The organism is Thauera sp. WH-1, from assembly GCF_047806685.1.
Taxonomy (GTDB): Bacteria; Pseudomonadota; Gammaproteobacteria; order Burkholderiales; family Rhodocyclaceae; genus Thauera.
Genome location: NZ_JBLQGP010000002.1, coordinates 168962 through 280108 on the forward strand (window position 1 = coordinate 168962; position 111147 = coordinate 280108).

The following is a 111147-nucleotide window of genomic DNA, read 5'->3' on the forward strand; positions in this document are numbered from 1 at the left end:
GCGGCGCGCACCGGTCGCAATCCGCAGACCGGCGCGACGATCGAGATCGCCGCCTCGAACGTGCCCAAGTTCACCGCCGGCGCCACGCTGAAGGCCGCGGTCAACAAGTAAGCAGGGCAGACAAGCGGGGGCGTCCCCTGCAGGGCGGGTCGGCACGAGACTGTGCGGGCCCGCCCTTTGTTTTGTTTTTCAAAGATATTCCGCCACAGCACGGCGCGAAGCGGTTATACTGCGCGTCGTTGTGCAATGCAGCAGCAGGGCCGCCGCGGTTTGATGCCGCGGATCGCGGGACGAAGACGTCACCGCATTCAGGCCCCAGGGACTGTAACCACAGCCCCATCGCCCCCGACCTCCCGCCGAATTCATTCGTTCTTCCGATCGTCTGGCTCGTGACAACCGGTTGGTGCCGATGCGCGGTCTTTCCAGCAAACCTGGACTGACCGGCCACGCCCATCGCGTTCGTCGCAACTGCGATCCCGCTACCATGCTTGCCACCCGCAAGCCGGCTGCGGCGCGATGTCTTTGAGGCCCCTTCCCAGGGCCCGGACCCGTCAGGGCCTCGCTACCGCCGAGGCCCGGACAGCAAGACACAGGAAGAACCCATGACCTTTCAAAGCCTCGGCCTCGCCGCAGAACTCCTCAAGGCCGTCGAGCAGACCGGCTACACCACACCCACGCCGGTGCAGATGCAGGCCATCCCCGCCGCCATCGCCGGCCAGGATCTGCTGGTGTCCAGCCACACCGGCAGCGGCAAGACCGCCGCGTTCACGCTTCCGGCGCTGCACAAGATCATCGACCGCCGCCCGGCGCCGGGCAGCGGCCCGCGCGTGCTGGTGCTGACCCCCACCCGCGAGCTCGCGCTGCAGGTCGAGAAGGCCGTGCAGACCTACGGCAAGGCGCTGCGCTGGCTCAACACCGCCTGCCTGGTCGGCGGTGCGCCGATGTTCGCCCAGATCAAGCAGCTGCAGCGCCAGTGCGACGTCGTCGTCGCCACCCCCGGCCGTCTGCTCGACCACCTCAACCGCCGCAAGCTGAAGCTGTCCGACATCGAGGTGCTGATCCTGGACGAGGCCGACCGCATGCTCGATATGGGCTTTGCCGAGGACATCGACGCCATCGTCGCCGCCACCCCGGCCAAGCGCCAGACCCTGCTGTTCTCGGCCACCCTCGACGGCGTGGTGGGCAGCATGGCCGCGCGCATGACGCGCAACCCGCAACGCATCGAGATCGAAGTCGCGCAGCAGGATCGCGGCCAGATCGCGCAGCGCCTGATGTTCGCCGACGACCTCGGCCACAAGAACCGCCTGCTCCACGCCCTGCTCGGCGACGACGGCATGAATCAGGCGGTGGTGTTTACCGCCACCAAGCGCAGTGCCGACGAACTGTCGCTGTCGCTGCAGGAAAAGGGCATCGCTGCCGCCGCGCTGCACGGCGACATGCACCAGACCCAGCGCAACCGTACGCTCGACCGCCTGCGCCAGGGCCGCATCGGCGTGCTGGTGGCGACCGACGTCGCCGCGCGCGGCATCGACGTCGCCGGCATCAGCCACGTCATCAACTTCGACCCGCCGCGCCAGGCCGAGGACTACGTGCACCGCATCGGCCGCACCGGCCGTGCCGGCCGCGACGGTGTCGCGATCACGCTGTCCGGTCCGCGCGAGACCGGGCTGATCCGCGCCATCGAGCGTTTCACCGGCGACCGCCTGGAAGTGCACACCATCCCCGGCATGGAGCCGTCGCCGCGCAAGCCGGCCGGCCCGCGTCCGGCTGGCAACGGCGGCCGCCGCTTCGGCAGCGGTGGTGGCTACGGACGCCCGGACGGTGACAGCCGCCGCGGCAGCGGCGGCCAGGGTCGTGACGGCCAGTCGTCGGGCCGCGGCGACCGCGCCTGGGGCGACCGCCGCCCGCGCGGCTGAGCACACCCGGCCAAGTCAGGCACGCCGCCCCGACGCGCGCTCAGCGCAGCAGGGTCCCGCCGATTGCCGACTGCATGTCCTCGCGGCCCCCTCCAGCTTCGTGCTGCAGGGGGCCGCGGCCTGTTGACGATCGGGTCTTGCACCCTGGCGGCGGGCACGATCGGCGAGCGGCCCTGTCTGAGCGCATGCAGGCACAGGCGTCGGTACGGGAGGCAGCATGAAGCACATCCTCATCGTCGGTGCGGGCAAGATCGGCATGGTGATCGCCGATCTGCTCGCCGCATGCGGGGACTACGCCATTGCGGTGGCCGACCGCGACCCGGCCGCGGTCGAGCGGGCGCGGGCGGAGTTGCTGGCGGCGGAGGCCTTCGTGCTGGACGTCGGCGATGCCGCCGCGGTGTCCGCCGCGCTCGAGGGGCGCGATGCGCTGATCGATGCCGGCCCCTTCGACATCGGCGTTGCGCTCGCCGCCGTGGCGGTCGAACGGGGCGTGCATTACCTGAACCTCACCGAGGACATCGCCAGCACCCGCCGTGTGCGCGAACTCGCTGCCGGCGCCCGCAGCGCACTGATCCCGCAGTGTGGGCTGGCGCCCGGCTTCATCTCGATCGTCGCCTACGATCTGGCGTCCCGCTTCGACGCGGTGCTCGACGTGCGCATGCGCGTCGGCGCGCTGCCCAAGTACCCGTCGAACGGGCTCAAGTACAACCTGACCTGGAGTACCGACGGCCTCATCAACGAGTATCTCAACCCCTGCGAGGCCATCGTCGACGGCGTGCGCCGCGAGATGCCGGCGCTCGAGGAGCTCGAGCACTTCTCGCTCGATGGCGACGACTACGAGGCCTTCAACACCTCGGGCGGGCTGGGCACGCTGTGCGACACCCTCGACGGGCGGGTGCGCAACCTCAATTACCGCACCGTGCGCTACCGCGGTCACCGCGACATCATGAAGCTGCTGCTGCACGACCTGCGTCTGGGCGAGCGGCGCGCGCTGCTCAAGGACATCCTCGAGTCGGCGATTCCAGTGACCATGCAGGACGTGGTGCTGGTCTTCGTCACCGTCAGCGGGCGCCGCGAGGGCTTGCTGATGCAGGAGACCTTCGCCCGCAAGCTCTATGCGCGCGAGGTCAACGGCCGCCTGCGCAGCGCCATCCAGCTCACCACCGCGAGCGCGGCCTGTGCGGTGCTCGACCTGCTTGCTGGCGGCCTCCTGCCGGCACGCGGCTTCGTCCGCCAGGAGGACGTCGCCTTTTGCGATTTCGTCAGCAACCGCTTCGGCCGCCACTTCCTGACCGATGGCGAGGAGGTACGCTGCGCGGCGAGCGGTGTGCTGGCAGCGGGATAGCGGCGTGCGCACGCGCGGCGCGGCCGAGAGGAGGATGAGAGCATGATTGCCGCCGAGCATTTCCTTGTCCTGGGCCTGGATCCGGCGCACCTGCGGGCGGGGCCACTCGTGTTGCGCTCGCCGATCGACGGCAGCGCGCTCGGGCGACTGCAGCCGCACGACGCCGCCGCCGCCGAGACGGCCGTGGCGCGCAGCGTCGAGGCCTTTCGCGCCTGGCGCACGGTGCCGGCACCGCGCCGTGGCGAGCTGGTGCGCCGCTTCGCCGGGCTGCTGCGCGAGCACAAGCGCCTGCTCGGCGAACTGGTGACGCTCGAGTGCGGCAAGATCCGCAGCGAGGGCGAAGGAGAGGTGCAGGAGATGATCGACATCTGCGACTTCGCCGTCGGCCTGTCGCGCCAGCTGCACGGCCTGACCATCGCCTCCGAGCGCCCCGGCCATGCGCTGCGCGAGACCTGGCATCCACTCGGGCCGGTAGCCATCGTCACCGCCTTCAACTTTCCGGTCGCGGTGTGGGCGTGGAATGCGGCGCTCGCGCTGGTGTGCGGCGACAGCCTGCTGTGGAAGCCCTCCGAGCGCACGCCGCTGTGCGCGCTCGCCTGCCAGCATCTGCTGGGGCAGGCTGCCGCGGGCATGGACGAGGTGCCGCCCGGGCTGTCGACGGTGATCGTGGGCGGCGCCGAGCGCGCACTGCAACTCGCCGACGACCGCCGGGTGGCGCTGTTGAGCGCCACCGGCAGCTGCGCGATGGGGCGCACCCTGGGTCCGCGGGTGGCGCAACGCCTGGGGCGCAGCCTGCTCGAACTGGGCGGCAACAATGCCGCCATCGTCACGCCCAGCGCCGACCTCAAGCTGACGCTGCGCGCAATCGTGTTCGGCGCGGTGGGCACGGCCGGCCAGCGCTGCACCAGCACGCGGCGGCTGTTCGTGCATGCCAGCGTGCGCGAGGCGCTGCTGTCGCGCCTGCGCGCGGCCTATGCGCGCCTCGTCGTCGGCGACCCGCGCGCGCCGGACACCCTGGTCGGTCCGCTCATCGATCGCGCCGCCTTCGAGCGCATGCAGGCGGCGCTCGCCCAGGCGCGTGCGGCCGGTGCCCGCATCAGCGGGGGCGAGCGCGTGCTGGCAGAGCGCTTCCCGCAGGCCTGGTATGTGCGCCCGGCGCTGGTCGAGCATGGGCCGGCGCAGGTCAACAGCGCCGACGAGGTGTTCGCGCCGCTGCTCAACTGCTTCGACTACACCGAGCTCGACGAGGTGACCGAACGCCACAACGCGGTGCCGCAGGGCCTGGCCTCGGCCATCTTCACCAATGACCTGCGCGAGGCCGAACGCTTCCTCGCCGCTGCCGGCAGCGACTGCGGCATCGCCAACGTCAATGCCGGCACCAGCGGCGCGGAGATCGGCGGCGCCTTCGGCGGCGAGAAGGACACCGGCGGCGGGCGCGAAGCCGGTGCGGACGCCTGGCGCGCCTATATGCGGCGGCAGACCGCGACGATCAATTTCTCGACCGCGTTGCCGCTCGCTCAGGGGGTGGCGTTCGACCTCGATTGAGGGCGCTCAGGGTGCAAGCCGCGCCGTCCGTCGCCGCGCCGCAGTTCGCCATCGCGGCGCAACTCGCGGGCGCGTTCGCGAACCTGCATCGCCGGCGTGTCGCGCCGCTCGCTGGCGCTGGCGCGGCGCTCGCGCTCGGCGGCGTGCTCGCGTGTGCCGTCGCGGCTGTGTTCGGGCAGCGCAGTGTCGCGCGGCGGACCGTCGCGGCGCTGCCATTCACGGCGTTCCCACTCACGGCGTTCCTCGGCGCGGCGCTGATCGCTGCGACCTTGATCGGCCCGCCGTGCGTCGACACGACGTTCATCGACACGACGCTCATCCGCGCGGCGATCGTCCGTCCAGCGACCGCTTTCATGGCGGCGGCCGTCCTCGCGCCAGTCGCGCGTGCGCGGCGGGTGACGCGGGTCGCGCCAGTCCTCGGTGCGGCGCTCGCGCTCGATGTACTGCCGGTGCACGATGGTGCGCGCACGCGTGCCGGGGGGCGCCCAGTAACCGGGCACCCAGACGTGGCGCGTACCGACCCAGTTCCAGTAGCCGTCGATCCAGATGTAGCTCGCGACCGGCGGCAGGCCGCGGTACTCGACGCGCGGTGGTGGTGTGACGATCAATGTGCCGCGATCGTAGTCGTCGTAATAGCCGTAGGGCGCGCCGTAGCCATGGCGCTCGGCCGGCACCACCGCACAGCCGCCGAGCGTCAGCGTGGCGCCCGCCAGGCCGGCAAGCAGGCAGGCTCTGACCATCGCCGGCCATGCGCGTGCCGGCGCTTGGAGGGCGCGCGCATCGGCACCGCCGTGGCACGGCCACGGCGGCAGCTCGGCGGGCTGTGCCGCTTGCATCGGCAGCGGGGATTTCATTGGGGTGAGCATGGTGCGGTCCTGCACGGTGGTTGCGGTGTCGAGGCCAGGGCGCGGCGCCGCGACGGCCCGATGCGCTCTGGCGGCGCCCTGTCAAGATAGGCCAGGGGCGGCGCGGCGGCTGTATCGGGGGGTAATGAGTTGTAAAGAGGGGTTTCCGGGAGGGCAGCGGTCGTGCGCCGGCGATGGACGGCAGGGCCCGTTCCGGTTTTCAATCATGGTCTTCGCCCGACCACCGCGCCTGCCGAGGAGCCCAGCATGATCCACACTTCCACCCCGTCTGCCACCGTTAGCCACTGGATCGACGGTCGCCTGCAGCCCGGTCGCAGCGGCCGCGAGGCCGACGTCTTCGATCCCGCGCTCGGCAGCGTGGCGCGCCGCGTCGCACTGGCCTCGGCCGCCGAGGTGGACGCCGCGGTCGCCTCGGCGGCACAGGCCCAGCCGGCCTGGGGCGACACCGCGCCGCAGCGCCGCGCGCGCGTGCTGTTCCGCATGAAGGAGCTGGTCGAGCGCCATACCGACGAACTCGCCCGGTTGATCACGCGCGAGCATGGCAAGACCTTTCCCGATGCCAAGGGCGAGGTGCATCGCGGCCTGGAGGTGATCGAGTTCGCCTGCGCTGCGCCGCAGCTGCTCAAGGGCCAGTACTCGGACAACGTCGGCGGCGGCATCGTCAACTGGAGTCAGCGCATGCCGCTCGGCGTCACGGCCGGCATCACGCCCTTCAACTTCCCCTTCATGGTGCCGATGTGGATGGCGCCGCTGGCGATCGCCTGCGGCAACGCCTTCATCCTCAAGCCCTCCGAGCGCGATCCCTCGCCCTCGCTGCTGATCGCCGAACTGTTCGCCGAGGCCGGCCTGCCCGACGGCGTGTTCAACGTGCTGCAGGGCGACCGCGAGGCGGTCGATGCGCTGCTCGTCCATCCCGACGTCGCTGCGGTGAGCTTCGTCGGCTCGACACCGATCGCCCGCCACATCTACGAGACCGCGGCGCGCCACGGCAAGCGCGCACAGGCCCTGGCTGGCGCCAAGAACCATCTGGTGGTGATGCCCGATGCCGACCTCGACCAGGCCGCCGACGCGCTCATCGGCGCCGCCTACGGCTCGGCGGGCGAGCGCTGCATGGCGATCTCGGTGGCGGTGGCGGTGGGCCACATCGGCGACCCGCTGGTCGAGCGCATCAGGGTGCGGGCGCAGGCCTTGAGGGTGGATGACGGTGAGGCGCCGGGCGCGGACATGGGGCCGGTGGTCAGCGCCGAGGCCAGGGCGCGCATCGAGGGCTACATCGCCAGTGGCGTCGACGAGGGCGCGCGCCTGGTGCTCGATGGCCGCGGCCTGGTTGTGCCGGGGCGCGAGCAGGGCTTCTTTGTCGGCGCCACGCTGTTCGACGAGGTCGGGCCGCAGATGAAGATCTACCGCGAGGAGATCTTCGGGCCGGTGCTGTGCGTGGTACGCGTCGATAGCCTGGACGAGGCGGTGGCGCTGGTGAACGAGCACGCCTTCGGCAATGGGGTGTCCTGCTACACCCGCAACGGCGGTGTCGCGCAGGCCTTCGCGCAGCGCATCCAGGTCGGCATGGTCGGCATCAACGTGCCGATTCCGGTGCCGATGGCCTGGCATTCCTTCGGCGGCTGGAAGCAGAGCCTGTTCGGTGACCACCACGCCTACGGCGAGGAGGGCGTGCGCTTCTACACGCGCTACAAGAGCGTCATGCAGCGCTGGCCCGAGGGCGAGGTGCGCGGGCCGCAGTTCGTGATGCCGGTCAACGGCTGAGGCGCAGGCGCGGGCAGCGGCGGGTGCCGCCCGCGCGGCGGCGCCGGGATCAGTCCGGAATCGCCGCGCCGTCCGCCACCACCACCGCGAACAGGTCGGCCAGCGCAGCCAGCGCGGCCGATTGCAGGGCGCCCGCCTCGACCACACTGCCGTCGGGCGCGGGCAGCGCACGGGTCGCGGTGGCCGCGGCCGGCACGCTCACCGCATAGCCGAGGTTGAAGGCGCCGCGTGCGGTGGAGTTGATGCACATGTGGGTCATGAAGCCTGTCACCACCAGGTTCTTCACCCCTGCGGCCTTCAGGCGCGCGTCGAGGTCGGTGCCGACGAAGGCGTTCGGGTAGTTCTTCACCACTACCGCCTCATCGGTGGCCGGCGCCACCTTGTCGGCGATCGCGCCGCATTCGGCGCTCGGGTCATAGGGCGAACCGGGGCCGGCGTCGTGCTGGATATGCACCACCGGCACCTTCAGCGCACGCGCACGCGCCAGCAGCCGTGCGCACTCGTCCAGCGCCGGCTCGACGCCGCTCAGCTGCATGACGCCGCTGCGGTAGGTGTTCTGGGCGTCGACGATCACCAGCGCCGATTCGGACAGGGGGGCCGGTGCGGCGGGCAGGCCGGACAGCTGGCGCAGGGTGGTGGATGCAGTGCTCATGAACAGTCTCCTCGTGGTCTTGTGCAACGATTGCGGCATGCTACAGGTGGCCGTCGCGCTGCGCAAAACAAGCCCTTCCGCGCTGGACGGCCGGCCGCGTCAGCAGATCCGCGGCAGCGCCTCGCCGGCCAGCCAGTCCACCATCCGCCGTCCGCCGAGGCGGGTGCGCAGCTGCACGAAATGCTGGGGGTCGGCGCAGACCTCGCCGATGCGCGCCGCCTGCCGTCCGAGCGGATGGGCGTGCATCGCCGCCAGCAAGACCTCGGCCGCCTGCGGCGCGCACACCAGCACCAGCTTGCCTTCGTTGGCGACGTTCAGTGCATCCAGGCCGAGCAGCTCGCAGGCGGCCTGTACCGCCGGCGACAGCGGGATTGCGGCCTCGTCGAGCACCATGCCGACGCCCGACTGGCCGGCGATCTCGTTGAGCGTGCTGGCCAGGCCGCCACGCGTGGGGTCGCGCAGCACATGGATCGCCGCCGGCTCGACCGCCGCGTACAGCGCCTCGACCAGGCCATGCAGCGCGGCGCTGTCCGAGCGGAGCTCGGACTCGAAGGCGAGTGCCTCGCGCTGCGCCATGATCGCCATGCCGTGGTCGCCGAGCGTGCCCGACACCAGGATCGCATCGCCCGGGCGCGCCCGCGCGCCGCCCGGATCGCGCCCGGCCAGCAGGGCGCCGATGCCGGTGGTGGTGATGAACACGCCATCGCCCTTGCCGCGCTCGACGACCTTGGTGTCGCCGGTCACCACCGGCACCCCGGCCGCGCGCGAGGCCGCTGCCATCGAATCCACGATGCGTACCAGCTCGGCGAGGGCGAAGCCCTCCTCGAGGATGAAGCTCGCCGCCAGGTAGAGCGGGCGCGCGCCCATCACCGCGAGGTCGTTGATCGTGCCATGCACGGCGAGGCTGCCGATGTCGCCGCCGGGAAAGAACAGCGGACTCACCACATGGGCGTCGGTCGCCATCACCAGGCGTTCGCCCGCGGCCGGCGCGGGCAGCACCGCGCCATCGTCGCCGCGGGCCAGGAAGTCGTTGGCGAAGGCGCGCGCGAACAGTTCGGTGATCAGTTGCGCCATGGCCTGGCCGCCGGCGCCGAATCCGAGATCGACGCGGCCGCGCTTGAGCTCGAGCGGGCGGAGGTAGGCGGGTTTGACGGCGTTCATCGGCTTCTCACGGTGCTGGATCGGATGGCGTTGTGGGATGGGTGGCTCATGCCGTCGCCGCCGTGCTCGTGCCGCCGGGCGCCTGCGCCACGGAATCGCGGAAGCGGCCGTAGGTGAAGTGCGCGGCGCAGGCGCCCTCGGAGGACACCATGCAGGCGCCGAGCGGGGTCTGCGGCGTGCACGCGGTGGCGAACAGGGCGCAGTCGGTCGGGCGTCTGGCGCCGCGCAGGATGGCGGCGCATTCGCAGGCCTTGTGGTCGGCCACCGGGCGGTCCTCGAGGCCGAACTTGGCTTCCGCATCCCAGCGCGCGTAGGCGGGACGGATGCGCAGCGCGGAGCGCGGCAGGCTGCCCAGGCCGCGCCATTCGAAGGCCTCGCGCGGCTCGAAGACCTCGGCCATCAAGGCCTGGGCCTTGCGGTTGCCGTCGCGGCTGACGGCGCGGGTGAATTCGTTCTCGACCGCGCTGCGCCCTTCATTGACCTGGCGCACCAGCATCAGGATGGCCTGCATGACGTCGAGCGGCTCGAAGCCGGCGATGACGACCGGCGTGTGGTGGCGCTCGGCGACGAACTCGTAGGGCGCGCTGCCGATCACGGTGGACACGTGGGCGGGGCCCAGGATGCCGTCCAGGCGCGGGGCGTCGCCCGCGCCCTGCGCGGCGGTCGACAGCAGGGCGTCGATCGCCGGCGGCGTCAGCACGTGGTTGCAGATCACGCTGAAGTTGTCGAGCTGCAGCGCCTGCGCCTGGCGGATCAGCACAGCGGTGGGCGGCGTGGTGGTCTCGAAGCCGATGGCGAAGAACACCACCTCGCGCCCCGGCTCGCGCTGCGCCAGCGCCAGCGCATCGGCCGCCGAATACACCATGCGCACATCCGCGCCCTGCGCCTTGGCCTTGTGCAGCGACAGCCCGGCGGAGGCCGGCACGCGCAGGCAGTCGCCATAGGTGCAGAGGATGACTTCCGGTCGCGCCAGCGCGAGGTCGATCGCCATGTCGATGCGGCCGATCGGTAGCACGCACACCGGGCAGCCGGGGCCGTGGATCATGCGCAGGTTTGCCGGCAGCAGGTCGGTGACGCCGTAGCGCGAGATGGCGTGGGTGTGGCCGCCGCAGAACTCCATGAAGGCGTAGTCGCGCTGCGCGCGCGCCTCACGCGCGATCGCCCGCGCCAGGCCGGCGGCGAGCTGCGGGTCGCGGAATTCGTCGATGTACTTCATGCCGGCCCCGCTCATGGCCGGGCCCCCGGTGGCGGCGTGGCCACGCTGTCGTCCGCCGGCGCCCGCTCGCCGGCAGCGGCGAGCAGGGCCAGGGTTTCGGCCGCCTCGTCGGGGTCGAGGCGGGTCAGTGCGTAGCCGACATGCACGATCACGTAGTCGCCGACGGCCACGCCATCGACCAGGGCCAGCGACACCTCCTTGCGGATGCCGCCGAGCTCGACGCGGCAGGCGTCGCCCGCGAGCAGTTCGACGACCAGGGCGGGGATGGCGAGACACATGTTCAGGAATCCTTGCGAGCGAGTTGGTGCCAGGCCACCCAGGCCTGGCCGAGCGCGATACCGCCGTCGCCGGGCGACAGGCGGCGCGCGCAGAGTACTTCGAAGCCGCGCGCCGCGAGGCCGGCTTCGAGCGCCGCCGACAGGATGCGGTTGTGCATGCAGCCACCGGAGAGCACCACGCTGGCGCCGGGCTGGCCGTCGGCGGCGAGCGCGACCCACTCGATCAGCGCCGCGGCGAGGGTGGCATGGAACAGGGCGGCGCCGCGGGCGGGCTCGGTCATATCCGCCAGATGCAGCAGCAGCGGGTGGAGGTCGAGCTGCAGCAGGGGGTGCGCTTCACCGCTGCTCGCACCCGTTTTCGGGGTGGTCTGTCCGGCGGCAGGGGTCGGCGCGGGCTGCACTGTCCGGGCGCCGGCACCCACTGCGCGGGCAGCCTCCGGCGCGAGGATCCGCCAGCCTGCGTTCAAGGCTTCTGCCGCGCCGTGGGCGCGCGCCAGCGTCTCGAGGGCGATTGCCGCCTCGGCATCGGCCTGCATGACTTCGCACACCCCGAGCAGGCCGGCGGCGGCGTCGAACTGGCGGCCGAGGCTGGAAGTGAGCGGGCTCAGCGCAGGGCGCGCCAGCACCTGCGCCAGCATGGCGGCCGCCGGCTGGCGGGCAAAGCGCCGGGCGATGTCACCGCCGCGGCCGCAGGCATGCAGCAGGGCCGCCGCCATGCGCCAGGGCTCGCGCGCGGCGCGGTCGCCGCCGGCCAGGCGCAGCGGGCGCAGATGGCCGAGGCGCTCGTAGTGCGCGCCGGCGACGCGCAACAGCTCGCCGCCCCAGGCCTGGCCGTCGCTGCCGAGGCCGATGCCGTCGAGCGCCAGGCCGAGCACCGGCCGGGCATCGAAGCGGCCATGCTCGGCCAGCACGGCGCCGACATGGGCGTGATGGTGCTGCACGCCGAGCGCCGGCACGCCCAGCCGGGCGGCGGTGGCGAGCGCGACCCGCGTGGAGTGGAAGTCCGGGTGCAGGTCGTGGGCGACGGCCTGCGGGCCGTCCGGTGCGGCCGCGAGCAGGGCCGCGACTGCGGGCTCGAGGGCGCGGCAGGCCTGCGGCGTATCGAGGTCGCCGAGGTTGGGGCTGAACAGCGCGCCTGCGCTGCCGAGCAGGCAGGGGGCGTTCTTGAACCAGGCGCCGAGGGCGAGGATGGGGCAGCTGGGGCCCGGCCCATCCCCCGGCCAGCGCAGCGGCTGCAGGGCGTGGGGGGCGGCGGGCGCGACGTGGGCAGCAGCGGCAAGGCTCATCGGCCAGCACTCACCGGGCAATGCGTCCTGCAAGGAACACGGGCGCTCATGCGCCAGTGCTCGCCGTGGCCGCTGGTGCCGCGGCACGCGCGGCGGCGAGGCCGCGCTCGATCCAGTCCAGCCAGGCGTCCATGCCTTCGCCCTGGGTAGCGGAAGTCAGGATCACCTGCAGCTTCGGGTTGACCCGGCGCGCATAGTCGAGCGCGCGGTCGACGTCGAAGCGCAGGTAGGGCAGCAGGTCGGTCTTGTTGAGCAGCATCAGGTCGGCGGCGGCGAACATGTCGGGGTACTTGAGCGGCTTGTCCTCGCCCTCGGTGACCGACAGGATCACCACCTTGTGCGTCTCGCCGAGGTCGAAGGCGGCCGGGCACACCAGGTTGCCGACGTTCTCGACCAGCAGCAGGCCGCCCTCGGCCAGGGGCAGGCGCGGCAGGGCGCGCGCCACCATGTCGGCATCGAGGTGGCAGCCCTTGCCGGTGTTGATCTGCAGCGCCGGCACACCGGTGGCGCGGATGCGCTCGGCGTCGAACTCGGTCTGCTGGTCGCCCTCGATCACCGCGGCGGCGATGCGGCCGGCCAGCGTCTCGAGGGTGCGCACCAGCAGCGAGGTCTTGCCCGAGCCGGGGCTGGACATCAGGTTGAGCGCGAAGATGCGGCGCGCGGCCAGCCAGGCGCGGTTGGCGGCGGCGATGCGGTCGTTCTTGCCCAGGATGTCGCGTTCGATGCGCAGCAGCTGGGCGGTGCTCGGCGCCTCGGCTGCGGTGTCGACGCGCGGGTGGGCGAGGCAGGCGCTGGCTGCGCGCGCCTGTGCCGTGCCGACGTCTGTCCGCGCAGGCGCTGGCGCGCTGCGGGCACCGTCCGCGCTGTCCGCGCCGTCCGGGCTCGTCGTGCGCGCCGGGCGCCAGGCGTGCGGCGCGCTCGCGTCAGGCCTGGGCGCGGCACGGCCGCGACCGCCGCCGAACACCGAACCGATCCGCGTCTCCCCGCCGCCACAGCCACACATGCCGCACATCCTCTGCTCCTGTCTGCCTGGTCCTACTCGATCTCGATGGCCTGCACCCGCATCCGGTCGCCGGCGACGACTTCGAGCCCGTAGTGCGCGCACTGCGGGCAGGGCGCATGGCGCTCGGCCATCGCCGCTTCCGCCCCGCAATGGCTGCAGCGCCCACGACCGGCGACGTCGATGATGTCGAGCGCCGCCCCATCGGCGACCGAGCCCGTCAGCACCGTATCGAGGCAGAAGCGCAGCGCATCGGCCTCGACCGCAGCCAGCTCGCCGATTTCGAGCACGATTCTGCGCACCTTGCGGGCCTTCTCGGCCGCCGCCGTCTGTTCGACGATCTCCAGGATGCCTTCGGCGAGCGACAGTTCATGCATGGTGGTGGGGCCGCATGGGCATGCTAAAGTCCGCGGGTCAAAAAAAGCGTGATCAGGCACCTGCAGCCCGGCCGCGCCTGCTGTGATGCAGTGCCGGAGCCCGCGGTGGGCTCGTTGCGCAGGCCTCGCAGAACGGAGTTTACCCCATGGCCCGACCTTATCTTCAGCTCGCGGTGATCGCCCACCTGCTGGGCGGGTGCGCGATGCTCGGCATGGCGACCGACCCGGCCGACGCCCCGCGCACGGTGCTCGAGCTCGATCCGCAGCCGGCGCTGCAATACCGCTGTGGCGAGCAAGTGCTGAGCCTGCGCCATTTCGGCGAGCTGGCGACGCTGAGCGTGGGCGAGCGCAACTTCACGATGCGCCCCGAGCGTAGCGCCTCGGGGGCGAAGCTGGTCGCCGTCGATGACGAATCGACCACCTTCTGGAGCAAGGGCGATGCGGCGATGTTCGAGCTCGCCGGCGTCGCCCAGCCGGAATGCCGGCTGGTGGCCGACAAGCCCTTGTTCCGCGCGGTCGGCAACGAGCCCGGCTGGCGCCTGGACGTGACCGCGGCGGGGCTGAACCTGAGCATGGATTACGGCGAGACCCGGGTGTTTGCGCCCAGCCCGCTGGTCATCGATGCCGCCGGGGCGCGCAGCTATCAGGCGATGTCGGCGGGCGGCGAGCTGAGCGTGCTGGTCTTCGACCGGCTCTGCGTCGACAGCATGAGCGCCATGCACCATCCCAACACGGTCGAGGTGCGCTGGCAGGACCGCGTGCTGCGCGGCTGCGGCGGCGAGCCCGCCAGCCTGCTGCAGGGCGAGCCGTGGCAGGTGGTCGACATCGACGGCCGCGCGGTGAGCGACCCGCAGCGCGTCACGCTCGCCTTCGGCACCGATGGCCGCGCCGGCGGCCTGGCCGCCTGCAATCGCTACAACGGCAGCTATGTGCTGTCGGGCGAGGGCCTGCGCCTGGGGCCGTTCGCCAGCACCAAGATGGCCTGCGCCCCCGCCGCGATGGACGAGGAGGCGCGCTTTCATGCCACGATCGAGCGCGTCACCCGCTTTGGCGTCGACGAGCAGGGCGCGCTGCTGCTGTATGCAGGCGACGCCGTCGTGATGCGAGCCCGTCGCTGATGCGCGGCGCCACTGAAACCCGAGCTGGAACAACGATGCCCTTGCGTAACACCTTGTCGAGCCCTGTCTCCCTCTTTCGCCTTGCCCTGACACCCCAGGCCTTGTCACGCCTCGCCGGTTCGCTGCTCCTTGTCGGCCTGCTGGCCAGCTGCGAGTACAAGCCGCCCGCCAGCGAAGCCCCGCCTGCGCCGGTGCTGAGCCCGGAGCAGGCGGCTGAACGCGAGGCCGCACGCCAGGCCGCGCAGGCGGCGCTGGATGCGCGTGAGCAGGCCTTGCTGGCGCGCTACCTGATTCCCGGCGACGGCACCGTGACCGACACCGAGACCGGTCTCACCTGGATGCAGTGCAGCCTGGGTCAGAGCTGGAGCGAGGGGCGCTGCCAGGGCGAGGCCAAGCTGTTCAGCTGGACGCATGCACTGCGCGCGGCCGAGGGCTTCGAGTTCGCCGGCCATGCCGATTGGCGCCTGCCGACCCAGCCCGAGCTGCTGACCCTGGTGTATTGCAGCAGCGGCCGGCGCAACACGGTGAATGCGGAAGGCTACGGCGGCAGCTGCGCGGGCGACTACGGCAAGCCCACGCTGCTCACGGCGGCCTTCCCGGACACGCCGGCAGGCAACTTCTGGACCTCGACGCCGCACGAGCGCTATGGCTACGCATCCTGGGGCGTGGCCTTCGGCAGCGGCGCGACCGGTATCGGCACCCACACCGACTACACCCACGCGCGCCTGGTGCGCGGCACCCTGCGCGCCAGCCAATAGGCAAACGCGAAGCACCCTTGCAAGAAAAGGCGCCGCACCTGTTGCCAGGGCGGCGCCTCGATCTTGTACGCGTCGGTGGGGATGCGGTGTGCGGGTCCTGTCTCAGCGCCTGGCGGCGCGTGCGGCCTCGACCTCTTCCGGGCGCAGGCGCGCGGCGAGCTTGTCCATCACGCCGTTGACGAACTTGTGGCCGTCGGTGCCGCCGTAGCCCTTGGCGAGCTCGATCGACTCGTTGATCACCACCCGGTAGGGGGTGTCGAGGTTGTGGCGCAGCTCGTAGCTGCCGAGCAGCAGGATCGCGTGCTCGATCGGCGACAGCTCGGCCAGCGGGCGCGACAGTAGCGGCTCGAACGAGGCGCGCAGTTCGTCGGCGCTGCCGATCGCACCGCGCAGCAGGGTGACGAAGAGCTCGCGGTCGGTGCGCTCCAGGCTCTCGCTCTCGGACTCCAGATGGCGCTGCACGGTGGCCATCGAGTTGCCCGACAGCAGCCACTGGTACACGCCCTGCAGCGCCATCTCGCGCGCGCGGCGGCGCGCCATCTTGCTGGTCGGGTTGGGACCGGCAGCGGGACTGCCCGCGCCTTCGGCCGGCGCGTTGTGCTCGGCGTCGCTCATCGCACCACCTTCAGCAGGTTGACCATCTCGACCGCGGCGCGGGCGCAGTCGGCGCCCTTCTCGCGCATGCGCGAGATCGCCTGGTCATCGTCCTCGGTCGTCAGCACGCCATTGGCGATCGGCAGGCCGGTGTCGAGGCCGACGCGGGTCACGCCGGCGCCCATCTCGTTGGAGACGAGCTCGAAGTGATAGGTCTCGCCGCGGATCACTGCGCCGAGCGCCACCAGCGCGTCGTAGCGGCCGCTCCTGGCCATGGTCTGCAGCACCAGCGGGATCTCGAGCGCGCCCGGCACGGTGACGATGCGGATGTCGCCCTTGGCCACGCCCAGCTGCAGCAGCTCGTCGGTGCAGGCCGACAGCAGACCCTCGCAGATGTCGAGGTTGAAGCGCGCCATGACGATGCCGACGCGCACGCCGGCACCATTGAAGTTGGGGTCGATCTCGTCGATGCCGTCGTAGCGGGCGCCCTGGCGGGCGTTTTCGGGTTGGTTGCGTTGCATGCTGTTCTCTGCTGTTCGGTCAGTTCTTGTCGACGAAGCCGGTGATCTCGAGCCCGAAGCCGGTCATGCTCGGAATCTTGCGCGGGCTGGCGAGCAGGCGCATCTTGCCGACCTTGAGTGCGCGCAGGATCTGGGCGCCGACGCCGAACAGGCGCGCGTCCCACTTCACCGGGCGGTCCTGGGTGCCGTTGAGGTTGGCGAGCAGCTCGCGGCCCGACATCGGGCGGTAGAGCAGCACGATCACGCCGGCTTCGGCGGCCGCGAGGGTGGCCAGCGAGTCATTCACCGGGAAGCTGTGACGGCCGCTCGCCGGGTCGAGGAAGTCGACCACCGAGATCGGCTCGTGCACCCGCACCAGGGTCTCGCGCTCGGGGGTGATGTCGCCGCGCGACAGCGCAAAATGCACGTCGCCCGAGGTCTTGTCCTCGAAGGCCGACAGGCGGAAGCTGCCGTGGGCGGTGTCGACGTCCTTTTCGCTCACCTTCTCGACCAGGTGCTCGGTGGCGGCGCGGTATTCGATCAGGTCGCGGATGGCGCCGATCTTGAGGTCGTGTTGCTTGCCGAACTCGATCAGGTCGGGCAGGCGCGCCATGGTGCCGTCGTCCTTCAGGATCTCGCAGATCACCGAGGCGGGCTCCAGACCGGCGAGCTGGGCGAGGTCGCAGCCGGCTTCGGTGTGGCCGGCGCGGATCAGCACGCCGCCTTTCTGCGCGGTGAGCGGGAAGATGTGGCCGGGGGTGACGATGTCCTCCGGCCTGGCGTGGCGGCCGACGGCGACCTGCACCGTACGCGCGCGGTCGTGCGCCGAGATGCCGGTGGTGACGCCGGTGGCGGCCTCGATCGACACCGTGAACGCCGTGCCGTGCGGGGTGCGGTTGTCGCGCACCATCTGCTGTAGGCCGAGCTGGCGGCAGCGTTCGTCGGTGAGCGTCAGGCAGATCAGGCCGCGGCCGTGCTTGGCCATGAAGTTGATCGCCTCGGGGGTGACGAATTCGGCCGCCATCACGAGATCGCCCTCGTTCTCGCGGTCTTCCTCGTCGACCAGAATGACCATCCTGCCGGCCTTGATGTCGGCGATGATGTCGGTAATCGGCGCCAGTGCGCTCATGCTGTGTCCTTTGTTGGCGTGCTTGCGACGCATGCGATGGTCGGGGTTCAAGCCCGGCGGGCGGCTTCTTCGGTGCGCCAGGCGAGCATGCGCTCGACGTAGCGTGCGATGAGGTCGATCTCGAGGTTGACCCGGCTGCCGGCGGCGAGGTGCTTGAGGTTGGTCATCGCCACCGTGTGCGGGATCAGGTTGATCCAGAAGTCGCGCCCCTCGACGCGGTTCACCGTCAGGCTCACGCCATTGACGGTGATCGAGCCCTTCTGCGCGATGTAGCCGGCGATCGCCGCCGGGGCGCGGATCACCAGCTCGTGGCTCTCGCCGATGGGCGCGAAGCTCACCACCTCGCCGACGCCATCGACGTGGCCGGTGACCAGGTGACCGCCGAGGCGGTCGGCCAGGCGCAGCGCCTTTTCCAGATTCACCTCCTTGCCCACGGCATCCAGGCCTACGGTGCAGTTGAGCGTCTCGCGCGAGACGTCGTACTTGAGCCTGGCGCCGTTCATCTCGACCACGGTCAGGCACACGCCGCTGTGCGCGATGCTGTCGCCGACGATGACGTCGGCCAGGTCCAGCCCGTTGGTGTCGACGGTGAGGCGGATGCCGTCCGCGAGCCGCTCGATGTGTTCGATGCGGCCGACGGCCGCGACGATGCCGGAGAACATGAAGGGTTTGAACCGAAAGGGGAAAGGCAGGATTGTAGGGGAAAAAGCCGGGCTTGTTCCCGAAGGCCGATCACTCGCTGCGTTCGGTCCAGTATTCCGGAGCACGGTGCTGATGCGCGAAAGCGATCACGTAGAGGTGATCCGCCTCGACCGAGTACAGGACCTTGTAGGGGAAGCGTGTCAGCAACAAGCGGCGGATGTCGCCTGTTTCGACCGCACAAGAAAGTGGCTACTTCCTGATGCGCTGCAATGACTGCCGGGTATCGTGGCGGAGCCTTTGCCCGAGGCCTTGTTGCTGCCTTTCGTAGTAGGCGAATGCATCTTCGAACTCCTCTCGCGCCTCGGGCGAGAACAGTACACGCATCAAAGCGGCCCAAGGACGTCTTCGGCGGGCACGCCCACGACCCGGCCCGAGCGATAGGCCGCCAGGCGCCGGGCGGCCTCTTCCTGCCACTGCCGCTCGATGGCTGGATCCGGATGGTCGAGGCTGTTGAGGATTTCTTCGACCAGCGCGAAGCGCTCTTCAGGCTTCAGCTTGCGAGCCTTGTCCGCGAGTTCGTGTGTCAGCGTGTTCATTGCATCGTGACCCGGTATGTTCGTGTTCGTCTGTGAAAGTCTAGATCACAGCGCCCGATCCAGCACCGTCGCGAACGGCTCCGCCTTCATGAAGCCCACCACGCGCAGGCCCGCGCGCTCCTCGCCCGCGGCGTCGAAGAAGATGATGCCCGGCGGGCCGAACAGGCCGAAGCGCTTGAGCAGCGCCTTGTGCTCGTCGTTATTGGCGGTGACGTCGGCCTTGAGCAGCAGCATCTGGCCCATGCGCTCGGCCACGCGCGCGTCGCTGAAGGTGAAGCGCTCCATCTCCTTGCACGACACGCACCAGTCGGCATAGAAGTCGAGCATCACCGGGCGGTCGGTGCTGGCCAGGCGCGCGTCCAGCTCGGCGATGGAGTCCACCTTCTCGAACTGCGGCACATTGACCGGCGCTGCGCCTTGGGTGCGCAGGATCGACAAGGGCTGCAGCGGGTCGCGCGAGCCGGCGAGCGCACCCACCAGGATCGCTGCGCCGGCGAGCAGCAGCACCACGCCCACCCCCTTCCAGAAGCGCTGCCAGCCGCGGGCGTTGTGCGGCAGCGGATCGATGGCGTGCAGGAAGATGGCCGCGAACAGCAGCAGCGCCGCCCAGCCCAGCATCATCGCCAGCGGCGGGATCACCGGGGTGATCATCCACAGGGCGACGGCCAGCAGCATCACGCCGAAGGCCTTCTTGACGCCTTCCATCCACGGCCCGACCTTGGGCAGCAGGCTGCGCGAGGCCACGCCCACCGCCAGCAGTGGCGCGCCCATGCCCAGGCCCATGACGAACAGCGCCCAGCCGCCCAGCACCGCATCGCCGGTCTGGGCGATGTAGAGCAGGGCGCCGGCCAGCGGCGCGGCGACGCAGGGGCCGACGATCAGCGCCGACAGCACGCCCATCACGGTCACGCCGCCGACGCTGCCGCCTTTGCCGTGGCTGGCGGTGGTGGCGAGCCGGCTCTGCAGCGCGGTGGGCAGCTGAAGCTCGTAGAAGCCGAACATCGACAGCGACAGCAGCACGAACAGCAGCGCGAAGGCGCTCAGCACCCACACGTTCTGCAGGGCGGCGGTCAGCATCGTGCCCGAAAGGCCGGCGGCGACGCCCGCCAGCGCGTAGGTCGCCGCCATGCCCAGCACGTAGGCGAGCGACAGCACGAAGGCGCGCATGTGCGACACCTTGTGCCCCTGGCCGACGATGATGCCCGACAGGATGGGGATCATCGGGAAGGTGCAGGGGGTGAAGGCGAGCAGCAGGCCGAAGCCGAAGAAGCTCAGCAGGATCAGCGGCACGCTGGCACCCGACAGCAGGCGGGCGATGTCGCCGGTCTCGTCGCTGGAGACGCTGCTAGTGGATGAAGCGGTCGCGCCCGACCCCGAGGCGGCGCCCGGTGCAGTGCCGCCCAGCACGCTGTCGAGGAAGCCGCCGCTGCGCCCGGTCGGCGGGGCGCTCAGGTCGATGGTGGCCTGTTGCGTGGTGGGCGGGTAGCAGATGCCGCCGTCCCAGCAGCCCTGGCTGGTGACGAAGAGCTCGAAGCGGGTGAGGCCTTCCGGCGCCTGCACCGGCAGCAGGATGCGCAGCTCGCCGCGGTGGGTCTCCACCTCGCCGAAGAAGTCGTCCTTGTGCCGCTTGCCGGCGGGTTTGTCGGGCGTGCCGAACTGCACCGAATCCGGCTCGGCCTCGAAGCGGAACTTGTCACCGTAGAGGTAATAGTCCTTGGTGACGCTGAAGATCACCTCCACCGTCTGCGCATCGAGCGCCTGGGCGCGCATCGCGAAGGCCTTCTCGGGCGCGATCGGGTTGGCGTGGGCGGCGGGGGCGAGCGTGAGCACACTCGCAACGAGGCTCGCCAACAGGGCGAAGAGGCCGATCAGGCGGTGCAGGGCGTGGGGCGAGAGGGCGGTGACGGACATCGAGACGAATCGGGAAAGTGTGCGGAAGCGCGTGGCGGGGCCAGGCGCGGCATTCATGGCGTATGCGGCAGTCGTGGCGGCGACATCGCGGCGTGCGGGCCCGGATCCGCGCCTCACGATGAGACCGGCCGGGTTTCCGCACCGACCCACGCGAGGTAGGCATCGAGGCCGCGCTCCACAGGGACCGCCACGATCTCGGGAAGTTCGTAGGGGTGGCGGGCGCGGATGGCGGCCTCGAGCGCCGCATAGCGCGCCACGGTCGTCTTCAGCAGCAGCGGCACTTCCGGCGCGGTCTCGATTTCACCCTGCCAGCGATACACCGAGGTGCACGGCGCCAGCACATTGGCGCAGGCGACCAGCCGGGCTTCCACCAGCGCCGTGGCCAGCGCGGCGGCGGTGTCGTGGTCGGGCAGGTTGGTGAGGACGAGCAGCACGCGCGTGCTCTCGTCCGCCGTGGGGCTTGCGCTCATCGTCGTCGGCAATGGGGAAACGCCGGCATTCTTGCAGAAACCGGCTGTCCTTGATCTGCGCAGGATCAAGCGGGACGCTCAGTGGCGGTCGCTCAGTGGTAATCCTCTTCGCGCTGATGCCGGACGGCGAGCACGAGTGCCAGATCGGCCGTCTCGTCATGGCTGTACAAGGCCACGTAACCGGTCCGGCCATGGGAAATCACCAATTCGCGCAGCCCATCGGGCAGCGGTCGTCCGATGCGCGGATGACGTGTGAGCACCTCGAAAGCGTCGAGGATCAGGTCGAGCGTGCGGGCGGCGTTCGCCGGGTCGTGCCTGGCGAGAAAGTCCGCGAACCGTTCCAGATCCTCTGCCGCTTCCGGCGTGAGGAGCCAGCGCGTCATGCAGGCGACTTGCGGAAGGCGAGAAGTTCGCGCGCGGTCGGGCGCTCGACGGCCTCGCCGCGCACACGGCCGCGCAGGTAGGCCGCGAACTCGGCGCCGTCCAGCACCTCGCCGCCAGCCTCCACGCGCTCCCGCGCCGCAAGGGCGCGCGCCATGAATGCACCCTGCGCTTCGGCGCGGTCCAGTTCGGCCCCGATCGCCCTTACCATCAGCGCGTGGGCGCTCACGCCCTGTCGATCGGCCTGTCGCAGCAGTCGCTGACGCGTGTCTTCGTCGAGTTTCACCGAGAGATTGGGCATGGCTCGCTCCTGTCGTGGTGTTGATATCTTACTACCGCGCCAGGCTGCGTGCGTGGGCGCGGCGCCAGGCTGAGGCTTCGCGCCGAGGGTGGTCCTCAAGGCGAGGTCGCGATCCGTCCCGCCAGGCTCAGCGCATCGCCCTCCACGCGCATCACGATGAGCTCGCCCGAGGCCGGGAACACACCCGTCAGCGCGGTGATGTTGACCTGATGCGTCACCAGCACCAGCGGCGTGCCGGCCTCGGACTGCTCGGCGATCAGGGCGCGGGCGGCGCGGGTCTGATCCGCCTCTTCGCCGCGCCGGCCGAAGAAGGAGTTGAGCCCGGCGAAAGGGATGACCTCGCCCAGCGACAGCGCGCGGGCGGTGTCCAGGCAGCGGCACCACTGGCTGGAGAACACCGCCGCCGCCGCGATGCCGTTGGCGCGGAAGCGCGCACCGATCGCCCGCGCCTGGGCGCGCCCCGCGGCCGACAGGTTGCGCTGGGTAGTGCAGTCATCCACGCGAAAGCCCGGTGGGTCGCCGGTACCCGGCGCCAGCGCGTGGCGCATCAGCGCCACATGCCCGCCCTCGCGCAGCGCCGCCCACAGCGCGGCCTCCTGCGCCGACGCATCCGCATGGGCGGCGGTGGGCGAAAGGGGAAGGAGCAGGGCCAGGACGAGGAGCAGCGGTCTCATGAGCAGGCACGGTCAGGAAGGGGCAGGGACTGCAAACAGACCATCCTGCAGGGCGGAAGTGCCAGCGCGGTGGACGGGCCGCGAACGCGCCGCCGGCGATGCCATCGAAGGCGAGCAGGAACCCGCGTAGCGCCGCGGCCTCACCCCCTGCGCCTTCACACCGACTTGTGCGTGCCGTCGCAGTACGGGGCGTTGGCGGTGTGCTTGCAGCCGCACAGGAAGACGGTGCCGGCCTGCTCGGCAGTGAAGGCGGTGGGCGCAAAGCCGGTGCCCTTGTGCGAGCCGTCGCAGAAGGGCTGGTTCTTGCTGCGGCCACAGGCGCACCAGAAGTACTTCTTGCCCGCCTCCACCTCGACGGCATAGGGGCCTTTCTGGGCGATGTGGGGCTCGGGTCTGTCGGTCATGGTCCGGTCTCCGATCGGGTGGGGGGCGTGTGCCACGCCGGCCTGGCGCGCGGCCACGGGTGCAGGCCAGTCGCGCCGCCTAGATCGCGTGCGGGGAGAAGGCCCGCAGCTCGCCCGGTTTGCGCAGCATCTTGTCGACGTCGGCGAGGTGCAGTTCTTCGGCATGGATCATCTGGCGTGCGTACTCCTCGAGCGCCACCGAACGCCCCTCCACCAGCGCCAGCAGTTCGCGGTACAGGCCGAGCGCCTGGGACTCGGTCTCCAGCGATTCGCGCAGGATCGCGCCGACGTCGTGCTGGTGCGAGTCGAGCAGCGGCCCGATCGCGAGCGAGGGATAGGCGCCGAGCGTGGTGATCCACTCGCCGGCCTGGCGCGCGTGCAGCAGCGACTCGTCGGCCTGGGCGTTGAGCCAGGACACGATGGGGATGCGGCCGAAGCCGAAGACGAGAAAGGCGTAATGCGTATAGCGCACCACGCCCGCCAGTTCCGCCTCGAGAATGCGGTTGAGGACGCCGACTGCGGCGTCCTTGTCGAGCTCTGCCATGACTGTCTCCGTTGTCGTTGTACGAGACCGGCAGGGCGCTGCGTGCCGGTCCTGTCACTGTAGTCGACGCCATGCTGTCTGCAAGTGGGCGGACGCCCGAGGTCGTGCAAGCCCCGCCAACCGAGTTGGAAAGGTTGGTGCTCGTGACGCGCGATCCGGCGTTCGGGCCGTTCGGGGTGGAGACGCTCGGGTGAGGGGAAATAGGGGAAATAGGGGACAGACCACGATTATCTTCTCCCCCGATTCAGGCATCTCAGCATCGATAGGTTGTTGAGAGTATGCTTTACGCATTATTTGTCCCCTCCGCTGATCACCATGCCCCGGCGCGTACGTTTGTTCCTCCCCGGTATTCCCATGCACGTCATCCAGCGCGGCAACAATCGCCAGGCCTGCTTCTTTTCCGACGACGATTACCGCTGCTACCTCGAGTGGCTCGGTCATGCCTCGCGGGACATGGGCTGCAGCATCCATGCGTATGTGCTGATGACGAATCATGTCCATCTGCTGCTGAGCGCACACGACGGGGGCGGTGTCGGCGGAATGATGAAGGCGCTCGGTCAGCGCTACGTGCAGCACGTCAATCGCGTCTACGCGCGCAGCGGTACCCTGTGGGAGGGGCGGTATCGCTCGTGCCTCATTCAGTACGACCTCTATCTGCTGAGTTGCATGCGCTATATCGAACTCAACCCGGTGCGGGCCGGCATGGTGGATCAGCCCGGCGCCTACCGCGGGTCGAGCTACCCCTGCAACGCGCAGGTGAAGCGGACGAACTGATCCGGCCGCATGACGTCTTCACCGCGCTCGGTGCCGACCCGAGAGTGCGCGCCGAGCGTTACCGCAGGCTCTTTCATAGCGCCGTGGAGCCCGGCGAAGTGGATCAGATCCGCGCGGCGACCAACGGTAACTATGCGCTCGGCAACGATCGCTTTGCCGCGCAGCTTGCAAGCGCGCTTAACCGCCGCGTCACGCCGGGCAGGGCGGGGCGTCCGCCGAAACAGTGGGACGTGCCGGCGAGCGGGGACTTGTTCGACTCGGAGTAGCGGCAGCGCAGCAAGGAAAGCCCACCGGGCATGAGCGCGGCGGGCTTTGGAAACTGGGGTCTGTCCCTATTTCTTCTATTTCTTATCTTCGCTTTAAGGCTAAAATGGGCATGCACGAGATCATCCACTACCTCGACGAGGCCGAGAACGATCTGTACCAAGACTGGCTTGACGCGTTGCATGACCGTGTCGCCAAAGTGGCGATCATCAGACGTGTTGCCCGTATGGAAGTGGGTCTGTTTGGCGACTGCAAGCCGTTGCGCGATGGTGTCTGGGAACTCAAGGTCGATATCGGTGCTGGGTATCGCGTGTACTACGCCCATGTGGGCAACATGGTGATCATGTTGACCAGTGGCGGCGACAAGAAGTCGCAGAGCCGCGACATCGAGCGTGCGGTGAAGTTGTTGAAGGACTGGGAGAGGCGAAATGGCTAAGAAACATCGAACTCACGAGGAAGCGACAGTCGAAATGTTCCGCAAGGACCCTGAGCTGGCCGCCGAGTATCTCAATTCTGTGCTGGAAGACGGCGACGAGACCGACCTGATGCTGGCTTTGCGTACCCTGAGCAAAACGTTCGGCGGTGTGCAGGAGGTGGCACGTCAGGCGGATGTGAATGCCCACACCCTGTATCGGACCCTTTCCGAAAAGGGCAATCCTGAACTCAAGACCCTGTCGGCGATCCTCAAAGCCATGGGCATGCGTCTGGCGGTTCAGCCGCTGAAGCACCACGGGCAACATCACGCCCACGCCTGACCAGCAAGGGTGAATCGGGGGCTTTGCCCCATTCCCTTCTGCAGGCTAGGAGGGAAATTGGGGTCCGTTCCCTATTTCCCTCTGGACGTGCCGGCGCGCAGGGACGTGTTCGAGTCGGAGTAGCGGAAGCGCACCAAGGAAAAGCCCGCCGGGCGTGAGCGCAGCGGGCTTTGGGTTGAGGCTAGGTTAGGTGGGAAATTGGGGTCTGTCCCCTATTTCCCTCTGGACGTGGTGACCGAGAAGTCGCTTCACCCGCTGATGCGCGATCGCATCCTTAATGAGGCGCAGCCATTGTGATCCTTGCCGCATGAAGCCGAGTCTCGAGGCCGACAAGGTCTAACTTGCCCACATGCTGGAGTGCGCGGGCCGCATCGACGAGTACGTCGGCGGTGACGAGCCCGGAAGTAGGGGACAGACCACGATTATTTTCGGCGCTGCCCCAACATCGCAGCATTGATCGATCGCGCGGAGTATGCTTTTCGCATCATTCACCTCCTTCGCCGACCACCATGCCTCGACGCGCACGTCTGTTCCTTCCTGGTGTTCCCATGCATGTCATCCAGCGCGGCAACAATCGTCAGGCCTGCTTCTTTTCCGACGACGATTACCGCTGCTACCTGGAGTGGCTGGGGGACGCATCCCGGGATACGGGCTGCAGCATCCATGCCTATGTGCTGATGACGAACCACGTCCATCTGCTGCTCAGCGCACACGACGCGGGCGGTGTCGGCGACATGATGAAGGCGCTCGGTCAGCGCTACGTGCAGTACGTCAACCGTGTCTACGCGCGCAGCGGCACCCTGTGGGAAGGGCGGTATCGCTCGTGCCTGGTGCAGCACGATCGCTATCTGCTGACTTGCATGCGCTACATCGAACTCAACCCCGTGCGGGCCGGCATGGTCGATCACCCGGGCGCCTACCGCTGGTCGAGCTACCGCGGAAACGCGCAGGGCGAAGCGGACGAACTGATCCAGCCGCATGCCGTCTTCACCGCCCTCGCTCCCGATCCCCGGGCTCGCGCCGAGCGTTACCGCGCGCTCTTTCAGAACGCCCTGGCGCCCGGCGAAGTGGACCAGATCCGCGCGGCGACCAACGGCAACTACGCGCTCGGAAACGATCGCTTTGCTGCCCAGCTTGCGAGCGCGCTCGGCCGCCGCGTAACGCCGGGCAGGGCGGGGCGCCCGCCGAAACATCCGGACGTGCCGGCGAGCAGGGACTTGTTCGAGTCGGAGTAGCGGAAGCGCAGCAAGGAAACGCCCGCCGGGCGTGAGCGCGGCGGGCTTCGGGGTGAGGCTGGGTCAGGTGGGAAATTGGGGTCTGTCCCCTGTTTCCCAGCAAGTAGCGGACGGCGGACTGAGCGTGCCGTCCGCCCTGCGTGTCGTTCTCGACACCAATGTGCTGTTGTCCGGCCTGGCCTACCCGGGGAGCGTGCCGGGCCGCATCGTCGCCGCCTGGCGGCACGGTTCGGTCGACGTGGTTTTGTCGACCTTCATCCTCGAAGAACTGCGCCGCGTCCTGCCACGGCTATCCGCCCGCCACGGCCTCTCCAGCCGTGAAATAGACGACCTCGTGGACATCCTGTCGATCCAGGCCGAACTCGTCGACCCGGAGCTGGTTGCCGACGAAGCCTTGCGTGACGACAACGACCAGCCCCTGCTCGGCACCCTGCTGGCAGGCATGCGCGCAGGTAGCCTCGACTACCTGATCACCGGCGACGAGGACCTGCTCGCCCTGGCAAACGCCTACCCCATCCTCACGCCCGCCGAGTTCTGGCGTCGGCACGGGGGCGTGTAGCGCCGGCGCGGGGCGGAAATTGGGGTCTGTCCCCTATTTCTGCGCTATTTCCCTCTGGACGTGCCGGCGCGCAGGGACGTGTTCGAGTCGGAGTAGCGGAAGCGCACCAAGGAAAAGCCCGCCGGGCGTGAGCGCAGCGGGCTTTGGGGTGAGGCTAGGTTAGGTGGGAAATTGGGGTCTGTCCCCTATTTTTTCCCCGCGGCGGGCTTTGGGTGAGACTAGGTCAGGTGGGAAATTGGGGTCTGTCCCCTATTTTTCTCTATTTCTCCGCTCTATTAGACTCCAGTCTTAGACTTGGAGCAGTCAGTGCCACTAGTAACTCCAGCCCAAGCTACGGCATTCGCATTCACGGTCGGTGTCCAAGTGACCACGCAACTTCCAACTGCAGCGTTGCCGGTCACAACGATCGCTGCGGTCGTTGCCGTGAGAGTAACCGTTCCGTTCGCAGGGGTTGGCAAGGCAGCGTAACCAGTGTGCGTAGTGAGCTCTGCTAACGTGTCACAAGCCGCCTTGTCACCAGAGTTGAGTTGCGCACACTCTGCAACGGCGAGCTTCAGGGGCGCAATTGCGGTATTGTTCTCAGCCCAGCGCGCACGAGTTACGTAGTCCTGATATTGCGGGATAGCAATCGCCGCCAAAATGCCAATAATCGCCACCACGATCATCAGTTCGATCAGCGTGAAGCCTTGTTGCATCTTCTTCATTTCAGTTCTCCTGGATGGGAAACCGCGGGAAATCCGCTTGCCTACCCATCAGCAATCCCCGTGCCAGCGCCGGAACTCCGCCTTTCCGTGACGCAGTGCCGCCGACTTGACACGATTCCGGGGCGGAATTTGACAAGCCGCCCGGAACGGATTGTCAACATGTGACAAAGGGGTGTGCTGGCCCCTTTGCGTGGCATGGGCGCCGCCTTCGAACCGCATCAGTGCTTTCCCGCCGCGAAGTAGCTAAAATGAAATTCCTTACTTCATTACTTTTCGGGGGCGATCATGTTGGCCAAGCGGACGAGCAAGAACCAGGTCACCTTGCCCAAGGCCATCGTTCAGCGCGTGGGCGAGGCCGATTACTACGACGTCACGGTCCAGGACGGAAAGATCGTGCTGACGCCGGTCCGGCTGCAGCAAGCCGATGCCGTGCGGGCGAAGCTCGAGGCGCTCGGCATCACGCAGGATGACGTCGAGGATGCGATTGCCTGGGCGAGAAAACGCGCGTGACGCCGCCGCGCGTCGTGCTCGACACGAACTGCCTGGTGTCGGCATTGATCTTTTCCCGCGGCCGCTTCGCCTGGCTGCGCGAGGCCTGGCAGGGTGGGCGCAGTGTGCCGCTGGCGAGTCGCGACACGGTCGGCGAGCTGTTGCGTGTGCTCAACTACCCGAAGTTCAAGCTGGCGCGCGACGAGCAGGAGGCGCTGCTGGCCGAGTTCCTGCCTCATGTCGAGACCGTCGGCATCGAGACGCCGCCTGACGGGCTGCCGGATATTCGGGACCCCGACGATCGGATCTTCCTGGCGCTGGCCCTTGCCGCCGATGCCGACGCGCTTGTCAGCGGGGACGGCGACCTTCATGCAGTCAAGCCGGATTTCCCGACTCCGATCCTGACGGTGGCGGAGTTTTCGGAGTGGTTGAAGGGGCGGGGGTAGAAGGGAGATCCCGCGGTCAGCTCTTTCATCTGCTCACGCGCTCGCGCCGCCCCGGGGGTGCGAGCGCGTGAGGGTTGTGCTAAAGTTTGTACAAAGTTTAACTTGGAGCACATGATGGAAGCCCTGACCTACAGCTACACCCGCACGCACCTTGCGCAGGTGATGCGCAGCGTCAACGAGGACCGCGCGCCGGTGCTGGTGACGACGCAGCGCGGCAAACCGGTGGTGATCATGTCGCTGGACGATTACAACGCGCTCGAAGAGACGGCGTATCTGCTGCGTTCGCCGAAGGGTGCGAAGCGCCTGATGGAATCCGTGGAGCAGTTGCGCGCAGGCGGTGGCGAGCCGCGCGCGCTGATCGAGACCGACGATGCAGCCTAGGTTCTCGGATCACGCCTGGGAGGACTACCTCTACTGGCACGAGACCGACCGCAAGCAGCTCAAGCGGATCAATACGCTGATCGAGGACATCCGCCGGCATCCCTTCACGGGCATCGGCAAGCCCGAGCCGTTGAAGCACCAGCTAGCGGGGTTCTGGTCGCGCCGCATCGATGACCGGCATCGGTTGGTGTATGCGGTTGAAGGGGAGGTCTTGCTGATCGCGCAGTGTCGGGATCATTACTGACAAGGGCTGAGGGGACTGAGCGTTTTCATCTGCTCACCCCACCCGCTGCACAGCTACCGTGCGTGTTTGTGGGAGCTGGGGCCAGGCCCTTCACCGCTCACCCCGCCGGCGGCTGCGTGCCCTTGAAGCTGTCGCGCTCGAACAGCCGGTCCGCGAACGGCACCAGCCCCGGGTGGCGTGCGCGCCAGTCGAGGTCGGGGAAGCGCAGGTCGAGGTAGGCGAGCGCGACCGCGGCGGCGATGTCGCCCAGCTGCATGGCGCCGCCGTTGAACCAGTGGCGGTCGTCGAGGCGGCGCTCGAGCTCGGCCAGGCCGCGGTCGATCTTGTCTTTCTGGCGGCTGATCTCGCGTGCGCTGCGCTCGCCGTCGGGGCGGCGCGATTCGAGCAGGGCGGTGACGGCGGCATCGGTCACGCCGTCGGCCAGGGCCTCGGTCTGGCGCACGCGCACCGCATCGAGCGCGTCGGCAGGCAGCAGCGCGGGGGCGGCGCCCAGCGTCTCGAGGTAGCCGGCGATGACCGGCGAGTCGTAGAAGGTCTCGCCGCTGTCGGCGATCAGCACCGGCACCTTGCCCAGCGGATTGACCTCGGGGATGCGGGTGTTGGCCTCCCACGGCGAGTCGACCACGAGTTCGAAGGGCAGCGCCTTCTCGGCGAGCACGATGCGGATCTTGCGCGTGTAGGGACTGGTCAGCGAGGCGAGCAGTTTCATGGCGGTGTGGGCTCCCGGGAACGTGTCTGCACCATACGCCGCGCGCCCCGTCGGCAGAATTAGGGAAATCGTGGGGCCGTCGCGCCAGGCTGCGCGCGCTGGCGCCTCTCGCGCGCGGGCGTGAGATTTGCCAGTGCGCGCAGAGCCGCCCACGGCATAATCGGCGAGATGCGCGGCTTCGCGTCCGGCCCGGTCTGGCGGCGCAGCGGCCGTCCGCGATGGCGTGGCCCTGCCACGCGTGCTGCGCCATCCTCCCTATCCTTTTTTCTGGAGCTGTGCTTGAACCGGGTTCCCGTTCCCGTTCCCGTTCCCGCCCGCCTTGCCGCCGCGCGCCGTCAGGCGCGTCTCGAGCTGATCCAGGCCCTCGTCGTGGTGGGCCTGGTCGGCAGCTTGCTCGCGGCCTTCCTGCTGTTTTCGCATCGCTCGACCATGGAAGCCGTCGAGAAGTCCTCGAGCAATGAGGCGGCCGTGCTCGCGACCCAGCTCGAGGGCGCTTTGCGCCGGGTCGACATGAGCGCAGCCTTCGTGCGCGAGCACTTCCATGCGGCGGGCAAATCCCAGGTGCCGGGCTCGGCGGGCTGGGTGCAGGCGCTCGAGCATCTGCAAGCACATGTCGCGCAACTGGGGGTGGCCTTCCCCGAGGCGGTCGCAATCCTGGTCGTCGATGCCGAGGGTCGGGTGCGGGCGAGCAGCCTGGCGGCGGGGCGGGACTGGAACATCGCCGATCGCGAGTATTTCCAGCAGGCGCGCGCGGCACCGGTGGACGCCATCCGCTTCTCGCCGACCCTGCTGACCAAGGGGCCCACGGTGCCGGCGGTGGTCGGTTACCGTCCGCTGCTGGGACCGGCGGGCGAGTTCGGCGGGCTGGTGGCGGTCGCCCTCGACTTGCAGCACTTCGAGGCCACGCTGTCGGGCATCGACGCCGGCAGCCAGGGGGTGGTGAGCGTGCTGCGCAGCGACGACAGCCGGCTGGTGATGCGCTGGCCCGACGTGCCGGAGCGCATCAACGAGGCGGCGCCCGATCTGCCGCCTTTCCGCCTGATCCAGGGCGGGCAGGCCGCGGGCTTGGCGCGCTTCGTGGCCGAGGCCGACGGGGTGGAGCGCATGTATGCCTTTCGTGCGCTCGAGGGTTATCCCTTCTTCGTGCTGGTCGGACGCGCGGTCGACGAGCAGTTTGCGCTGTGGCGCCAGACCGCCCTTGTGGCCAGCTCGCTGGTCGCCCTGACCCTGGCCCTGCTGCTGCTGATGCAGGCCGGGCTGCGCCGCAGCCGCGCGCGCATCGCCCGCGGCGAACTGCGCCTGCGCCAGCTCGCGCTGGCCGTCGAGCAAAGCCCCAATCCGATCCTCATCACCGACCCCCAGGGCCGCATCGACTACGTCAACGCCGCTTTCACGCACGTCACCGGCTACCGCGCCGAGGACGTGATCGGCCACAACCCGCGCATCCTCAACGGCGGCAACACGCCGCGCGAGACCTACGAGGACCTGTGGGCCACCCTGGGGCGCGGCGAGGTGTGGCGCGGCGAGTTCCACAACACGCGCAAGGACGGCAGCCGCTACCTCGAACTCGCCACCATCGCCCCCATCAAGGAGGCCGACGGCAGCGTCACCCACTACGTCGCGGTGAAGGAGGACATCACCGCACGCCGCGCGGCCGAGGCCCGCATCCAGCAGCTGGCGTATTTCGACACCCTGACCGGCCTGCCCAACCGCAGCCTGATGCGGGACCGCCTCAAGCAGGCCATTCTCGCCGGCGCGCGCAGCGGCTCGCACGGCATGCTGCTGCTGCTCGACATCGACCACTTCAAGATGCTCAACGACACCCAGGGGCACGCGGCCGGCGATACCCTGCTGCGTGAGCTGGCGCGCCGCCTGCAGGCCACGCTGCGCGAGGAGGACACCGTCGCCCGCCTGGGCGACGACGACTTCGCGGTCGTCGTCGAGGGCCTGGGCGAGGACCGCGAGCGCGCCCTCGCCCAGGCCGAGCGCATCGCCGAGCAGCTCTACGCGGCCGTCACCGCGCCCTGCGAGCTCGGCCTGGCGAGCGGGCCCTACCGCAGCACCCCGAGCATCGGCATCACGGTGTTTGCCGGGCGCGCGGAGCCGGCCGAAGGCGTGCTCAAGCAGGCCGAGGTCGCGCTCTACCGGGCCAAGGAGGACGGACGCAACGCGATCCGCTTCTTCAGCGAGACCATGCAGGCGATGGTGGACGCGCGTGCCGAGCTCGAGCTGCGGCTGCGGCGGGCGACCGTCGAGGGGGGCTTCCGCCTGTTCTATCAGCCCCAGGTCGACCGCGACGGCAGGGTCGTCGGCGCCGAGGCCCTGGTGCGCTGGTTCGACCCCCAGGGCGGCATGATCTCACCGGCCAGCTTCATCCCCGTGGCCGAGGAGACTGGGCTCATCGTGCCGATCGGCGACTGGGTGCTCGACACCGCCTGCGCGCAGCTCCACGCCTGGCAGCAGGCGGCGGCCACGCGCAGGCACACGGTGGCGGTCAACGTGAGCGCCAAGCAGTTCCACCAGCCGGACTTCGTCGCCAAGGTGCGTGCGGCCATCGAGCGCCACGGCGTCGACGCCAGCGGCCTCAAGGTCGAGCTCACCGAGAGCGTGGTGCTGGGCGACCTCGACACCACGGTGGCGCGCATGCAGGAGACCAAGGCGCTCGGCGTGAAGCTGGCGCTGGATGACTTCGGGACGGGCTATTCGTCGCTGTCCTACCTCAAGCGGCTGCCCTTCGATCAGCTCAAGATCGACCAGGTCTTCGTGCGCGGCATGGCCCAGGACGCCAGCAGCGAGGCCATCGTGCGCGCCATCCTGGCGCTGAGCCGCTCGCTCGAGCTCGAGGTGGTGGCCGAGGGCGTGGAGAGCCGTGCCGAGCACGAGCTGCTGCTCACCCGCGGCTGCGAGCTGTTCCAGGGCTATCTGTTCGGCCGGCCGGTGCCGATCGAGGAGTGGGCGGCGCGCGCCGGGCGTGGCGGCTGAGCGCGCTCGTATCCTTGCGTCAGGCCGGATCGACGTTGCGCGCGATGAGCGCGCGGATCAGGTGCAGCTTGCCGTGGAAGAAGTGGTCCGCGCCCGGCACCACGATGATCGGCTGCTCCTGCGGGCGGGCCCAGTCGAGCACGTTGGCGAGCGCCACGGTGTCGTCGTTCTCGCCGTGGATGACCAGCGCGGGGATGTTCCTCGGCAGTGCCGGGGTGTCGTAGCTGCGCCCGCTGCCGGTGGTGGCGCCGGCGGCCATGCCGACCAGCACGAGCTGGCGCGGCGGCGCGATGCCTTCGGCCAGGCGGTTGGCGACGCGCACCTGCACATAGCCGCCGAAGGAAAACCCGCCCAGCGCCAGCGGCAGGCTGCCCCAGCGCGACTGCGCCCAGGTGAGCACCGACAGCATGTCCTCGGTCTCGCCCTCGCCGTGGTCGTGTTCGCCCTCGCTCTTGCCAACGCCACGGAAGTTGGGCCGGATCACGGCAAAACCGAGGTCGCGGTAGGCGCGCGCCAGGGTGTGCGCGACCTTGTTGGTGTTGGCGCCGCCGAACAGCGGGTGCGGGTGGCAGACCAGGGCGACGCCCTTCACCGTCTCGGGGGCGTCGATCAGCACCTCGATGGCGCCGGCAGGACCGCGCAGCAGCGCGGCTTCGGTGGGCAGCGGGCGGCTCATCGGGCGTCCTCCGGCAGGCGCAGGCGCTCGACGATGCGGCCCTGGCGCAGATGGCTGTCGATGATCTCGTCGACGTCGTCCTTGTCGACGTAGGTGTACCAGACGTTGTCGGGATAGACGACGATCACCGGGCCGTCGTCGCAGCGTCCGAGGCAGCCGGCCTTGTTCACCCGCACGCTGCCCTTGCCCTTGAGGCCGAGCGCGGCGGTGCGTTCCTTGGCGTAGGTCTGCAGCTCGCTCGCCTTGTGGTCGTTGCAGCAGGACTCGCCCGCCGGGCGCTGGTTGCAGCAGAAGAAGACGTGGTGTTTGAAGTAACTCATGCCGTTTCTCGAGGAGGGGTGGGGGTCGCGCGCGGGCGCCGCAAGCCCCGGATTATAGGTGGCGTCAGCGCCGGCGGGCGGCGCCGGCGAGATGCTCGCCGCGCCACAGCCCGAGCGCCGACAGGTAGGCCAGCGCCACGTAGGGCCACAGGCTGTCGACGAGCTGGGTCAGACCGTGGAAATTGAGAAAGTTGCTGAAGCCGGTGAGCTGGCGGTTGTAGATCAGGTAGGGGTTCTCCGGGACCAGATTCACCAGCGCGGTGGCCAGCAGCAGGCTGGCGCCGGCGAGCGCGTGCTGGACCAGGCGCGGCAGCAGCAGGCAGGGCAGCAGCACGGCGCTGCCGATCATCAGGCCGCGCTCGGCGCCCGGGGTGAGCCAGGCCAGCGGCGCGCCGGGCGTGAAGAAGGTCCACGTCGCGATCGTCTTGGCGAGCACGCCCAGCCCCAGCACGACCAGCACCGGCAGCGGGTTGAGCCCGCGCGTCATGCAGCGGGTGAACAGCCCCACCGCCAGCACCGCGCTCGCCGTGACCGCGGTGTCGAAGGCGATGAAGCGCTCGGCGCGAAAGGGCAGCGGCGCCGGGATGCCGAGCAGGCTGCGGATGTCGCCGGTGGAAAACAGCAGGTCGGTGGCGGTGAGCTGGCCCAGCAGCCACAGCGCCAGCAGCACCAGCCCGGCCTCGCCGCTGCGCCCGGCGATCACGTAGTGCGTGCGCCAGCGCTGCAGCCGGCCCTGCGGGCCGAACAAGGCCGTGCCCCAGCGCGCGCCCAGCAGCGCGCCCAGGAAGGCGCCGGCGACATTGCCGCCGAGGTCGAGGTTGCTGGCGACGCGGCTGGGCAGGAAGTTCTGCGCGCTCTCCAGCCCGAGGCTGAGCAGGGCGCCGAGCAGGGTCGCCAGCAGCAGCCGGCGGCCGAAGTTCCAGCCCGCCGGCAGGGCCGCGGCGGCAAGGACGCCGAGCGGCAGGTAGCCGAGGATGTTGAACAGGAAGTCCTCGAGGATGAAGTACTTCGGCCACGGCGCCCACAGCCAGTCCAGGGGCGGCAGCCCGCTGTCGCGCCAGCCGGTGAGCGGATGCAGGCAGGCATAGGCGACCAGCAGGGCGTAGGCGAGCGCGAGGGCGCGGGGCAGGGCGGTGGGGTTGCTCGGGGGCATCGTGCGGCTTCGTTCGGTGGCGGGCATCCGGGCCAGGCCGCGGCGCGCCCGTCAGCAGGTGTGCGCTGCGGAGGCAGGCGGCACAAGGCCGAAGTTTAACGGCAGGCGACCACCCGCAGGGCAGGCTGCCGCGCCCCGCGCCCGCTCAGCCGGCGTAGCGGTCGCGCTCGATGCCGTATTTCTTCAGCAGCTTGCCGAAGGCGCGCCGCTCCTTGCCCGCACGCTGGGCGGCGGCGGACACGTTGCCGCCGGTGGCGGCGATGAGCTGCTCGAGGTAGTCGCGCTCGAAGCGGGCGATGACGGCGGCCTTGGCGCTCCTCATGTCGAGCGCGGCGAGGGCCTCGGCGCTGGCCGCCGGGGCTGCGCGGGAGCGCTCATCGAGGCCCAGGTCGAGGTGCAGGACGCCGCCGTCGGCGAGCAGGAACTGGCGATGCACCACGTTCTCGAGCTCGCGGATGTTGCCCGGCCAGGCATAGGCCAGCGCCTGGCGCCGCGCCTGCTCGTCGAGCACGGGGGCCGGTCGCGCGTAGCTGCGCGCGAAGCGCTGCACGAAGTGCTCGATGAGCAGCAGCACGTCAGCGCCGCGCGCGCGCAACGGCGGCAGCGTGACCGCCATGATCGCCAGCCGGTAGAGCAGGTCCTGGCGAAAGCTGCCCTCCTGCACCATGGCTTCGAAGTCGCGGTTGCTGGCGGCGATCACGCGCACGTCGGCCTGCACCAGGCTGCGTCCGCCCAGCGGCCGGTAATGGCCGTCCTGCAGGAAGCGCAGCAGCGCCACCTGGCCCTTGTGCGACAGGCATTCGATCTCGTCGAGGAAGAGCGTGCCGCCGTCGGCCTCGCCCACCACCCCGGGCTGGCTCTCGCGCGCGTCGGTGAAGGCGCCGCGGGCGTGGCCGAAGAGCTCGTTCTCGACCAGGTTGTCGGGCAGCGCGCCGCAGTTGATCGGCACGAAGGGCTTGTAGCGTCGCGGCCCGAGGTAATGCACGGCGCGCGCCACCAGTTCCTTGCCGGTGCCGGTCTCGCCCTGGATCAGCACATGGGCGCTGGTCTGTGCATAACGCCGCACCAGGTTCATCGCGGCGGTAAAGCAGGGGGCGCTGCCGAGCAGGCCGAAGCCGCCCAGGTCGTCAGCCGGGGGGGAGGAGAGCTTGCGTGCCGAGCCCGGAATCATCGTCTGCCTCCTGCCGTTGCGGCGCCGTGCAGCGGCCATCGGGCGGTGCTTGCCGGGGCGCTGCGGTCCAGTTGAAGTGAATACGCAATGCGGATGAAGCGCGTGCGTTGCGCGTCTTTCAATCTGGACGACCCAGCTTGAGGCGTCAAATGACGTTACATGTCGAACGTTTACGTGAACTGGTCGCCGGCGGCGCCCCTGGCGCCGCCGGCCGATTGTGCCTGGACCCCTGCCAGCCAGTCTTGCCACTGGCGCACCGATGCCGCTCGCATCGTGGCCGGTGCGCGCCAGTCATAGTCGCCATGGCGCAACCACAGCGCCTCCCACTCGCGCCGCCGCGCGCGGTCCCGGCCCGGCGCACCGGCCCAGGCCCGCGTCACGCCCTCCAGCACGCGTTGCGCGCGCAGGCGGGTGAGTTCGGCGTCGGCCATCAGCAGGGGCAGCACCGCCGCCAGGCTGGGCAGGCCGATGGCGATCAGGGCGCGCACCTCGGCGGTGTAGTCGGCGTGGAGCGGCTCGGGGTGGGCATCGATGGTGGCGGCGAGGGCCTCGATGCGGGCCTGGTCGGTTTCGTTCATGGCATCACGATCGGGTGGTTGGAGACCGTGTGCGAGAACTCGATCACCACCCGGCGGTTGGCGCGCAGGCGGCCTTCGTCGCGCGGCTGGGGGGCACCCGGCGCCGTGCCGTGCTCGGAGAAGATGTCGGTCTCGCCGAAACCGAAGGAATAGGCGATGCGCCCCGGGTCGATCCCGGCCAGCAGCAGCATGTTGCGCACCGCATCGGCGCGCCGCTGCGACAGCCGCATGTTGCCCGCCTCGCTGCCGCGCACGTCGGCATTGCCCTGGATGCCGACGGTGACGTCGGGGTAGCGGCTGAGGTAGTCGGGAATGTCGGCGAGCTTGGTGTCCTCGCCCGCCACCGGCACGTCCTGGTTGGTGTCGAAGTACAGCACCACCGGTTCGTGCACGTAGTAGCCACGAAATCGCTCGAGCGCCTCCTCGAACACCGGCGAGGCCTGGTCCTCGACATGGGCATATTCGCCCTGTACGGCCCCTGCGCGGATCTGGAAGCCCCACGAGATCGCGCCGTAGATCGTCTGGTTGTCGGTGCCCTTGGCCACCGTCTCGAAGTCGAGGTCGCTATCGAAGGACAGGCTGGGAAAGTCGAACAGCGAGGCCGGGCCGAAGTCGGTCGGCGAGCGCAGCCAGCCGTACTGGTTGTCGCCGCCGATGCCGAAATGCTCGATGTAGTTGGGCGAGCCGGCCTCGCCACGCGGGGTGGCCGAGGGCAGGTTGTCGATCATCCAGCCCGCGGGCGCACCGCCCGGCGTGCCCTGCGTCATCTGCTCCATGCGCCCGGCCTCGGTGCCGGCGACGCCGGTGTTGGCATCGACCATGTTGTTCCAGTCCACCGGCGCGCCCGAGGCCGGCGTCGTCGTCCCCGCGACGTCGGTTGCATTGACCGCCTGCACGAGCCCGATCTCGGCGGAATAGGGGCCGTTCGGGTCGGGGTGGAAGGTGATCGTGCCCGACAGACCCGGCGGCGCGGTCTGCGTCGCCATGCCGATCTCGAACACGCCCAGCGTCACCGGCATGCTCTGCATCAGGTCGCACTGCAGCGCACGCGGCTCGCCCTGCTGCTGGGCGACGTGGGTGAGCTCGTGGGCGAGCAGGCGGTCGCCGGCCGGTGTGCCCGGCGCGTAGCGGCCGGGGGCGAAGAAGATGTCGCGGCCGAGGGTGACGGCGTTGGCGTGGAGGCTGCCGGCGAGCTGCGCGGCGCGGCTGTCGGTGTGGATGCGGGCTTCTGGCATGCCTGGCGCCTCTCCCGCGCCCTGTGGCGCGGGCTGGCCGGCCCCGGCCCTGTCGGCGACCCTGCGCAGTGCGGCAGCCTGGGCCGGCGCCGGTGCCGCGATCAGGGATGAGGTCGGCGACGTGCCGCCCTCCCGGGCGGCGTGGGCGGCTTGCTCCGCCGCTTGTTCGGGACCCTGATCACGCGCAGTCCGAGCCGTCAGGGTCGTGCGCCCAAGGGTGAGGAAGCGGGGGACGCCCCGCCCCTTTTCCCGATCGGGGTTCCTGGCGTTTGCCGAATGGATGGGCGGCTGGCGATCCGGACGAGACTTGAAAGTCATGGTGCCTCCTCGTCATTAGATTAGGTCAGTTCGCTGCGGTCGATCCCGCCGATGTCTGCCGGCGCTCTTCCAGCATTGCGGTGACCATCGCGTCGAACGCCTCGGCGCCGACCACGTCCTCGCGCAGGTGTTGGATGCGTTTGCGCAGCAAGTCCTCGACGACCTGCCAGCGGCGGTGGCGGGCGACCGCCAGTCCGGTGGCGAGGGTCCGGTAGGCTTCGGCAGGGCGGTTCGCCTCGGCGTACAGGCGGGCGACGAAGACCACCATGCTTACGTAGCCCACAACGCTCCCTTGTGCGGCATAGCGGCGGGCGGCCTCCAGCGCCGCCGCCGCCGCCAGGTCGAAAGCCCCGAGAGCCGCCGCCGAACGTGCTACTCCGATGTCGAGCATGGCCTCCAGCTGCGGCCGCGGATAGCGGCGGCAAAGCTCGCCCGCCTCGCGGAACATGCGCTGCGCGGCAGTGTGATCGCCCACTGCGGCGCTCAGGCTGCCGACCGCGAGGTTCATCTGGATGACTTCGGGCCACGCCCCGGCGGCGCGCAGCAGGTGGCGTGCATGGTCGAGATGGCGGCGTGCCGTGCGCGCGTCGCCGCGTGTCACGAGCACGAAGCCGAGTGCCTGCAGGCACTGGATGCGCTCCTCGACGAGCTCGCCCGGCATGCCTTCGAGTGCGGTGTGCAGGGTGGCCGACGCCGCGCCATGGTCGGCTGCTTCGACCTCGAGCTCGGCGCGCGCGACGATCGGCAGCCAGGCCGTCCAGGTGTCGCGAGAAGGCGGGGTGATCGTTGCGAGCAGGGCACGGGCAGCGTCGAAGCCCTGTCGGCGCACCAGGATGCGTGCCTGTGTTGCGATTTGCCAGGCGGTGTCGGCGGCCGCGGTTGGGGAGGTGGCGGGGATCTGCACCGCATCGACCGCAGCCTGCGCGGCGTCGAGCGCCAGCCGGCGCATGTGGATGACGGCCTGGCGCAGCTCCAGCCGCGCCACGACGTCGGCCCGGCCGAGTTCGCAGGCGAGCCGGCATCCTTCCTGCAGCCACTCATCGACCGGGGTGGGCCAGTCGGTGAAAACCGGTGTGAACAGCGCCGCACGCTCGAGCGCAGCCAGTCGCTCGGCGGCTGTGCCCTGCCCGCGTGCGATCGGCACCGCAGCCAGCAGCTCGGTGAGGAAGGCGCGTGTGCGGGCCTCGGCCGCCGCGGGCGAACGCGGTGTCATGGCGCGCGCCCCGGGCTGCCGCAGCCCTTCGCGCCACCAACACCGGCATTCGTCGGCGGAACGGGGTTCATGCGGTTTCCTCCTGTTCGGCAAGCGCCGCCGGTTCGGGTTCGGCCCCGACCTCGGTCTCGGCTTCGGGCTCGAACTCCAATCCGGCGTCTGCTCCCTCCCCGGCTTCGTTCCCGGTCTGGGTCACTGCCGCGCCGGCGGCCTCGGCGGTGAAGTAGGGCTGGAAGCGCGCGCCGAAGTCGAGGATGTAGCTCGTGCCCTGCATCTCCTCGGCGAGCAGGGCCTGGTCCTGCGCCTGCAGTTCCGTGCGCAGCGCCTCGGCGTCCTCGCGGCTGGCGGCGGCGTCGCTGGCATTGGCCTCGGCCTGCTCCACCGTCTGCTCATTGCGCGCCTGTTCGGCGCTGGCCTGTTCCTGGGTCTCCTGCAGGCCGGCGTCGGTCTCGTCCAGGCTGCTGCTGCGGTCGCCGATGTCCTCGCCGCCGGCGTTCAGTTCCGCCTCGATCTCGTCGAGTCCCAGCGCCTGGTTGATCATGTTCATGATGAACTCGTTGATCGACTCCATGACCTGATTGACCTTGCGCCGCACTGCGCGCACGGCGGGAGCGACGAGATTGTCCCACAAGGCGCCGGCGGTGGCGTCCCACGCGCGCTCGAGCCAGCTGCGCTCGCGCGGCTCTTCCGGCTTGGGCTCCACGCTGACCTCCTGACCGCCGGCTTGCACCGACTCCGCCTCGCCCTGGCCGCGCTCTGCCTCGCCCGCGGCACGCTCGTTCTCGGCCGCCATGTTTTCCTGCGCGCTGCCGGCCTGGGTGAGCTTGTCCTGCTCGCCGGCCACCGTGTCGCGTTCGGCCTGGGCAAACTGCTGTTGCTCGACGTTGCGCGACGCCAACTCGGCGGCCGTGTCCTGCGCTGCGCGGTTGTGCGCTTCGGCCGCGTCGGCATCGGCGATGTACTGGCCGACGACGCCGATCGCCTCGGCCACCGCAATCCGCTGCTCGCGGATCGACACCAGCGCCTGCGGGCTGTAGGGGACGGGCGCGGGCGGCGCTGCCGGTGCCTCCTCCGGCCCGGTTGCCGTGCCTTCGGCGCTGATCGCCTCGGTCGCGCCTTCGTCGACCGCCGTCGCCATCGCGGGCATCGGCTCGGCAATCTCGGGCGGCAGCTCGGCGGCGGTGTCCGCGGACGCCAGGGCTTGATCGGCCGGCAGCGGCGTCAGCAGGGCGTCGATCGCCGCCCCCGCCGATAGGCCTTGCTCGCGCGCCGTGCGCGCACGGATCGCGGCATCGATGAGGGCGCGCAGTCGTCCATCGGCGCCGCCCGTGCCCGCGCTCGCGGCCGGTTGTGCCGCGTCGCTGCCACGCTCGCCGCCGGTGGTGCGTGTCGCCTGGCGAACGGCCGGCAGCGCCAGCTGGCTGCCGAGTTCCCGCCGCAGGCTGAGCCCGAGCCGGGTGTCCATGTCGAAGACCTGGCGCGCAACTTCGTTGGCCCAGTTCCACTCGTGGCCGATGCCCAGGTGCGGGTTGAAGAACATCTGGCTGCCGGCCACCCGCCGGTTGCGCCATACACCACTGCTGCCGTCGACGACGAGGTCGTCGGCCAGGCCGCGCCCCATGAAGTAGTCGATGTCGGCGCGCGTATAGCCCGGAATCTGGCCCTGGTCGAGCATGTCCTCGATCACCTCGCGCCGGTTACTGGCCTGGCGCGTGGTGCCGGCGCGTCTGCCCGGAACCCGGTAGCCCTCGACCGGCGGCACATGGGTCATTCCCGGGTGGGCGCGGTCGATGAAGTCGCGGTAGCTGCGGCTGTCGTTGACGATCTGGATGAAGCGCGGGTTGCGGCTGATCTGCGGTGCCATGCCGGCGGGCAGGGTGTGGTGTCCGGTCTTGGACACTGCCAGGGCTTCGTCGGCGGCATTGCGCAGCGCCAGTTCTCCTGCGGCCCCGCGTGCCGGCTGCATGGCGGTGAAGGCGCGCAGCTCCTCCTCCGTCCAGCGGCCCTTGATGAAGGGGCTGCTGTTGACCGCCTCGGCCAGTTCGCGCGGCGTGGCGCCCGGAGGCAGGCGGTCGCGGATGAGCTGGATCTCGGTGAACTCGGTCTCGCGCACCTCGCGCAGGAAGGTCGCGTCGTCGCGCACGAACTGCACGTTGCCGCCGCGGCTGGTGCCGACCTGCGCGTCGCCGAGGCGCTCGCGGCCGAAGCGGGTGCGCAGGGCATCCTCGAGTTGCCGCGGCGTCCAGCCGGGATTGGCCTGGCGCAGCGCATCGAGTTCATCGCTCAACTGTCGGCCCAGGCGAAGCTGATAGGCGCGCTCCACCGGGTCGTTGAGCGAGCGTGCGAGCATCACGTTGCGTTCGTGGATGCCCCGCAAGCGCCGGTTATAGAAGCGACCCATGGCGGTATCGGTTGTCGCCAGGCCGCGCAGGCGCATGCGGGTCCATTCCTCGGCCTGGCCGCCGAGGCGGTTGGCCCAGCGCACCGGCGCGGTGCCGCGCGCCCACACGCCGGCACGGGACAGCGTGCGGCCGGTCGCGCGCCGCGCCCTGCCGAGCGTGCGCAGGCCAGCCACATGGCCGGCGCGCAATCCGCGCGCGGCGCGTCCGGCCAGCGAAGAGGAGCGTGACAGGCGGCGGAATCCGCCTGCGGCGGCGCGTCCGGCAGAGCCGATGCCGCGTCGGCCCGCGCGCGCCGCCAGCCGGCCCGCCAGTCCCACGCTGCGCACCGCGCGGGCGCCGCGGCCGAGGGCGCCGGATGCGCGCGAGGCGGTGCGCAGTCCGGCCGAAAGCCGGCGGCCGCCCCGACCCAGCGCCCGACCCGCACCCGGTGCCACCGCGGTGGCCACCGCCACCGCACTCATGACCGTCCCCATCGCGTCCTGCCGCACCATGCCGAGCAGGCGGCGACGTTCCTCGGGATCGGTCTCGTTCTTCAGGCGGTAGTAGTTGTAGCCGGTCAGCAGGATGCCGAGCACCAGGCTGACGGCGTCGAGAATCAGCGCGGCGACGTCGCAGAAGCGGCCGACGGTGAGCAGGAAGGCGCCGACTGGCGGTACCAGCAGGCTCAGGATGAAGCCGCTGACGGTCGCCACCAGGCCGATGATGCCGACGATGCCGCCAAGCTGGCCGGTGACGTCGCGGATGGTGGCGACCGTACGCAGCCAGGCCGGCTCGTTCTCGTAGCCGGTCGCGGGGGCACCGGCGGGCAGGGCCTCGCCGCCGAGCCCGGCCAGCGCTGCGCCCTCGGGGTCGGTGATGCTGCGCTCACCGAGCAGGTCGGCCGCCTCGAGCAGCATCCGCGTCTGCGGCTCGAGCCCGGCCAGCTGCTCGTCCGACAGGTTGCCGTCGAGATAGGCGGCGACGTCTGCGCCGACCAGCGCCTCGAACTCCGACGCCGGCCCGGGGAGCTCGGGCGGCGCGGGACGCTCGGCGCCAGGTCCGCCCGCCCCGCCTGCCGCCCGGCGTTCACCGCGAGCCGCGCCTTCACCTGGTATGCCCGTGTCCTCGCCGCCGGCCTCGGCAGGCGGTCCCCCCTCGCCTTCGGCCTCCGCGGGTTCGGCCTCGACCTCGTCCAGGGTGCTCTCGGTCGCCGCTGCGAGTTCGACCGTGGGCGCGCTGGTGTCGGCCCCCTCAGCCGGGGTGGCGGCCAGGCGGGCCTCCATCTCCTCCTCTGAAAAGCCGAAACTCTGTCGCGTGTTGCCGGGCGCGTCGCCGCCGCTCGATGTGCTGCCCTCGTCCTGGCGACGGATCGGCCCGCTGCCGTCGTTGTGTTGGACGACATGGGCGACTTCGTGTGCCAGAAGGCCCAGATCGTCGCGACGCTGGCCTGCTCCGAGCCAGATGTCATGGCCCTGCGCGAATGCGCGAGCGTGCAGTTGTCGTGCTGCTGTTGCGGCGCTTACGCCACTGTGCACCCGCACGCTGCCGAGCTCGACGCCGAGCGTATGCTCGAGCGGGGCGCGCACCGGGGCAGCGAGGGGCTCCACGCGGTCGAGCGCCCGTGCGCCGCGCGCGCTGCGGGGCCTGCCGCGTGATTCATCGCTGCGGTCATCCGGTGGATTGCCGTCGACGGGCTGGCGCCGCGTGGTGGCCACTTCGGAAACGGAATTGGCCTGCCCGTCCACGTTCTCGCGTTCGGCTGATTCAGAGCTCTGCGGCGATGCGCGCGCCAGGGCAAGGAAGCGCGGACTGACGGGTCTGTGCTCGGTGACGGCCTGGGCGAACGCCTCAGCCTCGTGCTCCAGCGGGTCGTCGCTGGGGCCGACATCGAGCTTGCAGTGCGGCTTGACGGTTCCGAGGAAGCGCGGCATGCCGCTGGTGGCCTCAGGCACGGCCTCTTCCGCACCATTGCGCGCGAGGGGCGGCAGTGCCGCCTGCGCCTTGGGTCGCAGGAGCGGGGGGGCAGGCGCAGTCATCGTGCGCGCTCGATCCCCGCCGGCACCGGCTTGCCCAGCTTGCGGTACTCGGCCGCCACCGCCGCGGCGATCTCCGCCTCGCCGATGGCGCTGTGCTGCAGGCGGGCACGGGCGGCGGCCGCCAGCACCACGTTGCGGATGTGCCCGCCGGCCAGGTCGCAGGCGGCGGCGAGGCGGTTCAGCGCCGGGGCATCCAGGCAGTGGGCGTCGCCGAGGTGGGCGAGCCACAGCGCGCGGCGCTCCTCCGGGCCGGGCGTGGGGAACTCGAGGATGGCGTCGAGGCGGCGGGTGAAGGCGGGGTCGAAGCGGGCGCGGCTGTTGCTGGTGAGCAGCACGATGCCCTCGAAGCTCTCGATGCGCTGCAGCAGGTAGTTGGTCTGCTGGTTGGCGAAGCGGTCGTTGGCGTCCTTGACGTCGGTGCGCTTGCCGAACAGCGAATCGGCCTCGTCGAACAGCAGCACGACCTCGGCGTGCTCGGCGCGCGCGAACAGCTCGGACAGGTTCTTCTCGGTCTCGCCGATGTACTTGCTGGTGACCGAGGCCAGGTCGACCCGGTACAGCGGCAGGCCCAGGCGGGTGGCGATCCAGCCCGCGGCGAGGGTCTTGCCGGTGCCCGAGGGGCCGACGAGCAGCGCGCGCACGCCCGGGCGGTAGCGCGAGCGCGCTGCGGCGCCGAGCGCGGCGACCAGGGTGTCGCGCAGCCGGCAGCGTGCGAGCAGGCCGTCGAGCGCCTGGCGCAGCGCGGGCACGAGGACGAGGGCGTCGTCGTCGATGTCGTCTTCGAGCAGTTCGGCGAGTGCGCCGAGGTCGGCGCCGACGCCGCTGCGCGCGGCGGCGGCGACATGGGCGCTGGCCAGCGGCTCGCCCGCGCGCGCGGCGGTGGAGCGGGCCGCCTGGCCGAGCTCGACGATGCGCCCGGCGCTGTGCCGGTGCTGGCCGGCGAGGGCATCGAGCGCGGGCGCCGGCAGGCTGTCGCCGAGCGCCTGTTGCCACAGTTGCCTGCGTTCCTCGGCAGGCGGCACGGCGAGCCGCCATTCGGCGATCGCGCCCTGCGCCTCGAAGCTGCCGTCGGCGCCGCTCGCCACCAGCACGGGGCCGCGATGGCCGGGGAGGGCGGGCAGGCGCTGGCGGTCGCCGGGCGCCAGGCGCAGGCACAGCACCGGCAGCCGGCCGCGCAGCCACAGCCAGGGACCGAGGCCGGGCGGGATCTCGCCGCTGACGAAGGCCGGTCGCGCACCGAGGCCGGCGGCGACCTCCATGGCGGCGGCGCGCGCCTCGGCGTCCAGTGCGGCGCGGATCACCAGCACCCGGGCGCCGCCACGGGCGAGGCCGTCGGCGTGGCGGCGGGCCGCCACGCGCGTCGAGGGCGCCAGCGCGGGGAGCGCGCTGCAGTCGTTGTCGACGCCGGCGAAGCGGCCCTCGTGGCCGCCCAGCGCCATCACGATCGGCAAGGGCAGGCGCACGCTGCGCTCGCACAGCGGGCGGTCCTCGGGCACGAGCTGAATCAGGCCTAGCGCCTGTGCTGGCCCGTCGGCGAGGCGCGGGAGGGCCTCGGCTTCGCCCAGGCGCTCGCACAGGGAGGCGAGCAGGCCGAGGCCGGGGCGCGCCTCCCCGACCGGGTGCTGCAGCCAGATCAGCACGCGGGCTGCCATCGGCTCGATCTCGGCGGCGCGCGCCAGCGCGATCGCCATCGTCTCGGTCAGCGACAGGCGCTCATGGCGGGCCAGGGCGTGCAGGGCACGGTCGGCCTCGGGCGGGGCCTGCAACCACGCGCCGAGCGCTGCGCGGGCGTGGGCCTGCTCATCCTCAGCCTCAGCCGCAACGCTTCCGCTCTGTGCTTCGAGGCCGAGCCGATCGCGGTGCGCGCGCAGCCAGTCGGCCTCGGCGCCCTGGCCGGGTACGCAGGCGGCGGCAAGCAACGCGAAGCCGAGCTCGGCGAGCGGGGGAGCGGGGGCAGTCGGGGCGGCATGAGCGTGCCCCTGTCCCGTGCCGTCGACAGGCCCCGCGGCGTGGCCGTGTTCGGGGGGGCGCGCGGCCTCCTCCGGGCGTTTCATGATGGCCTCCGCCCGTAATGGAAACGGACCACCCGCCCGAACCACGGCAGCCAGCCCGGGTCGATGTCCAGCCCGCCGCGGCGGATGCGCAGATCAAGCTGGTCGAAGGCCAGCCAGACGTCGGCATGGGTGGGCGTGATCACCAGCTGCGCCGGGCGCAGGCACAGGCTGGCCGGTCCGATGCCGATGGCGACGCGCAGATGGCGGCGGCAGGCGGCGAGCCAGCGTGCCGCAAGCGCGCGCGCACCGGGTTCTGCCACGGTGCGTGCAAGCGACCAGGCGGGGTCGTCCTCGGCCATGCGCAGCCGACGCAGCAGCTCGCCCATGACCTGGGCCGGCAGCGCGCCGCCGGCGTCCGGGTGGGCCTGCAGCCAGGCGGGCAGGCCGACGCGGTCGAGCACCGGCAGCAGGAAGAGCAGGCCGCCGGCACGGGTCGGCGCGTCGATGGCGTGGGGCGCGCTCAGCCCGCCGATCGCGGGGTGGAGCGGGTCGGCGCCGCGGAGCGGGCTCAAGGCGTGGCTGCGCTCGACGCCGGGCATGGGATGGGTTGTCGGGCCAGCGTCGGCGCGGCCATGGCCCGGTGCCGTCGCGGAGGGCGCGCGGTCGCGCTGGGACGGGGTGCCGGGTGTGACGCGCGAGGCTGCCGATGCGCGCCTGATGGCCGCCAGGGCACGGTAAGGCTTGGCGTCGGTGGGAGGGGGGAGGATGCGCCAGGCGCTGAGGTGCGGCGTGACGCCGGCGGCCGGGTCCGCGCTCGGCTGCGGCGATCGCGTCGGCGACGCGTGCGCGTTTGTGGCCGCAAGGGGGGCGGCCGCGCCGGAGGTGCCCGCTGCGGCCACCGGGTCCGCAGGGGCTGGAGGGCTTGCGGTCCGTAGGCGGTCCGGGCGCAGGGCCTCGGCCAGTGCCTGGGGTGACTGGGCGTCCGCCCCTTGCAGCGGCGGCGCTCCTCTCCCCAGCCCAGGCGCCGGGGCCGTGTGGCGGCGCGGCGCCCTTGCCGCGTGCTGGCTCGTGCCACCGTCGCCTTCTGCTGCGGGTGTCCATGCCCGTGCGGGGGCCAGCGTCTCGAGCAGCCGGCGCCGCGGATCGTCGCGCGCGAGGCCTTGGCGCGCCCAGGCCTGCGCGCGCTGCCAGGCAGGCGCATCACCGGCCGCGACCAGCTTGGCCGGGCGGGTGGGCGGGCAGCGCTGCGCGATCAATGTCGCATCGTCGGCATCGAGTGCCCGCAGCAGGCGCTCGGCGCCACCCCAGGCCACGATGCGGGCGAACCAGTGCGGCAGCGCGGTCGCCGCCGCCTCGCCACGGGCGAGTGAAACGGCGATGCTGCGCAGCCCGGCGCCGGTCCCCGCGTCGGGGCGGTAGCCGGGAACCGCCAGCGCCCAGCACCAGGCGCGCGCGGGCTGGCCGCCAAGCAGGCGGGCGCTGAGGGCGAGATGGGCTTCGAGCACATCGGCAAAGCGCACCGCGCGCGCAGCCGCAAGGGCGGCGTCGTCCGCATCGCGCCCCCTGATGGGGGCGAGCGCTCGGCACGCGGACTCCAGCCCGAGCGCCACCCCCTGCGCCGACACGCGGCTGCCGAACACCGGCAGATCGAGGCGCCGCACCAGCATCAGCTCGGCCCCGTCGCCCGGCAGGCTGGCGGTGCGCAGCGCATCCTCCACCAACAGGCCGGCGCGCCGCGCGAGCTCGGCGCTGGGGGCGGCGATGTCGAGGCGATGCACGCTGCGCGCGAGGCTCATGGCGCTACACCGCCTTCGTCCCCGCCAGCCGGACCGCGCCCATCGCCACCGGGCTGGCGGCATCGACGAAATGCACCCGGGTGTCGGCCGCCAGGTTCAGCGATAGGCCCTCGATCTGGACCACGGTGGCGGCCGCGGTGGTGCCGGACAGGTCCTCGACGTTGGCGCGCGCCACCACGCGCGCGCCCTGGTAGATCAGCGCCTGCATGCCGACGCGCAGCTGAAGCGCATCGGTGACGCGGATCGGCAGCCGGATGCCCGGTCGCACCGTCACCGGCTCGGGGATGCGGCCGGACAGGATGCGGTTGACCGGCGCATGGCTGGCGAGCAGCAGGCTCATGTGCACGACGTCGTTCATCAGGTTCTCGGCATCGGCGTCGCCGCTGCGGATCTGGCCGAACAGCCAATCCACATAGGCCTGCAGGCGGTGGCGGTCGGCGTAATCGATTTCGCCCCAGCGCGCCAGACCGGCGAGGTTGCGCAGGCGCGGCGTGGCATCGAACTGCGACAGGCGCTCGGCCCAGTCGAGGCGGATCGAGGGCAGCACGGTGGAGAAGGCCTCGTGCAGGCAGGCGGCGATGCGTGACAGCTCGTCGAACACGGTCGCGGCCCGGCTCGCCACCGCGCCGCTGCCATGCTCGCCGTCGATCAGGTCGCCGAGCGACACCACTTTCTCGGCCTCGGCGCGCGCGCCCTTCCAGCCCAGGCTGGCGACCGCGGCGAGGTCGATGCGGGTGGCCTCGCTGCGCAAAGCCTGCACGGCGAGCAGGCGTTTGCCCTGCAGGCTGGCGATGGCGCCGGCCAGCCCCTTTGCCGGGGCGGCGGGCGCCGGCTGGGCGGCGAGCTTCAGGTCGAGCAGCTGGCTGCGCAACTGCGCCGACTGCATCGCCTTCAGCAGCAGGTCGCTGCGGTCGAGGCGGTCGAGCAGGGCCGGCACGGCGGCAAACCAGCGCGCCGGCGCCTCGCGCACCACCGCCAGCAGCTCGCGCAGGGCGTCGGGGGCGTCCTGGTGCGCGGCCAGGCAGGCCGGCACCGCGGGCGCGAGCAGGCCGGGGTCGAGCGTGCGCTGCGGTGCAGCGACGATGAGCTCGGTCTCGCGCGGGCGCTGGTAGGCGATGAAGTGCACATGCTCGCGCAGGATGCGGGCGCGCCGGGCGTTGATCGCCGCCAGCCGGGCCTCCTCTTCGGCGATCAGCGCGCGCGTCACGGCGACGTCGTGGCGGGCCTCGGCGAGCTCCTCGCCGATCGCGCGCAGGCGGCTGTCTAGGGCGCGCACCGTGGCGCGCAGGCCGTCGAGCACCTGCTCGCTGCGCGCGATGGCGTCGCGGTAGCGCTTCACCCGGCCTTCGAGCTGGCGCATCAACACCACCGTGTTGTCGGCGAGGTCGGTGCCATCGGCGAACTGGGTCGACTCATCGACCCGGATGCGTCGCGGCGTCTTCAGCAGCAGCGGCATGCGCCAGGATTCACGCAGCACCTGGGCGAAGGGCAGGCTGCGCGGGCGCGCCTCGAGCAGCGCGCGCTCGTCGTCGTTGTCGGTGTCGATCGCCGGGATCGGCACCCCCTTCTGGGCCTCGTCCTGGTTGGCATAGAACAGGGCGGGGTCGCCACGCGTGCCATGGAGCTCGATGTCGAGGAACAGCCCCGGCGTCTCGCCACCATCTTCCCGCGTCAGTGCGGCGGCGTAGGCGGCGATCGCGCGCACCGCCTCGTAGCGGGTCGAGGTCGTGTAGTCCTTGGCCTCGGTCGCGCGCGGCGCCTGCAGGCGTTCGGCGATGCTCACCGTGCGCACCTCGGCCTTGCCGATCAGTGGCGCGGCGTTGGTGATGTCGCTGGGCAGGAAGTCGCGCGAGGTGCCGATGGTGAACTGCGGCGTGGTGGCGCTCTTGATGAAGAGATTGCTGGTGCTCGACTTGAGGTCGGTGCCGCGCGTCCCCGTACCGCTGAGGGTCCCCTGCCGGCTGTCCAGTTCGAGCCGGCCGAGATCCACATTGCTGCCGAAGGCAAGGCCGTTGCCCGTGTTGGCGGCGGGGGCCGCGCCACCGGTGGGTGCCGTGCCCGACGACGGCGCCTGTGAGAGGGCACGCTCGGGGGTTTCCTCCTGCTTGAGCTCGTTGAAGAAGCCGGCGATGCGTTCGGTGGTCGCGACCGCGGTTTCGGCCTGGGCGATGCCGGCCAGCGCCGGCGACACCGCCAGACGGGTGGCGGCCGAGCTGCCGAGGATGATCTGGCGCACGCGGTAGATGTCGGTCTGTACCTTGACGAAGTTGAAGTCCACCAGGTCGTCGGCGCGGTCGGTGCGCGCCTTCAGGTAGGCGATGAAGCCCTCCAGTCCGCGCTGGAACAGCTGGTAGCGCTCGTGCGCCGACAGCGGCGCGAGCGCGGGGTCGTCGTACAGCGCCAGGCTGGCGGCGACCGCGCCGTTGCGCCCCGCCGAGCCTGGCGCCTGCAGGTCGCGCGGGCTCAGGAAGTGCCAGGCGCCGCTCGGCCTGGCGCCGGCCGGCAGGCTGCCGGCGAACCACGGCCGCTCGTTGCCGCTGGTGTCGATCACGCCGCTGGCGCCGAAAGCGACGTTGCCGCCTGCGACCAGGAAGCGGATGCCGCGGATCTCCCGATCGACGGCACCGACACCGCTGGCCTCGTCGGCGCCGATCTCGAGCCGCAGCCAGCGCCCGGGGCGGGGCAGCGGACCCGCACGACGGCGTACGAGGTTGGGCTGGGGGACGGCCGGCATGCGCTCCAGCCCCCACCAGGCCTGATGCAGGCGCGTGCTGCTGCGCCACTCGATCAGCAGCTGGGCGGGCGGGGCGTTGGGGTCGAGGTAGGCCCAGACATACAGGTGCTCGCCGGCGGCGGCGCGCAGCGGCGCGCTGGCACCGTCGAAACCGTGCTCGCTGAGCTCGATTCCCGTCGCACCGGCATGGCCGCCGCCGGCCGGCGCGCCGTCGCCCTCGACCGGCAGCACGCCGTCGATGCGCTCGAAGGGGGCCCACAAGTCGTTGTGGGTGAGCATCGTCCACGGTTCGTCACCGCCGCCGCGGGCATTGGCCGGCAGCACGCCGCAGAACCACTTCTGCCGTGCGCCGTCGGCGCTGATGCTGCCCGTCATGCCATAGGCGGCCTGGCCGTCGTACAGGGTGAAGGCCATGCCGTCGACCACCTGCGCGCCGAGGCCGACACGCGCGGCCGGGATGCGCAGTTCCACCCAGCGCCCGGTGGGCGGCAGGTCGTCGATGCGCACGCGCTCGCTGCCGTCGGCCGCGCCCCAGGGGATGAGGTCCTCGCCCCAGTAGGCGCGGTGCTGCCAGCCGTTGGCGTGCCACTGCAGCATCAGCGTGCGTGGCGGGTGCTCGGGGTCGAGATAGACCCAGGCGTAGAGCTCGCTGCCGCTGGCGACCGCGAGCGTCTCGGTGGCGGCCTCGAAGAAATGCTGGTGGATGCCGGCGACGCGTTGCGAGCGGTGGCCGCCGCCGGCGGGGGGCGGCCCCCAGGGCGCGAGCGATTCCGGCTCGAGGGCCTCGGTGTCGGCGTCGATCGCGGGCACCTCCAGCGTGCGGCCGCTGATCGCCCGCGCCAGCAGGGCGGCGCGGGTGCGCAGGCCTTGCCGTGCGCCCAGCCAGCGCGCCCGCACGAGCAGAAACTCGGCCAGGGTGGCGGCAAACTCGGGGTCGATGCGTTCGCGGATCAGCAGGCGGGGGTCGAACACCGCCTGCGGCACCGGCACCAGCAGGCGCACGCGCCCGCCGAGGCCGAGGTCGATCGCTGCCAGCGAGGCGGCTTCGCCAATCGCGCCGTCGAGCTGCTCGATCGGCACCGGCGCGGCGTCGAGCTCGAAGCTGGCGGGAAAGAAGTCGCTGCGCAGGGTCTCCAGATCGAGCGCGTGGGCGGGCAGCAGGCCGAAGGGGGGCAGGCGGGCAAAGCCGGCAGCCAGCGCGTCGGCGGGCACGTCGCCGGCGGCGGTGATCTGTTCGGCGAGCTGTTCGAGCTGTGCCTGCCACAGTGCAGGCAGGCGCCAGTGCGTGGCCAGCCCGCTGGCGCCGCCGCCCATGCGTGGCCAGCGGCCGCGGCCGCCGCTGCGCTGCACGCTGGCGCGGTCGAGGAAGAGCGGCGTCCAGTCAGCGGCGCAGGCCACCAGGCCGAGGGCCACGCCAAAGGCCTCCCAGGGCAGGACTTCGTCCGCGCCGAGCGTGCGCTCGGCATCGAAGATGCGCCACGCCAGCAGGTTGCGCCAGCGCTGTGCGCCCGAAGGCGGCAACGGTGGCAGGCTGCGCCATTCCTGCGGCCAGGCGTACCACAGCAGGCGCGCGCCATCACCGATGCGCCAGTCCTCGAAGGCGATCGTGCCCTCGCCGCAGGCGTGCAGCGGGCAGGGGTCGGTGGGGTCGAACTCGCCGATGCGGTCGGCGCATACCGGCTGCAGCACCAGGATGCCGACGCGCGGCAGGGCGTCGGGGTCGGCGCCGATCACCGTGCCCAGGTCGGGGCCGATGAGCTTGCCGGCCAGCGTGTCGCCGCTGCCACCGGCCGCGCCCAGGCCGGCGAAGGCGGACGGGTCGGCCACCACCGGCAGCCGGGCCAGCGCGAGCTCGTGCGCCTGGGGCAGGTGCAGGTCCTCGCCGTCGGCCGCGAGCGCGATGCCCTGCATCAGCGCCAGGCGGGTGTCGCCCAGGCCGCTGCCCGCTGCGGCGTCGGCGATCAGCGCCGTCTCCAGGCCCTGCACCACGCCGGGCGTGAAGGCGCGCGCGCGCAGGGCGACATGGGCCGCAGCCCAGGCCTGGCGGCCGGACAGCGTGGGGGCGGTCAGCGTGCGGCCGGCAAACAGGTTGGGGCGCCGCAGCCACCAGCGCGCGGCCTGCGTCGCATCCTCGGGCGCCAGACCCAGCAGGCGTTCGCCTGGCAGGGGGGCTTCGATCGGGGTGATGCTCACGGTTCACCTCCTTGCATCAGCTCGCATCGCTGTCGGGCTTGCGGCGGCGGGTGGCGGCAGTGGTCTTGCGTGCGGGTTTCTCGGCTTCGGCGGGGGGCGCGGGCGTGCGCCGGCGCCGCCCCGAAGGCGAGGTGGCGGCCGGCTGGCCGCGCGTGTCGGGCGCCGGCGCGGCCGCGGCGCGCGCCTGCGCGCGCGGCCTGACGGGGGCTTCCAGCACCGGTCCGGTCGGCGCGACCGGCGTCTCGCGCACCGGTTGCGGGCGCAGCACGCTCTGGGCGAGCGGCCTCAACTCGGCGCTGGCGGCGACCGTGGCCTGCTGGTCGGCGGCGCGCCAGTCGGCCTCGCCGCTGGCGATCTCGCGCAGCGCGGTCTTGCTCGGCACGGTGTCGGCACGCGTGGTCTCGAGTCGTACCAGGCCGTCGCCGACGCCGGGCGCCGCCAGCTCGGCGGCCACCTTCAGCACCGCGGCCTGGTCGAGGGTGTCGGCGCGCGACAGCTCGCCGATCGCCGCCGCGGTCAGGGTCGGCGAGTCGGCGAAGCGCGGACTGGCGAGCAGGCTGTTCACCTCGAGCGCGGCACGCGGGGTGGCCTCGGCGAGGACGCGGTTGAGCTGGGTGTCGAGGCCGAGCGTGTTGAGGCGCGGCAGGAGCTCGCTGACGCGGTCCTGGCCGGCGACGCGGATGGCCTCGCCGGCGAGCTCGTCACGGTAGGCGAGGTTGCGCCGGCGCACGAACCACAGGCCGGGCAGGGCGGCCAGGCGCGCCCATTCGGCGTCGGCGGGGTCGGTCGGCGTGGGCGGCGTGAGCGGGCGGGGAAGGCGCAGCTGCTGCAGGATCTCGAGCGGCTTGCGGCTGGCGACGAGGTTGATCGCCGCCGGGCGCAAGGTGCGCAGCCGCGTACTGAGGCGTGCCGTGACGGCGCGCCATTCGTTGCGCGGCACCGGGGCGAGGATCAGCACCGAGGTCGATTCCAGCGTGTCGGCGGCGGCGCCGAGGTCGATCGGTGGCAGCGCGAGCGACTCCTCGACCAGGGCCGGCAGCTCGTCCTCGGGGATGATCGAGAAGTCGACCGCCATCTCGGCCGGGAAGTAGCGCTGGGTGAAGTCGCGCGCATCGATCATGCCCGGCGGCAGCGGCCCGGCCGGCGGCAGCAGCGGGAAGCGCTCGCGCGCGGCAAAGCCGCGGCCGCCATTGGCCGCCACCGCGTCGGCGAGGTGAAGCTGGTGCTGCAGCAGGTGCGCGAGGCGCAGCGCGCGCGGCGAATGGCCCAGCCCGGGCAGATCGGCGCGGTCGGCACCGAGCTCGCGCCGCACCAGGGGGGCGTCGATCCACAGCGGCAGGTTGTTCTGCAGCGCGATCATCGCCAGCGGCAACACGTTCGAGGACAGCACCGGGCCGCCGTCGCCGGCGAAGAGGGTGGCGGCCGCGCGTGCCCGACGGGCGTCGAGCGCATCGGCGGCGGCGTCATCGTTCCACGGCACCAGTACCACCGCGGTGGCCTCGATGATGTCGGCGTCCTCGACCGTGCGCGGGCCGGTGATCGTCGTCGGGTAGGCGCCGACCGGGTTGTCGGTGAACTCCACCGGCCGCAGCGCGAGCACGAACAGCCCGGTGCGGCTGCGCAGCGGCGGCTGCGGGATGCGGCCCAGGCCGAAGCGCGCCGACAGCTGTTCGGCGTGCGCGATGTCGGCCAGGCGCAGGCTGGCCGCGCGCGGCAGCACGACGAGCTCGCCCGCCGGCGTCACGCCGTGGCCGGCGGAGACCTCGATGCGGTCGCCGCCGCCGCGGCTCACCTCCAGGCCCGCCGCGACGCCGCTGCCGGCGGCGCGGCCGAGGTCGGCCTCGCGCGTGAGGATGTACTGCTGGTCGCGGATGAGGTCGCGCGCGGCGAGAAAGCGGCCGTCGAAATAGCGCGGGCGCTCACGGCGCGGGTCCTCGATCAGGGCGCCGGCGCTGCGCAGGGCGCCGACCTCGCTTGCGGTCAGGGTCACGCGGCCCTTGCCAGTCGTCAGGTCCATGGCTTGTCCTCCAGCGCGTCCGCGGACGCGCACAAATGCAGTCGGGTGGCCGGCGCGCTGTTCATGTCGGCCTCAGCGCCCCAGGCCGAGCGCACCGGCCATCAGGCCGAGATGGGGCAGGAAGCGCCGCCCCCAGTTGTCCACGATCACCTCGCCGCTGCGTTCAGGCGGATTGCCGGCGGCGACGCCGACGAAGACGCGGGCGAGGAATACGGCGGTCGGATCGAGCGCGGGCGGGTGGCCGGGCGGGGGCGGCAGCGCGCCTGCGGCGTCGGTGTGGCCGGCCAGGCTGGGCCAGGCGTCCAGCACCGCATCCTGCAGGGCGTCGCGGCGGCCTTCGGCGTCGAGTGCGGCGAGGTCACGGTCGCCCAGCGGCAGGCCGTCGAAGTCGTCATCCAGGCCGTCGCCGCGCAGCACCAGGTGCAGCTCCCAGCCATCGCGCAGGCGGGCGGTCTCGACCGCGTCCAGCGCATCGAAGGGGCCGCTGGCAAAGGCCGGCGCCAGGGCCTGGCGGCAGGTGACGAAGCGGATGAAGACGTCGGCGATCACTGCGCGCGCCGGCAGCACCGTGCCGTCGGCAAGCAGGCGGGCGCTGGCGAAGCGCGCCGGGTCGTCGAGCGCGGCGCGGCGCAGGTCGTCGCCGTCGTCGCGCGCGAGCTCGCCGGCGAACCAGCGCTCGACGCGCAGGCACACCGGGACGGGGAGTTCGATCAGGCGGCCGAGGCGGTCGACGGCGAGGCCCGGCGCGATGCGCAGCTCCTCTTCGGCGGCCTGCGGCGGCGTGCGATGGGCGACGCGCAGGCCCGCCAGGGTGCCGCCGCCGTGCAGGCCGACCACGCCGGTGTCGTCGCTGTCGGGCGTGGCCAGGCGACGGCTGCCGGCACCGCTGGCAAAGGCCAGCGCGCGCGCGAGGCGGTTGCGGTGGTAGGTCTGCTCGTCGGCGAAGTCGCGCGCGCCGAGCAGCATGCCGGTGGCGTAGTGGGGGCGGGCGGCCTCGGGCAGGGCGTACAAGGGGTCGTCCGCGGGTGGGCGCAGTGGACTGTTCATGATTCCTTCCTCGACTTGCGCGGCTTGCGGCTGGGTGCGGCCCGCGGTCTGACGAGCATGCCGCCGATGCTGCCGGTGGGGGTCGGATTGGTCGTTACCGTGGGGGTGGTCGTGAGCGTCGGCGAGCCGGGCGGCGGATTGACGACGGTGCTGTCGAGCACGGGCCGGATCGGATCGACCACCATGCGCACGACGCTGACCTCGACCATGGCGGGCACGCTGGCCTGGCCGGTGTCGGTCTGCACCACGAGCTGGAAGCGGTGCACGCCGGCCGCGAGGCCGGCATCCACGGTGATCGTGGGGGTAGCGGTCTTGATCGTCTGGCCGCGAACGAAGCTGACCATGGTGTCTCCGCGAGCGTGTTGGTGGGGTCGTCCTCAGGGCTGGCCGAGGTAGGTCCACAGGTAGGTGGTGATGCGCCCGCCGCCGACATCGAAGGAGCGGCTGCCGTCGAGCTCGAAGCTGCGGCCGAGGCTGACCGAGCGCGGCGCGCTCAGCACCGCGGTCGGCGCCTCGGTGTCGGCGACGATGACGATCACGTCGTCCGGGATCGAGGTGTTGCCCGAGTCATCGACCACCACCAGGCGGAACACATGGCGCCCGATCGGCAGCGGCCGGTCGCGCGACACGGTCACTTCGACGGTGGGGGTTTCGGTCTTGACCTCGGTGTTGATGATGAACTCGGCCATGATGGGCTCCTTGGTGGTGGCGGAACGGGGCGGCGGCTAGCCGAGCAGGCGCCAGCGGTATTCGGTGAGGTGGCGGCCCGGGGCGGCGCGCGAGCCGCCGCCGTCGAGCATGAAGCTGCGGCCGTGGGCGACGCGCGCGTCGGCGCCGGCGTCGGCGACCGGTAGCGGCAGGGGCGCGAGCGCCGCCGCCGCGCCCGACAGGCGCGGATCGAGGCTGCCGACGCCGAGCACGCGGTCGCCGTGGCCCAGCGTGCTGTGGTCGGCACGTGCCGGCTGCGGTGGTCGCGGCGGACCGAGCCAGGTGTCCACCCCGACCAGGCTGGCGATGCCGGTGAGCAGCGGCCAGCTCGCGCGGGCGATCTGCACCTCGACGTGGGCCGGCGCCTCGAGCTCGATGATGCGGCGCAGCAGGCCATCCGCGTGTTCGGCGGCCATGCTGTCCCCCTCCTGCTCGCCGTGCAGCAGCACCAGCGTGCGGTAGGCCAGCCGCTCGTAAAAGGCGAGCACCGCCGCGCGCTCGGCGGCGCTGGCGAGCTCGTCGCGGAACAGCGCGAGCAACTCCACGCGCTCGGCCTCGCCCAGGATCAGGGTGTCGCCGACCACCGAGTTGCCGCTGATGACCAGCCCGGGCAGCAGCGGGTCGTCCTCGACGTTGAGGTCGACGCCGAGCAGGGTCGCCAGCAGGCGGCGGATGCGAAAGCCCTCGACGACGACGATGCGCCCGCCGCGCACGCCGCCGTCGGTGGCGAGGTCGAGCGCCAGCAGCAGGCCGTGCCGCGTGCCGTGGAAGCGCGCGAGCTCGGCGGCGTGGCGTAGCCAGTGGCGGCGCCGCGCGGCCGGTAGCGCGGGGTCGAAGGCGACGCCGATCCAGCTTGCCAGCCAGTCGAGGCTGGGCTCGGCGACGGTGTCGGGGTCGGTGACCAGGTGTGCGGCGGCGACGCGGTCCTCGAGCGCGGTGAGCCAGCCCTCGACGTTGCCGAGGAAGCGCTCGAGGAAATCGGCCGGGGTGCTGTGCGCCTCACCGGGCGCGACGCGGGCATCGGCGGCGGCACCGAACTCGGTCTCGTGATAGAGCCGCGGCAGGTACTGGTCGCGAACCGGGAAACGCGGGCCGTAGGCGCGCAGCGCGGCGATCTCGGGCGAGTCGCGGCCGTTGCCGTGCAGCGTGATGCGCACCCACAGGTAGCGCCCGCGCAGTGCCCGCACGCGTCGCCCGTGGCGCTGCACGAGCACCGTCCACAGGCCGGCGCGGCCGGGCTGCGGCGCGCCCCAGGCGCCCAGGCCGGGATGGCCGGGCAGCTCGGACGGCAGGCGCTCCCAGGCGGCGCGCGGCAGCGGCCCGGCGGGCAGTTCCTCGGCCGGCACCGCGCCGAACACATGGGGCTCCCAGTCGACGATGCCCGCGGGCGAGGGCTCGGCGGTGGCGGCGAGCCACACCACGAAGCCGCACTCGGCCGGCAGGCGCGCTTCGGCATACAGGCGATGCCAGACCGTGGCGGCATCGCCGCTGTCGATCAGGTGCGGCAGGCCGGCGCCGAAATTGGCGGCTTCGCCGCGGCGGGCGAGGCGGGACACCGACAGCCGGTGCAGCGGCTCGAGGGCCGGACCGATGACCGGATAGCGTGGTGGCTGGTCGAGGCGGTGGGCGAAGGGCGCTTCCTCGGCCTCGGGCTGCAGCGGGTAGATGTCGCCGGCGGGCTGCAGCGTGAGCGGCTCGGTGGTGGCGCGCGGGCGGAACACCGGCGCATCGCGCCGGCCCGGCACGCGCACGGCGATGCCGCCGTCGCCGAGCCAGTCGAGCGCATAGGCGAAGCGCAGGCCGGCCAGTGTCTGGGCGGCCCCGAGCACGCGCGCATCGGCCTCGAGCAGGCGCAGCCGGCATTCGCCGTCGCCGAACCAGGACAGCAGCGCGAGGCGACCATCGGCGTGGGCGGCGATCGCCTGCGGCCGTTCGCCCGCCGGCCAGGCCAGCGCGGGCGCAAGGTGCAGGCGGGGGGCGTCGGCGTTCTCGGGGTCGGGGCGGAAGGTGGTGGCGGCGTAGTCCGCTGCCGGGCGTGCGGCCTGCAGGCAGCCGCGCAGGCGCGCCAGGCGGCCACTGCCGCGTTCGAGCAACCAGGCGCCGCCGCCGGCTGCCGCGGCGACGCGCCAGGCCTGGAAGCCGGCGGTCGGCAGCACGAAGTCGGGCCAGCGGCCGCGCAGGTCGTGCAGCAGCAGGCGGTCGGCGAGCGCGACGTAGAGCACGTCGTCGTGACCGGGGGCGAAGTCCTGCGGGCGCTCGGGCAGCTCGAGCAGGGTGGCGGGCGCGGGCAGGTGGCTGCGCACCTGCAGCGCGCTGGCAGCCTCGTCCCACCAGGCGGTGGCGCCTTCACGGTCGATCGCGTGCGGCAGGCGCTCCAGCGCAGAAGCTGCGACCGCGGCGGCGTCGGCCACCATGGCGCCGAGGCTACGCTCGCTCGACAGGTGCAGCGCGCGGCAGGCGCTGCGGTAGTCGACATGGCTGCGCGCCGGCCAGTGGTGGTCGTCGGCGAGTAACCAGAAGCGCTGGCGGTTGGCGTCCATCAGCACACCTCGGGCACGACCGGCACCGCGACCGCCGTCTCGTCGGCGAAGGGATTGGGCAGCGCCGCGAGCGAGTCCGGCGCGGCGTTGGCGCTGCCTGCGGCGACCTCGATCACGAGCACGCTGAGCAGCTCGGGCAGCTGCCAGGGCGCCAGCTCGAGCTGCTGCGACGCGTCGACCGTGTTGCGCGTCAGCAGGCGCCAGGTGGTCTCGCCGTCGATCTGCGCGCGCTCGAACAGGTTGAGGCCGGCGACCTCGGCGACGCCGGCCACGCGCGACACCTCGACCTCGAGCTCACGCTCGCGCACCGGGCGGCGCAGCGGCCAGCCGCTGCCGGTGGGGCCGAAGGGTGGCAGCGGCCACAGCAGGCGGCGCAAGGCCTCGCGCACCTCGAACAGCACCGCGTCGCGGGCAAAGCCGTCGCGGATGACGACTGCCACCGACAGGCCGAGGGCGAGGTATTCGCAGCCGATCACGTAGCACTCGGTGGCGAGCGGCGTGCGCGCGGCGAGATGGGCGTGCACCCGCTCGATGAAGGGCCGGTCCGGGCGCGGATTGGGGGCCGGGCCCAGCGCGCGCGCCGGCAGCACCATCACGCTGACCACGCCGGGCACGTCGAAGCGGCGCTCGCGCGGCTTGAAGCGTGGCAGCACGTCGACCCGGCCGACCTCGGTACCGGGCACCTCCTGCGCCAGGCGGCGATAGTCCTCGGCCGTCACCGCGCGCTCGCGGTGGCGCAGCAGGGCCGGGATGCGGCGTTCGGCCACGGCCAGGGTCTCGGCGTCCTCGCCGCCGGCGCTGGCCAGCGGCTGATGCACCTTGATCGCCGGCAGCGCGCGCGGGCTGCCGACCACGCGGGCGCTGGCGAGCTCGGTGAGGCTGCCCGCCGGCAGGTTGCCCGCCCGTCCGCCGCCGAAGCGGCCATGGGCGAGGCGGACGCGCATCTGGCGTTCCGGCACGCGGCCGCGCACGCCGTCGCCAAAGCGCAGCGTGCCGGCCTCGGCGTCGAGCTCGAAGGCGCCGGTCTCGCGGGCGACGACGGGGTCGGCGGAGATCGCGGCGAGCTCGTCGACCCGCCGCCATTCGCGGTAACCGCGGCCGGGCTCCTCGACCTCGATGCGCAGGCTCGCTGCATCGACCGAGCCGGCCGGCAGCTGGAAGACCTGGTCGGCGGCGCCGGTGGACACGCCGAGCACGCGGCCGCCGATCGTGCTGCGCTGGTCGGCCTCGACCGCATTGACGCCGATCCACGACAGCCTGAGTTGCTCGACGCCTCTGCCGGGCTGCGGCCGCAGGCGCAGCCAGCCGATCAGGCGCGCGGCGCGCTCGGGGTCGTCGAGCCGCGGCGGGTTGTCGCCGACGCCGGCGCGCGGGTTGTCACCGACGTCGTTGGACGGCGCCCAGATCAGCGCCTCGTCGGGCATCGGCAGGCGCAGCACGCCGGGACGGGTGAGGCCGGCGGTGGTGTCGTTGAGCGCGCCGGGCAGGGGGTCGATGGTGAGGTAGTCGGCATCGACGCCGTTGGCGCCCTGGGTGACGATCTCCCACATCACCGGGATACGGGCGCGCGGCCCGATCTCCTCGAACAGCGCCGGCGCGGCGATCGCCGGCACCACGCCGACCGACAGCAGGGCGCTGGCGCCGCTGTCGCCGCCACCGAGGGCGCTGCGTGCGGCGGCGGTGACGGCGGCCTGCTGCTCCGGTCGCGCCGCGGGCGCGAGCAGGGCCAGCCACAGGGCGCGGTCGATGCTGTCGGCGAACACATCGACCCCTTCACCGACCGCCTGGCCGTTCTCGAACAGCGGCGTCACCTGATAGCCGCGCGCCGCGCCGTCGATGCGGTGCACCCGCTGCAGGCCGTCGATGAGCTCGGCCAGGCGGGCGCTGTCGGCCTCGTCGAGCGGGCGCTTGTAGCAGGCCTCGGCGCTGATCGGCAGCACGGTGGTCTCGGCCAGGGTCTCGAAAGGCTGCGGCCCCTTGATGGTGGCGCCGGCGGCCAGCGTGAGGCCGGCGAGCTCGGTGGGCTGGGCGAAGCTCAGGCTGAGGATGGCCGAGGCCGGCTGCGCCGGGCGCAGGCCCTGGCCGAGCAGCTTCAGGAACACCAGGCGCTGGCGCTCGGGGATCAGGTTGGCGCGATACAGCAGCGCATCGCCGAGCCAGGCGAAGAGCTCGAGCAGGCTGCGGCCGGGGTCGCCCAGGCGCGGGTGGGTCCACTCGGGCGTGTGCGCCGGGATGCGGGCGAGCAGGTCCTCGAGCAGGTCGTCGAAGCTGCGGTCGTCGAGGCGGGGTGGCAGGATGGGCATGTCAGCCTTCCTCCAGTCGGACGGTCACCGCCACTGCGCCGGGGCTGCCGCTGCGGGCGAGCCGGTAGGCGATTTCCACGCGCAGTTCGGTCGGTCGGTCGGGGACTTCGAGCACCTCGACGCGGTCGAGCAGGATGCGCCGTTCCCAGCGCTCGAGCGCCGCGCTGACCCAGTCGCGCAACTGGCGGCGGGTGGCGAGGTTATTGGGCTGATGCAGCAGGCGGTCGACGCCGGCACCGAACTCGGGCCGCATCAGCTGCTCGCCCGGCCGCGTGCTGAGAATGATGCGGATCGACTGGCGCACGCTGGCCTCGGGCGTCGGCCAGTCGAGGCGGCCGTCGGCATCGGGCACGGCGAACAGCGGCCAGCCGACGAGCGGGCGGGGGAGCGGGCCGGTGCTCATCCGCCACCTCCATTGCCCTCGCCGCCCCCCTTCTTGGGGAAGGGGATGCAGATCTTGATGAACATCATCCAGCGCAGGAAGAGATCGAACAGCGACAGGAAGATGTTCAGCACGATGAAGGCGCAGATCGTGATGATCGGGATGTTGAAGCCGCAGATCCAGCCCAGGCCCAGGCCCTCGCCGGCGGGCTTCTTGCCTTCGAGCATGTCGAGCGGGTCGCCCGACAGCAGGTGCTGCATCGAGGCCGGCACGGCGAAGGCGACGTTGGGCTTGAGCTTTCTCAGCGTGGCCTTGTCGGTGGGGTCGGGCATCGCCACCTGGGTGGGCGGCGCGCCGCTGCCCTCGTACCAGGGCGCGATGACGAAGCGCGGGCTGTAGGCGCTCCACACCGTGCGTGCCGGGCAGGGGCCTTCGGGCTTCAGGCGCACGAAGGCACGCAGCATGTACTGAGCGTCCTGCTCGTCGTAGCGGCCGGCCTGGCCGGCGAGCGCCTCGAAGCGGCGCAGCAGGCAGGCGTGCAGCGCCTGGGCGAGGCGCCGGGCGGTGTCCGCGTCGAGCGCCGGCCAGCCCAGGGGCATCTTCGGCGCCACCGCAGGGGTGTCGGCGTCAAGCAGGATGGCGGTGGCTTCGCGCAGGAAGTCTCCGGCGGGCGTCGTGCCTTCGATCGGCTTGCCGGCGGCGTCGGCCAGCGGCAGGCCGATGCCGTCGAGCAGCTGCAGCAGGGCCTCGGCTTCGGCGCTGTCCTCGAAGGCGCCGAACTCGACCGCGAGCTGGCGCAGCAGCAGCAGCAGGCGCTGCATGGCGCCCTGGTCGGCGTCGGTCGGCGTGCGCGCGAGGGTGGAGAGGTCTTGCGTCACGGCCTGGCCTGGGCGCGGGAAGCTGTCGGCCAGGCCGCGCAGCGGGCCGACGAGATGGGTGGTGAAGGCGCTCGAACTGGCGCCGAAGCCCTCGTGGTCGAAGGCGGGCGCGCCGCCTTCGGCGCGGTCGCTGCTGGTGGTGGGCACCAGGCCGTAGAACAGGGTGGCACCGGCGGCGGCGCACACCTCGGGCGGGGCGATGAACATCGGCACCACCTCCTCGCTCAGCACCGCCTCCTCGCGGGCGCTGATCAGGGTCAGGATCTCGCGGTCGAGGGCGGGCTGGCGCGTGCCAGGGCGGCTCAGGCGGCGGCGGGCGTCGGGGTCGTGGCGCGGCGGGAGCGGCGCTTCGCTGCTGTCGACCTGCACCCAGCCGCGCACGCCATCGGCGGCGTGCATCCAGCCCTGGCGGAGCTCGCGTCCGTTGTCGCTGCGCAGGCGGCGGATCACCAGGCCGGCCGATTCCACCTTAGCCGGATCGATGCGCGGTTGGCCGGGCGTGTCGCAGCGCGCCTCCATGACGGCGAGGTGAAACTGGCGCTGGATGGGCTGGAACAGCTTGAGCACCGTCTGGCCCCTGGCGGCCTGGCGGATCCGCGCCAGCGCGGAGGCGGCGTCGGCGTCGGAGCTGGCACGGGCGCCAGCGGCGGCAAGCGCTTTTTCGCGGCTGCCGGGCAGGCCGAGCCGGCCACCGGCCGCGCGCAGGGTCTCGAACAGGCCGCGCGACGCCGACCGCTTGCCGCGTGCGCGGGTGTCGGTGCCGGCGGCGAGCGTGACGGTCTGCGCCAGGTTGTCGCGCAGCGCGCTGCGGGCGTCGGGTTCGCGCAAGGCGGCGAGCACCGCGGGGATGAAGTCGTCGTCGCTGCGCTGCAGGATGGCCGGCGCGCCGCAGCCCTCGTCGGGCCAGGCAGCGACGTCGCGTGGCGGTCCGAGCAGGACCTCGTGGGGGTGCGTCACCATATGTTCCCCGCTCCCGGTGTGTAGCTGGTCGACACCACCGCCGTGGTCTGCAGGACCTCGCACTTGACGATGCCGGAGAACTTGGCCATCGCGGTATTGACGTTGACCATGCCGGCGGTGATGTCCACCTGGGGTGCATCGATCTTGAGCTTGGCCGCGGCGGTGAAGGCGATGCTGCTGGCGTCCATCACCACGCGGTTGCCGTTGCTGTCTTCGACCGTGATCGTGCCGGGGCCGTCGCCGAGCGTGACCGTCTGCCCGGCGGGGGTCTCGAGCACGAGCTTTTCCTGGCCCTGCTGGTCGTCCAGGGTCACGACCACGCCGTTCTTCGAGCGGATGCGCTTGAAGCGGTTGCCCTCGCTGCCCAGGTCGGCGGGCGCCGCGGCGCTGCCGTTCCACAGCCCGCCCAGCACCAGCGGGTAGCGCGTGTCGCCCTGCACGAACACGACCAGCACCTCGTCATCGACGTCGGGCATGAAGAAGGCGCCGCGCTGGTCGCCGGCGAAGGGGCAGACCACGCGCGCCCACAGCGGCGCGTCCTGCTGGTCGGCGCCGTCGAGCGCGAACAGGCGCACCTGCACGCGGTTGAGCGACTCGGGGTCGTCGAGGCTGACTACGCGCGCCAGCGTGGCGGACTGCATCCAGCCGGTGGCGGCGAGGAAGTGCGGGGCGCGGTCCATCAGCGGCCTCCCAGCCAGGCGCATTCACCGACGAACTCGGTGCGGTAGCCGGCCTGCATGTCGTAGCGATGGCGCGCCTCGACGACGTAATAGGTGTTGTCGAAGCGCGGCGACAGGCCGCTGACGGCGACGTGGGTGCCGACGCGCAGCTGGGCGTTGCCCTCGGCGATGCCGTCCAGGCGCACGAAGCGGCGCGCGCGCTGGTCGAAGGCCGCCGCGGCGACCGCGCTCGCCTCCTCGTCGGTGGCGAGCGCGAGGTGGCCGAGATGTTCGCTGCGCGCCTCGAGCGCGCGCGTCAGCCAGTCCGCGCCGCTGGTGCCGCTGCCCGGGCCGGCGTGGGCGCAGCGGGTGGCCTCGCCGCTGACGGTGCTGCCGCTGACCGGGTTCCAGCCGCCGGCGGTGACGCGGCTGACCTGGTGGGCGAGGTCGGCGGTGACGCGGGCGCGGGCAAGCTGGCCGTGCAGCTCGAGGCTCAGCTCGCCGCGCCGGACCTCGCCGCGCGGCGCGACCTGCAGCTCCTCGCCGACGATCTGCAGGTCGGCGTCGAAATGGCCGAGCAGGCGGCGCAGGAAGGCGAGGTCGCTCTCGTTGAGCTGGGCCCAGGTCGCCACCGGGGCGTCCAGGCCCTGCACCGTCGGCCGCAGCCCGAGTTCGCCCGCCACCGCGCGCACGACGTCGGCCGGGCTCTGGTCGGTGAACACCTTGCTGCGGCGCGCCATACGCGCACGCCCGAGCGGATCTTCGGCGAGGACGACGAGCTCGGGCGGCGAGCCCTGCACGAACTCGGCCTCGAGCGCGCTGACCACGCCGCGGAAGAGCTCGCGGGCCTGGGCCTCGTCGCCGGCATAGACCTCGATCGCGGTGCCCAGCGCGAGCCGGCTGCCGTCCTCGAAGGCGGGCTCGGCATTGCCGTCGCGCGTGCTCGCCCAGTTCGAGAAGCGCAGCTCGGCGGTGCTCATGCCGCCCTCGGTCTCCTCGATGCACATGCCGATGAGCAGTTCGGAGGCGCGCTCGTCGGCCTGGCCGGCCAGGCGCAGCGTGGGGCGGGCGCGATAGACGGCGGTCTGGCTGACGGAGGTCTCGGTGCTCATGGCGCCCGCTCCTAGTCCGCCTGCCAGCGCAGGCGGCGTTCCTCGCGCAGGCGCAGTTCGCGCCGGATCTGCTCGGCGAGCGCGGTGCCCAGGGCCGGGCTGAGCGCGCCCTCGGCGGCGCCGGACTCGCGGCCTGGCTCGCGTTCCGCCGGCTCGCGCTCGGGGCGGATCTGGGTGTGCATCTCTTCGATCATGATCGGCATCGTGCTGTCCTCCTCGTGTCAGCGGCCGCCGATGACGAAATCGGCTTCCGCGCCGACCTCGGCCCGCAGCCCGCCGCTGCTGGCCGTGAGCCGGCCACCGGCGGCGACGCCGCCCGCCGAGGCGCCGAAGCTGGCGCTCGCCGGGCCGGGCAGCAGCGCGGCCGTGTTCAGGCTGTGGGCGCTCTGGCTGGTTTCCAGGCGCAGGCCGGAAAAGCCTGCGCTCGCGCCGGCACCGGCGCTGAAGCCTGCCCCTGCGCTCACGCCCGCACTCAGGCCCGCGCCGAAGCCGGCACTGGCGCCCGCGCCCAGCGACAGGCCACCTCCGGCGGACAGGCCCAGGCCTGCGCCCGCACCCGCGCCCGCGCCGAGGCTCAGCCCGCCCCCGCCGCTGGCGAAGGCGGCGGGCGGCAACAGGTTCGCGCCGGCGCCGGCGGACAGGCCGGCCGAGGCCGACAGGCCTGCCCCCGCCGAGGCCGAGAAACCCGCTCCGGCCGACGCGCCGATGCCCGCCGAGGCCCCGATCCCCGCCGAGAAGCCGGCGCTGACCGAGGCGCCTGCGGCGAAACCGGCGCCGACCGAGGCGCCCACCGCCAGGCTGGCGCCGGCGCCGAAGCGCAGGCTGTCTGCGCCATTGGCAGCGGCGATGGCGCGCGCGGCGCGTGGGTCGCCCGCGGCGTTGGCCACGCCTTGCGCGCCGCCGGGGCCGGCGCCGTCGTCCGCGCCCGGTGCGACCACCGGCTCGGGTCCAAGGTTGGCGTCGACCGAGGCCGGCTTGGCGGTGCCGCTGTCGAAGACCACGTCCTGGCTCGACAGCGTGAGGTTGATCGAGGCGCGCAGCGGCACGCCGCCGGCGGCGAAGAAGTCGATCGTCTCCTTGTACTGCTCGACCATGCCGGTGAAGGCATAGGCGCCCCAGCTGAAGCGCACCGTCGGTGGTACGTTCTTGCCGCCGCCGGCCGCGACCGGCTGCAGCAGCTTGGCCATCTTGTTGGTGGTGACGCGCACGTCCTCGCCGGTGTCGGTGGTGTCGAACACCAGGTCCATCGTCAGCTTGGCCGTGGTCTGGCTGACGTACTGCTTCTTCTTGGCGCCCTTGCCCTCTTCCTTGAGGGTGTTGGCGACGGTGTACTGCAGGCTGGCCGGGTTGAAGTGCACCGGCACGGTGACCTTTTCGCCGGTCAGCGTCTCGAAGCTGGCGGGTTCGTCGATGAGTTCGGCGGGCAGCTGCGGCATGGCCGGCTCCTCAGCTCACCAGCACCAGGCCCTCGTGGGCCAGGTGCAGTTCCTCGATGCCGACCTCGGTGCCCCTGGCGTTGAGGTCGGCGGCCTTGAACTTGACCGGCAGCGCACGGCGCAGCGCCCAGCGCAGCACCGGCTCGTCGCGGCCGTTGCGCATCTCGATCTCCACTTCCATGCGGTAGGCATAGGCGCCGCCGGCGACCTTGGCGAACCAGTCCCACAGCGCCTGGTGGCCGTTGCGGCCGCGCGTCATGCCGCGCTTGAGCACGACGGTGGCGAAGCTGACCGGGCCGGCACGCTGCACCGCGCCGTAGTTGGCGCCGCCCACCTTGATCACCTTGGGCTCCATGGTCGCCTCCAGGCCGCTGCATTCGGCGAAGGCGCCCTCGCACAGCGGCACCTCGGCGCCGGTCGCGCCCTTGATGGGCTGCTTGCGGAAGCTGACATGGAAGCGGAACACGCCGAGCGGCGCGGCATCGAGCCGTTCCTGGCTGCTGCTGTCGAGGGGCTCGGCCATCACGCCACCTCCAGCGCCGACGGGGTGCTCGCGACGCTGCCGCCACCGAGTTCGAGCACCACGGTGATGCGCTCGATGGCGGCCAGCGGCAGCAGGCTCACCTCGACACGCAGGCGGCCGTTGTCGAGATCGTTCTGGCTCATCGTCGTCAGGTCGCAGCGCACGCTGAAGGCCTCGGCCGGGTCCTTGCCCCCCAGGCCGCCCTCGCGCCAGAACGCGGTCAGCGTGTGTTCCAGGCTGCGCGCGACGCTGTGCCACAGCGCCGGGCCGCTGGCCTCGAACAAGGCGTTGCTGCCCACCGTGCGGGCGGCGCGCAGCACGGCGCCGAGCAGGCGGGTGACGCCGCCGGCGCGCCAGGCCTCGTCGGCCGCGGTGCTGACGTCCGACTGCAGGGCCCAGCCGCCGGGCTGGGGCGCGATCACGCACACGCGGCGGGCGAGGGCGTCGCTCGGGCTGGGGGCGATGGCGCTCCACGGCAGCACCGGCTCGCTGCCCGAGACCATCGGCAGCGGGGTGCCGGCGATCGAGCGGAAGGTGCCCCGCGCCAGCGCGTTGTGGGCGATGAGGCCGGCGAGCAGGCCTTCGGGCGGCTCGAGCTCGCCGGGCAGGTCGCGTGCCTGCGCGGTCCGGAGCCAGGGCCAGGCGAGCTGGATGAAGGCGCTCGCGGTGCCGGTGCCGGCGGTGTCCGGCGCGGCCAGCACACCGGTGGCCTCGAGGTGGGCGAGGTAGTCGGTGCGGGCGCGGGCGTCGGCCGCGCTGCCGGGCTGGTGCAGGTCGTGCGTCGGCAGTGGCAGGCTGGCGATGAGCAGCTTCTCGCGGTGGTGGCGGGCGAGCTGCAGCCGCGCCTGGCCGAGGGCGTCGCCCCAGGCCGCCAGACCGGCCGCATCGCAGCGCGGCGGGGCGAGGTCGCGCAGGCCGATGTCCTGCTCGACCGCAGGCGCGACATTGGCGCTGCAGGCGACGAAGACTTCGGGCGAGGCGGGCGCCTCGATTGCGACCGCCAGCGTTTCGGGCGGCGCGGCGCAGAGGTCGGGCAGGTCGGGCAGGCACACCAGGCTGACCTCGGGCAGGCCGTGCAGGTGGCCCAGGCCGCGCCAGGAGGCCGGGTCCATCGCGCTCGCCTGCGGGGCGAGCAGGGCGGCGAGGCGCTCATCGCGGCGGGCGGTGCGCTCGGCCGCCGGCTCCAGCCAGGGCCAGGGGTCGCCGCAGCGCACGATCAGCGCACGTCGGCCGCCGCTGGCGAAGAAGCGCCGCACCGCCGCGCCGAGCGCGCTGGCGCAGTGCTGGCGGCCGCCGCCGAGCGGACGCTGGTCCCAGGCATAGAGGGCGTCGAAGGCGGTCCAGCCGTCCACCGCCACCGGCAGCTGCAGCAGGCTGTCGATCTCTGCCGCCGGTCGCGCCCAGGGGCCGTCGGTCCAGCGCGCGCGCGCCAGCGCGGTGCGCACCGCCGCCGGCAGCGCGCCGGGGCGGCGGCCGACGAAGCCGACGAAGCAGGCGATGTCGACCCGGTTGGGGTCGGCCTGCAGCGCCGGGGGCGCGATCTCGAAGGCGAGGCCTCTCATGATGGCGGTACGCTCGGTTAGGTGGCCGGTGAGGTGGCCGATGAGGTGGCGGGTCGGGTGCCGGATCGGGTTCTCGATGAGGCGGCCATCGATCAGGCCTGGATCTCGAAGCCCTCGGCCGACAGCACGATCTCTTCCATCGCCACGTCGCCGCCGCCCTTGCCGGCCAGCGTGGGGCCGGTGTACTTCATCGGGATGCAGCCGCGCAGCAGCCAGGTGCGCACCGGGTTGCGGGCCTCGTCCATCAGGGTGATGGCGATCGTCTTCTGCGCCGCCGGGCCGTCGGTGCGCGTCTGCTCGATCCAGGCCCACAGGCTGTCGAAGTTGACGATGCCGCGCTTGCAGGTGACGTCGCTGACCTTGTGGATGCCGGCGACCTTGCGCACGTGGTTCTCCTTGTCGTTGCCGGCCCGGTATTCGGCCACCGTGACCTCGGTGCCGATGCCCGACACGTCGGAGAAGCCGCCGAACTCCTCGCCACCGTCGAAGTTGACGATGAAGTTGAAGGCGCCATAGGGCGTGATGCGTTCAGCCATGATTCAGTCCTCCTCGATCAGGCACGGGCATCGGCGGTCTTCTGGCCGATGCGGAAGATGACGAATTCGGCCGGCTTGATCACCGCCACGCCGATCAGGCACACCAGGCGACCGTTGTCGAGGTCGTTCTGGGTCATGGTGCTGCGGTCGCAGCGCACGAAGAAGGCTTCCTCGGTCTTGGTGCCGAGCAGCGCACCGTTGCGCCACTCGTTGTAGAGGAAGTCGGAGATCGTCTGCCGCACGTTGGCCCACAGGCGCTCGCCGTTGGGCTCGAACACCGCCCACTGGGTGCCGCGGTCGATCGACGACTCCAGGTAGTTGAAGTAGCGCCGCACGTTGACGTACTTCCACTCCGGGTCGGACGAGGCCAGCCTCGCGCCCCACACGCGAAAACCCCGCCCGGACAGGTAGCGCAGGCAGTTCACGCCGATCGGGTTGAGCATCTCCTGCTGGGCGAAGTTGATGTCGAGCTCGAAGCGCAGCGCACCGCGCACGACCTCGTTGGCGGGCGCCTTCCACACCCCGCGCTCGACGTCGTTGCGGGCGTAGATGCCGCACACGAAGCCGGAGGGTGGCAGCGCCAGCTCGCGCGGGATGTCCTCGCGCCCGGGGCGGGCGAGCGGGTTGGAGACCACCACCCAGGGGTAGTACACCGCGGCGTAGCGCGAGTCGATCAGGCCGCGCAGGGTGCGTGCCTGGCCGGGCAGCTGGTCGGGCGGCAGGTCGAGCACCGCGATGCGGTAGGCGCGGCGGGATTCGGCATGCGAGATCAGCAGGTTGTTGATGGCCTGGGCGTCGGCGTAGGCCGAGGCGCCGGGGGCGGCGACGATGGAGATGTCCTCCAGGCCGGCGAGCTCGCCCAGCGCCAGCGCGTAGTCGGCCGCGGCCGGCGCGGCGCCGTCGCTGCCGTCCGCGAGGCTGAAGCTGGCCTCGAGCTCGCCGGCGGCATTGGTCGCGGCGCCATCGAACAGGGCGTTGCGCAGGTCGAGCGCGCTGACGCTGGCGCCGACGCTGATCGCGAACAGGTTCTGCAGGTGGTCTGCGCGCCGTCCGGGCGTGGCCGACATGACGTGGCCGACCCAGGCCGGGTGGCTGCGGTCGAAGCCCAGGCCCTCGTAGCTCAGGTCCTCGCCGTCGGCGTCGATGGCGATCACCAGCAGGGTGGCCAGGCGCGGCGTGGCCGCGGCGAGCGTGGCCTCGTCCTCGGCGGCGTCGCCCGGGCTGGCCGCGGGGTGCCAGGTCGTGCCCACCTTGAGGTGCCAGGCCGTGGCCGCGCCGGCGCCGGTGGCGAGCAGGCTGCCGGCGGGGGCGTTGGTCATCGCGGTGAGGGCGACCGGGGCGAGCACCTCGCGCACGATGATGCGGCCATTGCCGATGGCACCCGGAAAGCGCGCCTGGAAGGCGACCGCCTGCGCCGCCGGCGTGCCGTCGGCGGTGACGTTGCCCGCGGCGGCGGCGGCCCCGCCACCGACCACGCGCGACACGTACAGGCGCGAGCCGCCCTCGTTGAAGAAGGCGCGCACGCCGTGGGCGAGGTAGTTGGTTGCGGGGCTGTAGTCGAAGTCGGCGATGCCACCGTAGATGCGCTCGAAGTCGCCGAAGCTGGTGAGCAGCTCGGGGACTTCCTGGGCGTCGGTGTTCACGCGGTAGGGGCCCTTGCGCGTCGGCCCGACGAAGGCCGTGGTGCTGGTGCCCACCCCTTCGATGGATTTGGCGCGGAAGCTGGTTTCCTCGACATAGACGCCGGGAGCAAGGTACTCGGGCATGGCTGGTCTCCTTTTATCGAGCGTGCCGGGCGGTATTCACGCCCAGATAAGCGGACTCCGATCTCATGGCAGGTCGAGGCCCAGGGTGAGGCTGGCGCGCGCGCGTAGCTGGACGTCGGCCTGCGCCGAGGGCAGCGTCGCGCGGCGGGTTTCGAGATCGACCGGATCCACGCAGGGGAGCTGCGCGGGCGGGCGACCGTTGCGCACCGCGGCTAGCGGCGTGCGCGTGCCGGCGGCGGGGTCGTGGCAGACCTCGAGCACGGCATCGACATGGGTGGCGACCACCGCGTCGGCGTCGGCCGACCAGGTGGTGACCGGCACGCCGGCCACCGCCACCAGCGCTTCGCCGCGCCAGTCGCTGAGACCGCGCGCCAGCACCTGGCCGCCGGCGACGACGCGCAACAGGGCGCCACCGAGCACGTCGCCACCGGGCTGGGCGCTGACACTGACGCGCAGTGCGCACCAGTTGGTGCCCAGGGCTGCGCGGGGCGCCGGGTAGAGCGGGATGTCGAGCGCGCTGAAGATCGAGTCGGGCGCCTCGCCATCGGGGTTGCGCGGCAAGCTGAGGGTGGCCAGCCGCGGCAGGTAGCGCCCGCTCGGGTCGTCGATACGGATCATGAGGGTCTCGCTGCCGATCGCCGGGCTGGCCGGCGGCTGCAGGAACTCGGTGGCGTGGGCGGCGAGCCGCGTCCATTCATGCACCACATGAAAGCCGCTGCGGTTGCGCACGATGCGCGCGCCCTCGCCCTGGAGCCGCAGGGGCGCCTCGATGATGGCGCCGGTGGTGGCGTCGATCGGGCGCAGCGCGGCCAGCACCCGCCACTCGAAGCGCTCGAGCTCAAACAGCTCGGGGGCGTGGGGTGCCGGCGTGCTCATGAGGCCTCCCGGCCATAGGCGAAGCGCGCGGCGACGACGCGGCGGTAGCTGGCGTCGTCGGTGTCGGGGTCGATGCGCACCAGGCGCGCGACCCAGGACACCGACAGGCGATAGGCCGGGGCGAGGGCGTCCCAGATGCGCATCAGGTCTTCGGTGGGCAGCTCGGAGGGCACGATCTGGATGACTTCCTCGCCGTCCCAGCCGGCGTCCGGGGTCAGCGAGGAGGCATCGAGCACCGGGTACTGGTGCAGCTGGCGCAGCGCCCAGGTCATCGACACCTGCTCCTCCTCGGCACTCATGCCCCAGGCGCTCATCAGGTAGTGCAGGTCGAGGGCGAGCGGGCCGGCGCCGGCGTCGCCCTCGCGCATGCGCGGGCTCTGGCGGCGGTGCTCGTTGACCGCGATGCGGTACAGGAACAGCGTGATGCGGTTGCCCTCCTCGATGTCGCCGGCGAGCTGTCCGGCGCTCACCAGCTCGAAGTCGCAGGCCGGCAGCGCGCGCTCCGCCCCGGGGCCGGGGTAGGTGTTGCGCAGGAAGGTCACGATCGAACTTCCCACCGAATGCACGCCGAAAACGTTTGCCATCGTTCGCCTTGCGCTTGTCAGTCGGTCTGTCTGTGCTGCCTGCTTCGCTCAGTTCCGTCCCTCAGTGCGGCCGGTCGGGGTCCGGCCGTGCTGCCGCGCCAAAGACCCGGCGCCCGTCCGGGGTGTGGGTGACGCGCACGGCGCGAAAGGCGATCAGCTGCTGCAGGGCAGCGTGGACTTCGTCTGCCGTTGCCTCCACGCCCCGGCTGCGCAGCCACCAGCGCGCGATGCCTTCCTCGCTGTCGACCGCCTCGGGGTGGCACGCCAGGTAGGCTTCGATGGCCTCCATGAGCTCCTCGAGGTGGCGATCCTGCATGGCGGCGGACTCCCGAACCGGACTTCGGCGACACCTATGCGAAACGCGTGCCACGACTCCGTTTCTCATGAAAAACTAAATTAAAACAAGGGATTGATTGAAATCTACGCTGACTGTCGAGCGGCGCCCGGGGGGTCGAGCGGGTCGTTCCCGACCCAGGTCCGCGCCCGTGCCATGGGCGAAAGCGCCGTCAGTCGGTCGATCGGCGTGCCTTGACCGCGTCCGCGCCGTGGGTCGGCTTTGACCCGGTACATGCCTTGCGCAGGCCGGGCACCAATCTGGTGCGCTCGCGAGCAGCCGTGGTGCGCGCGCTGCGCATTCGAAGGGCGTTGTCCGGGCCAATGCACTGCGATGACGCCGACGCGGGACATTGCATGATTCTTGCTGTCGGAATTGACCAGCATCCCTGCCCTTCGCGAGGCCCCTGTGTCCATCCACGTCAAGCTGAACCACGTCACCCATTACCGCTACGACCGCCCGGTGACGCTGTCGCCCCAGGTCGTGCGCCTGCGCCCGGCGCCGCATTGCCGCACGCCCATCCACGCCTATTCGCTGAAGGTCGAGCCGGCCGACCACTTCATCAACTGGCAGCAGGACCCGCAGTCGAACTACCTCGCGCGCCTGGTCTTCCCCGAGAAGGCCACCGAGCTGCGGATCGAGGTCGACCTGGTGGCCGAGATGTCGGTCATCAACCCCTTCGACTTCTTCCTCGAGCCAGCGGCGGAGAAGATCCCCTTCGCCTACGACGAGGCCCTGAGCGTGGAGCTGGCGCCCTACCGCCTGAAGGCGCCGGCCGCGGCGCTGGGGCCGAAGTTCCTCGACTACCTCGAATCCATTCCGCGCGAGCCGACGGCCAGCGTCGATTTCCTGGTCGGGCTCAACCAGCGCCTGCAGCAGGACATCCGCTACCTGGTGCGCCTCGAGCCCGGCGTGCAGACCCCCGAGGAGACGCTGACCCTGGCGAGCGGCTCCTGCCGCGACTCGGCCTGGCTGCTGGTGCAGCTGCTGCGCCACCTCGGGCTGGCGGCGCGCTTCGTGTCCGGCTACCTGATCCAGCTCACGCCCGACGTGAAATCGCTCGACGGCCCGTCCGGCACCGAGGTCGACTTCACCGACCTGCACGCCTGGTGCGAGGTCTATCTGCCCGGCGCAGGCTGGGTCGGTCTTGACCCGACCTCGGGGCTGTTTGCCGGCGAGGGCCACATCCCGGTGGCGTGCACCCCCGAGCCCTCGTCCGCCGCGCCGATCACCGGCTTCACCGACGACTGCGAGTGCGCCTTCGAGCACCACATGAAGGTCGAGCGCGTGTGGGAGGCGCCGCGCGTCACCAAGCCCTACACCGACGAACAATGGGCGGCGATCGAGGCGCTGGGCCATCTCATCGACGGCGACCTGACGGCGCATGACGTGCGCCTGACCCAGGGCGGCGAGCCCACCTTCGTGTCGCTCGACGACCGCGACGGCGCGGCCTGGAACAGCGACGCGCTCGACCCCCACAACCGCGATGGCAGCAAGCCGAGCAAGCGCACGCTGGCCGAGAACCTGATGTTCCGCTTGAAGGACCACTACGCGCCGCAGGGCCTGCTGCACTTCGGCCAGGGCAAGTGGTACCCCGGCGAGCAGTTGCCGCGTTGGTCGCTGAACTGCTACTGGCGCCGCGACGGCGAGCCGATCTGGCGCAACCCGGACCTGTTCGCGCGCGAACTCTCCGGCACCAAGGTGGACGAGGCCACGGCGGCGCGCTTCCTCGCCCGCGTCGGCGAGCGCCTGGGTGTCGACACGCAGTGGATGATGCCGGCCTTCGAGGATGCCTGGTACTACCTGTGGCGCGAGCGCCGGCTGCCGGCCAACGTCGATCCGCACGACTCGCGGGTGGACGATCCGCTCGAGCGCGCGCGCCTGGCCAAGATCTTCGACCAGGGCCTGAAGCAGGTCATCGGCCATGTGCTGCCGATCGTGCGCGAGCATGCCGGCGCTGCGGGCAAGGGCTCGCGCTGGCAGAGCGGGCCGTGGTTCCTGCGCAGCGAGCGCCTGTACCTGATCCCGGGCGATTCGCCGATCGGCTACCGCCTGCCGCTGGACTCCCAGCCGTGGGCGGGCAAGGGCGACTATCCGTGGATCCACGCCGCCGACCTCAACCAGGCTTTCCCCGCGCTGCCGGCCCATGCCGAGCTGCGTCAGCAGCTGCGCCCGACCGGCGTGACGGCGGGCGCGACCATCGGCGCCGACAGCGGGCTGGGCTTCGCGGCGCACGGTGGCGGGTGGACGCCTGGCCGCGCCGAGCACGCCGGCTTCCATGGCGTGCAGGGGGAGGACGCGGTGCCGCTGCCCGGCGCCGCCGAGGCGGCGCTCGCCAGCCGCGACGAGCGCATCGACCCTGCGCGCCGTCCGGCGCCCTTCGAATCCGCCGCCTGGATCACCCGCAGCGCGCTGTGCGCCGAGCCGCGTGGCGGCCTGCTGTATCTCTTCATGCCGCCGACGGTGGCGCTGGAGGACTACCTCGAGGTCGTCACCGCGATCGAGGACACCGCCGCCGAGTTCAGCCTGCCGGTGGTGCTCGAGGGCTACGAGCCGCCCTCCGATCCGCGCCTGGCGAGCTTCCGCATCACCCCCGACCCGGGCGTGATCGAGGTCAACGTGCACCCGGCGGCGAGCTGGGACGAGCTCGTCGAGCGCACCACCACGCTGTACGAGGAGGCCCACCAGTCGCGCCTGTCGACCGAGAAGTTCATGCTCGACGGCCGCCACACCGGCACCGGCGGCGGCAACCACTTCGTGCTCGGCGGCGCCACGCCGGCCGATTCGCCCTTCCTGCGCCGGCCCGACCTGCTGCGCAGCCTGGTGAGCTACTGGCACAACCACCCCAGTCTGTCCTACCTGTTCTCGGGCCTGTTCATCGGCCCGACCTCGCAGGCGCCGCGGGTGGACGAGGCCCGCCACGACACCGTGCATGAGCTGGAGGTCGCTTTCCAGCAGTTTCCCGAGGTGGGCAGGCAGGTGCCGCCCTGGCTCATCGACCGCCTGCTGCGCAACCTGCTGATCGACGCCAGCGGCAACACCCACCGCGCCGAGTTCTGCATCGACAAGCTGTACAGCCCGGACAGCGCCACCGGCCGGCTCGGCCTGCTCGAGCTGCGCGCCTTCGAGATGCCGCCGCATGCGCGCATGAGCCTCGCCCAGCAGCTGCTGCTGCGCGCGCTGATCGCGCGCTTCTGGCAGCACCCTTACGCGCCCGACCGCCTGCGGCGCTGGGGCACCGAGCTGCACGACCGCTTCCTGCTGCCGCACTGGGTGGCGGAGGACTTCCGCGACGTCATCGACGAGCTGCGCGACTTCGGCTACCCGATGGCGTTCGACTGGTTCGCGCCGCATTTCGAGTTCCGCTTCCCCAAGTACGGCGAGTTTTCCGCGCGCGGCGTGCAGGTCGAGCTGCGCATGGCGCTCGAGCCCTGGCATGTGATGGGCGAGGAGGGCGCGCCCGGTGGTACCGTGCGCTATGTGGATTCCTCGGTGGAGCGCGTGCAGGTGAAGGTGAGCGGACTCAACGATGACCGTCATGTGCTGAGCTGCAACGGCCGCGCCGTGCCGCTGCAGCCGACCGGCACGGTGGGCGAGTTCGTCGCCGGCGTGCGCTATCGCGCCTGGCAGCCGCCGTCCTGCCTGCATCCCACCATCGGCGTGCATGCGCCGCTGGTGTTCGACCTCGTCGATGGCTGGATGCAGCGCTCGATGGGGGGCTGCATGTATCACGTCGCCCACCCGGGCGGGCGCAACCACGAGACCTACCCGGTCAATCCCTACGAGGCCGAGGGCCGGCGCCTGGCGCGCTTCACCACCACCGGCCACACGCCGGGCCGCATCACGCCCGCGCTGGCCGAGCGCAACGCCGACTTTCCGTTCACCCTCGACTTGCGCCGACAGGGCTGAAAGACGCCATGCAGGTCCAGCCGCACCGTCCGCCCGAGTTGCTCGCCGCCTACGCCGCGCGCCCCGACCGCTACGACGAGCTGTGCCAGCGCATCGGCAGCGTGGTGGTGCTGCGGCCGCACTGGCGCGATTTCTTCCACAGCCTGGCGGACATGGCGCCGGCCGAGCTGGCGGCGCGGCGGGTGGCGCTGCGCCGCCAGATCCACGAGAACGGCATCACCTACAACGTGTATGCCGATCCGCGCGGCTTCCAGCGGCCGTGGGAGCTCGACCTGCTGCCGCTGATGCTGCCGTCGGCCGAGTGGGCGCAGATCGAGGCCGCGGTGATCCAGCGTGCGACGCTGTTCAACCGCATCCTGGCCGACCTCTACGGCGAGCAGACGCTGCTGCAGCAGGGCCTGATCCCGCCCGCCCTGATCTTCGGCCACAGCGGTTTCCTGCGCCCGCTGGTGGGGGCGAAGCAGCCGGGCGACCTGTTCCTGCACCTGTTCGCGGTGGACCTGGCGCGCTCGCCCGACGGGCGCTGGTGGGTGGTGGCCGACCGCACGCAGGCGCCGTCCGGCGCCGGCTATGCGCTGGAGAACCGCAGCGTGCTGGCGCGCGCGCTGCCCGAGCTCTATCGCAGCGCCGGCGTGCAGCCGCTGGTGCCCTTCTTCGAGGGCTTTCGCGACAGCCTGGCGGCGCTGGCGCCGGCGGACGCGGAGGAGGGCGAGGACGCGCCGCTGATCGTGGTGATGACCCCCGGGCCGTACAACGAGACCTACTTCGAGCACGCCTTCCTCGCCCGCGAGATGGGCTTTCCGCTGGTCGAGGGCCAGGACCTGACGGTGCGCGACGAGACCGTGTTCCTGCGCACGCTCGACGGCCTGCGCCGGGTGCATGTGATCCTGCGCCGGGTCGATGACATCTGGTGCGACCCGCTGGAGCTGCGCGACGACTCGGCGCTGGGCGTGGCCGGCCTGGTGGGGGCGGTGCGCGCCGGCCGCGTCACCGTCGCCAATGCGCTCGGCAGCGGCATCCTCGAGACCGGCGCGCTGCTCGGCTACCTGCCGCGGCTGGCCGAGCAGCTGCTCGGGCAGAAGCTGAGGATGCCCTCGGTGGCCACCTGGTGGTGCGGCGAACCGGCCGCCTGCGCCTATGCGCTCGAGCACCTGCGCGAGCTGGTGGTGAAGCCCGCCTACCCGAGCGCCAGCGCCGGTCCGGTGTTCTGCCGCGACCTGCCCGAGGCCGAGCTCGAGGCGCTGGCGGCGCGCATTGCCGCGCGCCCCTTCGATTTCGTCGCCCAGGAGATGGTGAACATCTCGCAGGCGCCGGTGCTCGCCGTCGATGGCGAGGCGCCGGGCGAGCTGCCGAGTGAGGCCGAGGCCGCCGCCTGCAGCCTGGTGGCGCGCAACATTGCGCTGCGGGTGTTCGTCGCCGCCGGCCCGGACGGCTTCCGGGTGCTGCCCGGCGGGCTGACGCGGGTCGCCTCCGGCGCCGACGCGCGCGTGGTGTCGATGCAGCAGGGCGGCAGCAGCAAGGATGTGTGGGTGCTGCGCTCGCCGGCGGCGGCACGACCGGCGGCGCGCATCGTGCCCGGCCAGCTTGCGCCGTCCGAGCACGCGCTGCGCGAGCTGAGCCTGTCGAGCCGGGTGGCGGAGAACTTCTTCTGGCTCGGGCGCTACAGCGAGCGCGCCGCCGCCGCCGCCCGCCTCGGCCGCGAGACGCTCGCCCGCCTGGGCGGGCTGGTCGGGCCGGCGGGCGAGCTGAGCCTGGCCGGTGCGTCGCCGGCGGGCGCGGGCGGCGGCCTCGCGCAGGACGGCACGAAGGCCGATGACGAGCCGACGCTGGCCGCCCTGCTCGGGCTGTGCCGGCGGGCGGCCATCCTGCCGACCGAGGGCGAGGAGGCCGCGGCGGCGGACGCAGACGAGGGCGGCGATGGCGGCGGTGGCACCGAGGGTGGCGCGGCGGCGCGTGCGCTGCGCGCGCGCGTGCCGCTGTCCGTTGCGCTGCTCGCCGGTGCGCTGTTCGACCCCGCGCGCAGCGGCAGCGTGGTCGCCAACCTGCGCATGGTGCTGGGCCTGGCGGCCCAGGTGCGCGACCGCCTGTCGCCCGACAGCTGGCGCATCTACAACCGCCTGTCCGATTTTGCCGAGGCCCCCAGGCGTGCACCCAGCCTGGGCGATGCCCTGCACCGGCTCGACGACTCGCTGCTGTCGCTCGTCACCCTGTCGGGCTTCGTCATCGAGAGCATGCCGCGCGACGCTGGCTGGCGCTTCCTGTCGATCGGGCGGCGCATCGAGCGCCTGCAGTTTCTCGCTGCGGCCTTGTCGGCGCTGCTGCTGTCGCCGCACCCGGGGGCGCTGCGTGCGCTGCTGGCGCTGACCGACGGCGAGATCCGCTATCGCAGCCGCCACGCCCGCGGCCTGGCGCCGCAGCCGGTGGCCGAGCTGGTGATGCTCGACGGCGACAATCCGCGCGCGCTGCGCTACCAGCTCGAGTCGCTCGCCGAGCATGTGCGCCTGCTGCCCGAGGGCGAGGCGCTGGCGGCACCGCTCAACCGCCAGCGCGAGCGCCTCGATGCGCTGTCGCTGTGCGACTGCTTCGTGCTCGAGCTCGACGGCCGCGCCCGGCGCGAGGCGGCTGGTGCGCGCCACTGCGACACCCTGCAGGCCGTGCTGGCCGACACCTGGGCCTGCGGCAACCAGCTCGCCGACGCCTTGTCGCACCGCTACTTCACCCACCTCGACGCCCGCAGCCGGGCGACGGTTTCGCTCTGAGCGAGGTGCCGCCAGGATGCAGGAATACGATGTCCGCCACGACACGACCTACCACTACGACAGTCCGGTGCTGCTGTCGCAGCAGATCGCCCACCTGCGCCCGCGCGAGGTGGCCCATCAGCAATGCCTGTCCCACACGCTGGCGATCGAGCCGCCGGCCTCGGTACAGCGCGAGCGCAGGGACTTCTTCGGCAATCCGGTGACCGCTTTCGCGGTCTATTCGCCGCACGACCGCCTGCGCGTGCGGGCGCGCAACCGCATCCGGGTCGATCCGCGGTGCTGGCCCGAGGCCGCCGGCAGCCTGGCGTGGGAGGCGGCGCGCGACCACCTGCGCGATGGCCTGTCGGGCCATGCGCCACTGCAGGACGATGCGCGCGACGCCGGCCAGTACCGCTTCGGCTCGCCCTTCGTGCCGCTGGGCGAGGCCTCCGCCACCTATGCCGACTATGCGCTGCAGTGCTTCACCCCGGGCCGCCCGCTGGTCGAGGCCCTGCTCGCCTTGTCGGCGCGCATCCATGCCGACTTCAGTTTCGACCCCGAGGCCACCAGCGTGGCCACGCCGGTGGCGCAGGTGTTTGCCGAGCGGCGCGGCGTGTGCCAGGACTTCTCGCACCTGATGATCGCCTGCCTGCGCGCCCTCGGACTGGCCGCGCGCTACGTGTCGGGCTACCTGCTGACCGCGCCGCCGCCTGGCCAGCCGCGGCTGATCGGCGCCGACGCCTCGCACGCCTGGGTCGCCGTGTGGTGTCCGGGCCTGGGCTGGGTGGAGGTCGATCCGACCAACGACCTGCAGCCGGGCAGCGGTCACATCACGCTTGCCTGGGGGCGCGACTATGGCGACGTGTCGCCCTTGCGCGGCGTGATCCTGGGCGGCGGCGGGCACAAGGTGGAGGTTGCGGTGACGGTGATGCCGCTGGAGGAGGGCGAGCACGCACCACTTTGATGCATTGGCGGCCATCCTGGTGCGCACCAAGGCAGTGCCTGCACGCAGATGCGCCATTCCGTGGGGATTGGGGCTTGGCACGCTTCATGCTGAACCCTGCGCGAGGGAGTAAAAACATGAGCGCAAACAGCACAATGACCGCCGCAATACCATTCGACGAGATGTACGCCGCCGACGGCAGCGTGCGCGAGCACTACCGGCCCTATGCCGAGTGGCTGGCGCAGATGCCGCATGAGCGTATCGCGCGCAAGCGCAGCGAGGCCGACGTCGCCTTTCACCGCGTAGGCATCACCTTCAACGTGTATGGGGAGGAGGGGGGCAAGGAGCGGCTGATCCCCTTCGACCTGCTGCCGCGCATCATTCCGGGCACGGAATGGACGGCGCTGGAGGCTGGCCTGCGCCAGCGCGTGAAGGCGCTCAACGCCTTCCTCGCCGATATCTATCACGGCCAGGAGATCCTGCGCGCCGGGCGCCTGCCCGCCGACCAGGTGCTCAACAACGCCCAGTTCCGGCCCGAGATGAAGGGGGTGGACGTGCCCGGCGGCCTGTACGCGATGATCGCCGGCATCGACCTGGTGCGCGCCGCCGGCGCCGACGGCAAGGGTGAGTACTACGTGCTGGAAGACAACCTGCGCGTGCCCTCGGGCGTAAGCTACCTGCTCGAGAACCGCAAGATGATGATGCGGCTCTTTCCCGACCTGTTCTCGCGCTACAACGTGCAGCCGGTCGAGCACTACCCCGACCTGCTGCTCGAGACCCTGCGCGCGGTGGCGCCGGCCGGCGTGCTCAACCCGACGGCGGTGCTGCTGACGCCGGGCGCCTTCAACAGCGCCTACTTCGAGCACAGCTTCCTCGCCCAGCAGATGGGGGTGGAGCTGGTCGAGGGCCAGGACTTGTTCGTCAAGGACGACACGGTGTACATGCGCACCACCCAGGGGCCCAAGCGGGTGGACGTGATCTACCGCCGCATCGACGACGACTTCCTCGACCCGGAGGTGTTCCGCGCCGACTCCATGCTCGGCGTGCCGGGCCTGATGGCGGCCTACCGTGCCGGCCGCGTGACGCTGGCCAATGCGGTCGGCACCGGGGTGGCGGACGACAAGTCGATCTACCCCTACGTGCCCGAGATGGTGCGCTTCTACCTCGGCGAGGAGCCCATCCTCAACAACGTGCCGACTTACATGCTGCGCAAGCCCGAGGACCTGGCCTACACCCTGGCCCACCTGCCCGAGCTGGTGGTGAAGGAGGTCCATGGCGCCGGCGGCTACGGCATGCTGGTGGGGCCGGCGGCGAGTGCGGCCGAGATCGAGGACTTCCGCCAGCGCATCCTCGCCGCGCCCGAGAAGTACATCGCCCAGCCCACGCTGTCGCTGTCGTCCTGCCCGACCTTCGTCGACGCCGGCATCGCGCCGCGCCACATCGACCTGCGCCCCTTCGTGCTGTCCGGCGGCAAGGAGATCCGCATGGTGCCAGGCGGACTCACCCGCGTGGCGATGAAGGAAGGCTCGCTGGTGGTCAATTCCTCGCAGGGTGGGGGCACCAAGGACACCTGGGTGGTCAATTGAAGAACCCGCCGCCGCGTCATCGCCCGCGCCGGGCGCAAGGAGAACCAAGATGCTGAGCCGTACCGCCGATCACCTCTACTGGATGGCGCGCTACACCGAGCGCGCCGAAAACACCGTGCGCATGCTGGACGTGTCCTACCGCATGTCGCTGCTGCCGAGCACCAACGGCGGCGACACCGACGGCTGGTCGGCGATCCTCGCCATCAGCGAGCTGTCCGAGGCCTTCGCCCGCAGCGGCCGGCCGCTGACCGCGGGCGACGTCATCGAGTTCGTCGTCCTCGACCGCGACAACCCGTCCAGCGTGTGGAACTGCCTGCGTGCCGCGCGCGAGAACGCCCATGCGGTGCGCGGCACGCTGACCGCCGAGATGTGGGAGACGACCAACGCCACCTGGCTCGAGATCCGCGACATCACGCCGGAGAAGCTGCAGGCGACCGACCTGGGCGAGTTCTTCGAGTGGGTGAAGTTCCGCTCGCACCTGCTGCGCGGGGTGACCTTCGGCACCATGCTGCACGACGATGCCTTCCAGTTCGTGCGCCTGGGCACCTTCCTCGAGCGCGCCGACAACACCGCGCGCCTGCTCGACGTCAAGTACCACAGCCTGCTGCCCAAGGCCGACGGCCACAACAGCTCGACCGACTTCTACCAGTGGGGCGCGCTGCTGCGCTCGGTGTCGGCGTTCGAGACCTACCGCCACGTCTATCGCGACGTCATCACGCCGTACAAGGTCGCCGAGCTGCTCATCCTCAACCACGCCATGCCGCGCTCGCTGCACGCCTGCCTGGACGAGATCAACGGTATCCTGGGCGACATCGCCAACCTGCACTCGGCCGAGGCCGCGCGCCAGGCCGGCGAGCTGCACGCCAGCCTGCACTACGGGCGCATGGACGACATCTTTGCCACCGGCCTGCATGTGTGGCTCGAGCGCTTCCTGGCGCGCATCAACCGCCTGGGCGACAGCATCAGCGACAACTTCCTCGTTCCGGTCGCGGCCTGACGCGCCCGACCCCGCCCGCCACGGGACCTGCCCATGACCTACTGCGTTGCCATGTGCCTCGACGAAGGCATCGTCTGTCTGTCGGACTCGCGCACCAATGCCGGGGTCGACCACATCAACACCTTTCGCAAGATGACCGTGTTCGAGCGCGCGGGCGACCGCGTGATCGTGCTCATGAGCGCGGGCAACCTCGCCATCACGCAGGCGGTGGTGAGTGTGCTGCGCGAGCATGCGGCGGTGCAGGACCGCGACAGCCTGTGGAACGCGCCGACGATGTTCGAGTGCGCGCGCCTGGTCGGCGACACCATCCGCCGCATCTACCAGCTCGATGCCGATGCGCTCAAGCAGTTCGGGCTCGACTTCAACGCCGCCTTCATCCTGTGCGGGCAGATCGCCGACGAGCCGCCGCGGCTGTTCAACATCTATGCCGCGGGCAACTTCATCGAGGCCTCGGCCGACACGCCGTATTTCCAGATCGGCGAGTCGAAGTACGGCAAGCCGATCGTCGATCGCATCGTCACATGCACGACCTCGCTCGACGAGGCCGCCAAGTGCGCGCTGATCTCGATGGATTCCACCATCCGCTCCAACCTGTCGGTCGGCCTGCCGCTCGACCTGCTGATCTACCGCCGCGACGAGCTGCGCGTGGCCCGCCACCTCAGCGTCGACTGGGACAACCCCTATTTCGACATGATCCACAAGGAGTGGGGTGCCAGCCTGCGCAAGGTCTTCAACGCCCTGCCCAACCCGGACTGGGCGATGTGGCCGGGCGAGACCGCCGCGCTGCCGAAGATCGAGGTGGTGGCGCCGCCCGCGGCGCGCGGCGGCAACGGCAAGCCCACCTAGCCAGGGCCGCGCGACGGGCTGTTGCGGGGACGCAAAAACAACAAGGCAGGAGCAAAAAACACTTGCGAGATTTTTTGTTGCAGTGCAACATAAGCCCACACCGATGCATCGCTGCGGTGTCACTTCACCACAGGAGCACACCATGAACACCTCGCCCGAAAAGCTGTTGTCCACCGTCAAGTCCGCTGCCGAAGCGCGCGTCAATGAAATGGCCGTTGCCAGCGACAGCCTGCTGTCGGCCGTCGAGCACCTGACCGCGCTCAACCTCAATACCGCGCGCTCGGTCCTCGACGACACGATCGCCCTCAACAAGGCCGTCACCGCGGCGCGCGACCCGAAGGCGCTGGTCGAGCTGCAGATCGGCACCGTGACGCCCTCGCTGCAGAAGGGTTTCGCCTACTTCAAGACCGTCGGCAGCATCGCCAGCCAGACCCAGGCCGACCTGTTCAAGCTGGTCGAGGCCGGCATGTCGCAGTGGCTGCAGGCCGTCATCGTCACCCTCGAAGGCCTGAACCGCAATGCGCCGGGCTCGGAGTTTGCCGTCAAGGCGCTGAAGACCGCCGTCGCCAACGCCTCGTCGGCCTACGAAGGCGCGACCGAAGTGGTGCGCCAGGCCTCGGAAGCGGCCCAGGCCAACGCCGACCAGGCCGCCGCCGCGGCCGTCGAGGCGGTGAGCAAGACCACCAAGGCCACGGTCACGCTGCTCAAGAGCGCCGCCTAAGCCTAGTGCGCCTGCCTCGGCCGCTCGGCCGCGGCGCCTGGCACGAGGCCAGCCCTTCGACGGGGCTGGCCTCGTGCGTTTACGGCGGGCCAAGCCCCTGGCGAGGCGCTTGGTGCCAGCGGCCGTGGCACAGGGTGTCCTGTCATAGAATGCAGGGCATCTTCCGTCCCCTGCACAGGAGTCCGTCCGATGCGTCGCCTTCCCCTCTACATCGCCATGCTCGCCGCCGTCGGCACGGCCGGCCTGTCCTTGCCGTCCGCGGCGCATGCGCAGGGCACGGCCGCCGAGATCCTCGAGCGCGCGCGCGGCCAGGCGCGCGACATCGAGGAGTTGCGCAAGGTCCTCAACGGCCCCGACCAGAACATGCGGCTCGCCACCTTCGACGCTATGGTCAAGAGCGGCGACGAGGCCCTGCGCCTGATCGCCTACGAGACCGGCCTCGCCAGCGCCGACAGCGTGCTGCGGGCGATGGCCTTCAAGGCCTTGCTGCTGAGCCAGAACAACCTGCACCTGACGCTGACGCCCGATCCCGCGGCGCCGAAGCCGATCCAGGAGGCCTCGGCCGACTACCTGGTCAAGAACGGCAGCGGCCTGGTGGTGCCGATCGACGGCCGCAATGCCGAGGCCGGCACCTTCAAGTCGAGCTACTGGCAGGGCCAGGTCAGCGGCACCGAGCTGGTGTTCAACTACAGCTCGCGCATTACCGGCACGATGAGCCTGCAGGACGACAACGCGGTGGCGGGCGTGGTGCGGCTGGATTCCGGCCGCACCCAGTTCCTGGCTTCGGGCAAGCTGCGCTGAGCGGCGCGCGCCGCTGCGCGCCTCTTACTGGAGCAGGCCGATGCGGCCGAGGCTGATGAGCTCGCCGCCGCCCACCGTGGCGCTGAAGCTGAGCCGCAGCAGGCGGGTGCGCAGCGGCGCGAGCGCGATCTGCGCGACGCCATCGCGATAATCCAGCGCCACCGAGGTGATCGCGCGCCAGCTGCGCGCATCGCCGCTCGGGTTGATGAACAGCTCGACGTGGGCCGGTAACCGGCCGGCGTCGGCGACGGCGCGGCCGTCGAGCACCACGCCATGGATCGTGACCAGGCCCTCGCCGGCCTGCAGGTCGATGGTGACCGGCCAGCGTTCGGGGATGCTGGCCCAGGGCGGCGCCTCGGCGCCGGCGGTGAGGTTGGCGGCGCGATGCGCCTCGTCGATCGGCAGCGCGTTCCAGGCGAGCACGCGCGGACCGCCGGCCGCTGCGGCGGCGGGGGCGCTCGCCGGCGCCGCTGCGGCCTGCGCGGCGGGCGCAGCCGCAGGCGCCGCAGCGTTCATCAGGTGGGCGTCCACCTTCGCCATCAGCATGTCGATGCGCGCCACCGTGCCGATGCCCGAGCGCGCGTTGACCGACAGCAGCATGCCGACGCTGACGCCGTCGATCAGCAGCAGGCTGCCGCTCAGGCCCTTGCGGATCGGGTTGCCCTGGTGGGTGGGCTGCACGCGCAGCAGGCCGCGGCCGTCGTCATCGACGATGGTGACGCCGAGCTGGGCCACCGTGCCGTCGCCGTTGATCGCGCGCAGCGTGCCCAGCCGGCCCTGCTGCAGCAGGCGCTCGACGGCGCGCCGGATGCTCAGTGCGCTCGTCCCGCAGTCGGTGCTGATGGCGCCGTCCACGCGGGCGAGGCTGAGATCGTCGCCGAGGTCGGCGTGGTCCACAGTTTCTCCGAGCAAGCCTTGCGGGCCCTCGCGCCGCAGCGCCGGGCGCCCGGCCTCGCTCACCACATGGGTGGGCAGGATGGCGTAGCACTGGCCGCCATGGTGGGCGAGAAAGGCCTGGCCGATCTCGAGCGCGCTGGCGTCCTGGGTCGTCACCACCGCCTGCTGCGCGGCGACCGGGGCGGCGCAGGGCAGCAGGGCGGTCAGGGCGCTCGCCCACAGGCGTGCGCGAAGGCGGGAGTTCGTCATCGTTGGTCGTCCTGCGAGGGGGGTGGGGGCGGGCGCCATGCGCGGCGCAGCGCGCGCCAGGCCTCGGCGGGCGTGGGCGCAAGCTCGCGGCAGCCGGCGAGGCCGCCGAGCACGGTGATCAGCGCCACCAGGATGGCCGAGGCCATCATCAGCCGGCGGTCGTGCAGGATGCCGACCCACCAGCCCGGCTTGAACTCGTAGCCGCTGTCACCGAAGCGCTCGATGCGGATGCTCTCGGCGCGGCCGAAGGCGACCATGGCGAGGCTGGCCGGCGCGTCGCCGCCTGCGCGGTCGAAGCGCACGAAGCCCTTGGGGTGAAACACGCCTCCACTGTCGTGGCGCTCGAGGCGGACCTGGTCGCCGGGCATCAGCGCCACCTCCTCGACCTGCGAACGCTTGGCGAGCGACTCGTCCGAGGCGGTGAACACCGCCAGCGTGCCCTCGCGCAGCATGCTCGCGTCGGACCAGGTCACGTCGCGGCCGACCCGCACGCGCTCGCCGGTGAAGGGGAAGACGAGGTCGCGCGGCCGCGCCTCGCCCGCCCAGATCAGGTTGAGGCCGGGCGGCAGGGCGATCTCCTGCCCGGACGTGGCCAGGCGCAGCGGGCCGGGGCCGCGGATCGACATCTGCAGGCCGCCGTCGCTGCGCGCCTCCAGCCCGACCTGGAGCGCGGCAGGCTCGGTGCCGGGCGTGGCGGCGCCGCCCGCCGCGGCGCTGGCACCCCCCAGCACCAGCACATGCTCGGCGTCCTCGCCACCTGGCAAGGCGTGGGCCTGCCAGCGCCGGCCGCCGCAGGGCGAGGAGGCCGTCCGCGGCAGCAACTCGAGGGGGGCGGGCAGTGCGGTGGTGGCGCACACGATGGCGCCTTCGATGCGCCACTGCGTCTCGCGCCCGGCAGCGAGCTCGAGGTCGGTCGCCTCGGTCTGCGCGCTGATGCTGAAGTACCAGCTCGGCGGCGCATGCAGGTTGAGCGCGAGCAGCACGACGACGACGCCCACGAGCAGCCAGATGGCGAGCACGCCGGCACCCAGCGCGAGCTTCCAGGCAAAGCCCAGGCAGGCGCCGCAGCGCCTCAGCGCGGCAGGCGGCGGGTGGCGGGGCGGATCGTCCTCCGCCAGCGGTGGCGCGGCCATCAGTCCTGCGGCAGCAGCACGAGCGTCAGCGTCACCGCCGGCATCTCGCGGCCATAGCGCTCGCGCTCGATGCCGACCTCGACCCGCTCGACGCCGCCTGCCGGCCAGGGGATGTCGCACCAGTGGTCGAAGCTGGTGCGCCGGCCTTCGGCGATGGCGGTGCAGGCGCCTTCCTGGCCTTGCGCCTGGCTGCGGTAGAAGACGTCGGTGGCGCCGAAGGAGTTGACGAACACGCGGATCGCCGCGGGTGCCTGGCTGCCCGCCGCACCGAGCACGTAGTAGAGGTTGCCGCCGTGCTCGCAACTGCCGGCGCTGGCGCGCATGGCGAGGTCGGTGGCGGCATAGTTGCCGAGGCGGTCGCGCAGGTTCGAGCGGTAGGGCAGGCGCACCGCCTGGCCGGCACCGGCCGCGGGCAGCCTGAAGGTGTTGCGCGAGTAATAGACGCCGTCGCGCGACAGCATCGTCAGGCACACCTGCGGCTCGCCGGCCGCGTGCAGTACCAGCAGGCTGTCGACCGAGCTGCCGCCCTGCACCGCGGTGCTGGTCACGCCCACCACCACCGAGCCGCTGACCGCCACATCGACCTGCTCGGTCTCGAAGAAGGCGCCCACCAGCTCGGCCTCGAACGGGGGCGCGGCCGCAGCCGCGCCCGACAGCGCGGCGAGCAGCGCGCCAGCCAGCAGGTGTCGGGTCGTCATCGGAGTTCTCCTTGGGGTGCCGTGGCCGGCGTGCGGGGTGAAGCCTGTTGCCAAGTTATGAAGAGCGGCGGCAAAAGGCAAGCGCCGGCTTGCGCGTGCGGCGGCCACCGCCGGGCGGCGTCGCTTGGTCCTCCCATGGGCGATAATCGCCCGCCTGCGCCTTCCAACGACCCGAGCCCATGAACCAGCAAGCCCTCTCCGCCCTCATCTGGTCGGTCGCCGACCTGTTGCGCGGCGACTTCAAGCAGTCCGAATACGGCCGCGTCATCCTGCCCTTCACTGTGCTGCGCCGGCTCGACTGCGTGCTGGCGCCGACCAAGGCGGCGGTGCTCGCCGAGTACCGCGACAAGGCGCAGGCCGGGCTGCCCTTCGAGCCCTTCGTGCTCAGGAAGTCCGGCGTGCCCTTCTACAACGTCAGCGCGCTCGACCTGCCCACGCTCGCCGGCGACCAGGACCACCTGCGCGCCAACCTGCACGCCTACATCCAGGGCTTCGCGCCCGACGTGCGCGACATCTTCGAGCGCTTCGACTTCGCCAACACCGTCGAGCGCCTGCACAAGGCCGGGCTGCTTTACCTGGTGGTCGAGAAGTTCGCCCACATCGAGCTCCACCCCAGGCGCGTCGACAACGTGCACATGGGCCTGGTGTTCGAGGAGCTGATCCGCAAGTTCGCCGAGATCTCCAACGAGACCGCCGGCGAGCACTTCACCCCGCGCGAGGTCATCCGCCTGATGGTGAGCCTGCTCTTCATCGAGGACGACGAGGCCCTCTCCAAGCCCGGCATCGTGCGCACCATCTACGACCCCACCGCCGGCACCGGCGGCATGCTGTCGGTGGCGGGCGAGCACCTCTTCGACATCAACCCTGGCGCGCGCCTCACCATGTTCGGCCAGGAGCTCAACCCCGAGTCCTACGCCATCTGCAAGGCCGACATGCTGATCAAGGGCCAGGACGTGCGCAACATCGTGCTCGGCAACACGCTGTCCGAGGACGGCCTGCTCGGCAAGCTGTTCGACTACATGCTCAGCAACCCGCCCTTCGGCGTGGAGTGGAAGAAGGTCGAAAAGGAAGTGCGCCGCGAGGCCGAGGACAAAGGCTTCGCCGGCCGCTTCGGGCCGGGCCTGCCGCGCGTGTCGGACGGCTCGCTGCTGTTCCTGCTGCACCTGATTTCCAAGATGCGCCCGGCCGAGCAGGGCGGCAGCCGCATCGGCATCGTGCTCAACGGCTCGCCGCTGTTTACCGGCGGCGCCGGTTCGGGCGAGTCCGAGATCCGCCGCTACCTGCTCGAGAACGACCTGGTCGAAGCCATCGTCGGTCTGCCCACCGACATGTTCTACAACACCGGCATCAGCACCTATGTGTGGATCCTGACCAACCGCAAGGTCGAGGACCGCCGCGGCTGGGTGCAACTGATCGACGCCTCCAGCTTCTGGCAGAAGATGAGGAAGAGCCTCGGCTCCAAGCGCAAGGAGCTGTCGGACACCCACATCGCCGACATCACCCGCATCTTCGGCGACTTTCTGGAGGTGGAGCAGGCGGTGGTGAGCGATGCCCAGGGTAAGGAGCTCGAGCGCGTCACGCTGTTCCCGGGCGTGAAGCTGCCGACCGCGCCCGAGGGCGGCAAGCTCAAGCGCGTGCCCATCGCCCGCGTCTTCCGCAACGAGGACTTCGGCTACCGCACGATCACCATCGAACGCCCGCAGCGCGACGCCGCCGGCCACATCGTGCTCGGCGAGCGCGGCAAGCAGAAGGGCAAGCCCCAGCCCGACAGCGCGCGGCGCGACACCGAGAACGTGCCGCTGTCCGAGGACGTGCAGGCCTGGTTCGAGCGCGAGGTGCTGCCCCACGCCCCCGACGCCTGGATCGACCACGACAAGACCAGGGTCGGCTACGAGATCCCCTTCAACCGCCACTTCTACGTCTTCGAGCCGCCGCGGCCGCTGGCGGAGATCGACGCGGATCTGAAGCGCTCGATGGACCGGATCAAGCAGATGATCGAGGGGTTGGCGGGATGAGCACCATGCCTGATAGCGGTTTTGCCGAGATCGTCGATCTCATCGTCACCGCCCGTCAGCGCGCGGTGCAAACGGTCAATGCCGCGCTGATCGACCTGTACTGGCAGGTCGGCGCCATCATCAGCCGCAAGATTGCCGCCGCGGAATGGGGTGACGGCGTGGTCGCGCAACTGGCGGAGCACATCGCGCACACGCAGCCCGGGTTGCGGGGATTCACGCGCCCGAACCTGTTCAGGATGCGGCAGTTCTACGAGGCCTACCGCGATGACGAGATAGTCTCGGCACTGCTGAGACAATTGCCCTGGACCCACAACCTCATCATCCTGAGCCAGAGCAAGCACCCGGACGAGCGCGTCTTCTACCTGCGCCTGGCGATCCAGGAGAAGTGGAGCAAGCGTGAACTGGAGCGCCAGTTCAAGGCAGCGCTCTTTGAGCGCGCCGTGCTCAATCCCGCAAAAGTCTCACCACCGGTGAGACAAATTCACCCCCAGGCGCTGGACGTCTTCCGCGACGCCTACGTGGTCGAATTCCTCGGCCTGTCCGAGCCGCACAGCGAGCTCGACCTGCATCGTGGACTGCTCGGCCGGCTCAAGGACTTCCTGATCGAACTCGGCCGCGACTTCTGTTTCGTCGGTTCCGAGTTCCCGCTCCAGGTCGGCAAGCGCGACTTCGCGCTCGACCTGTTGTTCTTCCATCGCGGCCTCAACTGCCTGGTGGCAATCGAGCTGAAGGTCGGCCGCTTCGAGCCCGAATACCTCGGCAAGCTCGGCTTCTACCTCGAAGCGCTCGACCGCGATGTGAAGAAGCCGCACGAGAACCCCGCCATCGGCGTGCTGCTGTGCGCCAGCAAGGACGACGAGGTGGTCGAATACGCCCTGAGCCGCAGCCTGTCGCCGGCGCTGATCGCCGAGTACCAGACCCAGTTGCCCGACAAGAAGCTGCTGCAGGCCAAGCTGCACGAGTTCTACCTGCAGAACATGCGCGACGCGGGAGAGGAAGAATGAGCTTTCGGCGCTATCCGGCGTACAAGGACTCGGGCGTCGAGTGGCTGGGGGAGGTGCCGGGGCATTGGGAGCTCCTGCGTGTCCGCCAAGTGGCGACGCTGAATCCGTCGAAGTCCGAGGTTGCAGCGCTCCCGCCTGAAACCGAGCTTTCATTCCTCCCGATGGAGGCGATTGGTGAGGATGGGCGGCTCGATCTGCAGCGTACTCGCCCGATTCTGGAGGTCTCGTCCGGCTACACCTACTTCCGTGACGGCGACGTAACGATCGCGAAGATCACGCCCTGTTTCGAGAACGGCAAGGGGGCTGTCATGTGCGGGCTCGTCGGCGGCGCCGGTTTTGGCACCACGGAGCTCATCGTTGCTCGGCCGAAGCCCGATGAGACGACCAGCGAGTATTTGCACTGGGTTTTCGTGTCGCAGCCGTTCCGCAAGCTCGGAGAGGCATCCATGTATGGAGCAGGCGGCCAGAAACGCGTCCCCGACGATTTCGTCCGGGATTTTCGGCTGGCCTTTCCTCCGCTGAGGGAGCAGTGCGCAATCTCTGCCTTCCTCGACCGCGAAACCGCCAAGATCGACGCCCTTGTCGCCGAGCAGCAGAACCTGATCGCACTGCTGAAGGAAAAGCGCCAGGCGCTGATCTCGCACGCGGTCACCAAGGGGCTGGATCCGGGTGTGCCGATGAAGGATTCCGGGGTGGCGTGGCTGGGTGAGGTGCCGGCGCATTGGGGCGTTAGCGCCCTTGGTTACCTCGCTACGATCGAGACAGGTGCGACCCCCGACCGTGCAGAGCCGAGATACTGGAACGGCTCGATTCCTTGGCTGAAGACGGGCGAGATCAACTGGGCACCCATACGCGAAGCGGAAGAATTCATCACGGAGGAGGGTGTCGCAAATACGGCGGTGAGGGTTGCAAAGCCTGGAATGTTGCTCATGGCTATGTATGGTCAAGGCGCTACCCGCGGGCGTGTCGCCCGGTTGGAAATAGAGGCTACCTACAACCAAGCATGTGCAGCCATTTTGTTCGGCGATCGACTCCTTCCCGAGTTTGGCCGCTACTTCTTCATGGCTGCATACGAGCACGTCCGAGATGGTGGGAATGAGACCAGCCAGATGAATCTCAGCGCCGGTCTCATTGCGAAAATTCGACTGCCCGTGCCACGCATCGATGAACAGGTTGCTGTCGTTCTGTTTCTCGACTTGGAGATTGCGAATCTGGATGGCCTTACCTCTGAAGCGGAGCGCGCTATTGCCCTTCTCCAGGAACGCCGCACCGCCCTGATCTCCGCCGCGGTCACCGGCAAGATCGACGTCCGCCACCTCGCCGCCGCCTCTGCCGAACCCGCCCCGGAGCCCGTATGACTCCCGCCGCGCGCCCGCAGACCATCCAGATCTTCCTGCCGCTCGGCGACCCGCGCGGCATCCGCATCGCCGAGATCACCACCCGCATCGTGCAACTCATCGAGGTGCCGCGCCCGCAGCTCGACGTCTTCCTCGCCATGCCCGAGAGCGAGCAGGTGGCGGTGTATGTCCTCTTCGGCCACAGCGACGACGGCGCCGAGCCCAAGGTCTACATCGGCCAGACCGGCGACCTGCGTAAGCGCCTCGCCAGCCACAACAAGGACAAGGACTTCTGGCCGCGCGCTGGTGCCGATGCGCGCGGCGAATACACCGCCGAGGGCTTCGTCGTGCTCAAGGGCTCGAAGGGGCGCGCACAGATCGCCAAGGCCTTCGCGCATCACTCGTTCGCCAAGCGCCGCAACGCGCTGATCGAGCAGGGCAGGATCGTGGTCGAGGGCGATGTCACCGTGTTCACCGAGGACGTGCTGTTCGCCTCGCCCAGCGGCGCGTCGGCGGTGGTGTGCGCGGCGGCGTCGAACGGCTGGCTGGACTGGAAGACGGCGGGCGGGGAGACGCTGAGCGAGGTGAAGCGCGGGGGGTGAGGTTGGCTTGCGGGGGGAGCGTTACGGCCATGAACTGCCGGACTTCCTTGAGCGCTGACTCGGCGGAAACCGTCTTGACCGCACCGCTACGAACGTCATCTGCGCGCCGATTTGCTTCCTGCAACCAAAGGTCGCGGATATAACCGTATTCAGCGGGATCGAGGCTTTCAACAAGCCGGTCGGTCAGCAGGGCATGCGCCTCACTGGGCAGTGCGAGGGCTTCGGCAGCGATTTGTTCGACAGTCATGCGCATGGCTGGATCCGAGCAGGCGAAACACCGTGCGGGCGAACTGGGCGTTGGCGGTCAAGTCACGTTCATCCATGGCGATGCGGCGGGCTTTGTGTCCGACGAGAGGGTGGATGTGGCCGCCTGCCTCGGTGCGACATGGATTGGCGCGGGGGTGGCTGGCACGATCGAACTGCTGGCACGAAGCCTGCGCCCCGGCGGGATCATTCTGATTGGCGAGCCTTACTGGCGGCAGTTGCCGCCGACGGATGAGGCGGCGAGGCAGTGTCTTGCGGGCTCGATCTCCGACTTTCTCATGCTGCCAGCGCTTCTTGCGTCCTTCGGCGAGCTTGGCTACGACGTCGTCGAGATGGTGCTGGCGGACCAGGACAGCTGGGACAGATACGAGGCGGCCAAATGGCTCACCCTACGCCGATGGGCGGACGCCAATCCGGGCGACGCGCTCGCCGAGGAGGTTCGCGCCAAACTGCGCTCGGAGCCCGTGCGCCATGCCGCCTACACACGCGAGTACCTGGGCTGGGGCGTGTTCGCGCTGATGTCGCGGCACTGAGGGGGTGACCGGGCGAGGCGACGGTGATTGCCGGCGTGATCGGGGACTTCTGCCCGGCGTGCGCTCGCCCGCGACGGACTCGCGGCCTTGGTCCGGAGCTGATCCCGATCAAGGCGACCACCGGCCTGTTGATCGTAGGCTTCGCGCGGCTTAACAGACGCCGCCAGCGTGGCGGTCAACGGAGAATTTGCATGAAATCCATCCAGGTGTTCGATCTGTCTTCGGGCGGCAGTGCCGCTGTGGGTGAGGCTGCGGCACGGGGCGCCTTCGCCGCCGACGTCGAGTGGGCGAACAAGCAGGGCGCGCGCATCGAGTGCATCAGCCTTGCCGAGCAGCCCGGCGCGCTCGCGCAGCATGCGGTCGCGAAGGACCTTGTCGAGCGTTCGGGCCAGGCGGCGCTGCCGCTGATCCTGGTGGACGGCGAGATGGCGCTTTCCGGCCGCCATCCCACGCGCAGCGAACTGGCGCGCTGGGCGGGGCTCGAGCAGCCGACGCTGCGCCCGATTCGTAGCGGCGACTGCTGCTCGGGGGGCAACTGCGGCTGAGGCGGTGGTGGCGCTGGCGCGATGGTCGGGCGGCCGACGGTGCCAGCGCCTGATCAATCGCGGTCGGCGTCGGTCTGCGCGATAGTGCGGCCGCGCGGCCCGGACCGGCGTCGAGACGCGCAAGCAAGGGCAGTGCGCGCCCATGATGCTAGGATGCAGGCCCCGACTGAGCACGATGCTGCGATGGGACTGGCCTGGCTTGGCGGCTTGCAGCCTTGGCTGTCCGAGATTGCGCGGCGCCGCACCGACCCCCGATGACCGCCCTGCATACCGAAGTCGCCCTCGAAGACGAGATCTGCGACGACCTTGCCGCCGCCGGCTGGCTGCACGACGCCGCCGATGCCGCGCGCTACGACCGCGCGCTGGCGCTGTTCCCCGACGACGTGGTGGGCTGGATCCAGGACACGCAACGCGAGCTCTGGGCGAGCATCGAGCAGACCCACGGCGCCAACGCGCGCAAGCTGGTGTGCGAGCGCCTGCGGCGCACGCTGGCTGACCACGGCACGCTGCATGTGCTGCGCCACGGCTTCGAGCTGCTGGGGCTGCGGCGGCCGATCCAGGTGGCGCAGTTCCGCCCGGCGCTGGCGATGAACGCCGAGCTGCAGGCGAAGTACGCCGCCAACCGCCTGCGCGTGGTGCGCCAGCTGCGCTATTCGCTGCACCACGAAAACTGCATCGACCTCGGGTTGTTCCTCAATGGCATCCCGGTGGCGACCGTCGAGATCAAGACCGACTACACCCAGGCGGTGGAAGACGCCGTGCTGCAGTACCGCAAGGACCGCCCGCCGCGCGTGGCGGGCAGCAATGCGGTGGAGCCGCTGCTGGCCTTTCCGCAGGGCGCGCTGGTGCATTTTGCGCTGAGCAACTCGGCGGTGCGCATGACGACGAAGCTGGATGGCTTTGCCACCGTGTTCCTGCCCTTCGACCAGGGCGACGCCGGCGCCGCCGGCAATCCGCCCAACCCGCAGGGCTACGCCACCGACTACCTGTGGAAAGCGGTGTGGGCGCGCGATTCGTGGCTGGAGATCCTCGGCCGCTACATCGTGCCGAGGAAGAACGACGCGCGGCAGCTCATCGACACGATCTTCCCGCGCTATCACCAGCTCGACGCCACCCGCGCCCTCGTCGCCGCGGTGCGCCGCGACGGGCCGGGCGACAAGTACCTGATCCAGCACTCGGCCGGTTCGGGCAAGACCAACTCGATCGCGTGGACCGCGCACTTCCTCGCCGACCTGCACGACGAGGCCAACGGCAAGGTCTTCGACACCGTGGTGGTGGTGTCGGACCGCACCGTGCTCGACGACCAGCTGCAGGAAGCCATCATGGGCTTCGAGCGCACCCAGGGCGTGGTCGCGGTGGTGAAGGGCGAGGGCGCGAGCAAGAGCCAGGAGCTGGCCGAGGCGCTCGCCGCCGGCAAGAAGATCGTGGTGTGCACGCTGCAGACCTTTCCCCGCGCGCTCGACAAGGTGCGCGAGCTGGCGGCGACCGAGGGCAAGCGCTTCGCGGTGATCGCCGACGAGGCGCATTCCTCGCAGACCAACGAGACCGCGGCCAAACTGAAGGCGGTGCTGTCGCCGGCGGAGCTGGCCGAGCTGGAGGACGGCGGCGAGTTCGACACCGAGGACCTGCTCGCCGCGCAGATGCAGGCCAAGGCGGCGGGCAAGGAATTGGGCATCACCTTCGTCGCCTTCACCGCCACGCCCAAGGACAAGACGCTGCAGCTCTTCGGCACGCGGCCTGACCCGTCGCGCCCGCCTGCGGATGACAACCTGCCCGCGCCCTTTCACGTGTATTCGATGCGGCAGGCGATCGAGGAGGGTTTCATCCTCGACGTGCTGCAGCACTACACCAGCTACAAGGTGGCTTTCAACCTGGCGCACGAGGGCGGGGCGGCTCAAGGGGGTGCGACCCTCTCCGAGGTCGATCGCGACACCGCCATGAAGGGCATCATGGGCTGGGTGCGGCTGCACGAGTACAACATCGCCCAGCGCGTGCGCCTCGTGGTCGAGCACTTCCGCCAGCATGTGGCACCGCTGCTCGGCGGCCAGGCCAAGGCCATGGTGGTGACCGCCAGTCGCAAGGAGGCGGTGCGCTGGCAGCTGGCGATGCGCAAGTACATCGATGAGCACGGCTACCGCATCGAGACCCTGGTGGCCTTCTCGGGCGAGGTCGAGGACCCCGAGTCCGCCCCCGAGCCGCTCGCCGAGACCAGCGCGCTGATGAACCCGCGCCTGCGCGGCCGCGGCATCCGCGAGGCCTTCAAGGGCGGCGACTATGCCATCCTGCTGGTGGCCAACAAGTTCCAGACCGGCTTCGACGAGCCCCTGTTGTGCGGCATGTACGTCGACAAGCGCCTAGCCGGCATCCAGGCGGTGCAGACGCTGTCGCGCCTGAATCGCGCGCATCCGGGCAAGGACACCACCTACGTGGTCGACTTCGTCAATGACCCGGACGAGATCCTCGCTGCCTTCCGCGTCTATCACACCACCGCCGAGCTCGCCGGCGTCAGCGACCCCGAGCAGATCTACACCCTGCGCGCCAAGCTCGACGGGCTGGGCTTCTACGACACGTTCGAGGTCGATCGCGTGGTCGAGGTGGCGCTGCGCGGCAGGGACCAGTCCGCGCTCGACCGCGCCCTGGTGCCGGTGGCGGATCGTCTGCTCAAGCGCTACGCCGCCGCCCAGCGCCGCCGGCGCGATGCTGAAGAAGGCAGCGCCGACGCGCGCGCCGCGAAGCTCGAGCTCGATGCGCTGATCCTGTTCAAGCGCGACATTGCCACCTACGTGCGCCTGTACGGCTTCCTGTCGCAGATCTTCAACTACGGCAACACCGACATCGAGAAGCGCGCGATCTTCTTCCGCCTGCTGCACCGGCTGCTCGACTTTGGCCGCGAGAGCGAGACGGTGGACCTGTCCTCGCTCGCGCTGACCCACTACACGCTGAAGAACCTCGGCACCCGCCGCCTGGCGCTGGACGCGGCGCAGGGCGAATACAGGCTCAAGCCCAGCGGCCCGGGCGGCGGCGCGGTGCGCGACAAGGAGAAGGCGGCGCTCGACGAGATCATCGCGCGGGTGAACCAGCTCTTCATCGGCGAGCTCACCGAGGGCGACAAGCTGCTCTACGTGGACAAGGCGATCAAGGGCAAGCTGCTCGAGTGCGAGACGCTGATCGAGCAGGCGGTCAACAACACCAAGGAGCAGTTCGGCAGCTCGCCGGACCTGGATGCGCGCATCCTCGACGCGGTGATGGACGCGCTGTCGGCCTTCACCTCGATGAGCCGGCAGGCGCTGGAATCCGAGCGCATCCGCGCCGAGATCAAGGCCATCCTGCTCGGTCCGGGGCGGCTGTACGAGCTGTTGCGGGCGTCGCGCGGGCGCGGCTAGAGGGCGTGGGCTCTGCCGACCGTACGCCCTCGAACGTGCGGCACTTGCGAGCAGCCTGACCGAGTGCGCCGCCCCCGCGCTGCGCGTGGTCGCTTCACTGGGCTGTATTGAGTTGTGAAACGTTACGCTATACACTAAGCCATGATTAAGAGCTTCGAGCACAAAGGGCTTCAAGCCTTTTTTGAGACTGGCAGCAAGGCAGGCATCCAGCCGCATCACGCGCCAAAGCTGGCCCGATTGCTGGCACGACTTCACGCCGCCAAGGTGCCCGAGGACATGAACGTGCCGGGATGGCGTCTGCATCCGCTTGTCGGAAGTCTGGCAGGCCATTACTCGGTTTTCGTGAATGGCAACTGGCGTCTGACGTTCCGCTTTGACGGCGGAGACGCGGTTCTGGTCGATTACCAGGACTATCACTGAGGGCAGCACCATGACAACGATGTTCAACCCGCCGCACCCCGGCGAAACGCTCCGGGAGGATGTTCTTCCTGCTCTGGGCCTGACCGTGACCGACGCCGCCGCGCAACTTGGCGTGACCCGCGCTGCGCTGTCTCGCGTGCTGAACGGCCATGCTGCAATCTCGCCGGAAATGGCCTTGCGCCTCGAAGGCTGGCTCGGCGTGGAGAACGGAGGCAGCGCAGACGCCTGGATTGCGCAGCAAGCCGCCTATGACTTGTGGAAGGCCCGCGCTGCCGGCATGCCTGCGGTGGAGCGTGCGCCCGAGATGAAAAGCACCTGACCGATGACTGAGCTTGCCGCCCTGAAGGCCCGCATCCTGGCGAACCCCGAGGCCCGCGCCGACTACGAGGCGCACGCGCCGGAGTTCGAGCTTGCGCGCGAATTCATTGCCGCCCGCACTCGCGCCGGCCTGGGGGCAACTTTCCCGAGGGCGAGCATCTCTGGTGCCAGGCTGGCCATCCGCATCAGGTTGTGGGCCAAGGCAAAGAACAAGACCACGCACTTGACCTTGACCAGTCCGCGTACGCGGAACTGCTGTAGCCCCCGATTGCGGCTGTGGGCATTGACGCATTCGGCGGTTGCGGCGCGGTTCTTGTAGATCGCCTTGGCCTCATCGGTCCCCACGCGCGCGCGCCACGCCGCCACGGCCAGACTGTCCTTCGGCTTGGGCTGGTGCGGATCGACCGCCTTGTCCTTGGACGCCGGCACTGGCCCATACACCGTGGTGTGTGCGCTGGCTTGTTCGACCTGCTGGTGACCGACGAAGCCGCCATCGACCAACCACGCCTCGGGCGCCTGGCCTCGCGCTCGCGAGCCGGCCTGGGCATCAGCAAGGACACCCGCGCACAACTGCTATCCCACGGCATCAGCGGCGTGCAGGCCGCGCACTACGACCGGCACGCATACACCGACGAGAAGCGGGCCGCGCTGGTGGCCTGGGAGGCGAGGCTAGAAGCCATCCGCCAGGCCGAGCGCGCGCCCTCGAACGTGGTGCGGCTGGGGCAGCGCGCGGTGGCATGACTGGCTGTCCCCATTGATTGCTTATAACACGCAAGCTATATTTACTCCATGAGCTACCGTATCGAGTTCTTCAACGAAGCCGTTGAAGCTGAGGTGATGGAGTGGCCCGGCGGCATTCTCGCCAGCTTCACCCGGATTGCGGAACGCATCACCGAACACGGCCCGAACCTTGGCATGCCCTACACCCGCGCAATGGGTGATGGGCTGTTCGAGATTCGCGCGAAGGGGCAGGAAGGCATCGGACGCGCCTTGTTCTGCACTGTCGTCGGCAAGCGCATCGTCATCCTGCATGGCTTCATCAAGAAGACCGAGCAAACCCCGCAGCGTGCATTGGACACCGCACGCCACCGCATGAAGGAGGTCCGCCCATGAGCGAGAAATACAACCCTGTCGCCTTCAACCCCCGCGCCTTCGCAGAGGAGGCCAGCAAGCGCGACCCGGCATTCCGTGAAGCCTACGACGGCATGGCCGATGAGTTTGCCGCCCTGGCCGAGCTGCTGCGCGCCCGCCAGCGTGCCGGTCTGACGCAGACGGAGTTGGCCGAGCGCATGGGTGTGTCGCAGCCTGTCGTGGCCCGCATCGAAGGCAGCATCGGCAGCCGCAAACATGCTCCATCCCTGGCGACCTTGCGCAAGTATGCGGACGCCTGCGGGCAGAGGTTGGTGATTCGCTTCGAGCCAAAGCAAGAGCACGCAGCCTGACCGGCATGAAAACCGCATTCGAGAGCATCAGGCGTGGCCTGCAAGCGGCCATCGAGCACGCCGAAGGGCATTCCCCACCGGGCACCTGCATTCATCGCCCGCGCCCGGTGGACGTGAAGGCTCTGCGCGCCAAGGTAGGCATGACGCAAGAGCAGTTCGCCGCGCGCTTCGGGTTCTCGACGGCGACCCTTCGCCACTGGGAGCGAGGCGACCGCACCCCGCACGGCCCCGCGCTCGTACTGCTCAACGTCATCGAGCGCAACTCCACCGCAGTCATCGAAGCCCTGAGCGCCTGACCGATGACTGAGCTTGCCGCCCTGAAGGCCCTCATCCTGGCGAACCCCGAGGCCCGCGCCGAGTACGAGGCGCAAGCGCCGGAGTTCGAGCTTGCGCGCGAACTCATTGCCGCCCGCAGCCGCGTCGGCCTGGAGGCAACTTTCCCGATGGTGCGCACGATGGAGCGCAAATAAGCCCCAATAAGGGAATAGCCCAAAAGCAAAAAGGCCAGTTCGCGAGAACTGGCCTGAGTGCTTGAATTCGTGGTGGGGGCACTAGGACTCGAACCTAGGACCAATTGATTAAGAGTCAACTGCTCTACCAACTGAGCTATACCCCCGTTGCCTTGCGGCAGACCGGATTGGCGCCCGATCAGAAGCCGCGAATGATACCGGGCTCCGTAGTGCAGCGCAACACCCTTGTCACCGCTTTTTCGCATTCGCCCTGGTCGCGCGATCAGGCCAGGATGCGGCCGGCGCGGCGGCGGCTGCCGACGCCGGCCAGTCCGCCCAGGCCCTGCGCGCCATGGGCGTGGCAGATGGCGCAGGCGAGGGCGTCGGCGGCGTCCGCGCTGGGGCTGGCATCGAGCAGCAGCAGGCGCTGGACCATGTGCTGGACCTGTTCCTTGTGCGCCTTGCCGTAGCCGACCACCGATTGCTTGACTTGCAGGGCAGTGTATTCGGCCACCGGCAGGTCACGTGACACGGCGCCGCAGATCACCGCGCCGCGGGCCTGGCCGAGGAGCAGGGTGGATTGCGGGTTGACGTTGACGAAGACCTTCTCGACCACGACCACGTCGGGCCGGTAGGTGTCGATCACCTCGCGCACGCCGTCGAGCAGGGTCTTCAGCCGCCCCGGTAGTTCGCCGTCGCGGGTCTTGATGCAGCCGCTGGCGACGTAGCGCAACTGGCTGCCGAGCTGGTCCACCAGGCCGAAGCCGGTGATGCGCAGCCCGGGGTCGAGGCCGAGGATGCGGGTGGCGACGCTGTGGCTGGCGGCAGCGGTCAAATCTTCACCGCGGTGCCGCTCACGCACACCATCAGCATGCCGTTGTCGGCGCCGAGAACCTCGTAGTCGACATCGATGCCGACGATCGCGTTGGCGCCGAGCTTCTGCGCGGCCTCTCCCATTTCTTCCATGGCGATGCGACGGGCGTCGGCCAGGGTGCGCTCGTAGCTGCCCGCGCGGCCGCCGACGACGTTGCGGATCGAGGCGAACATGTCCTTGAACAGGTTGGCGCCGATGATGGCTTCGCCATTGACCACGCCGAGGTACTGGCGGATCGGCTGGCCGTCGAGGTTCGAGGTGGTGGTCATCAGCATGGCATGCTCCGCGCAAGGGGATGGGGAGCCCTGATTCTAGCCCTTGCGCGCCAGCCACACACCCGACACGGCGACCGCCATGCCGGCAATGGCCACCAGCGACAACTGCTCGCCGAACATCGCCCACGCGATCAGCGCCGTGGTCGGCGGCGTGAGATAGAACAGGCTGGCGACGTTGACCGCGCTGCCGCTGCGGATCAGCAGGTTGAGCAGGCTGATCGCGCCCACCGACAGCACCACCACCAGCCATAGCAGGGCAAAGATGAACTCGCCGCTCCACGTGATGTGCAGGGTCTCGGTCTGGCTTGCGACCAGCGCCGTCAGCGCCAGGCTGGGCAGGAACTGCAGTACCGAGCCGGTGCGCAGGTCGAAGCGCGGGCAGAAGCGCTTCTGGTACAGGGTGCCGGCGGTGATGCCGAGCAGGGCCGCGAGCGCCGGGATCAGCATGTGCACCAGGGCCTCGCCGCCGGCGCCATCGACCCCGGCCTTGCTGCCGACCACCAGCGCCACGCCGCCAAAACCGAGCGCGAGCCCGATCCACTGGCGCGCCGACACGCGCTCGCCGAGCAGCAGGCCGGCGAGCGCCGCGGTGAGCAGCGGCTGCATGCCCACGACCAGCGCCGAGATGCCTGCCGGCAGGCCGCGGTGGATGGACATGAACACGCCGCCCAGGTACAGCGCGTGCACCAGCACGCCGGTGACGCCGATGTGCAGCGCCTCGAGCGGGCTGGCCGGCCAGGGCGCGCGCATGGCGAGCGCGATCAGCGTCATCAGGCCGATCACCAGCACGTAGCGCGCGACCAGGAAGCTGAGCGGTTCGGCATAGGGCAGGCCGAACTTGGCGCCGATGAAGCCGGTGCTCCACAGCAGGACGAAGAGCAGCGGGGTGAAGCGCTGGAGCAGGGGGGCGGGCATCATGTCGGGCGCGGGCCTGGAAAGGAAAAGCGGCGCCGGGCGCCGCTCTGCGGGTGAAACGGGGCGAAGGGCGGTGGATTACTCGTCGAACTCCGCCGAGGTGTACACCTCCTGCACGTCGTCCAGGCTTTCCAGCGCGTCGAGCAGCTTCTGCATGCGGGTGGCGTCCTCGCCGATGAGCTCGATGGCGTTCTCGGGCTTCATCGTCACTTCGCCGAATTCGGCGCTGAAACCGGCCTGCTCGAGCGCCTCCTTGATCGCGGTGAACTCCCACGGTCCGGTGATGACTTCGATCGAGCCGTCGTCGTTGGTCAGCACGTCTTCGGCGCCGGCCTCGAGCGCGGCCTCCATCAGGGCGTCCTCGTTGGTGCCGGGGGCGAACAGCAGCTGGCCGCAGTGCTTGAACTGGAAGGCGACGCAGCCGTCGGTGCCCATGTTGCCGCCGTACTTGGAGAAGGCGTGGCGCACGTCGGCCACGGTGCGGGTCCGGTTGTCGGTGAGGCAGTCGACCATCACCGCCGAGCCACCGATGCCGTAGCCCTCGTAGCGGATCTCTTCGTAGCTCACGCCCTCGAGCTCGCCGGTGCCCTTCTTGATCGCGTTCTCGATCTTGTCCTTGGGCATGTTCACGCCCTTGGCCTTGTCCACCGCCAGGCGCAGGCGCGGGTTGAAGCCGGGATCACCCCCGCCCATCTTGGCGGCGACGGTGATCTCCTTCGCCAGCTTGGAGAACGCCGCACCGCGCTTTTCGTCCTGCCTACCCTTGCGGTGCTGGATGTTGGCCCACTTCGAATGACCCGCCATAAGTTTGACCTCTGTACTGCATCAGCGATTGAAGAGGCCGGCATTATACCGCCCGGGCGGGAGGGCGCTGGCACTGCTAAACTTTTGCGCACGACATTTCCGACCCGAGGAGCACCCCATGGCCGAACCGATGCTGATCGCGAAAGCGCACGACCAGGACGCCTTCAAGGACATCGTCCTGCTGCCGCGGCTGTCGAACCGGCATGGCCTGATCACCGGCGCCACCGGCACCGGCAAGACGGTGACGCTGCAGAAGCTCGCCGAATCCTTCGCCAACATCGGCGTGCCGGTGTTCGTCGCCGACATCAAGGGTGACCTGTCCGGCATCGGCGCCGCCGGCACCGCCTCGCCCAAGCTGCTGCAGCGGCTCGAGGCGATCGGCATCGGCGAGTATGCGCCGCGCGCCAACACGGTGGTGTTCTGGGACGTGTTCGGCGAGCAGGGCCACCCGGTGCGCGCCACGATCTCGGACATGGGGCCGCTGCTGATCGCGCGCCTGCTCAACCTCAACGACACCCAGACCGGGGTGCTCACGCTGGTGTTCAAGATCGCCGACGACAACGGCATGTTGCTGCTCGACCTCAAGGACTTGCGCGCGATGGTCCAGTACGTGGGCGAGAACGCGAGGAGCTTCACCACCGAGTACGGCAACATCTCGCCGGCCTCGATCGGCGCTATCCAGCGCAACCTGCTGGCGCTCGAAGAGCAGGGCGGCGACGTCTTCTTCGGCGAGCCGATGCTCGACATCAACGACCTCATGCAGACCGGCGCCGACGGCCGCGGCGTGATCAACGTGCTGGCGGCCGACAAGCTCTACCACTCGCCCAAGCTGTATTCCACCTTCCTGCTGTGGATGCTGTCCGAGCTGTTCGAGCAGCTCCCCGAGGTGGGCGACCCGGACAAGCCGAAGATGGTGTTCTTCTTCGACGAGGCCCACCTGCTGTTCAACGACGCGCCCAAGGCGCTGATCGAGAAGATCGAGCAGGTCGTGCGCCTGATCCGCTCGAAGGGCGTGGGCGTGTACTTCGTCACGCAGAACCCGCTGGACGTGCCCGAGACCGTGCTCGGCCAGCTCGGCAACCGGGTGCAGCACGCGCTGCGCGCCTTCACCCCGCGCGACCAGAAGGCGGTGAAGACCGCCGCCGACACCATGCGGCCCAACCCCGCCTTCAACGCCGCGCAGGCGATCACCGAGCTCGGCGTGGGCGAGGCGCTGATCTCCTTCCTCGACGACAAGGGCCGGCCCGAGGTCACCGAGCGTTGCTTCGTGATCGCGCCGGATTCGCGCCTGGGGCCGCTGAGCGAAGCCGAGCGCCGTGCGGCGATCGCCGGCTCGGTCATCTACGGCCACTACGAGCAGGTGGTGGACCGCGAGTCGGCCTACGAGATGCTGCGCGCCCAGGCCGCGGCCTCGGTGGCGGCGGCCGAGCAGCAGGCCGCGGCGCGCCAGCAGCCGGGGGCGGGCGGCGGCGTCAGTGACATCCTGTTCGGCTCGACCGGTCCGCGCGGCGGCCAGCGCGACGGCCTGGTGCAGATTGCGGCGAAGACGGTCACGCGCACCATCGGCAGCTCGATCGGGCGCCAGATCGTGCGTGGCCTGCTCGGGTCGCTGCTGGGGGGCAAGCGCTAGGGTGTCGGGTGCTGGGTGCCGGGTGTCGGCTACAGTGCCGGAGGTCGGGTTGCAGCGGCCTGCGCTTACCACGGACCGCAGCGCTGCTTGCCCTGGATCGAGATGCAGCTGCGGTTACGCCCCGCGCGCTTGGCCGTATAGAGTGCGCGGTCGGCGGCGTTGACGAGGCTGTCGGCGTCTTCCATCTGCGCCTCGCGGGTGGCGACACCGATGCTGACCGTGATGCCGATCGACCCTTTCTCGCTGTCGATGCGGAGCGCCTCGACGACGCGACGAAGGCGCTCGGCGGCCAGCAAGGCCGACTTGATGTCGGCGTTCTGGCACACCATGAGGAACTCTTCGCCGCCCATCCGGCAGATACTGTCGTTCTTGCGCGCCGAGCGCTGAATGACCTGCGCCACCTTGCGCAGGGTGGTGTCGCCGACGGCATGGCCGTGGGTGTCGTTGATGCTCTTGAAATGGTCGATGTCCAGCATCAGCACGGACAAGGGCTCGCTTGACCTGTCCGCGGCGCTCCAGGCCCTGGCCAGGCTGTTCATGCCCGAGCGCCGGTTCGGCAGATTGGTCAGCAGGTCGGTCATTGCAGCGTGGGTCAGGCGCCGGTTGCTGATCGCAAGCTCGGCGGCGAACTGCTTGAGCTTGGCACGATCGCGTTCCCAGCCCTCGAGCACTTCGGTGTAATGACGCGCGGCAAACAGCCGGGCCCGCAGCATGAGCATGTCGATCGGCTTGGTGAGGTAGTCATCGACGCCCCCGTTGAAGGCCTCCAGGACTTCCTCGTCCTCCTTGGCCGCGGTCAGCATCACGATGTACATCGTCCGCCCCCACTCGGACGCGCGCAGCGCCCGGCACAGCTCCAGTCCGTTCAGGCCCGGCATGTGCCAGTCCGTGAGCACCACCTGAGGCATGGTCTCGAGGGCGAGCGCGAGCGCCTCGTGGCCATTCGAGGCGCAGGTCACCTGGTGGCCGAGGGTCTTCTCGAGTGCCAGCTGCAGCGCCCTGCGTGTGGTGGGGTCGTCCTCCACCAGCAGCACGCGCATCGCGTAATCACTGGCATGCCGTGCCGTGTTCGCCTCGCTCAGGTGGGCGAATGAGGGCAGCGCAGTGGCGGGCACCTTGAGCAACTCGCCCCATGCAAGCCAGCTCTTGACCAGGTCGTCGATGGTGCGACCCAGTTCTTCGGCGTCGAGTCCGAGCTTGCTGCCCAGCAGCAGCAGCCCGGGAATCTGGCCGGCGCGCTCGTGCTCTTGCGCGGTTCCCAGGTCGGCCACGCACTTTGCCAGGTAGAACAGATTGACAAGCCGGTGCGGCCTGGATCCCGCGGAGAAGCCCGAGGACTCGGGATCCTCGTGATAGTAGACCGGCTCTACCAGGGCGCTGGGGAGGCCCCATTCGGTGAGCAGGGCGGCGGAGAGCTCGAGGTGGTCGGTGTGCAGGTACTCCTGCTCGAGCTCCCGCAGGCGCGTTGCCGCGTCGGGGTGTGCAAGCAGCGGGCTGTACTCCGTTGGGTGGGCCGTTGCCAGCGCCAGGCAGCCAACGCGCGCGAGCAGGCCGCAGGCGAACAGCTCGTCCGCCGCCCCGGCGCCCGCCAGGCCGGAGAAGGCCTGCATGGCCACGCCCATCAGAAGCGAGTGCGACCAGAAGCCGTCGTAATCGAAACCGGGGCAGGGGCCCGCATGGTACTGGTCGACGAGCGAGAAGCCGAGCGCGAGATTGCGCACGGTGCCGAGACCGAGGCGGGCGATGGCATCCGTTACCGAGGCTACCGGGCGCCCGCCCCGTGCCGCGGAATTGGCCTGGCGGAGCAGTCTGCCTGCGAGCGCCGGATCGGTCTGGGCGATACGCGCGATTTCGTTGATATCGGCGTCGTCCTTGCGGCACAGCTCCAGGATGGCGAGCGCAACGCCCTTCGGGCTGGGAAGCTCGCCATCCAAGGGGATCTGATCGAGTTTCTTCATGTCCTGCGCCCGATGCCCGTGGCTGGTTGGAAGCGGCGACAATGCTGGCATAAATCCGGCTGCACGGGTTTACCACCTGATCCACGGTCCGGTGCGGTAGGACGACCGCGCATCCGGCGCCGCCAGCCTCAGGCCGTGAGCCCCAGCCGGCGGCAGATCTCCAGCGTCGGCGCGGCCTGGTTCATCGAATAGAAATGCAGGCCCGGTGCGCCGGCGGCGAGCAGCTGCTCGCACAGGCGGGTGACCACGTCGAGGCCGAAGGCGCGGATGGCGTCGCTGTCGTCGCCGTAGCTCTCGAAGGTCTTGCGCATCCAGCGCGGGATCTCGGCGCCGCAGGCATCCGAGAAGCGCGCCAGCTTGCTGAAGCTGCCGATCGGCATGATGCCGGGCACGATCGGGGTGTCCAGGCCCAGCTTGCGCACCTCGTCGACGAAGTGCAGGTAGGCGTCGAGGTTGTAGAAATACTGCGTGATCGCCGAGTTGGCGCCGGCCTCGACCTTGCGCTTGAAGGCGGCGAGGTCGTCCTTCGGGCTCTTCGCCTGCGGGTGCCATTCGGGGTAGGCGGCGACCTCGATGTGGAAGCGGTCGCCGGTCTCGGCGCGGATGAATTCGACCAGTTCGCTGGCGTAGCGGAACTCGCCCGCCGCGCCGGCGCCCGAGGGCAGGTCGCCGCGCAGGGCGACGATGCGGCGGATGCCGGCGGCCACGTATTCCTGCAGGATGCCGCGGATGCTGTCGCGACTGGCGCCGACGCAGGACAGGTGGGGGGCGGCCTCGTAGCCGGCGGCGGCGATCTCCTTGACGGTGGCGAAGGTACGCTCGCGGGTGGAGCCGCCGGCGCCGTAGGTCACGGAGAAGAAGCCCGGCTCGAGCACGGCGAGCTGATCGCGCGTGGCGCGCAGCTTGTCGGCGCCTTCGGCGCTCTGTGGGGGGAAAAACTCGATCGAAAGTTCGGTGCGCATGGCGGTATCAGGTGTTGTCGACATCCGGCGTGCGGATGGCGTGGAAGAAGAACTCGCGGTTGCCGTCGCCGCCGGTGATGGGCGAGTCGAACCAGTCGAGGATGATGAATCCGGCCGCGTGCGCCGCCGCGCGCAGCCGCGCTTCGACCTCGGCATACAGCGTCGTGTCGCGCACGATGCCGCCCTTGGCGAGGCCCTGCGGGCCGACCTCGAACTGCGGCTTGACCAGCGCCAGCACATGGCCGGAGGGCGACAGCAGCGCGTGCCACTGCGGCAGCAGCAGCGCGAGCGAGATGAAGCTGGCGTCGCACACGAGCAGATCGAAGCCCTGCGCCGGGTAGTGCGCGCCGAGCGCGGCCGGCGTGAGCTGGCGGGCATTGAGGCCTTCGAGCGTGACGCAGCGGCGATCCTTGCGCAGGCGCGGGTGCAACTGGTCGTGACCGACCTCGACGCCGACCACCTTGGCCGCACCGGCCTGCAGCAGGCAGTCGGTAAAGCCGCCGGTGGACTGGCCGATGTCGAGGCAGACTGCGCCATGCACGTCGAGCCGGCTGCGGGCGAGCGCACCTTCGAGCTTGAGCGCGCCCCGCGACACGAAGCGGTCGCGGTCGTCGGGCGTGACCACCAGCCTGGCGTCGGGCGGCAACTCCAGCGCCGGCTTGCTGACCGGCTGCCCCTCGTGACTGACGCGACCGGCGTCGATCAGCGCGCGCGCCGCGGTGCGCGAGGGCGCGAGCCCTTGCGCCACCAGCAACTGGTCGACCCGCAGCAGGCCGTGGCGGTCGACCGCCTTGCGACTGTCGGCGGCGTGGCGTGGCCGTCCCTGGCGGGCATGGAAGGCGTTCATGCTCATCGGGACGACCTCCTGGGCAGGCTCAGTAGCGGTACGCGTCCGCCTTGTACGGGCCTTCGACCGGCACGCCGATATAGGCGGCCTGGGCCTCGGTCAGCACCGACAGTTGCGCGTTGAGCTTCTTCAGCTGCAGGCGGGCGACCTTCTCGTCGAGGTGCTTGGGCAGCGTGTAGACGCCCACCGGGTACTTGTCGATGTGCTGGAAGAGCTCGATCTGCGCGATCGTCTGGTTGGCGAAGGAGCTCGACATCACGTAGCTCGGGTGGCCGGTGGCGCAGCCGAGGTTCACCAGGCGGCCCTTGGCGAGCAGGATGATGCGCTTGGAGGGTTTGCCATCCATCGGCGGGAAGATCACGTGATCGACCTGCGGCTTGATCTCCTCCCACTGGTAGCCTTCGATGCTGGCGACGTCGATCTCGTTGTCGAAGTGGCCGATGTTGCACACGATGGCCTGGTCCTTCATCTTCGCCATGTGATCGTGGGTGATCACGTGGTAGTTGCCGGTGGCGGTGACGAAGATGTCGGCCTTGTCGGCCGCATCGTCCATGGTCACCACGCGATAGCCTTCCATTGCCGCCTGCAGGGCGCAGATGGGGTCGACCTCGGTCACCCAGACCTGGGCCGACAGCGCGCGCAGGGCCTGGGCCGAGCCCTTGCCGACGTCGCCGTAGCCGGCCACCACCGCGATCTTGCCGGCGATCATGACGTCGGTGGCGCGCTTGATGCCGTCGACCAGCGACTCGCGGCAGCCGTACAGGTTGTCGAACTTGGACTTGGTGACCGAATCATTGACGTTGATCGCCGGAAACTTCAGCTCGCCGCGCGCGTGCATCTGGTACAGGCGATGCACGCCGGTGGTGGTCTCCTCGGTCACGCCCTTGATCTGCGCGAGGCGGGTCGAGTACCACGCGGGGTCCTGCGCCAGCTTGGCCTTGATCGCGGCGAACAGCACGGTCTCCTCTTCCGAGCCCGGCTTGGCCAGCACCGAGAGGTCCTGCTCGGCGCGCGCGCCCAGGTGCAGCAGCAGCGTGGCGTCGCCGCCGTCGTCGAGGATCATGTTGCTGTAGATCTTTTCACCACTTGCCGCCGCCGGCCATTCGAAGACGCGGTGGGTGTAGTCCCAGTAGTCGGCGAGCGACTCGCCCTTGACCGCGAACACCGGGATGCCGTCGGCGGCGATTGCCGCGGCGGCGTGGTCCTGGGTCGAGAAGATGTTGCACGAGGCCCAGCGCACTTCGGCGCCGAGCGCGGTCAGCGTCTCGATCAGCACCGCGGTCTGGATGGTCATGTGCAGCGAACCGGTGATGCGCGCGCCCTTCAGGGGCTGGCGGGCGGCGTATTCCTCGCGGATCGCCATCAGGCCCGGCATCTCGGTTTCGGCGATGCGGATTTCCTTGCGGCCCCAGTCGGCGAGCGACAGGTCGGCGACGACGAAATCGGTGAAGTTGGTGTCAGCCACAGCGTTCATGTGAAGCTCCATGCTATGGCCGGGCAGCGATGCGGGCGGGCAGCGACACTGGCTGCGAGGGCTCACCCGGCATCCCGAACCCGGCAGGGTTGAAGACGATTAGCAGGGTGAGCGCCGTTGTACTGCAACCCGCCGGGCGGCGGGGTCCGAGCCTGGGGGCCGCGGCCGGCAAAGCCGGCGGGCGCCTCGCAGCGCTCCTCGGAAAGTCGCGATTATAACCGCGTCAACCGCTCGCGCGGCCGTTGTTGCGCACGATGCTGACGATCAGCGTGATCACCGTCAGCGGCAACACGTAGCCGAGCATGATCCCCGAGAAGGCGGGCAGGCTGTCGTGCTTCTGCGCCTGCAGCACCAGCCAGGCCGTGTACGCCGCGTAATAGCCCAGGAACACGCCGCCTTCCCAGCGCGCGATCTCGCGCCCGGTGATCATGATCGGCAGGCAGGCGAAGGCCACCGCCAGCATCACCCACAGGTCGAAGTTGCGCGCCGCCTCCGACACCGGCAGGCCGGCGCCCGAGACGATGCCGGTGACGCCGAGCACGGCGAGGATGTTGAACACGTTGCTGCCGACCACGTTGCCCACCGCGATG

At 70.7% G+C, this 111147-nt stretch carries 104 protein-coding genes, 1 tRNA gene, 3 pseudogenes and 1 riboswitch (2 of these 109 only partly in view); of the genes and pseudogenes, 41 read left to right on the forward strand and 67 right to left on the reverse strand.

Annotated features, from left to right (window positions below):
- The 4 genes from ACMV5O_RS03030 to ACMV5O_RS03045 all read left to right on the forward strand — a co-directional run.
- Window positions 1-111, forward strand: partial view of an HU family DNA-binding protein gene (locus tag ACMV5O_RS03030; protein ID WP_324539643.1) — the end only. 210 nt of this gene lie to the left of the window's left edge; the window shows 111 of its 321 coding nt (coding positions 211-321); the start codon falls outside the window, past its left edge; the stop codon is at window positions 109-111.
- Between the two features lie 491 nt (window positions 112-602).
- Entirely contained in the window at window positions 603-1916 is a 1314-nt protein-coding gene (locus tag ACMV5O_RS03035) for a DEAD/DEAH box helicase (RefSeq protein WP_416162094.1), read from the forward strand.
- Between the two features lie 217 nt (window positions 1917-2133).
- Entirely contained in the window at window positions 2134-3261 is a 1128-nt protein-coding gene (locus ACMV5O_RS03040) for a saccharopine dehydrogenase C-terminal domain-containing protein (RefSeq protein ID WP_416162095.1), read from the forward strand.
- Between the two features lie 42 nt (window positions 3262-3303).
- Window positions 3304-4806: an aldehyde dehydrogenase family protein gene (locus tag ACMV5O_RS03045; protein ID WP_416162096.1), complete on the forward strand. Its 1503-nt coding sequence runs from the start codon at window positions 3304-3306 to the stop codon at window positions 4804-4806.
- On the opposite strand, the gene ACMV5O_RS03050 is transcribed toward ACMV5O_RS03045, so the two are convergent.
- Window positions 4779-5672, reverse strand: a complete 894-nt coding sequence (locus ACMV5O_RS03050) for a hypothetical protein (protein ID WP_416162097.1) — start codon at window positions 5670-5672, stop codon at window positions 4779-4781. The genes ACMV5O_RS03045 and ACMV5O_RS03050 overlap by 28 nt on opposite strands.
- A gap of 246 nt (window positions 5673-5918) precedes the next feature.
- Here ACMV5O_RS03050 and ACMV5O_RS03055 point away from each other — a divergent pair, with 246 nt between their 5' ends.
- Complete coding sequence (locus ACMV5O_RS03055) at window positions 5919-7433, forward strand: CoA-acylating methylmalonate-semialdehyde dehydrogenase (RefSeq protein WP_416162098.1); 1515 nt, start codon at window positions 5919-5921, stop codon at window positions 7431-7433.
- 49 nt (window positions 7434-7482) lie between these two features.
- Here ACMV5O_RS03055 and ACMV5O_RS03060 read toward each other — a convergent pair whose 3' ends face one another.
- The 7 genes from ACMV5O_RS03060 to hypA form a co-directional block, all read right to left on the reverse strand.
- Window positions 7483-8085 carry a cysteine hydrolase family protein gene (locus ACMV5O_RS03060; RefSeq protein ID WP_416162099.1) on the reverse strand — a complete coding sequence of 201 codons (603 nt, stop codon included), beginning with the start codon at window positions 8083-8085 and terminating at the stop codon, window positions 7483-7485.
- Between the two features lie 99 nt (window positions 8086-8184).
- Entirely contained in the window at window positions 8185-9246 is a 1062-nt protein-coding gene (hypE, locus tag ACMV5O_RS03065; protein ID WP_416162100.1) for a hydrogenase expression/formation protein HypE, read from the reverse strand.
- 46 nt (window positions 9247-9292) lie between these two features.
- Complete coding sequence (gene hypD, locus ACMV5O_RS03070) at window positions 9293-10462, reverse strand: hydrogenase formation protein HypD (RefSeq protein WP_416162101.1); 1170 nt, start codon at window positions 10460-10462, stop codon at window positions 9293-9295.
- Window positions 10463-10473: 11 nt separating this feature from the next.
- The gene (locus ACMV5O_RS03075; protein WP_416162102.1) at window positions 10474-10740 is read right to left on the reverse strand and encodes a HypC/HybG/HupF family hydrogenase formation chaperone; all 267 of its coding nucleotides are present in this window, start codon (window positions 10738-10740) and stop codon (window positions 10474-10476) included.
- Between the two features lie 2 nt (window positions 10741-10742).
- The gene (locus tag ACMV5O_RS03080; RefSeq protein WP_416162103.1) at window positions 10743-12026 is read right to left on the reverse strand and encodes a carbamoyltransferase HypF; all 1284 of its coding nucleotides are present in this window, start codon (window positions 12024-12026) and stop codon (window positions 10743-10745) included.
- Between the two features lie 46 nt (window positions 12027-12072).
- The gene (gene hypB, locus ACMV5O_RS03085; RefSeq protein WP_416162104.1) at window positions 12073-13038 is read right to left on the reverse strand and encodes a hydrogenase nickel incorporation protein HypB; all 966 of its coding nucleotides are present in this window, start codon (window positions 13036-13038) and stop codon (window positions 12073-12075) included.
- Window positions 13039-13061: 23 nt separating this feature from the next.
- On the reverse strand, window positions 13062-13403 hold the full coding sequence (gene hypA / locus ACMV5O_RS03090; protein WP_416162105.1) for a hydrogenase maturation nickel metallochaperone HypA: 342 nt from the start codon (window positions 13401-13403) through the stop codon (window positions 13062-13064).
- 146 nt (window positions 13404-13549) lie between these two features.
- On the opposite strand from hypA, the gene ACMV5O_RS03095 reads away from it, so the two are divergent.
- Together ACMV5O_RS03095 and ACMV5O_RS03100 are read left to right on the forward strand one after the other, a co-directional pair.
- Window positions 13550-14521, forward strand: a complete 972-nt coding sequence (locus ACMV5O_RS03095) for an META domain-containing protein (RefSeq protein ID WP_416162106.1) — start codon at window positions 13550-13552, stop codon at window positions 14519-14521.
- Between the two features lie 35 nt (window positions 14522-14556).
- Window positions 14557-15279, forward strand: coding sequence for a DUF1566 domain-containing protein (locus ACMV5O_RS03100; RefSeq protein WP_416162107.1), 723 nt, complete (start codon window positions 14557-14559; stop codon window positions 15277-15279).
- Window positions 15280-15381: 102 nt separating this feature from the next.
- Here ACMV5O_RS03100 and nusB read toward each other — a convergent pair whose 3' ends face one another.
- From nusB to ACMV5O_RS03160, 12 genes are all read right to left on the reverse strand, one after another.
- Complete coding sequence (nusB, locus tag ACMV5O_RS03105; RefSeq protein WP_416162108.1) at window positions 15382-15894, reverse strand: transcription antitermination factor NusB; 513 nt, start codon at window positions 15892-15894, stop codon at window positions 15382-15384.
- Window positions 15891-16394, reverse strand: coding sequence for a 6,7-dimethyl-8-ribityllumazine synthase (ribH, locus tag ACMV5O_RS03110; protein ID WP_416162109.1), 504 nt, complete (start codon window positions 16392-16394; stop codon window positions 15891-15893). Before ribH ends, nusB begins: the two co-directional genes overlap by 4 nt.
- Before the next feature lie 19 nt (window positions 16395-16413).
- Window positions 16414-17502, reverse strand: coding sequence for a bifunctional 3,4-dihydroxy-2-butanone-4-phosphate synthase/GTP cyclohydrolase II (gene ribBA / locus ACMV5O_RS03115; protein ID WP_416162110.1), 1089 nt, complete (start codon window positions 17500-17502; stop codon window positions 16414-16416).
- 47 nt (window positions 17503-17549) lie between these two features.
- Window positions 17550-18164 (reverse strand): riboflavin synthase, encoded by a 615-nt coding sequence (locus ACMV5O_RS03120; RefSeq protein WP_416162111.1) that lies wholly within the window; start codon window positions 18162-18164, stop codon window positions 17550-17552.
- 363 nt (window positions 18165-18527) lie between these two features.
- On the reverse strand, window positions 18528-18740 hold the full coding sequence (locus ACMV5O_RS03125; protein WP_416162112.1) for an addiction module protein: 213 nt from the start codon (window positions 18738-18740) through the stop codon (window positions 18528-18530).
- Between the two features lie 45 nt (window positions 18741-18785).
- Window positions 18786-20651 carry a protein-disulfide reductase DsbD gene (gene dsbD, locus ACMV5O_RS03130; RefSeq protein WP_416162113.1) on the reverse strand — a complete coding sequence of 622 codons (1866 nt, stop codon included), beginning with the start codon at window positions 20649-20651 and terminating at the stop codon, window positions 18786-18788.
- 113 nt (window positions 20652-20764) lie between these two features.
- Window positions 20765-21121 (reverse strand): divalent-cation tolerance protein CutA, encoded by a 357-nt coding sequence (gene cutA, locus ACMV5O_RS03135; RefSeq protein WP_416162114.1) that lies wholly within the window; start codon window positions 21119-21121, stop codon window positions 20765-20767.
- A gap of 92 nt (window positions 21122-21213) precedes the next feature.
- The gene (locus ACMV5O_RS03140) at window positions 21214-21504 is read right to left on the reverse strand and encodes a type II toxin-antitoxin system RelE/ParE family toxin (protein WP_416162115.1); all 291 of its coding nucleotides are present in this window, start codon (window positions 21502-21504) and stop codon (window positions 21214-21216) included.
- Window positions 21501-21803 (reverse strand): CopG family ribbon-helix-helix protein, encoded by a 303-nt coding sequence (locus ACMV5O_RS03145; protein ID WP_416162116.1) that lies wholly within the window; start codon window positions 21801-21803, stop codon window positions 21501-21503. Before ACMV5O_RS03145 ends, ACMV5O_RS03140 begins: the two co-directional genes overlap by 4 nt.
- Before the next feature lie 95 nt (window positions 21804-21898).
- Window positions 21899-22477: a histidine phosphatase family protein gene (locus tag ACMV5O_RS03150; protein ID WP_416162117.1), complete on the reverse strand. Its 579-nt coding sequence runs from the start codon at window positions 22475-22477 to the stop codon at window positions 21899-21901.
- Between the two features lie 155 nt (window positions 22478-22632).
- On the reverse strand, window positions 22633-22881 hold the full coding sequence (locus tag ACMV5O_RS03155; RefSeq protein WP_416162118.1) for a CDGSH iron-sulfur domain-containing protein: 249 nt from the start codon (window positions 22879-22881) through the stop codon (window positions 22633-22635).
- Window positions 22882-22960: 79 nt separating this feature from the next.
- The gene (locus ACMV5O_RS03160; protein WP_416162119.1) at window positions 22961-23425 is read right to left on the reverse strand and encodes a ferritin-like domain-containing protein; all 465 of its coding nucleotides are present in this window, start codon (window positions 23423-23425) and stop codon (window positions 22961-22963) included.
- A gap of 354 nt (window positions 23426-23779) precedes the next feature.
- Here ACMV5O_RS03160 and ACMV5O_RS03165 point away from each other — a divergent pair, with 354 nt between their 5' ends.
- From ACMV5O_RS03165 to ACMV5O_RS03190, 6 genes are all read left to right on the forward strand, one after another.
- Window positions 23780-24199 carry a transposase gene (locus tag ACMV5O_RS03165; RefSeq protein ID WP_416162120.1) on the forward strand — a complete coding sequence of 140 codons (420 nt, stop codon included), beginning with the start codon at window positions 23780-23782 and terminating at the stop codon, window positions 24197-24199.
- Window positions 24200-24297: 98 nt separating this feature from the next.
- Window positions 24298-24465, forward strand: a complete 168-nt coding sequence (locus ACMV5O_RS03170; protein WP_416162121.1) for a hypothetical protein — start codon at window positions 24298-24300, stop codon at window positions 24463-24465.
- A 110-nt stretch (window positions 24466-24575) separates the two neighbouring features.
- A complete protein-coding gene (locus tag ACMV5O_RS03175) occupies window positions 24576-24899 on the forward strand; it encodes a type II toxin-antitoxin system RelE/ParE family toxin (protein WP_416162122.1) in 324 nt (107 codons plus the stop codon).
- Window positions 24892-25218, forward strand: a complete 327-nt coding sequence (locus tag ACMV5O_RS03180) for an addiction module antidote protein (RefSeq protein ID WP_416162123.1) — start codon at window positions 24892-24894, stop codon at window positions 25216-25218. Before ACMV5O_RS03175 ends, ACMV5O_RS03180 begins: the two co-directional genes overlap by 8 nt.
- 548 nt (window positions 25219-25766) lie before the next feature.
- On the forward strand, window positions 25767-26453 hold the full coding sequence (locus ACMV5O_RS03185; RefSeq protein ID WP_416162124.1) for a transposase: 687 nt from the start codon (window positions 25767-25769) through the stop codon (window positions 26451-26453).
- A 124-nt stretch (window positions 26454-26577) separates the two neighbouring features.
- Window positions 26578-27012 (forward strand): putative toxin-antitoxin system toxin component, PIN family, encoded by a 435-nt coding sequence (locus ACMV5O_RS03190; protein ID WP_416162125.1) that lies wholly within the window; start codon window positions 26578-26580, stop codon window positions 27010-27012.
- A gap of 275 nt (window positions 27013-27287) precedes the next feature.
- Here ACMV5O_RS03190 and ACMV5O_RS03195 read toward each other — a convergent pair whose 3' ends face one another.
- A complete protein-coding gene (locus ACMV5O_RS03195; RefSeq protein WP_416162126.1) occupies window positions 27288-27716 on the reverse strand; it encodes a pilin in 429 nt (142 codons plus the stop codon).
- A gap of 285 nt (window positions 27717-28001) precedes the next feature.
- On the opposite strand from ACMV5O_RS03195, the gene ACMV5O_RS03200 reads away from it, so the two are divergent.
- From ACMV5O_RS03200 to ACMV5O_RS03215, 4 genes are all read left to right on the forward strand, one after another.
- Window positions 28002-28226: an AbrB/MazE/SpoVT family DNA-binding domain-containing protein gene (locus ACMV5O_RS03200; RefSeq protein ID WP_270069065.1), complete on the forward strand. Its 225-nt coding sequence runs from the start codon at window positions 28002-28004 to the stop codon at window positions 28224-28226.
- A complete protein-coding gene (locus ACMV5O_RS03205) occupies window positions 28223-28651 on the forward strand; it encodes a putative toxin-antitoxin system toxin component, PIN family (RefSeq protein WP_416162127.1) in 429 nt (142 codons plus the stop codon). The genes ACMV5O_RS03200 and ACMV5O_RS03205 overlap by 4 nt, the downstream gene beginning before the upstream one ends.
- A gap of 114 nt (window positions 28652-28765) precedes the next feature.
- Window positions 28766-29032, forward strand: coding sequence for a type II toxin-antitoxin system prevent-host-death family antitoxin (locus tag ACMV5O_RS03210; RefSeq protein ID WP_004361138.1), 267 nt, complete (start codon window positions 28766-28768; stop codon window positions 29030-29032).
- Window positions 29022-29276, forward strand: coding sequence for a Txe/YoeB family addiction module toxin (locus tag ACMV5O_RS03215; RefSeq protein ID WP_324540059.1), 255 nt, complete (start codon window positions 29022-29024; stop codon window positions 29274-29276). Before ACMV5O_RS03210 ends, ACMV5O_RS03215 begins: the two co-directional genes overlap by 11 nt.
- Before the next feature lie 97 nt (window positions 29277-29373).
- Here ACMV5O_RS03215 and ACMV5O_RS03220 read toward each other — a convergent pair whose 3' ends face one another.
- Window positions 29374-29985: a glutathione S-transferase gene (locus tag ACMV5O_RS03220; protein WP_416162128.1), complete on the reverse strand. Its 612-nt coding sequence runs from the start codon at window positions 29983-29985 to the stop codon at window positions 29374-29376.
- Window positions 29986-30264: 279 nt separating this feature from the next.
- On the opposite strand from ACMV5O_RS03220, the gene ACMV5O_RS03225 reads away from it, so the two are divergent.
- Window positions 30265-32967 carry an EAL domain-containing protein gene (locus tag ACMV5O_RS03225; protein ID WP_416162129.1) on the forward strand — a complete coding sequence of 901 codons (2703 nt, stop codon included), beginning with the start codon at window positions 30265-30267 and terminating at the stop codon, window positions 32965-32967.
- Between the two features lie 19 nt (window positions 32968-32986).
- Here the strand turns inward: ACMV5O_RS03225 and ACMV5O_RS03230 are convergent, their stop codons facing one another.
- The 30 genes from ACMV5O_RS03230 to ACMV5O_RS03375 form a co-directional block, all read right to left on the reverse strand.
- Window positions 32987-33643 (reverse strand): alpha/beta hydrolase, encoded by a 657-nt coding sequence (locus ACMV5O_RS03230; RefSeq protein ID WP_416162130.1) that lies wholly within the window; start codon window positions 33641-33643, stop codon window positions 32987-32989.
- Complete coding sequence (locus ACMV5O_RS03235; protein ID WP_416162131.1) at window positions 33640-33963, reverse strand: (2Fe-2S) ferredoxin domain-containing protein; 324 nt, start codon at window positions 33961-33963, stop codon at window positions 33640-33642. Before ACMV5O_RS03235 ends, ACMV5O_RS03230 begins: the two co-directional genes overlap by 4 nt.
- Window positions 33964-34027: 64 nt before the next feature.
- Window positions 34028-35116, reverse strand: coding sequence for a VanZ family protein (locus ACMV5O_RS03240; protein WP_416162132.1), 1089 nt, complete (start codon window positions 35114-35116; stop codon window positions 34028-34030).
- Window positions 35117-35261: 145 nt separating this feature from the next.
- The gene (locus ACMV5O_RS03245) at window positions 35262-36287 is read right to left on the reverse strand and encodes a sigma-54 interaction domain-containing protein (protein WP_416162133.1); all 1026 of its coding nucleotides are present in this window, start codon (window positions 36285-36287) and stop codon (window positions 35262-35264) included.
- A gap of 170 nt (window positions 36288-36457) precedes the next feature.
- Window positions 36458-36865, reverse strand: coding sequence for a hypothetical protein (locus ACMV5O_RS03250; protein WP_416162134.1), 408 nt, complete (start codon window positions 36863-36865; stop codon window positions 36458-36460).
- Complete coding sequence (locus tag ACMV5O_RS03255) at window positions 36862-38100, reverse strand: eCIS core domain-containing protein (RefSeq protein WP_416162135.1); 1239 nt, start codon at window positions 38098-38100, stop codon at window positions 36862-36864. Before ACMV5O_RS03255 ends, ACMV5O_RS03250 begins: the two co-directional genes overlap by 4 nt.
- 343 nt (window positions 38101-38443) lie before the next feature.
- The gene (locus tag ACMV5O_RS03260; protein ID WP_416162136.1) at window positions 38444-39631 is read right to left on the reverse strand and encodes a hypothetical protein; all 1188 of its coding nucleotides are present in this window, start codon (window positions 39629-39631) and stop codon (window positions 38444-38446) included.
- A gap of 67 nt (window positions 39632-39698) precedes the next feature.
- Window positions 39699-44048 carry an eCIS core domain-containing protein gene (locus ACMV5O_RS03265; RefSeq protein ID WP_416162137.1) on the reverse strand — a complete coding sequence of 1450 codons (4350 nt, stop codon included), beginning with the start codon at window positions 44046-44048 and terminating at the stop codon, window positions 39699-39701.
- Complete coding sequence (locus tag ACMV5O_RS03270; protein ID WP_416162138.1) at window positions 44045-46102, reverse strand: AAA family ATPase; 2058 nt, start codon at window positions 46100-46102, stop codon at window positions 44045-44047. The genes ACMV5O_RS03265 and ACMV5O_RS03270 overlap by 4 nt, the downstream gene beginning before the upstream one ends.
- On the reverse strand, window positions 46099-47838 hold the full coding sequence (locus ACMV5O_RS03275) for a hypothetical protein (protein WP_416162139.1): 1740 nt from the start codon (window positions 47836-47838) through the stop codon (window positions 46099-46101). The genes ACMV5O_RS03270 and ACMV5O_RS03275 overlap by 4 nt, the downstream gene beginning before the upstream one ends.
- A gap of 4 nt (window positions 47839-47842) precedes the next feature.
- On the reverse strand, window positions 47843-52765 hold the full coding sequence (locus ACMV5O_RS03280; RefSeq protein ID WP_416162140.1) for a hypothetical protein: 4923 nt from the start codon (window positions 52763-52765) through the stop codon (window positions 47843-47845).
- Window positions 52766-52781: 16 nt separating this feature from the next.
- On the reverse strand, window positions 52782-54782 hold the full coding sequence (locus ACMV5O_RS03285) for a hypothetical protein (protein WP_416162141.1): 2001 nt from the start codon (window positions 54780-54782) through the stop codon (window positions 52782-52784).
- Window positions 54783-54854: 72 nt separating this feature from the next.
- Window positions 54855-55829, reverse strand: coding sequence for a hypothetical protein (locus ACMV5O_RS03290; protein WP_416162142.1), 975 nt, complete (start codon window positions 55827-55829; stop codon window positions 54855-54857).
- Window positions 55826-56173, reverse strand: a complete 348-nt coding sequence (locus tag ACMV5O_RS03295) for a hypothetical protein (protein WP_416162143.1) — start codon at window positions 56171-56173, stop codon at window positions 55826-55828. The genes ACMV5O_RS03290 and ACMV5O_RS03295 overlap by 4 nt, the downstream gene beginning before the upstream one ends.
- A 33-nt stretch (window positions 56174-56206) precedes the next feature.
- Window positions 56207-56518: a hypothetical protein gene (locus ACMV5O_RS03300; RefSeq protein ID WP_324540029.1), complete on the reverse strand. Its 312-nt coding sequence runs from the start codon at window positions 56516-56518 to the stop codon at window positions 56207-56209.
- A gap of 36 nt (window positions 56519-56554) precedes the next feature.
- Window positions 56555-59077, reverse strand: coding sequence for a phage tail protein (locus tag ACMV5O_RS03305; protein WP_416162144.1), 2523 nt, complete (start codon window positions 59075-59077; stop codon window positions 56555-56557).
- Window positions 59077-61380 carry a baseplate J/gp47 family protein gene (locus ACMV5O_RS03310; protein WP_416162145.1) on the reverse strand — a complete coding sequence of 768 codons (2304 nt, stop codon included), beginning with the start codon at window positions 61378-61380 and terminating at the stop codon, window positions 59077-59079. The genes ACMV5O_RS03305 and ACMV5O_RS03310 overlap by 1 nt, the downstream gene beginning before the upstream one ends.
- A gap of 1 nt (window position 61381) precedes the next feature.
- Complete coding sequence (locus tag ACMV5O_RS03315) at window positions 61382-61783, reverse strand: GPW/gp25 family protein (protein WP_416162146.1); 402 nt, start codon at window positions 61781-61783, stop codon at window positions 61382-61384.
- Window positions 61780-63600: a hypothetical protein gene (locus tag ACMV5O_RS03320; RefSeq protein ID WP_416162147.1), complete on the reverse strand. Its 1821-nt coding sequence runs from the start codon at window positions 63598-63600 to the stop codon at window positions 61780-61782. Before ACMV5O_RS03320 ends, ACMV5O_RS03315 begins: the two co-directional genes overlap by 4 nt.
- Window positions 63594-64280 carry a phage baseplate assembly protein V gene (locus tag ACMV5O_RS03325; protein ID WP_416162148.1) on the reverse strand — a complete coding sequence of 229 codons (687 nt, stop codon included), beginning with the start codon at window positions 64278-64280 and terminating at the stop codon, window positions 63594-63596. Before ACMV5O_RS03325 ends, ACMV5O_RS03320 begins: the two co-directional genes overlap by 7 nt.
- Window positions 64280-65371, reverse strand: coding sequence for a phage late control D family protein (locus ACMV5O_RS03330; RefSeq protein WP_416162149.1), 1092 nt, complete (start codon window positions 65369-65371; stop codon window positions 64280-64282). The genes ACMV5O_RS03325 and ACMV5O_RS03330 overlap by 1 nt, the downstream gene beginning before the upstream one ends.
- A gap of 11 nt (window positions 65372-65382) precedes the next feature.
- Window positions 65383-65574 (reverse strand): hypothetical protein, encoded by a 192-nt coding sequence (locus tag ACMV5O_RS03335; RefSeq protein WP_416162150.1) that lies wholly within the window; start codon window positions 65572-65574, stop codon window positions 65383-65385.
- An 18-nt stretch (window positions 65575-65592) separates the two neighbouring features.
- Complete coding sequence (locus ACMV5O_RS03340; protein WP_416162151.1) at window positions 65593-66807, reverse strand: hypothetical protein; 1215 nt, start codon at window positions 66805-66807, stop codon at window positions 65593-65595.
- Between the two features lie 10 nt (window positions 66808-66817).
- Complete coding sequence (locus ACMV5O_RS03345) at window positions 66818-67330, reverse strand: phage tail protein (RefSeq protein ID WP_416162152.1); 513 nt, start codon at window positions 67328-67330, stop codon at window positions 66818-66820.
- The gene (locus tag ACMV5O_RS03350; RefSeq protein WP_416162153.1) at window positions 67330-68892 is read right to left on the reverse strand and encodes a hypothetical protein; all 1563 of its coding nucleotides are present in this window, start codon (window positions 68890-68892) and stop codon (window positions 67330-67332) included. Before ACMV5O_RS03350 ends, ACMV5O_RS03345 begins: the two co-directional genes overlap by 1 nt.
- Window positions 68893-68984: 92 nt before the next feature.
- Window positions 68985-69428, reverse strand: a complete 444-nt coding sequence (locus ACMV5O_RS03355; RefSeq protein ID WP_345793370.1) for a phage tail protein — start codon at window positions 69426-69428, stop codon at window positions 68985-68987.
- Between the two features lie 17 nt (window positions 69429-69445).
- The gene (locus ACMV5O_RS03360; RefSeq protein ID WP_416162154.1) at window positions 69446-71194 is read right to left on the reverse strand and encodes a phage tail sheath family protein; all 1749 of its coding nucleotides are present in this window, start codon (window positions 71192-71194) and stop codon (window positions 69446-69448) included.
- Between the two features lie 63 nt (window positions 71195-71257).
- Complete coding sequence (locus ACMV5O_RS03365; RefSeq protein ID WP_416162155.1) at window positions 71258-72070, reverse strand: hypothetical protein; 813 nt, start codon at window positions 72068-72070, stop codon at window positions 71258-71260.
- Window positions 72067-72654 (reverse strand): DUF4255 domain-containing protein, encoded by a 588-nt coding sequence (locus ACMV5O_RS03370; RefSeq protein WP_416162156.1) that lies wholly within the window; start codon window positions 72652-72654, stop codon window positions 72067-72069. The genes ACMV5O_RS03365 and ACMV5O_RS03370 overlap by 4 nt, the downstream gene beginning before the upstream one ends.
- 61 nt (window positions 72655-72715) lie before the next feature.
- Entirely contained in the window at window positions 72716-72970 is a 255-nt protein-coding gene (locus tag ACMV5O_RS03375; protein ID WP_416162157.1) for a hypothetical protein, read from the reverse strand.
- A 426-nt stretch (window positions 72971-73396) separates the two neighbouring features.
- Here ACMV5O_RS03375 and ACMV5O_RS03380 point away from each other — a divergent pair, with 426 nt between their 5' ends.
- From ACMV5O_RS03380 to ACMV5O_RS03415, 8 genes are all read left to right on the forward strand, one after another.
- Window positions 73397-76897 (forward strand): DUF2126 domain-containing protein, encoded by a 3501-nt coding sequence (locus ACMV5O_RS03380; protein ID WP_416162158.1) that lies wholly within the window; start codon window positions 73397-73399, stop codon window positions 76895-76897.
- A gap of 8 nt (window positions 76898-76905) precedes the next feature.
- Window positions 76906-79656, forward strand: a complete 2751-nt coding sequence (locus tag ACMV5O_RS03385) for a circularly permuted type 2 ATP-grasp protein (protein WP_416162159.1) — start codon at window positions 76906-76908, stop codon at window positions 79654-79656.
- A gap of 16 nt (window positions 79657-79672) precedes the next feature.
- Complete coding sequence (locus tag ACMV5O_RS03390; protein WP_416162160.1) at window positions 79673-80599, forward strand: transglutaminase family protein; 927 nt, start codon at window positions 79673-79675, stop codon at window positions 80597-80599.
- A gap of 134 nt (window positions 80600-80733) precedes the next feature.
- The gene (locus ACMV5O_RS03395) at window positions 80734-82164 is read left to right on the forward strand and encodes a circularly permuted type 2 ATP-grasp protein (protein ID WP_416162333.1); all 1431 of its coding nucleotides are present in this window, start codon (window positions 80734-80736) and stop codon (window positions 82162-82164) included.
- Between the two features lie 49 nt (window positions 82165-82213).
- Window positions 82214-83161 carry an alpha-E domain-containing protein gene (locus ACMV5O_RS03400; RefSeq protein WP_416162161.1) on the forward strand — a complete coding sequence of 316 codons (948 nt, stop codon included), beginning with the start codon at window positions 82214-82216 and terminating at the stop codon, window positions 83159-83161.
- A 33-nt stretch (window positions 83162-83194) separates the two neighbouring features.
- Window positions 83195-84007, forward strand: coding sequence for a peptidase (locus tag ACMV5O_RS03405; RefSeq protein ID WP_416162162.1), 813 nt, complete (start codon window positions 83195-83197; stop codon window positions 84005-84007).
- Between the two features lie 142 nt (window positions 84008-84149).
- Window positions 84150-84728 carry a phasin family protein gene (locus ACMV5O_RS03410; RefSeq protein WP_416162163.1) on the forward strand — a complete coding sequence of 193 codons (579 nt, stop codon included), beginning with the start codon at window positions 84150-84152 and terminating at the stop codon, window positions 84726-84728.
- Between the two features lie 189 nt (window positions 84729-84917).
- Window positions 84918-85529: a hypothetical protein gene (locus ACMV5O_RS03415; protein WP_416162164.1), complete on the forward strand. Its 612-nt coding sequence runs from the start codon at window positions 84918-84920 to the stop codon at window positions 85527-85529.
- A 24-nt stretch (window positions 85530-85553) separates the two neighbouring features.
- Here the strand turns inward: ACMV5O_RS03415 and ACMV5O_RS03420 are convergent, their stop codons facing one another.
- The 3 genes from ACMV5O_RS03420 to ACMV5O_RS03430 are packed head-to-tail and all read right to left on the reverse strand — an operon-like array spanning window position 85554 to window position 88506.
- Complete coding sequence (locus ACMV5O_RS03420; RefSeq protein WP_416162165.1) at window positions 85554-86675, reverse strand: hypothetical protein; 1122 nt, start codon at window positions 86673-86675, stop codon at window positions 85554-85556.
- On the reverse strand, window positions 86672-87808 hold the full coding sequence (locus tag ACMV5O_RS03425) for a hypothetical protein (protein WP_416162166.1): 1137 nt from the start codon (window positions 87806-87808) through the stop codon (window positions 86672-86674). The genes ACMV5O_RS03420 and ACMV5O_RS03425 overlap by 4 nt, the downstream gene beginning before the upstream one ends.
- Window positions 87808-88506 carry a hypothetical protein gene (locus ACMV5O_RS03430; RefSeq protein ID WP_416162167.1) on the reverse strand — a complete coding sequence of 233 codons (699 nt, stop codon included), beginning with the start codon at window positions 88504-88506 and terminating at the stop codon, window positions 87808-87810. Before ACMV5O_RS03430 ends, ACMV5O_RS03425 begins: the two co-directional genes overlap by 1 nt.
- Window positions 88507-88685: 179 nt before the next feature.
- On the opposite strand from ACMV5O_RS03430, the gene ACMV5O_RS03435 reads away from it, so the two are divergent.
- From ACMV5O_RS03435 to ACMV5O_RS03450, 4 genes are read left to right on the forward strand one after another with little or no spacing between them, the layout of a single operon-like run.
- A complete protein-coding gene (locus ACMV5O_RS03435; RefSeq protein WP_416162168.1) occupies window positions 88686-90521 on the forward strand; it encodes a type I restriction-modification system subunit M in 1836 nt (611 codons plus the stop codon).
- The gene (locus ACMV5O_RS03440; protein ID WP_416162169.1) at window positions 90518-91525 is read left to right on the forward strand and encodes a PDDEXK nuclease domain-containing protein; all 1008 of its coding nucleotides are present in this window, start codon (window positions 90518-90520) and stop codon (window positions 91523-91525) included. Before ACMV5O_RS03435 ends, ACMV5O_RS03440 begins: the two co-directional genes overlap by 4 nt.
- Window positions 91522-92883, forward strand: a complete 1362-nt coding sequence (locus ACMV5O_RS03445; RefSeq protein ID WP_416162170.1) for a restriction endonuclease subunit S — start codon at window positions 91522-91524, stop codon at window positions 92881-92883. The genes ACMV5O_RS03440 and ACMV5O_RS03445 overlap by 4 nt, the downstream gene beginning before the upstream one ends.
- Window positions 92880-93464: a GIY-YIG nuclease family protein gene (locus ACMV5O_RS03450; protein WP_416162171.1), complete on the forward strand. Its 585-nt coding sequence runs from the start codon at window positions 92880-92882 to the stop codon at window positions 93462-93464. Before ACMV5O_RS03445 ends, ACMV5O_RS03450 begins: the two co-directional genes overlap by 4 nt.
- Window positions 93465-93531: 67 nt before the next feature.
- Here ACMV5O_RS03450 and ACMV5O_RS03455 read toward each other — a convergent pair.
- Window positions 93532-93717: pseudogene (locus ACMV5O_RS03455) on the reverse strand (addiction module protein); the annotation flags it as partial.
- A gap of 7 nt (window positions 93718-93724) precedes the next feature.
- On the opposite strand from ACMV5O_RS03455, the pseudogene ACMV5O_RS03460 reads away from it, so the two are divergent.
- The 5 genes and pseudogenes from ACMV5O_RS03460 to ACMV5O_RS03480 form a co-directional block, all read left to right on the forward strand.
- Window positions 93725-94261: pseudogene (locus ACMV5O_RS03460) on the forward strand (SAM-dependent methyltransferase); the annotation flags it as partial.
- A 191-nt stretch (window positions 94262-94452) separates the two neighbouring features.
- On the forward strand, window positions 94453-94806 hold the full coding sequence (locus ACMV5O_RS03465) for an arsenic metallochaperone ArsD family protein (RefSeq protein WP_416162172.1): 354 nt from the start codon (window positions 94453-94455) through the stop codon (window positions 94804-94806).
- 254 nt (window positions 94807-95060) lie between these two features.
- The gene (locus ACMV5O_RS03470) at window positions 95061-98189 is read left to right on the forward strand and encodes a type I restriction endonuclease subunit R (protein ID WP_416162173.1); all 3129 of its coding nucleotides are present in this window, start codon (window positions 95061-95063) and stop codon (window positions 98187-98189) included.
- Window positions 98190-98330: 141 nt separating this feature from the next.
- Window positions 98331-98609: a type II toxin-antitoxin system RelE/ParE family toxin gene (locus ACMV5O_RS03475; protein ID WP_270069078.1), complete on the forward strand. Its 279-nt coding sequence runs from the start codon at window positions 98331-98333 to the stop codon at window positions 98607-98609.
- A gap of 10 nt (window positions 98610-98619) precedes the next feature.
- A complete protein-coding gene (locus tag ACMV5O_RS03480; protein ID WP_416162174.1) occupies window positions 98620-98928 on the forward strand; it encodes a HigA family addiction module antitoxin in 309 nt (102 codons plus the stop codon).
- Between the two features lie 62 nt (window positions 98929-98990).
- Here ACMV5O_RS03480 and ACMV5O_RS03485 read toward each other — a convergent pair.
- A pseudogene (locus ACMV5O_RS03485) lies at window positions 98991-99449 on the reverse strand (transposase); the annotation flags it as partial.
- On the opposite strand from ACMV5O_RS03485, the gene ACMV5O_RS03490 reads away from it, so the two are divergent.
- Genes ACMV5O_RS03490 through ACMV5O_RS03510 form a run of 5 tightly spaced genes read left to right on the forward strand, consistent with a single transcriptional unit; the run spans window position 99387 to window position 100839 of the window.
- Window positions 99387-99668 carry a hypothetical protein gene (locus ACMV5O_RS03490; protein WP_416162341.1) on the forward strand — a complete coding sequence of 94 codons (282 nt, stop codon included), beginning with the start codon at window positions 99387-99389 and terminating at the stop codon, window positions 99666-99668. The pseudogene ACMV5O_RS03485 and the gene ACMV5O_RS03490 overlap by 63 nt on opposite strands.
- A 48-nt stretch (window positions 99669-99716) precedes the next feature.
- Window positions 99717-100040 carry a type II toxin-antitoxin system RelE/ParE family toxin gene (locus ACMV5O_RS03495; protein ID WP_416162175.1) on the forward strand — a complete coding sequence of 108 codons (324 nt, stop codon included), beginning with the start codon at window positions 99717-99719 and terminating at the stop codon, window positions 100038-100040.
- Entirely contained in the window at window positions 100037-100369 is a 333-nt protein-coding gene (locus tag ACMV5O_RS03500; protein ID WP_416162176.1) for a helix-turn-helix domain-containing protein, read from the forward strand. The genes ACMV5O_RS03495 and ACMV5O_RS03500 overlap by 4 nt, the downstream gene beginning before the upstream one ends.
- A 5-nt stretch (window positions 100370-100374) precedes the next feature.
- Window positions 100375-100665 carry a helix-turn-helix domain-containing protein gene (locus ACMV5O_RS03505; RefSeq protein ID WP_416162177.1) on the forward strand — a complete coding sequence of 97 codons (291 nt, stop codon included), beginning with the start codon at window positions 100375-100377 and terminating at the stop codon, window positions 100663-100665.
- A gap of 3 nt (window positions 100666-100668) precedes the next feature.
- Window positions 100669-100839 carry a hypothetical protein gene (locus ACMV5O_RS03510; protein WP_416162178.1) on the forward strand — a complete coding sequence of 57 codons (171 nt, stop codon included), beginning with the start codon at window positions 100669-100671 and terminating at the stop codon, window positions 100837-100839.
- A 70-nt stretch (window positions 100840-100909) separates the two neighbouring features.
- On the opposite strand, the gene ACMV5O_RS03515 is transcribed toward ACMV5O_RS03510, so the two are convergent.
- From ACMV5O_RS03515 to ACMV5O_RS03535, 5 genes are all read right to left on the reverse strand, one after another.
- A tRNA-Lys gene (locus ACMV5O_RS03515) sits at window positions 100910-100985 on the reverse strand.
- Between the two features lie 116 nt (window positions 100986-101101).
- Entirely contained in the window at window positions 101102-101653 is a 552-nt protein-coding gene (gene ruvC, locus ACMV5O_RS03520; RefSeq protein WP_416162179.1) for a crossover junction endodeoxyribonuclease RuvC, read from the reverse strand.
- On the reverse strand, window positions 101650-101967 hold the full coding sequence (locus tag ACMV5O_RS03525) for a heavy metal-binding domain-containing protein (protein WP_416162180.1): 318 nt from the start codon (window positions 101965-101967) through the stop codon (window positions 101650-101652). Before ACMV5O_RS03525 ends, ruvC begins: the two co-directional genes overlap by 4 nt.
- A gap of 36 nt (window positions 101968-102003) precedes the next feature.
- Window positions 102004-102885, reverse strand: coding sequence for a DMT family transporter (locus ACMV5O_RS03530; protein ID WP_416162181.1), 882 nt, complete (start codon window positions 102883-102885; stop codon window positions 102004-102006).
- Window positions 102886-102960: 75 nt separating this feature from the next.
- Complete coding sequence (locus ACMV5O_RS03535) at window positions 102961-103686, reverse strand: YebC/PmpR family DNA-binding transcriptional regulator (RefSeq protein ID WP_416162182.1); 726 nt, start codon at window positions 103684-103686, stop codon at window positions 102961-102963.
- A gap of 118 nt (window positions 103687-103804) precedes the next feature.
- Between ACMV5O_RS03535 and ACMV5O_RS03540 the strand changes: the two genes are divergently transcribed.
- On the forward strand, window positions 103805-105316 hold the full coding sequence (locus ACMV5O_RS03540) for a helicase HerA-like C-terminal domain-containing protein (protein WP_416162183.1): 1512 nt from the start codon (window positions 103805-103807) through the stop codon (window positions 105314-105316).
- A gap of 65 nt (window positions 105317-105381) precedes the next feature.
- Here the strand turns inward: ACMV5O_RS03540 and ACMV5O_RS03545 are convergent, their stop codons facing one another.
- The 5 genes from ACMV5O_RS03545 to ACMV5O_RS03565 form a co-directional block, all read right to left on the reverse strand.
- A complete protein-coding gene (locus ACMV5O_RS03545) occupies window positions 105382-107274 on the reverse strand; it encodes a diguanylate cyclase (RefSeq protein WP_416162184.1) in 1893 nt (630 codons plus the stop codon).
- Window positions 107275-107402: 128 nt separating this feature from the next.
- Window positions 107403-108236, reverse strand: coding sequence for a methylenetetrahydrofolate reductase [NAD(P)H] (metF, locus tag ACMV5O_RS03550; protein WP_416162185.1), 834 nt, complete (start codon window positions 108234-108236; stop codon window positions 107403-107405).
- A 7-nt stretch (window positions 108237-108243) separates the two neighbouring features.
- Window positions 108244-109089 carry a TlyA family RNA methyltransferase gene (locus ACMV5O_RS03555; protein WP_416162186.1) on the reverse strand — a complete coding sequence of 282 codons (846 nt, stop codon included), beginning with the start codon at window positions 109087-109089 and terminating at the stop codon, window positions 108244-108246.
- A 22-nt stretch (window positions 109090-109111) separates the two neighbouring features.
- Window positions 109112-110557 carry an adenosylhomocysteinase gene (ahcY, locus tag ACMV5O_RS03560; RefSeq protein ID WP_416162187.1) on the reverse strand — a complete coding sequence of 482 codons (1446 nt, stop codon included), beginning with the start codon at window positions 110555-110557 and terminating at the stop codon, window positions 109112-109114.
- A 102-nt stretch (window positions 110558-110659) separates the two neighbouring features.
- A riboswitch (S-adenosyl-L-homocysteine riboswitch) is annotated at window positions 110660-110763 on the reverse strand.
- A 17-nt stretch (window positions 110764-110780) separates the two neighbouring features.
- Window positions 110781-111147 carry the final stretch of a calcium/sodium antiporter gene (locus ACMV5O_RS03565; RefSeq protein WP_416162188.1) on the reverse strand. 710 nt of this gene lie beyond the right edge of the window, so the window shows 367 of its 1077 coding nt (coding positions 711-1077); its start codon lies off the right edge, out of view; the stop codon is at window positions 110781-110783.

Coding starts and splice junctions, on each gene's coding strand:
- ACMV5O_RS03405 (WP_416162162.1), top strand. CDS start 83,195: ATGACCTACTGCGTTGCCATGTGCCTCGACGAAGGCATCGTCTGTCTG.
- hypB (WP_416162104.1), bottom strand. CDS start 13,038: ATGTGCGGCATGTGTGGCTGTGGCGGCGGGGAGACGCGGATCGGTTCG.
- ACMV5O_RS03175 (WP_416162122.1), top strand. CDS start 24,576: ATGCACGAGATCATCCACTACCTCGACGAGGCCGAGAACGATCTGTAC.
- ACMV5O_RS03430 (WP_416162167.1), bottom strand. CDS start 88,506: ATGACGACCCGACACCTGCTGGCTGGCGCGCTGCTCGCCGCGCTGTCG.
- ACMV5O_RS03505 (WP_416162177.1), top strand. CDS start 100,375: ATGAAAACCGCATTCGAGAGCATCAGGCGTGGCCTGCAAGCGGCCATC.
- ACMV5O_RS03120 (WP_416162111.1), bottom strand. CDS start 18,164: ATGTTCTCCGGCATCGTCGCGGCCGTCGGCCGCATCGAACACATCGAG.
- ACMV5O_RS03220 (WP_416162128.1), bottom strand. CDS start 29,985: ATGAAACTGCTCGCCTCGCTGACCAGTCCCTACACGCGCAAGATCCGC.
- ACMV5O_RS03100 (WP_416162107.1), top strand. CDS start 14,557: ATGCCCTTGCGTAACACCTTGTCGAGCCCTGTCTCCCTCTTTCGCCTT.
- ACMV5O_RS03230 (WP_416162130.1), bottom strand. CDS start 33,643: ATGAGCCGCCCGCTGCCCACCGAAGCCGCGCTGCTGCGCGGTCCTGCC.
- ACMV5O_RS03185 (WP_416162124.1), top strand. CDS start 25,767: ATGCATGTCATCCAGCGCGGCAACAATCGTCAGGCCTGCTTCTTTTCC.
- ACMV5O_RS03465 (WP_416162172.1), top strand. CDS start 94,453: ATGAAATCCATCCAGGTGTTCGATCTGTCTTCGGGCGGCAGTGCCGCT.
- ACMV5O_RS03060 (WP_416162099.1), bottom strand. CDS start 8,085: ATGAGCACTGCATCCACCACCCTGCGCCAGCTGTCCGGCCTGCCCGCC.
- ACMV5O_RS03420 (WP_416162165.1), bottom strand. CDS start 86,675: ATGACGAACTCCCGCCTTCGCGCACGCCTGTGGGCGAGCGCCCTGACC.
- ACMV5O_RS03195 (WP_416162126.1), bottom strand. CDS start 27,716: ATGAAGAAGATGCAACAAGGCTTCACGCTGATCGAACTGATGATCGTG.
- ACMV5O_RS03140 (WP_416162115.1), bottom strand. CDS start 21,504: ATGACGCGCTGGCTCCTCACGCCGGAAGCGGCAGAGGATCTGGAACGG.
- nusB (WP_416162108.1), bottom strand. CDS start 15,894: ATGAGCGACGCCGAGCACAACGCGCCGGCCGAAGGCGCGGGCAGTCCC.
- hypE (WP_416162100.1), bottom strand. CDS start 9,246: ATGAACGCCGTCAAACCCGCCTACCTCCGCCCGCTCGAGCTCAAGCGC.
- ACMV5O_RS03530 (WP_416162181.1), bottom strand. CDS start 102,885: ATGATGCCCGCCCCCCTGCTCCAGCGCTTCACCCCGCTGCTCTTCGTC.
- ACMV5O_RS03310 (WP_416162145.1), bottom strand. CDS start 61,380: ATGCCCATCCTGCCACCCCGCCTCGACGACCGCAGCTTCGACGACCTG.
- ACMV5O_RS03340 (WP_416162151.1), bottom strand. CDS start 66,807: ATGCCGCAGCTGCCCGCCGAACTCATCGACGAACCCGCCAGCTTCGAG.
- ACMV5O_RS03360 (WP_416162154.1), bottom strand. CDS start 71,194: ATGCCCGAGTACCTTGCTCCCGGCGTCTATGTCGAGGAAACCAGCTTC.
- ACMV5O_RS03350 (WP_416162153.1), bottom strand. CDS start 68,892: ATGAGAGGCCTCGCCTTCGAGATCGCGCCCCCGGCGCTGCAGGCCGAC.
- ACMV5O_RS03400 (WP_416162161.1), top strand. CDS start 82,214: ATGCTGAGCCGTACCGCCGATCACCTCTACTGGATGGCGCGCTACACC.
- ACMV5O_RS03345 (WP_416162152.1), bottom strand. CDS start 67,330: ATGGCCGAGCCCCTCGACAGCAGCAGCCAGGAACGGCTCGATGCCGCG.
- ACMV5O_RS03295 (WP_416162143.1), bottom strand. CDS start 56,173: ATGGTCAGCTTCGTTCGCGGCCAGACGATCAAGACCGCTACCCCCACG.
- ACMV5O_RS03525 (WP_416162180.1), bottom strand. CDS start 101,967: ATGCTGATGACCACCACCTCGAACCTCGACGGCCAGCCGATCCGCCAG.
- ACMV5O_RS03300 (WP_324540029.1), bottom strand. CDS start 56,518: ATGGCCGAGTTCATCATCAACACCGAGGTCAAGACCGAAACCCCCACC.
- ACMV5O_RS03325 (WP_416162148.1), bottom strand. CDS start 64,280: ATGGACCGCGCCCCGCACTTCCTCGCCGCCACCGGCTGGATGCAGTCC.
- dsbD (WP_416162113.1), bottom strand. CDS start 20,651: ATGTCCGTCACCGCCCTCTCGCCCCACGCCCTGCACCGCCTGATCGGC.
- ACMV5O_RS03395 (WP_416162333.1), top strand. CDS start 80,734: ATGACCGCCGCAATACCATTCGACGAGATGTACGCCGCCGACGGCAGC.
- ACMV5O_RS03260 (WP_416162136.1), bottom strand. CDS start 39,631: ATGACACCGCGTTCGCCCGCGGCGGCCGAGGCCCGCACACGCGCCTTC.
- ACMV5O_RS03035 (WP_416162094.1), top strand. CDS start 603: ATGACCTTTCAAAGCCTCGGCCTCGCCGCAGAACTCCTCAAGGCCGTC.
- metF (WP_416162185.1), bottom strand. CDS start 108,236: ATGCGCACCGAACTTTCGATCGAGTTTTTCCCCCCACAGAGCGCCGAA.
- hypA (WP_416162105.1), bottom strand. CDS start 13,403: ATGCATGAACTGTCGCTCGCCGAAGGCATCCTGGAGATCGTCGAACAG.
- ACMV5O_RS03495 (WP_416162175.1), top strand. CDS start 99,717: ATGAGCTACCGTATCGAGTTCTTCAACGAAGCCGTTGAAGCTGAGGTG.
- ACMV5O_RS03215 (WP_324540059.1), top strand. CDS start 29,022: ATGCAGCCTAGGTTCTCGGATCACGCCTGGGAGGACTACCTCTACTGG.
- ACMV5O_RS03330 (WP_416162149.1), bottom strand. CDS start 65,371: ATGAGCACCGAGACCTCCGTCAGCCAGACCGCCGTCTATCGCGCCCGC.
- ACMV5O_RS03150 (WP_416162117.1), bottom strand. CDS start 22,477: ATGAGACCGCTGCTCCTCGTCCTGGCCCTGCTCCTTCCCCTTTCGCCC.
- ACMV5O_RS03210 (WP_004361138.1), top strand. CDS start 28,766: ATGGAAGCCCTGACCTACAGCTACACCCGCACGCACCTTGCGCAGGTG.
- ACMV5O_RS03375 (WP_416162157.1), bottom strand. CDS start 72,970: ATGCAGGATCGCCACCTCGAGGAGCTCATGGAGGCCATCGAAGCCTAC.
- ACMV5O_RS03540 (WP_416162183.1), top strand. CDS start 103,805: ATGGCCGAACCGATGCTGATCGCGAAAGCGCACGACCAGGACGCCTTC.
- ahcY (WP_416162187.1), bottom strand. CDS start 110,557: ATGAACGCTGTGGCTGACACCAACTTCACCGATTTCGTCGTCGCCGAC.
- ACMV5O_RS03245 (WP_416162133.1), bottom strand. CDS start 36,287: ATGATTCCGGGCTCGGCACGCAAGCTCTCCTCCCCCCCGGCTGACGAC.
- ACMV5O_RS03305 (WP_416162144.1), bottom strand. CDS start 59,077: ATGGACGCCAACCGCCAGCGCTTCTGGTTACTCGCCGACGACCACCAC.
- ACMV5O_RS03040 (WP_416162095.1), top strand. CDS start 2,134: ATGAAGCACATCCTCATCGTCGGTGCGGGCAAGATCGGCATGGTGATC.
- ACMV5O_RS03080 (WP_416162103.1), bottom strand. CDS start 12,026: ATGAGCCTTGCCGCTGCTGCCCACGTCGCGCCCGCCGCCCCCCACGCC.
- ACMV5O_RS03095 (WP_416162106.1), top strand. CDS start 13,550: ATGGCCCGACCTTATCTTCAGCTCGCGGTGATCGCCCACCTGCTGGGC.
- ACMV5O_RS03480 (WP_416162174.1), top strand. CDS start 98,620: ATGACAACGATGTTCAACCCGCCGCACCCCGGCGAAACGCTCCGGGAG.
- ACMV5O_RS03320 (WP_416162147.1), bottom strand. CDS start 63,600: ATGGTGACGCACCCCCACGAGGTCCTGCTCGGACCGCCACGCGACGTC.
- ACMV5O_RS03385 (WP_416162159.1), top strand. CDS start 76,906: ATGCAGGTCCAGCCGCACCGTCCGCCCGAGTTGCTCGCCGCCTACGCC.
- ACMV5O_RS03415 (WP_416162164.1), top strand. CDS start 84,918: ATGCGTCGCCTTCCCCTCTACATCGCCATGCTCGCCGCCGTCGGCACG.
- ACMV5O_RS03440 (WP_416162169.1), top strand. CDS start 90,518: ATGAGCACCATGCCTGATAGCGGTTTTGCCGAGATCGTCGATCTCATC.
- ACMV5O_RS03235 (WP_416162131.1), bottom strand. CDS start 33,963: ATGAGTTACTTCAAACACCACGTCTTCTTCTGCTGCAACCAGCGCCCG.
- ACMV5O_RS03315 (WP_416162146.1), bottom strand. CDS start 61,783: ATGAGCACCGGCCCGCTCCCCCGCCCGCTCGTCGGCTGGCCGCTGTTC.
- ACMV5O_RS03050 (WP_416162097.1), bottom strand. CDS start 5,672: ATGCTCACCCCAATGAAATCCCCGCTGCCGATGCAAGCGGCACAGCCC.
- ACMV5O_RS03240 (WP_416162132.1), bottom strand. CDS start 35,116: ATGCCCCCGAGCAACCCCACCGCCCTGCCCCGCGCCCTCGCGCTCGCC.
- ACMV5O_RS03075 (WP_416162102.1), bottom strand. CDS start 10,740: ATGTGTCTCGCCATCCCCGCCCTGGTCGTCGAACTGCTCGCGGGCGAC.
- ACMV5O_RS03155 (WP_416162118.1), bottom strand. CDS start 22,881: ATGACCGACAGACCCGAGCCCCACATCGCCCAGAAAGGCCCCTATGCC.
- ACMV5O_RS03255 (WP_416162135.1), bottom strand. CDS start 38,100: ATGCCAGAAGCCCGCATCCACACCGACAGCCGCGCCGCGCAGCTCGCC.
- ACMV5O_RS03160 (WP_416162119.1), bottom strand. CDS start 23,425: ATGGCAGAGCTCGACAAGGACGCCGCAGTCGGCGTCCTCAACCGCATT.
- ACMV5O_RS03475 (WP_270069078.1), top strand. CDS start 98,331: ATGATTAAGAGCTTCGAGCACAAAGGGCTTCAAGCCTTTTTTGAGACT.
- ACMV5O_RS03165 (WP_416162120.1), top strand. CDS start 23,780: ATGCACGTCATCCAGCGCGGCAACAATCGCCAGGCCTGCTTCTTTTCC.
- ACMV5O_RS03425 (WP_416162166.1), bottom strand. CDS start 87,808: ATGGCCGCGCCACCGCTGGCGGAGGACGATCCGCCCCGCCACCCGCCG.
- ACMV5O_RS03055 (WP_416162098.1), top strand. CDS start 5,919: ATGATCCACACTTCCACCCCGTCTGCCACCGTTAGCCACTGGATCGAC.
- ACMV5O_RS03410 (WP_416162163.1), top strand. CDS start 84,150: ATGAACACCTCGCCCGAAAAGCTGTTGTCCACCGTCAAGTCCGCTGCC.
- ACMV5O_RS03445 (WP_416162170.1), top strand. CDS start 91,522: ATGAGCTTTCGGCGCTATCCGGCGTACAAGGACTCGGGCGTCGAGTGG.
- ACMV5O_RS03535 (WP_416162182.1), bottom strand. CDS start 103,686: ATGGCGGGTCATTCGAAGTGGGCCAACATCCAGCACCGCAAGGGTAGG.
- ACMV5O_RS03270 (WP_416162138.1), bottom strand. CDS start 46,102: ATGAAACGCCCGGAGGAGGCCGCGCGCCCCCCCGAACACGGCCACGCC.
- ACMV5O_RS03250 (WP_416162134.1), bottom strand. CDS start 36,865: ATGAACGAAACCGACCAGGCCCGCATCGAGGCCCTCGCCGCCACCATC.
- ACMV5O_RS03200 (WP_270069065.1), top strand. CDS start 28,002: ATGTTGGCCAAGCGGACGAGCAAGAACCAGGTCACCTTGCCCAAGGCC.
- ACMV5O_RS03545 (WP_416162184.1), bottom strand. CDS start 107,274: ATGAAGAAACTCGATCAGATCCCCTTGGATGGCGAGCTTCCCAGCCCG.
- ACMV5O_RS03265 (WP_416162137.1), bottom strand. CDS start 44,048: ATGACTGCGCCTGCCCCCCCGCTCCTGCGACCCAAGGCGCAGGCGGCA.
- ACMV5O_RS03285 (WP_416162141.1), bottom strand. CDS start 54,782: ATGGACCTGACGACTGGCAAGGGCCGCGTGACCCTGACCGCAAGCGAG.
- ACMV5O_RS03510 (WP_416162178.1), top strand. CDS start 100,669: ATGACTGAGCTTGCCGCCCTGAAGGCCCTCATCCTGGCGAACCCCGAG.
- ribBA (WP_416162110.1), bottom strand. CDS start 17,502: ATGAGCGCACTGGCGCCGATTACCGACATCATCGCCGACATCAAGGCC.
- ACMV5O_RS03145 (WP_416162116.1), bottom strand. CDS start 21,803: ATGCCCAATCTCTCGGTGAAACTCGACGAAGACACGCGTCAGCGACTG.
- ACMV5O_RS03275 (WP_416162139.1), bottom strand. CDS start 47,838: ATGAGCCTCGCGCGCAGCGTGCATCGCCTCGACATCGCCGCCCCCAGC.
- ACMV5O_RS03125 (WP_416162112.1), bottom strand. CDS start 18,740: ATGAACACGCTGACACACGAACTCGCGGACAAGGCTCGCAAGCTGAAG.
- ACMV5O_RS03470 (WP_416162173.1), top strand. CDS start 95,061: ATGACCGCCCTGCATACCGAAGTCGCCCTCGAAGACGAGATCTGCGAC.
- ACMV5O_RS03435 (WP_416162168.1), top strand. CDS start 88,686: ATGAACCAGCAAGCCCTCTCCGCCCTCATCTGGTCGGTCGCCGACCTG.
- hypD (WP_416162101.1), bottom strand. CDS start 10,462: ATGAAGTACATCGACGAATTCCGCGACCCGCAGCTCGCCGCCGGCCTG.
- ACMV5O_RS03390 (WP_416162160.1), top strand. CDS start 79,673: ATGCAGGAATACGATGTCCGCCACGACACGACCTACCACTACGACAGT.
- ACMV5O_RS03450 (WP_416162171.1), top strand. CDS start 92,880: ATGACTCCCGCCGCGCGCCCGCAGACCATCCAGATCTTCCTGCCGCTC.
- ACMV5O_RS03045 (WP_416162096.1), top strand. CDS start 3,304: ATGATTGCCGCCGAGCATTTCCTTGTCCTGGGCCTGGATCCGGCGCAC.
- cutA (WP_416162114.1), bottom strand. CDS start 21,121: ATGAGCGCAAGCCCCACGGCGGACGAGAGCACGCGCGTGCTGCTCGTC.
- ACMV5O_RS03555 (WP_416162186.1), bottom strand. CDS start 109,089: ATGAGCATGAACGCCTTCCATGCCCGCCAGGGACGGCCACGCCACGCC.
- ACMV5O_RS03180 (WP_416162123.1), top strand. CDS start 24,892: ATGGCTAAGAAACATCGAACTCACGAGGAAGCGACAGTCGAAATGTTC.
- ACMV5O_RS03370 (WP_416162156.1), bottom strand. CDS start 72,654: ATGGCAAACGTTTTCGGCGTGCATTCGGTGGGAAGTTCGATCGTGACC.
- ACMV5O_RS03365 (WP_416162155.1), bottom strand. CDS start 72,070: ATGAGCACGCCGGCACCCCACGCCCCCGAGCTGTTTGAGCTCGAGCGC.
- ACMV5O_RS03335 (WP_416162150.1), bottom strand. CDS start 65,574: ATGCCGATCATGATCGAAGAGATGCACACCCAGATCCGCCCCGAGCGC.
- ribH (WP_416162109.1), bottom strand. CDS start 16,394: ATGCAACGCAACCAACCCGAAAACGCCCGCCAGGGCGCCCGCTACGAC.
- ACMV5O_RS03355 (WP_345793370.1), bottom strand. CDS start 69,428: ATGGCTGAACGCATCACGCCCTATGGCGCCTTCAACTTCATCGTCAAC.
- ACMV5O_RS03290 (WP_416162142.1), bottom strand. CDS start 55,829: ATGAACAGTCCACTGCGCCCACCCGCGGACGACCCCTTGTACGCCCTG.
- ACMV5O_RS03500 (WP_416162176.1), top strand. CDS start 100,037: ATGAGCGAGAAATACAACCCTGTCGCCTTCAACCCCCGCGCCTTCGCA.